Genomic DNA, 111143 nt, shown 5'->3' with positions numbered 1-111143 from the left:
AGCCGGGGAAGTAATAGTACTTCGCCACCTTGTAGAAGCCGAGCTTCTCATCATCATAGGGTCCGACGAACTCCGCGGCGTCGATCGATCCCTTTTCGAGCGCTGAATACACATCGCCCCCCGCCAGTTGCTGCGGCACGACGCCGAGCCTTGCGAGCACATGACCGCCCATGCCCGCGATCCGGAACTTGAGGCCGTTGAGATCATCGACCGTCTTAATCTCCTTGCGAAACCAGCCGCCCATTTGCGTGCCGGAGTTGCCGCACAGAATGGCATGCACCTTGAAAGGCCTCAGCGCTTCGTCGCAGAGTTCGGCACCGCCGCCGAACGTCCACCAGGAATGTTGATGGCGATGGTTCATGCCAAAAGGCGCGCCCGTCGCGTAAGCAAGCGCCGGCTCCTTGCCGATGTAGAAATAGAGCGGCGTCTGCGCGATCTCGACGGACGCGACGCTCACGGCATCAAGCGCCTGCAGGCCGGGCACGATCTCGCCCGCCGCAAACGTCTGGATCTGAAACTTGTTGTCGGTGGCCTCCGCGACATATTTCGCAAAGGTCTGCGCCGTGCCGTAGATGGTATCGAGCGACTTCGGAAAGCTCGACGTCAAACGCCACTTGATCTCGGGCATCGACTGCGCGATCGCCGGTGCCGCAACCAGCGTCGCCGCGCCGGTCACGGCGCCGCCTTTGAGAAACGTACGGCGTTTCATGATGTCATCACTCCTTCGGATTGCAATTCGATTGGGCACCGCTTCCGCGTCCGGCCCGACGACATAAGGACCTATCGCAAACGCCCGGCCGATGCCAGAGCAGCCTACGACTGACCCCGCCCAAAGCCTTGAGCCTTGGCCATCGCGCCTATGTGAGGCAGCGGGGTTTGCGCTATCCCAGCTCAAAGGTGGTGACGCCGAATACGCGCTCCAATCGCAACGGCGGCACTGCGCCGGTATACATGCGCGCGGTCTCGAACACCGGCGCAAGACCCAGATCTTGCGCCAACGCGACCGCGTCGCGGTTGATGCTGGGAACGTCGAGGAAGATCTCGCCGCCGCCCACGCGGGCCAGCAAAGCCGACAGAACCGCCTCGGCACTGGCACGGTCGTCGGCCACCAGCGGGCCGATCTTGCAGCCCCTCCGGCACGGACGGATCACGCCCCAGCCGGCGAGCCCGCCGTCGCGGACAAGCGCGCAGCCGACATGGTCGGGCGAGCCGATCCAGGCGCGCAGGAATGCGGTGCGCCGAGCCGGAAACACCGTCGCGTCATACGCCTCCACACTCGCCAATGGGACGTCGGCGAGCGGGACGATATTAGCCTGCTGCACATCCGGAGCCGCAACGGTGCCGCCGTAACGGACGTTGGCGTACGCGAATTCGAACCCGGACTTCCTGTAGTTCTCCTGCTGCGCCACCACGCCGTCGAGCCCGATCACACGTCGGCCAGCGTGCGCGATGGCCGCGTTCCATATGCGCAGACCATAGCCACGGCCGCGGAGATCCTTCCGCACGATATAGAAGCCGAGAAAGGCAAAACTCTCGTCGTAATTGACGCAGGAGATCGTCGCGATCGGCGCGCCGTCGAGCTCGCCGATGAAGAAGCCTTCGGGATCGACTGCGGCGAAGCAGGTAGCGTCGGCAAGGCCCGGATTCCAGCCTTCGGCCGCCGCCCAGTCCACGGCGATGGAGATTTCGTCCGGCCGCATCGTCCGGATGCGCAGGCCGTTCGTGGCGGACGATCGTACAGATGGACTCATGAACCGATATCACCACGAGTGAGCTGTTACTGGCAACCGAAGAAACGCCCTCGCGGCGGCGCCCGGGGCTCCCTGGAAAACATCCGCCGTGCCGCACGATCGAGTCAACGGCCGGTGATGGCGGCGAGCATGACAACGCGGGAATGCGTCGGGCGCAAAATCACGAGAACCCTAGAGCGCGATGACTTTTCTTCGAATCGTCATCCCGCTCTAGCTCTTTGTTTGAGCATGATCTCCGCGCAAACGCTTCGCGTTTGTCGCGAGGGAAAACCGGCCTCTACTTTTCCGGATCATGCTCTAGCGGCGGCCGCAATAAGAGATGCCGCCGCCAGCCGACGCACACGCGCCCTTCAACGCGGGCCAACCGGGAGACATCCTGGCGGCAGGAGTTGGCGCCCCTCCATTCAGAACGTCCAGGTCGGGATAATAGAACGAGAATGATCCCGGCTCCTGGATGGCTGCCCTCATGGTCCCGTCCGGATTGAAGTCGTTCCTCGGATTATACCCGGAGTCGCGCCGATTTTTCATATACAGGGCGCTGCTGCTCGCAGCGCCCTGCGCGGGAGCTTGCGCGAATGCCGACGTCGCTGCGGTGGCGGACAGCAGCGCGGCCGCTGCAAGAGCTTTGAATGAAATCATTTTCGTTTCTCCTGCATGGATCGATTGTAGTCCGGCGAGGGACGAGACGAATTGATCCCGCTTCGCGAGGTGAACGTGCGGTCTGGATCGCGAGCTATCTTGAACGGAAGCATGTGCGTTTCTGAAAGGGAGACCGAGATCGGAGCCTCGATATTTCCCGATCACGCAAACGTTTGGCGGTTTGCCATCTGCCTCAATGAGGCAGACACCGCATGGGTTCACAGCAAGGCTGGGCCACTTCCGTAACGGCGAGACGGCGACGGATAGCAGTGATGCGATCGCAGTTTGCCAGCGCCGATGCTCAGCCTCGATGCGGCAGCGTCAAGTGTGCTCGGCGCGCCGCGCAGCGTGCGCAGAAGGTCACGCTTCGTTGAGGGCGCGTGATGAAATATTTCCGAAGGCCGGCCGCTCTTAAGGAGCCGAGCGCTTCCTTGGCTTCTGTCATCATATGGAGAAACCAATGACAAAAATGACCTTCGTGTCGGCCACGCTCATCGCAGCCGCCGTATTCACAACGCAGGCCATGGCTGCACGCAACGATGTCGCGGCGCGGCACGCCACGACCAAGGCCCATAGGGGCGTTATGGACTGTGTGCGGGCTGCAGACGTCGGCGCATTTGCCTCGGATCCCTATATTGTACCCCCCCTGCATGCCCAATACCGCTACTGGCACGTTCCAATAACGACAATGAGTCGGGCTGGCAGACCTCGCCAGCCCGACTGCGTAGGGAGTCTACGCCTGTCGACACTCAAACTTTTCGGCGGCACCGCGGCGCTGCACGCCGCTCTCGCGCGGTTTCGGCAACAGCGCGATCATTCTTTCCCTGCGGGATGCCGCTTGCGAATTTTTTCACTACTCGCCAGGAGTTGATCATACAATCGGTCGATCTCGCGCGCCTGGTTGGGCGTGACATCCTCCTGATGCAAGGCTCTCAGCTCACGCTCGGTTGGCTGGTAATTGCGACCATTGCGAATCGGCCATGGCTCCTTGTGAACGGACGGGGCGTCCTCTGCAGATCCGGTGTTTGCCAGCGCTAACGACGCTACAGCCAATGCGACCCCAAGGAGAATGTTTCTTGACATGGCTCGCTCTCAATCAGCTATCGAGGCTCAGACAGAAGCGCCGTTCATCAGAATGGGAAAACGTTACCGAGCGTGTGAATCAGCCTGCTCGGTAAATTGTTGAGCATGTTGTGACGACCAAGCTCGACGGGCTTGTCATCCCAACAACATGGATGCGAATGGATCATGGGCATTCTTGGCAGGTTGAGCGGCTCGCGGGGCAGAGGTGCAATCCACGTGGCGCACGGGCGCGCTCGAACGAACCAAATATTTGGTAGGGACATCCACTGCGTTAGCTGCAAGCGCAGTGGGAGTGCCGAGCGCGATGGTCCTCACGGCCAACATTGCGTAAGCGAGAACGGCACGTCGTGATTTGTCGGCCATCATTGCGATTCTCCGTGCAGAGGTTTACCAGGAACGAGTGAGCGGACCCCAACAGGCTCGCTCATCTTTCCAGATCGATTTCGTCGCAGCCTTAGTCCAACAAGAGTTTGTGATGGATTTGATCGCCGCTGGGGTCGCTTGCGAAACGCCTCGAGCGCCGCCTTGCCCCGCAGCGGACCTGTGTTGATCTTGATCAACGTTGCTGCCCGGCACCGGTTTTGAGTTCACCCAACGCACGCATCAGAACGACCTTTGCCGTCGCTGGACGCTGAGGCTCGCATGAAGGGCTGCAGCACGCAGCTGCGCCTTTACGGGCCGGTCGAACCTTGGCTCGACAAGAGTTGGCGTCCCGGAGAGATCGAGCCGATGTGAGTGAGCCCCTCGGAAGTGGCCGCTCGGAGCGCCGGGAATTTTGGGTCATGTCCCGCCTTCCAGCCTCCGGTCGACCAGGCTCGATCGGTCGTGTGGCGTATTGACGGCCGCGCCCGGCGTGTTCATCATCCTTGGCAGCGGTCACCTAATGCGTAGTCTGCCAACCCCGTGGAGTGACAGCCATGATGCAGAACCTCGTGGCCGGATGTGTCTTGGTGGCTTTGATTATCATGGGCTTGCTTGCCTTCGCCCAGAAACACGAAGGGTGCTTGCACGGGCGCTCGATCCAGACCTTCAAGCCCTGCGGATCGATCAGCACTACAATGTAGTGCTGGCTGGGGTATTGCCGCCGTATGGCCACCAAGTGGCTCGGCATCGTCAACCCTCCTTCTCTTACTCTTGGCGCTGTTAAGAGATGATCGTGCGATGTCCAGGTGTGGTCGCCCTCATCGTCAAGATATCGCTGATGGCTGTCTTGGCGAACTGGCCCGGCACATCTGCATTCGCGGCGGAGAATCTCTATCGCGCACAGACAATCGTCACCGGACAGGGCGAAGCCAATCGCATCATCGGCTTTGCCGCTTGTCTCGAGGACGTTCTCGTCAAGGTTTCCGGAGCCCTCAAACTCGAGAGCGATCCTCGGCTAGATGCGTACAAATCGCGCGCGGCTGATTTCGTCGGCGCCTATAGCTACCACGACCAGATGTCCGGCAAGCCGAAGCGCGACGAACAGGGCACCCGCGACCGGCCGTACGATTTGATCGTCGATTTCGACGACAACAAGATCAACGATGTTCTCAACTCGCTCGGCGTCAGGCCCTGGCTTTCGCGCCGCCCGATCCTTGGCGTTTTTGTCGAGATGGAGCAGGGCTCAAAACAAGATATCGCCACATCGGATGCAAGGCAGTCCGACCTGCAACGTGACTCGCTTCTCGCCGCCGCCCTGAAGCGGGGCATGATGATCGTGCTGCCCGATGTCGCGGCATTGGCGAAAGCCAATATCAATGCCGCTGAGCTCTTGACGACGGCATCCTCGACATTGGCATCTGTGGTAGCCGAACGGGGTGGCGAAGTCGTTCTAGTCGGACGGCTAAAGTGGGACGAGTCGGAGCTCGGATGGGCGACGGAGTGGCGGATGGACTGGAATGGCCGGACGCACCGATGGCAGCTTCGCGGCGTCACATTTGATGAAGCCTTCCGCCGCGGCATCGGCGGCGCGGCCCAGATCCTCTCGGGAAACGGTGATCCGGGATAGGCGGAAGCGACCGGCCACTGCTCAAGACGCCGCTTTTTGACCGCCAGCGGAACAATCGGCGCAATGACGTTGGCCGTCTGATCTGTGCGGCATTTCACTCTCAATCGATGTAATCTGCGGTAATCCAACCTGGGGCCCTGACGAGCCCGGATACAAAGTTCATTTTCCTTTCGGAGGCGCGGCGAATGGGCCGGCTGCCTCGCAAGTGCGGCGTTCCGATCGATAGTGGCATGGCGAGCGCACACCTTTTGTCCCGTTGCCGCGCGGGAACACAGGTCGGCCGGCAAGGCCATGATTGACAGCAGCTTAGCCTGGAGGCGACGTGCAGGAGATTGCCCAGTGGCTTGATCGACTTGGTCTCGGGCAATACGCGCAGCGTTTTGCCGACCATGCGATTGACGTGTCCGTTCTGCCCCACCTGACGGACGACGACCTGAAGGACATCGCAATTCCGCTCGGGCACCGGCGGAAAATCCTTGCAGCCATCAGCGAGCCGCCAGCCTCCACGCAGGCTGCACCCGAGCGCGCCGTAGCCTCGGTGGAACCGAAGGCGCCCGACACGGCGGAGCGCCGTCAGGTCACCGTGATGTTCGTCGACCTCGTGGGCTCGACGGAACTTTCGACGCGCATGGATCCGGAGGATTTGCGAGACATCATTTCAACCTACCAGAAATGTGTCACGAAGACCGTGCGACGCTTCGACGGCTTCGTGGCGAAATATATGGGCGACGGCGCTCTCATCTATTTCGGCTATCCGGAGGCGCACGAGGATGATCCGGAGCGTGCGGTCCGGGCCGGGCTGGAGCTGATCTCGGCGATTTCCGCCCTCAAGGCTCCGGTCGTTCTGCAAATCCGCATCGGGATTGCGACCGGGGTGGTGATCGTGGGAGATCTCAGCGGGTCGGGCAACGCTCAGGAGCGCGGCATTGTCGGTGAAACTCCAAACCTGGCCGCGCGGCTGCAACAGGCTGCGTCACCCAACATGGTGGTCATTGCTGACGGCACCCGGAGGCTGCTCGGAAATCTGTTCGAGCTGCAGGATCTCGGGACAAGAGACCTCAAGGGTATCCAGGGCGATGTGCGCGTTTGGGCGGCACTGCGATCCAGCTCGGTGGCGAGCCGCTTTGAGGCACTGCACGCGGGTGCCCTGACGCCGCTGGTGGGGCGGGAAGAAGAACTCGAGTTGCTGCTTCGGCGCTGGTCAAGAGCGAAGGCCGGCGAAGGTCAGGTGGTGCTGATTTCCGGCGAAGCGGGGATCGGCAAATCACGGCTCACCTTCGGACTGTTGCAGCAACTTGCGCTCGAGCCGCACATACGCCTGCGTTACGTCTGTTCGCCGCAACACACCGACAGCGCGCTTCATCCGATCATCAGCCAGTTGATGCGCGTCGCCGCATTGGAAGACGATGACGGCCCGCAATCGAAACTGGACAAGCTCGACGCGCTGCTGGCGCAGAGCTCGACGCCGCCTGAGGATGCATCCCTGATCGCCGAATTGCTGTCGCTGCCCAACGATGGGCGCTACCCTCCGGTCGAAGTCGAGCCGCAGCTCCGTCGTGAGAAAACGCTGGCAGCTCTCTGTTCGCAGCTCGAGGCGCTGGCGCGGATCAGTCCGGTGCTGATGATTGTCGAAGATGCGCATTGGACCGATCCAACCAGCCTCGAATTGTTTGCCCGGGTGGTGGATCTGGTCGCCGGACACCGGCTCTTGATGCTCGTCACTTTCAGGCCGGAATTCAGCCCGCCCTGGATCGGACGGTCGCATGTGGCTGCGCTTACGCTCAATCGGCTGACGCGGCGCGACATCGATTCCCTCATCAAGGAAGTCGTCGGCATCTGGTCGCTGCCGACAGGCATCCGCCAGGACATCATCGAGCGCAGCGACGGCGTTCCGCTGTTCGCGGAGGAAATGACCAAGGCGGTGCTGGATGCGGAGGGCGAGAACGAAGCGCAGCGGACCGCCGCAGCAAAGCCAAAGTCGGTGGTGCCGGTCCCGGCCAGCCTGCAGGCCTCGTTGATGTCGCGGCTCGACCGGCTCGGCTCGGCGAAAGATATAGCGCAGGTTGGCGCGGCAATCGGCCGGGAATTCCCCCACATGTTGCTGGCCGCGGTGGTGCGAAAGCCGCCGGCGGAATTGGCCGGCGCGCTCGACCGGCTGGTAGGCGCGGGTTTGCTGTTTCGGCAGGGCATCCCGCCGCATGCGAGCTATCTGTTCAAGCATGCGCTGGTGCAGGACGCAGCCTACAGCACGCTATTGCGCGAGCCACGGCGCGTGCTGCATGCGCGCATCGCCGAAGTGCTCGAGAGAGAGTTTCCCGAAATCGCCGAAAGCCAGCCCGAGTTGCTGGCGCGTCATTACATGAATGCCGACCTGATCGAAAAGTCCGCGTTCCTGTGGGGCAAGGCGGGACAACGCTCACAGGAGCGCTCGGCACTGGCCGAAGCCGCAGAACAACTTACCCACGCCCTGGCGCAGATCGCGACCTTGCCCAGCACGCCCGATCTGCGGCGCGAGCAGATCATTTGGCAAACCGCGCTCGTGAACACGCTCATGCACGTCAAGGGATATAGCGCGTCCGAAACCAAGGCTGCCGTGGCTCAGGTGAGAGCGCTGATCGAGCAGGCGGAACAGCTCGGAGAATCTCCCGACGACGCCTCATTGCTGCTTTCGGCGCTGTTCGGGCAATGGCTCGTCAATTTCATCAGCTTTGACGGCGAGGCTGCGCGGGAGCTCGCCGCGCGGTTTCTTGCTCTCGGTGAGAAGGACGGGACGACGGTACCGCTCATGGTCGGACACCGCACCATGGGGAGTACGCTCGCGTTCATGGGGGACCAGGTCAAGGCTCTGGCGCACTACAACGAGGCGCTGGCGCTTTACCGTCCGGCCGAGCACCGGCGATTGATGACGCGCTTCGGCCAGGACCTCCGGATGACGTGCCTGGGCTTTCGTTCAATGGCGTTGTGGCAGCTCGGCTATCCCGATGCTGCGCTCAGGGATGCAGACTGCGCGCTGATGGAAGCGCGCCAGATTGAACATGCCGCCACTTTGATGTTCACGCTGAACTTCCCGATTCTTGTGAACACCTATTGCGGAAATTATGACGCGGCAAACGAGTATCTCAAGGAACTTGCCATCCTGGCGGAGGAGAAGCGCGCGCCATTCCGAAAGGCAGAAGGGGTATTGCGGCGAGGCTATGTCCTTACCCTCATGGGACGAGCCACGGAGGCAGTCGAGACGGTCACGTTAGGCATCGATTTGTGGCGATCGGCCGGATCGACCATATTCACGCCGGAGCACCAGTTCATGCTGGCAATCGCGCATGCGGATTCGGGCCAATTCGACGATGCCTGGCGCTGCATCGACAAGGCAATGGCGGCGATGCAAGCCACCAAGGAAAAGTGGTGCGAGGCTGAGGCGCATCGCGTTGCCGGCGAAATCGCGCTCAAATCGCCGCAGCGTGACGTGGCGAAAGCGAAAGCATATTTCGAGCGATCCCTCACTCTTGCGCGCGCACAGCAGGCCAAGTCGTGGGAATTGCGCGCAGCCATGAGCCTGGCACGGCTTTTGGCTGAGCAGGGCAAGAGAGAAACGGCCCACGACCTTCTCGCCCCGGTCTACGATTGGTTCACCGAAGGTTTTGACACACGCGACTTGCGCAACGCCAGAGCCTTGCTTGGCGAGCTTCATTGACAGCCTTCATTGAGAGCCCTGCCGCAACGAAGCTTCGCCCTTTTCAACCTCGCGAAGGGCTGAGCTATTCGGCAGCCATTTGGGACAGTTCAAGCTGAACGAGCCGCTCGACGGTCGGCTCCTGGAGAGCGCTTGGCGGCTTCAGCAATTGCTGAACCTCTGCGAGCAGCCGGTGAACGGCAGGATCGCGCATCGCGGCCCGAAGCAGGGCTCCGTTATATTGGAGCCGGCTCTCGAAATCCGCCGGGCGTTCGCCGCGTGTCTCGGGATAAACCAGATCCGGGATCGCCGACATGTTCCAGGGACCCTCGACCAACGGCAGGCTTTCGGAAAAGAACGCCAGCGCCAGGCCGGCAAGCGGATCGGCCTTGGTCGCGCGCCCCTGCAGAAGCTGCTTCAGAAGCCGAGCTTCCTGCGCTGCCGCGCTCATGCCCTGGCCATAGACGGGATTGAAGCGGCAGATCGAATCACCGATCGGCAGCAGGCCGCGCGGGAATGCGCTCAGCCGGTCGAAACGACGCCATACGCTGGCTGGGAAGGCATAGCGCTCGAATCCGCCCTGCCGCTCGGCGTGCGCAATGGCGTTGTAGACCGTCTGCGTCTCTAGTCGCCTGGCATAATCCATGAAGCCGTCCGGCTCAGCCGGCGGCTGTTCGCCGAGCTGTCCCGAGAGCGTCACGACCCAGCGGTTGCCTTCGATCGGCATCAGATAGCCGCCGCGGCTGCGTTCCGGCGCGTGGGGATGAGTGGCGACGCCTCCCCAATCGGTGGATGCATCCTGGGGAATGGCGAAGGTGGTCGTCGTATAATGGAGATCGACACCAATGACGATTTCATCAGGCACCGGCTGCCTGGTCGAACGGAGCAGCGCCAAGGTTGGCGCAGCGCGTCCGGAAGCGTCGACAACGAGATCGGCTGCGAGGGTTTCCTGCCGCCCATCAGCATCTTCACATATGACGCCTGTGACCATGGTGCCATCTGATGTAGCGGCGATCTCGAGCACCCGGCATCTCGGCCGGATCGTCAGATTAGTCAGCCTCTCGGCCTGTCGGCGCGTGATCAGCTCTATCAGCGGACGGGATGCGCAATAGAGGAACCAGCCGAAATCACGCGACGGGAGTGGACCGAGACGCGGGATCTCCATACGCACGTCGCGTGACATTCGAAGCGGCACCGCGCCCGCATTTGCCAGATCCCGCTCGAAATGCGGAAACAGATCGGTCAGCGCCCGCTGGCCGCCTGGCAGCAAAACGTGCAGATGCCGGGATTGCGGCGTGCCCGCTCGCGGCACTGCCTGTTCAGGCAGGCGGTCGCGCTCAAGCACGATCACCCGTTCGAAGTTGTCGGCCAGCGCACGCGCTGCGGCCAAACCAGCCATGCTCGCACCGATCACTACGGCCTGTTTACCGATCGCTCTGCCTACCATCGCAGTCTCTCCTCATTCGCGCAGCGGTGTCGCATCATGAGGAGACGAACGGGTTACAGCGTGATTTCAGCGCGGAAGAAGCGCGTTACGATCGTAGTGCCGCGAGGCGATGACCGCCTGATCCGGGCACAAAGTGTTCATCCGGGATTGCTCTACCCCGCGAGCACCAGATCGCTCGCCTTCTCGGCGACTGCGATTGCGGCGGCATTGGTCATCGCCTGCGGGATCCCGGGGAACACCGAAGCATCGATGACGCGCAGGCCCGCCACGCCTTTCACGCGCAAAGCCTCGTCGACGACGGCGCCGATGCGGCACGTGCCGACCGGGTGATGGAATGAATCTGTCGCGTGAAGAATGAACTTGCGTATCTCGCCGGCGGTCTTTGCCTCGGTCCCCGGATAGACTTCGCGGGCGCGCCAGTCGGCAAAGGCAGCACCGGCACCGATCTCGCGGGCGAGAGAAACGCCCTCGACAAGAAGGTCCATGTCGGCGGGCTCGGAGAGATAGTTCGGATCAATCAGAGCAGGAGCCCGTGGATTGCCGGAGGCGAGTTTCACGCTGCCGCGGCTGCGGGGCCGCATCAGGCAGGAAACGAGCACGTAAGCCGGTGGAGGCAGCGGGCCCACGCTCGGCAGGACGAACGGCAAGGACAGGCACATCACAAGGTGCTCCGGGCTGTCATCTGGGTCGGTGCCCGGCACGTAGAGGACAGCGTCGGCATGGTTGTAGTGCGAGCGCGGCACCTCGCGCCGTGCGGCGTACGCCACGCCCGCGACCAATGGATGGTCCTCGAGATGGCGGCCGACATCCGGCAGGTCCACGACAACGGGAATGCCGAACGATCGGAGCTGGTCGGCCGGGCCGATTCCCGACAGCATCAAAAGGCGTGGCGAATCGATCGCACCGGCACAACGCAGCACCTCGCTCGCGGCCCGCAAGATGCGTTCGGCGAGCCGCACACCGATGCACCGTCCACCTTCGATCGCGAGGCCCAGCACGTCCGTGTCGACCAGCAGATCGACGCTCACGTCTTCGAGACTTCCGAGATACGCCGTCGCCGCATCGTGGCGAGCGCCGTCCTTGATACTGAGTTGATTCCAGCCGACGCCGGTCGTGACCTCCCCTCCGATATCCGATGACATCGGGTATCCGAGGTCTTGTGACGCCGTGACGAAGGCGGATGCCACCGGATTGCGATCCCCGACATCAGCGAGCGACAGGACGTGGAGAGGACCACTGCCTCCCCGCCATGCACTGGCACCGCCGGAAAAAGTCTCGGCGCGCTTGAAGTATGGCAAAAGGTCCGCCGCGCGCCACCCGGCGGGCCAGCGGTCATAGGCAGCCGGGTGGCCGCGCTGATAGGCCAGAGCATTGATCGTACTGGAGCCGCCCACGACCCTGCCGCGTGGACAGCGGATGATGCGGCCTCCCAACCCCGGTTGTGGGGTCGTCAAATAACGCCAGTCAAGCTCGCTGCCCTGCAGCTTGGGCCATTCCTGCGGATCCCTGACCGCTGCCAGCTTCGTTTCTCCGCCGGCCTCGACGAGGAGCACCCGTCGTCCAGCGACAGCGAGTCGATGCGCCATGGCGCAACCGGACGAGCCTGCACCGACAATGATGTGGTCGTAGGACGAAGCGAGCTGCTCAGGCGAATGCAATACGCGGACGCCGGATGCGGGCCCTGCCCCGGCGCCTGCAGAACGAGCCAGGCTCGACAGCGCGAGGCCGCCGCCGACCGTTGCCGCCAGGGCGTCGCGGCGATTGAGTTGCCGGCTCGTGACGCCGCCGCCGCGATCTCCTGAGATCATGCTGGACATTGGTCTCCCCCGCCTGCTGCCCGTCGGCTTGTACAGCTCGCTTCCTTGCACCAATCTTTTTACGCTTTTCTTGCCTCTCGGTACAAAGTGGTTACGGAACATCACGACGATCTTGCCGAATTGTTCGCTCGCCGCGGTGACTGGCCGCCGCAAATCCGCTATTTTTGCAGCCCATTTCGAAGGTCGAAACATGGTGCGCGCCAGCAATGTAATGATCGGGACGTTGGCGCTGGCGTTGATCGCCGGCGCGCTGAGCGGCTGGCTCGGTTACCGCAAATATGCCGGAATCCAGCGGCAGGTGCCGCTCCGGGTGATCTTCGAGGGTTCGGCCTCGGGTCTGCGCCGCGGCGGCAGCGTGAATTTCGCCGGCGTGCGCATCGGCGAGGTGGAGTGGATCAGGCTCGACCGTCACCGCGTGATCGCGATGACACGGATCGACAAAACGGCGCCGATCAAGAAGGACACCCAGGTCGGCCTCGAATTCCAGGGCCTGACCGGCATTGCCGCGATCTCCTTCACCGGCGGCACCGACGAGGCGCCGCTTCCGCCGACCGGCGCCGACGGCATTCCGGAATTGACCGCCGATCCCCTGGGGACGATGGGCATCCAGGAAAAGATCCGTGCCGTATTGCGCAATGTCGACACGGTCATCGACGACAATGAGGATGCGATCAAGGACACGCTGCGGCGGTTCGAGACCTTCACCGCCTCGCTGTCGAGCAATGGCGAGAAGATCAGCAGCGTCATCAGCACCGCCGAGGCGGGCGTCAGTGCCGTCGACGACGGCATGAGCCGCACCGAAGCATTCCTGAAGAGCCTCGGCAGCGACAAATATGGCGGCGAATTGCTGCCGACCGTGATCTCGCTGCGCGAACTGATCGAGAGCTTCGACAAGAAGTCCGGCGCGCTGATGGCCGACACGAGGAAGATGCTCGGCGATATCAGCCAGTCCGTGAACCAGGCGAACCGGAAATTTGGCGGAACCGGCGGCGGGCGCTAACGTAGCGCGACCATAACAAATACGGAAACGCCCGCTGTGCACGACAAGACGATCAGCCCGCCCGCGCCGCCGCCCACGGTAACCCGCGCCCAGAGCGCCGTGCCGCGGCATCTGCGGCGCTATCTCACGCTTGACGATTTCGAGCCGGCCGCACGCCGGCTGCTGCCGAAATTCCTGTTCGGCTATATCGACGGCGGCGCCGAGACCGATGCGGCCAAGCGCGACAACCGCAGGGCTTTCGAGGAATACGGCTTCGTGCCGCGCGTGCTCAAGGATGTCTCCGGCCGCGACCAGACCACGACCTTGTTCGGCAAGACCTACGCCGCGCCGTTCGGAATTCCGCCGATGGGTTCGTCCGCGCTCTGCGCCTATCGCGGCGACATCGTGCTGGCGCGGGCGGCTGCCGCGACGAACGTGCCGATGATCCTGTCCGCCTCCTCGCTGATCACGCTGGAGGACGTCCGCCGCGAGAACGAGGCCGCGTGGTACCAGGCCTATCTCGCCGGCGTCGATGCACGCATCGAGCCTCTGGTCGACCGCGTGGCTGCGGCCGGCTACGACACCTTCGTCGTCACCGCCGACGTGCCGGTGGCGCCCAACCGCGAGAACAACATCCGCAACGGCTTCCAGGTGCCGCTTGCGATCACGCCGCGGGTGTTCTGGGACACGATCACGCATCCGGATTGGCTGCTCAACACCTGGGCGCGCACGGTTCTCAATCACGGCATGCCGCATTTCGAGAACATGGACGCGCAGCGCGGCCCGCCGGTGCTCTCAAAGAACCTGATCCGCAATATCGGCGCGCGCGACCAGCTCGCCTGGAAGCATGTCGAGCTGATCCGCAAGCGCTGGAATGGCAAGCTGGTGGTCAAGGGCCTAGTGTCGCCGGAGGATGCGCGGATCGCGCGCGAAAGCGGCGTCGACGGAGTGATGCTGTCCAACCACGGCGGCCGCCAACTCGACTACACGGTCTCCGCACTGCGCACGCTGCCGGAGATCGCCGCGAAGGCAAACGGCATGACCGTGATGGTCGACGGCGGCATCCGCCGCGGCACCGACATCATCAAGGCCCTGGCGCTGGGCGCCGACTTCGTGTGGGTCGGACGACCGTTCCTGTATGCCGCGGTCGCCGCCGGCGAAGCGGGCGTGACACGCGCCATCACATTGTTACGCGACGAAATCGACCGCGATCTCGCGCTGCTCGGCATCCGCAGTCTCAGTGAGATCACGCCGGACCTGGTGCGGAAGTTTTGAGATCGCTTCTCCCTCTCCCCGTTCTTACGGGGAGAGGGTTGGGGTGAGGGGCTCTCTCCGCAAGCACGGAAATAGACGAACTCGCGGAGGCTCCCCCTCACCCGGAATTCAAGCTGCGCTTGAATTCCGGCCTCTCCCCGTACGCGGGGCGAGGCAATCCGAGCTCGCCGCTCGGCCCTACCCCATCCTGAACTTGCTGTAGGCCTCGCTGGTCGCGACGATCACGTGCTCGGCGCAGGCGTTGCGGCGGTGAGGGTCGCAGAGGGTTTCGTACTCGGCCGACGTCATCATGTCGATGAAGGCCGCGACGGCGGGGTAATAGACCAGCGCCAGATAGTCCCACCGGTTGCCGTCTGGCCGGCCGAGCGCGACCGCCTTGGCGTTGCCGGTCCAGAGCAGCGTGCCGCCGCGCGCCTTGATCATCGGCACCGTGAGCGCGCTGTAGCGCAGATAGGCGTCCCAGCCCGAGCCGTCGCCATCGAGCGAGCGCTCGCGGAAGCGCATCAGGTTCATCATCACGACCGGCTCCTGCGGCTGCATCGCCTTGAGGCCTTCGACGTTCAAGAGGTCCACGCCCATCCGTCTCTCCGATGATTCCTTGTGCAGTTCAGCATCGCATATGTCGCCTCCATGACGCGCCAGCGGCAGCGCGCATGGCTGCTCTCTTCCGGAGCGTCTTGTCGCACGCGGAGAATCCGGCAAAAAGGTCCCGCAGCATGACCGATCTCCGCGCCTTGCCGTCCGCTCCCGCTCCCGTACGCCGCTCCGCGATCGCCTGGCTCAACAACCAGCCCTATCTGCTGCTCAGCCTGACCTCGCTGTTCTGGGCCGGCAATATCGTGATCGCGCGCTATGTCGGCAATCACGTGCCGCCGCTGACGCTGTCCTGCCTGCGCTGGCTCGGCACCAGCCTGATCCTGCTGCCCTTTGCCTGGCCGCATCTGCGGCGTGACTGGCCGGCGCTGCGTGCCAGCCTGCCGCTATTGCTGCTGCTCTCATTGACCGGCTTCGCCTTCAACAATGCGATCTCCTATTGGGGGCTGCAATACACCGAGGCCCTCAACGCGCTGTTGATCCAGTCGGCGGGGCCGCTGTTCGTTGCGCTGTGGGCGCTGGTGCTGTTCGGCGTGCGGCTGACCGGCGCGCAGCTCGCCGGCATCACCCTCTCGCTGGCCGGTGTGCTCACCATCATTCTGCGCGGCGATCTCGGCGCGCTCGCCTCCATCAGCTTCAATCGCGGCGATGTGATGCTCGCCTCCGCGCTATTGTCGTTCGGACTTTACTCCGCGCTGATGATGCGGCGCCCGGTGACGCATCAGCTCTCGCTGATCACGTTCACCACCGGCTGCGGCGCCTTGATGCTGGTGCCCGGCTCGATCTGGGAATATCTGACCGGCGCCACGCTCAAGTTCGACGCGCTGACGCTGGGAACGCTGGCCTATGTCCTGATCTTCCCGTCGGCAATGGCCTATCTGTTCTTCAACCGCGGCATCGCGCTGATCGGACCGAACCGGGCCGCGCCGTTCTTCCATTTGGTGCCGGTATTCGGCTCGGCGATGGCGATCTTCCTGCTCGGCGAGGCGCTGCAGCCGTTTCACCTGATCGGCTACGCGCTGGTGCTGGCCGGCGTCGTGATCGCCTCACGACGAGGCTCGGCCAAACGGTGAATGCGGCGCGGCAACGCCTTCCGCTTTCAGCCGCGACCGAGTAGTTTCCCCGGCAACCAACTGCCATAAACCCAGCGGAGGAAAGCACGATATGATCTCGGGACTGAAACACCATTGGCGCATCGCGGCAGCAGCATCCGTGGGGCTCGCGCTGCTATCCGGCGCGGCGACGGCGCAGGCGCCGGGCTACCCGAACCGCAACATCACGCTGGTGCTACCGTTTGCGGCCGGTAGCGGCACCGACACCACGACGCGCCTGATCTCGAAGGAGGTCGGCACTGCGCTCGGCGTCACCATGGTGGTCGACAACAAGGCGGGCGCCAACGGCTCGATCGCGGCAAGCTACGTCGCCCGCTCCGCGCCTGACGGCTACACCCTGTTCGTGACGACCAACACGACGCATTCGGCCAATCCTTTCCTGCTCAAGACCATGAGCTACGACCCGGTCAAGGACTTCACGCCGATCGCGCGCACCGGCGACTTGCCATTCATGCTGGTGATCAATCCGGACATCCCGGCAAATTCGGTGGCCGAATTGATCGCGCTCGCCAAGAAGGAGCCCGGCAAATACTCCTACGCCAGCGGCAGTTCGTCAGCGATCGTGTCGGGCGCGACCTTTGCCCGCCTCGCCGGCATCGATCTCTTGCACGTCCCCTACAAGAGCTCGCCGCCCGCGCTCACCGACGTCATCGCCGGCCGCGTCTCCATGATGTTCGTCGACGTCCCGACCGGGCTGCCGCATGTCAACGCCAAGGCGCTGAAGGCGCTGGCCGTCACCACCAAGCGGCGCTCGGCGCTGTTGCCGGAGCTGCCGACCATGGATGACACGGTGAAGGGCTTCGACATCACCTCATGGCAGGGCTATCTCGGCCCGGCCAACATGCCCAAGGACATCGTGGTCAAGCTGAACGCCGAGATCCGCAAGGTCGTCGAGCGTCCGGACATCAAGAGCCAGCTCGCCGAACGCGGCATGGAAGCATTTTCGGGCACGCCGGAGGAATTCGACGCATTCCTGAAAGAACAGCTCGTGCTCTGGGAGCGGCTGATCACAGACGCCGGGATCGAGAAGCAGTGAGCTTTAAGCCGCGCTCCTGATGTTCTGCGTCATGGCCGGGCTTGTCCCGGCCATCCACGTACTTGCGGAGGCAGTCAAAGACGTGGATGCCCGGGACAAGCCCGGGCATGACGGTGAGTGCGCTACGCCGCCCGCACCTTGGCCAGGAACTGATCGACGGCGTTGCGGAGCATTCCGGACTGGGTGTCGAGCTCGCGGGCGTTCGACAGCACGTCGGAAGCCGCGGTGCCGGTGGCGGCGGCGGCCGTGGTGACGCCGCCGATATGGGTGGAGATCTCGCTGGAGCCTGCCGCGACCTGCTGGATATTGCGCGCGATCTCACGCGTCGCATCGCCCTGCTGGTCGACCGAGGTCGAAATGCTGGCGGTGATCTCGCTCATCTGGGCGATCGTCTCGCTGATGCCGCCGATCGAGGCGACCGCCTCCGTGGTCGAGGCCTGCATTGCGGCGACCTGGGCGGAGATCTCCTCGGTCGCTTTCGCGGTCTGGTTGGCGAGCGCCTTCACTTCGGAGGCGACCACCGCAAAGCCGCGGCCGGATTCGCCGGCGCGCGCGGCTTCGATGGTGGCGTTGAGCGCGAGCAGGTTGGTCTGCGCGGCGATCGAGTGGATCAGCTTCACCACCTCGCCGATCTTTTCCGCGCCGGTGGAAAGCGCCTGCACGGTGGCGTTGGTGCGCTCGGCATCGCCCACCGCCTTGCTCGCGATCTCGCTGGACCGCGCGACCTGGCGCGAGATCTCGGTCACCGAGCTCGACAGTTCCTCGGCCGCGGCAGCCACGGTGCCGACATTGTTCGAGGCGCTTTCGGACGCCGCGCTGACGGTCGCAGCCCGCGCGCTGGCGTCGCTCGCGGTCGCCGTCATCGATTGCGCCGTGGTCTGCATGCCGGCCGCGGCGGTCGCGACCGAACGGACCACGCCGGTGATGCTGCGTTCGAAATCGTTGGCGATATTCTCCATCGCGGCACGGCGTTCGGCCGTAGCGCGGGCCTGCGTCTCCGCCTCCGCCTGCTCGAGGCCGCGGATGCGAACCGCATTGTCCTTGAATATCTGCACGGTCGCCGCCATGGCGCCGACCTCGTCGCCCCGGCCGACGCCGGGAATATCGCCATCGAGCTTGCCGTCGGCGAGTTCCCGCATCCTTGTGCCGAGCTGGCCGAGCGGCCTGGTGATGCTGCGGCCGATCAGCCAGGCGATCGAGCCGGAGATGATGGCGATGCCGAGGATCGAGAGGCCGAGCAGCCAGGCGATCGGCGCCAGCTTGGCATCGATATCGTCGATATAGGCTCCGGTGCCGAGATACATGTCGAAGCCGGGAACGGCGACGGCATAGCCGATCTTGCGGATCGGCTTCTGCTCGCCGGGCCGCACATATTCATAGGTGAGGAGGATTTCGCCCTTCGCCTTCACGCCATCCATCAATTCGCGGGACAGCCTGCGGCCGTTGGTGACCACGTCCATCCGGTTGGTGCCGATCTGCTTGGGATCGGGCGCAAGGACGGTGATGCCGTCATAGGAGGTGCCGAACAAATAGCCGGAGCCGTTGTCATAGGTCATGGAATTGCCGCGCTTGCCGAGCTCGGCGAGCGCCGCCTCCTTGGTCATCCGCCCGGCATCGACCTCTTTCTTGAGGCCGGCCGCCATGTTCACGGCCATCTCGACCATCGCCTTGGTCTGATCGATGCGCGCCTTCATCATTTCGCGCTGCATCAGATGGCCCGCAAGGACGCCGGCGGCGCAGAGGCCAAGGATGGTCACCCCCACTAAAATGCCGAGTTTGGGCGTGATCTTGAGGTTGGTCAGCTTCACAGGGCGTCTCCGGGAATGGCGCGCTTGCATGTTTGGCGGATTGATTCGGCCTACCCTAATGTGAGAGCCTTTAGCGTCCGGTTACGAAACCTCTCCGTAAAAGCCCGGGAACGCCGCGCTCAAGGCAACCTGGAACGGGGCGGGGCGCTTCGCCCCGCGAAGGCGCGGCAGCGACGACTTGTCGCGGCCGGATGACGGCAGAACGACCAACAACCAAAGAAGAAAATCGGGAGCAGGAGATGTCGAAGTTCAGGGTGGTGACGCCGAAGGGCGCAAGCTTCACGGTGGCCGGCGGCGGCTACGACTATGAGAAGGAAGCGCTCGATCCGATCGGCGCCGAGATCATCGAGGCTCCCGCCAACGAGGCGGAATTCATCGCAGCCGCCAAGACCGCCGACGCGATCTACGCCAAGGGCATGCCGATCACCAAGGCGGTCATCGATGCGCTCGAGAACTGCAAGGTGATCACGCTCGGCAGCGTCGGCGTCGACAGCGTCGACGTCAAGGCGGCAACGGCCCGCGGCATCCCCGTCACCAACATTCCCGACACCTTCATCGAGGAAGTCGCCGATCACGCCATGATGCTCTTGCTTGCCGGCTTCCGCCGCCTGGTCGAGCAGGACAAGATGGTGCGCGAAGGACGCTGGACCGAAGGACGCCCGGCGCTCCTGAAAATTCCGCGCCTGATGGGACAGACGCTCGGCTTCATCTCGTTCGGACGCGTGGCACGCGCGGTGGCGAAGCGCGCCGCGCCTTTCGGCCTGCGGATGATCGCCTACGATCCGTTCATCCAGGAGACCCTGATGTCGGAACACAACGTGCTGCCGGCGACGCTGTCGGAGGTGCTGTCGCAATCCGACTTCGTCTCGATGCACGCGCCGGCGCGGCCCGAGGTGCATCACATGCTCACCGAGAAGCATTTCCGGCAGATGAAGAAGAGCGCGATCTTCATCAACACCGGACGCGGCGCCACGGTCGACGAGGACGGCCTGATCAAGGCGCTGCAGGAAGGCTGGATCGCGCATGCTGCGCTCGACGTGCTGGAGAAGGAGCCGCCGTCGCACAACAATCCCCTGCTCCGCATGGACAACGTCACGCTGACCGCCCATGTCGCCTCCGCATCTGCACGTTTCGATGAAGCGCGCAAGCGGCGCGTGGGCTACGAATTGTCACTGGTGCTTTCCGGGCTGTGGCCGGTAAGCTGCGTCAATCCGTCGGTGCTGCAGAACACCTCGCTCCGGCGCTGGCAGCCTGTCAGCATGGATCGCGGCCCGAACAGCTAGCCGGCGGGGAACGCACGTTTCCCGCGAAACGGAAATTGTGCGGGGCAAAAGTCTCTAGAGCATGATCCGGAAAAGTGTGAAGCGGTTTTTCGAAAAGATCATGCTCAAACAATATTAGGCGATCGCTTCGGCCCCATGAGGGCTGAAGCTCACGTTCACCGGCGAGTAACGCCGGGAACGATAAAACAGGGAGGAGACTATGGGGAACGACCTCACCCGTCGTGACGCGTTGGCGCTTGGCCTCTCGGCCGCGGCGCTGGCGGCAACCGGCGCTTCGGCACAATCAACGGAATCGCTGGTCAAGGCGGCCGACGTGGCGGCACCGTCGCTACCGATCGAGAAGGGCGCAAGCCTGCGGATGCTGCGCCCGGTCCGCTTCGTCAAGGCTGACGAGGACGTGTTCCGCGCCAACGCGGCCAAATTCACCGAGAAGATGGGCGTCGAGGTCAAGGTCGATTTCGTCGGCTGGGAGGACATCAACCAGCAGACCGCGGTGACCTCGAACTCTGGCGCTGGTCCCGACATCATCATCGGCTTCTCGGACGCGCCGCATATCTACGCCGACAAGCTGATCGAACTCACCGATGTCGCCGAATACCTCGGCAAGCGCTATGGCGGCTGGCAGACGCTGGCCCAGAAATACGGCAAGCGCGCCAAGGGCAACGCCTGGATCGGATTGCCGTTCGGCGCCAGCGGCGGGCCGCTGGTGTACCGCAAGTCGGTGCTGCAATCGATCGGCTACGACAAGATACCGGAGGATCATGCGGGCGTGCTGGACGTCTGCCGGAAGCTGCAGAAGGCCGGCAAGCCCGCAGGCTACGCGCTCGGCAACGCCGTCGGCGACGGCAACGGCTTTGCCAACTGGATCCTGTGGTCGCACAATGCATCCCTGCTCGATGAAGAGGGCAAGGTCACCATCAACAGCAAGGAGACGGTGGCCGCGCTGAAATATCTGAAGGAGCTGTATCCGACCTTCATCGCCGGCACCCCGTCCTGGAACGACGTCTCCAACAATCGCGCCTACTCCTCGCAGGAAATCGCGCTGACGGCCAACGGCGTCTCGCTCTATTTCGCGCTGAAGAACGATCCGGCGACCGCTGCGATCGCCGAGGACACCGAGCATCAGTTCCTGCCGAAGGGCCTGGCGAGCTCCACGCCGATGTCGGGGCTGACGCTGAACGCGATGGTGTTCAAGCACAGCCCCTATCCGAATGCGGCGAAAGCCTTCCTGCAGTTCATGCTGGAGAAGGAGCAGTACGAGCCGTGGCTCAACGCCAACAGCGGGTACTGGTCGCAGCCGCTCGCGGCGTACGCGGATGCTGCCGTGTGGTCCGGCGATCCCAAGGTCAAGATCTTCAAGGACACCATGAAAAGCCAATACTACGCCGGCTACAAGGGCCCGATCTCGACCGCGACCGGCGCCGTCAATGCCGACTACGTGCTGGTGCAGATGTGTGCGTCTGTCGCGACCGATGCCGCAACGCCGGAGGCTGCAGCCGCCGAAGCCGAGCGGCGCTGCAAGCGCTATTTCCGGCGCTAAATCGACAAACACCGTCATTGCGAGGAGCAACGCGACGAAGCAATCCATGCCTCCACAAGCGGTAAGATGGATTGCTTCGCTCCGCTCACAATGACGGCGTAGGGCTTTGATCAGCACAGGACACGCATTCATGTCCGTGACCACACTCTCTCCCCGAGGCCTGGCGCTCCGCCAGCCGAACTGGTTCGCGCGCCTGCTCGACTACAAGCCGTTCCTGATCGTCGTCTGCCTTGCGCCGGCGATCGGGCTGCTTGCCGTGTTCCTCACCTATCCGCTTGGGCTCGGCGTCTGGCTCGCCTTCACCGACACCACGATCGGGCGACGCGGCATCTATGTCGGATTGGAGAACTTCCAGTACCTCCTCAGCGATCCCCTGTGGTGGGGCGCGGTGTTCTACAGCGTGTTCTACACGGCGGTCGCGACCTTCGGGAAATTCGCGCTTGGCTTCTGGCTGGCGCTGCTGCTCAACAACCATTTCCCGTTCAAGAGCATCCTGCGCGCCATCGTGCTGCTGCCATGGATCGTGCCGACCGTGCTGTCGGCGCTGGCGTTCTGGTGGATCTACGATCCGCAGTTCTCGATCATCTCCTATCTGCTGGTCGACGTGCTGCACTGGCGCTCCACCAATATCGACTTCCTCGGCTCGGCCTGGCCGGCGCGATTCTCGCTGATCGCGGCCAATATCTGGCGCGGCATCCCGTTCGTGGCGATCTCGCTGCTGGCGGGCCTGCAGACCATCTCGCCGTCACTGTACGAAGCGGCGATGCTGGACGGCGCCTCATCCTGGCAGCGCTTCCGCTACATCACCTTCCCGATGATGATGCCGATCCTCGCCATCGTGATGACGTTCTCGATCATCTTCACCTTCACCGATTTCCAGCTCGTCTACGCCATTACCCGCGGCGGGCCGGTGAATTCCACGCACCTGCTCGCGACGCTGGCGTTCCAGCGCGGCATTGCCGGCGGCGAGCTTGGCGAGGGCGCGGCGATCGCGGTATCGATGGTACCGTTCCTGGTGTTCGCGACGCTGTTCAGCTATTTCGGCCTCGCCCGACGCAAATGGCAGCAGGGAGAGAGCGATGACTGACGCGGTCGCGCAACCAACCAACGTCGCCAGCGCCGCTCCCGATACCATGGCGTGGGACTCCCGCGCGCGGCGGATGGTGATGATCTATCTGCCGCTGGCCTGCTTCGTCATCATCCTGCTGTTCCCGTTCTACTGGATGGCGGTGACCGCGTTCAAACCGAACGCGGAGCTGTTGAACTACAAGGAGCACAACCCGTTCTGGATCTCCTCGCCGACGCTGGCGCATATCCAGCACCTCCTGTTCAACACCGCCTATCCGCGCTGGCTGAAGACGACGATGCTGGTGGCGATCGGCTCCACCTTCCTGTCGCTGCTCGCGAGCACGCTTGCAGCTTACGCGATCGAGCGGCTGCGCTTCCGCGGCAGTCCTTATGTGGGCCTCGGCATCTATCTCGCCTATCTGGTGCCGCCGTCGATCCTGTTCATTCCGCTCGCAACTGTCGTGGTGCAGTTCGGCCTGTTCGACAGCCCCTTGGCGCTGATCCTGGTCTATCCGACCTTCCTGGTGCCATTCTGCACCTGGCTCCTGATCGGCTATTTCAAGTCGATCCCCTATGAGCTCGAGGAATGCGCGCTGGTCGACGGCGCGACAAGGTTGCAGATCCTGCGGCGGATCACGCTGCCGCTCGCCGTGCCCGGCCTGATCTCGGCCGGCATCTTCTCCTTCACGCTGTCATGGAATGAGTTCATCTACGCGCTCGCCTTCATCCAGAGCAGCGCCAACAAGACTGTGCCGGTCGCGATCCTGACCGAGCTCGTCTCCGGCGACGTCTATCAATGGGGCGCGCTAATGGCAGGCTCGCTGCTCGGCTCGTTGCCGGTTGCGATCTTCTACTCGCTGTTCGTGGACTACTACGTGTCCTCGCTCACCGGCGCGGTGAAGGAGTAGCGGTTATCGCAGCGAGAACGAGATCGGGACGTTGAAGCCCATGGCGGGGTGCTTCATGTCTGATGGAAACGGCGGAAATGGCTGGGCGCGGCGAACCATGGCCACCACCTCCGCATCCAGCGCGGGATTGCCCGAGGAACGGCCGAGCCGGCTCGACGTCACCTGTCCGCCGCGACTGAGCGTGAAAACCACGCTGGCGATGCCCTGCTGTCCGGCGGACTTGGCGCCCGGCGGATATTGCTTGAAGCGCAAGAGATGGGCGCGGACGATCTGATTGTAGGAGGCAACCGCGGCAGCAGATGCACCGCTGCTGACGGCGGACATGGTCGGTCCCTGGCGCTCGACGCGTGGTGACGCGGTGGTGCGCGGCGCCGGCCGTGCCTCCGTCGGCTTCTTGGCGTCGGGGCGAACCACTTTCGGCTTGGCCGGCGTGGGCTTGCGGTCGGGAACGGGCTTTGCCGGTTCGGGCGCCGGTGGTGCCGGCTGCAGCTTTTGCTCCGGTGGCGCCACGACCTTGGGCTTCTCCTGCGGCGGGGTCGGCGGGATCAGCTCTTCCACCGCCTGCTGCGGCACCGGCTCGGGCGGCGAAGCGTCAGCGGCCTGCATCTCGGGGCCCGGCGCGAGATCCAGCGGCGTCGATTGCGGCGCTGAGGTCGCCGGCGCCATGTCGACCATGATCGCAGGCAGGGAGACACCGGGCAGCGGCTGCTCGCGATACCATTTCATACCGGCCGCGATTAGCGCTGCATGCGTGGCGAGGATCACGAGCGCCGAGATGCCCCAGCGCCGCAACGCGGCCTGATCGGTAACGTCATGCAGCGCAAACGCGTTCATGGCGATCAGCTTCGGCCGTCGAGGCCGACCAGCGCGATCTTGAGATAGCCCGCGTTGCGCAGCAGGTTCATCACCTCCATCAATTCGCCATAGCTCACCGCCTTGTCGGCGCGCACGAAGATGCGCTCGTCCTTGCGGCCCTTGGTGGCGCCGTCCAGCGTCGTGGCAAGCGCGTCACGCGCGACGATGTCCTCGCCGACAGCGACCGAGAGGTCGGGCTTCACCGTGACAAACACCGGCTTGTCGGGACGCGGCTGCGGCTCGGCGGTGCTCGCGGGCAGATCGACGCCGAGATCGACCGTGGCGAGCGGTGCCGCAACCATGAAGATGATGAGCAGCACCAGCATGACATCGATGAAGGGAGTGACGTTGATCTCATGCGCCTCGACGAGATCATCCTCGGCGCGAAACCGTCCGCCCCCTGCACTGCCCGCCCCGAGCCTGACGCCCATCATTCACTCCGCGGCGCGGGCGAGGCGAAACAGGCCGCGATCGCCCTCGCGGCTGACCAGGAGCAGCACCATCGCGCAGGCGTCTCCAAGCAGCGCGCGATGTGCCGCGATCGACCGTGTCAGGTGATTGTAGATCACAACCGCAGGGATCGCCGCGACCAGCCCCAGCGCGGTCGCAAGCAACGCTTCGGCAATGCCGGGCGCGACTACGGCGAGGTTGGTCGTATGCGCCTCGGAGATGCCGATGAAGGAATTCATGATGCCCCACACCGTGCCGAACAGGCCGACAAAGGGCGCAGTGGCGCCGATGGTCGCGAGCACACCGGTGCCGCGCGCGATCTGCCGCGCCATCGCGGCCTCGACTCGCTCCAACCTGAGCGCGGTGCGCTCCTTGAAGCCGTCATCGAACACGCCGCCGGAGAGGCTCGCCTCGCGCGCCGCGGACTGGATGATCTGCGCCACCGCGTCGTCGTCGCCGCGGCTCGCCTGCTCCGCCTCGGCCAGCACCGTATCCTTCTCGAGCAGCCGCAGCCGCTGTTTCGCCAGCGCCGTCTTGCGCCGGATCTCGATGGTCTTTGCCAGCCAGATCGTCCACGTCGCCAGCGAGGCGAAAGCGAGCCCGATCATGACCGCCTTCACCACGATGTCGGCGCTCTGGAACATGCCCCAGGGCGAGAGGTTGCGCGGCAATAGCGCATTGTCGTCGGCGGCGAAGCCGGCGGCCGGCCACAGCATTGCGTTGGAAGCGATCAGCGCCATGACGATCAGGCGCCGGCAAAATCCATCGAACCATGCTTGCATGATCGCCTCCCGACCTTGCTTCCTCAGGCCGCGCTCCTAGAGCTTCGGTTCTGATTGAATCAGAACCGAAGCTCTAGATTCTTGTTTTGACGCGTTTTCTTCACGCGAACCGGTGTCCACTTCGCTCGAAAACGCGCTGGGCGCGATCCGGTCCGCGAGTGCACGGAAGCGCTGGAGCTGGTCGCCGCGCAGCGCGCGGGTCTCGTCGCGACCGACGAACACCTTGAACATGATGCCGCCGTCGACATTGATGAAGGCGATGAAGGCTGACGACTTGCCCATGAAGGGGCGCTCGACAAAGGCGATCGCCGCGCAACGCTCGTAGCGGAGATGGCCGTGCAGGCCCTTCGGCTGCATCAGGTTGAAATAGCCGCGGCCGATCTCGCCCGCTGGTATCGCGCCGGTGAACTCGAAAATCGCATCGTCGGTGTGGACGATCAGCGTCACCTCGCCCCAACCGGCGATGTCCTGCATGGCGGCGGCGAATTCGCCGCCCGCACCAATCCGCGCCATCTCGCCCGGCAACGCCTCGATCACCGCGCGCGGCGAAATCTTTCGCTCGCGCGCGACGTCCTCGATCACGGCGCCGGGATTGTCGGCCATGTAGGCCCTGAGATCGGCGAGCTCCGTACTCGACATAACGGTCTCCTTACGCCGCGGCGCTCGCCTTGCGTTCGCTCTGGATCACCTCAAAGCCTTCGAACTTGGGATGACCGAGATAAAGGCTCTCGCCGGTCTTGTTATCGGCACGGGCATGCGCGCGGCGGAATTCTTCCGAGCGCGTCCAGGCCTCGAACGCCGCCTTGTCGACCCAGGTGGTGTGTGACGAATAGAGCGTGTGGTCCTCGGCCTCCGGCCCCTTGAGCAGATGGAATTCGACGAAGCCCGGCAGGTTGCCGAGATAGGACTCCCGGGTGGCCCAAACGGTCTCGAACGCCTGCTCCGAACCCTTCTTCACCTGAAACCGGTTCATGGCGATAAACATTGTCGAATTCTCCTTCCTACGTTCGCGGCGTTGGCCGCTTGTCGGGTTTTCGGCGCTGCGCCGCTTGCCCAGCCTGCCGGTTAAGTTGGTTGAAAACAAGAACGCGCCGGGCCGCGCTGGAGCGTCAGCGCGGCCGCGGCACGGATGAAAGTGCTCCCGGTTCCTCGATCAGGTCCCTCCAAAGTGATATCTGAGGCCGCCCTTGAAGACGATCCCCGGCCCCGCGCTGGCCCATTTGACGTCGTTCTGGGTGTCGCCGGTGGAGCCGACCGGAATGGCGTAGGGACGGTAGTATTGATCCAGGAGGTTCTCGACCGAGAAGTTGAGCACCAGATCGCGCGTCGGCGTATAGGCCACGTAGAGGTTCACGAGATCGTAGGACGTCGCCGGCGTGAAGGTCGGCGGGATATTGTTGTTGGCCAGCGCCGACGTCCACATCGCGGAGATCACCAGCGTGTTGTCGAGCAGGCGCACGCCGGCCGTCGTCGTGATCTTCTGCGGCGGAATGCTGTAGAGCCCGAGGCCGGTCTGGAGGTTCTTGCCCTGCATGTAGCTCCCGGCAATGCCGACGAACCAGGTTCTGGCATCATACATCGTCTCGGCTTCGAAACCCTCGATTCGGGCCTCGGCGATGTTCTGGTACTGCACGAAGGGCAATACGGTGATGCGCGGTGCGGGCGGCGGACCGGTCGGAACCACGAGCGGAGGTCCGTACGACACCAGATCGATGTAGTTCTCGATGTCGTTGCGGAAGAAGTTGAACTTGCCGCGGATGCTGTCGCCGGGCACGAACAGGTCGTTCTTCTTCAGGTTGAAGCCGATTTCCTTGTTCTTGCCGATCTCGGGCTTCAGGTTCGGGTTGGGGACGAAGCAGAATGTCGAGTCGGCGCCGGGTCCCGGCGTGCCCGACGGACAGCGGAAGAACGAGTCGTTGATGGTGGCGCCGGAATGCGGGCCGTTGACGAGCGTCTCGGTGATCGACGGCGCGCGGTAGCCTTCGGCATAGCTGACATAGGGCGTCAGCATCGCGGCAGGCATCAGTCCGACCGTGATCTTCGGCGACAGGCGGTCGCCGCTGGTGGACGTCGTCCCCGATTCCAACTGGTAATTGTCGTAACGCAGCGCCGAGATGGTTTCGACCAGGTTCTGGTAATTGGCCTTCCACTGCACGAAGCCGCCCGACACCGTGCGCCGGCCACCTGGCGTCGTCACCTCGGACGTGCCGCTCCTGTCGTTCGTGCTCACCTCGTCCTGGAATGCGTCGAGACCGTAGGTGATGGCATTGTGCCAGTCCAACAAATCGAAACGTGAGGTGTTGTGGATGTCGACGCCGTACGTATCCAGGAGGTAGCCGCGATTGCTGCCGATACAGCCGGAGACCGCGTTGCCGGGCACGCCGCCGCAGAAGGCCGACGGTGTAGTGCTGGTGTGCCCGGTCTTGATCTGGTCGTTCTCGGTGCGATTCCAGTAAACCTTCGCATCCCAGTCAAACAACCGGTCGTCAGGCTGCGAATAGGTCCAGCCGAGCGTCGTCGTGTAGTTCTTCACGTTGCTGGCGTAGATCGACGTGCCGGAGAGATTGTTGGTGCCGTTCGCATTGGTCGAGTTGGGATCGCCCGCGCGCCGCGCCGGCTGCCCGACGCTGTAGATGTCTTCCTGGAAGATGGTGCCGAGCTTGACTTCGTGTCCGTCGGCCGGGCGCACCGTCAGCTTGGCAATGCCGCTGGAGAGCCGGTTGCCGGTATTGGCGACTTCGAACCCGGTGCCGTCCTTGTAGTTCTCCTGCGTGCTGTAGGTGCCGCCGGCGAACACGTCGACATTGGGATTGACACGAACGCCGCCGAAAACCGAGGTGAGCCAGCGCCCCTCATTGCTGCCGAACACATTCTTGTAGTCGACGCCCCAGCGCTCGCCGGGGCGCACCACATCCTCGATGTCCTTGGTGCGGAACGAGGCCACGCCGCCGATCGCGCCGGAGCCGTAGATGTTCGCCGTCGGACCGCGCACGATGTCGATGCTGCTGATCAATTCCGGATTGAGGAAGAAGGAGCCGTTCGCGAAGTGGCCGGTGCGCTGGTAGTTCTGCCGGGCGCCATCGACCACCACCGCAACGCGACCAAAGTCCTGCAGGCCGCGGATGTTGATCGACGTCGACGGCTCGTCGCCGCGATCCTGCACCCAGACGCCGGGCAGATTATAGAGGAGATCGCCGATCGTGCTGGGCTGGCGGCCCTGGATCTGCTCGAGCGTAACGACGCTGACGGGCGCTAGCGCGTCGATTGCGCGCTCCTCGATCTTCGATGCGGCAACGGTGATGGTGTCGAGCGATTGCACCGTCACGGCACCGATCTGCGCGCGCGCATTCATTACGGGCGCGGCCGCCTGCTGCTCGACTTTCGGCTTTGCCGGCTTGCGCTTTGCCGGCTTGGCGCGCTCCGTCGCGCGACCAGTCGGGTGCGCGTCCGCGGCCTGGGCGAACCCGGACTCGAGAAGCAGCAATCCGATTGTAACCACTGATGCGCCCAAAATGAGGGCGCGCGAAATCCTAGCCCCGTCAGCCATATTGCCCCAATCCAAAGATCTGCTTTTTGGGTCTGGCTGGCGTGCGCTCGCGAAATGATGCGGGCGGCTTGCTGGCTACCAAAATACACAGTGCGGGTCACACGCCCGCGCTACGTTCACATTCGTTACGTCGCGGTAACAAAGTGGTCAACAACGGCACGGCGCAGTTTATATCGATTGTAAACTGCAGCGATTGGATTGCGGTGCGGGCGACCTGTACAAACAGCCATCCAGAGAACGTTCGGGGCGCAGCAAAGAGGATATGGCGGCAACTTCCGGAGACAATACCGAAGGCGCCGGGGGGCGCGCAGCAAATGCCTCACCTGCCGTGAGAAACCTCTCGATGACCGGCAACCGGATCGACAGCCGCGAGCTGTTTCAGACCGAACGGGAGATCATGATCGCGCATGGCAACGAGATTTACCGGTTGCGTCTGACGTCGCAGAACAAGCTGATCCTGACCAAGTGATCCCTCAATGGCAATTTGTCGCACGCTCGCAATCCTGCTGATCGCCAGCCTCTTGCCCGTTGAGGCGGCACCGGCCGCAAACACCACCGTGCATGATGCGCGCGACCGCGACGTCATCATCGACAACCCCTCGCGAATCGTCTCGATCGGCGGGGCGATCACCGAAATCCTTTATGCGCTCGGCTTCGAAGACCGTGTCGCCGGCGTCGATGCGACCAGCCTCTATCCGGCCGCCGCGCTGCGCGACAAACCCAATGTCGGCTATATGCGCCAGCTCTCGCCCGAGGGCGTGCTCGGGCTCAACCCGTCGCTGGTGCTGGCGGTGCAGGGTTCGGGACCGAAGGAAACCATGGACGTGCTGGAAGCGGCCAAGGTGCCGCTGGTGCTAGTGCCCGAAACCTTCTCCGAGCAGGGATTGCTCGACAAGATCAAACTGGTCGGCCACGCCATGGATGCCGATCCGCGCGCCGAATGCCTGACCACCGCCGTCGCGCATGATCTCGCGCAATTGCGCGAGCTGCGCGCCAAGGTCACAAAGCCGGTGCGGGTGATGTTCGTGATGTCGCTGCTCAACGGCCGCGCCATGGCGGCAGGCCGGAAAACGGCGGCGAACGAGATCATCCAGCTCGCCGGCGGCGTCAATGCGGTCGAGGGCTATGACGGCTACAAGATCGTCAGCGACGAGGCGATCGTCGCCGCCAAGCCCGACGTCGTGCTGTCGATCCAGCGCGGCAAGGATTCGCTGGAAGCCGAGGCGATCTATGCGCATCCGGCCTTCGCGCTGACGCCGGTCGCGGCGAACAAGAGCTTCATCTCGATGGAAGGACTCTATCTGCTTGGCTTCGGACCGCGCACGGCGGCTGCAGCGCGCGACCTTTCCACGAAGCTATACCCGGCGCTGGCGCCTCAGGCAGAGAAGTTCGTGCCCGCGGCGCTCGCGGCGAATTGCCGGCGATGAGCGCCTTGGCGGACGCGCGTGGCAATACTGCCGATCCTCGTACCAAGCGCCCGCGGCCGCCGGCAACGCTGACGCTGCTTTGCCTTTGCGCCGCGCTCGTCGGCACTGCGCTCATTGCGGTGACCCTGGGTGCCGCCGGAATCCCCCTCGCCCGCCTTCCCGCCGCGCTCGGCCTGTGGGGCGACGGAGCGGCCAATCCGCTGGTTGCGCGCGACCAGCTCGTGCTGTGGTCGATCCGGATTCCGCGGATCGTCGCCGCCGCGATGGTTGGCAGCCTCCTGGCGGCATCCGGCGCGATCATGCAGGGGTTGTTCCGCAATCCCCTCGCCGATCCCGCGCTTGTCGGCGTCTCCAGCGGCGGTGCCTTTGCTGCGGCCGCCGCGATCGTCTTCACAGACAGCCACATCGGCGAGAGCGTTCGCTTTATGCAGCACCAATTGCTGCCGCTGTCGGCGTTCGTCGGCTCGCTGGTGATGACCATCCTCCTCTACAGCATCGCAAGCCGCGCCGGTCGGACGTCGATCGCGATCTTCCTGCTGGCGGGAATTGCGATCGCCGCGATCGCCAATGCGGGCATCGGGCTTCTGGTCTTCGTCGCCGACGACCGCCAGCTCCGCGACATCACCTTCTGGATGCTGGGCTCGATGAGCGGCGCGACCTGGGGTAAGATCGCGACACTGGCGCCGGTGCTCACTGTTGCGCTGCTCGCGTGCCTGTCGATCGCGCGCGGGCTCGATGTGCTCGTGCTCGGCGAGGCCGAGGCTTTTCACAGCGGCGTCGACGTCGAGCGATTGAAACGGATTTCCATCATCCTGGTTTCAGCCATGACGGGGGTCGCGGTCTCCGTGTGCGGCGTCGTCGGCTTTGTCGGCATCGTGGTGCCGCATCTGCTCCGGCTCGCGATCGGACCGGCGCACCGGCTGCTGCTGCCGGCCTCGGTGCTGCTGGGCGCCGTGCTTTTGGTCGGCGCCGACACGATGGCCCGCACTATCGTGGCGCCGGCGGAAATGCCGATCGGCGTCCTGACGGCGGCAGTCGGCGCGCCGTTCTTCCTCGCCATCCTGCTGCGGCAGCGCAGCTTGGTTTCGCTATGACACCGATGCTGCAGGCGAAGGCGGTCTCGGTCGTGGTCAGTGGCGCCACGCTGGTCGATGCCGTCGATCTGCGTGTCAATCCGGGCGAGATGATCGCGATCGTGGGGCCGAACGGCGCCGGCAAGTCGACGCTGCTGCGCATGCTGTCCGGCGACATCACGCCGACCCGCGGCACGGTCGAATTGAAGCAGCGCGCGCTCCGCGCCTATCCGCCGCGCGAATTGGCGCGGCATCGCGCCATGCTGTCGCAGCATGTCAACGTCACCTTCCCGTTCACGGTAGAGGAAATCGTCTACATGGGCGCGGGCGACAATTCGCGCGCGACGGCCGCGCCGCTGGTCGAGTCCGCACTGGATGAGGTCGGGCTGAGCGGCTTCCGCCATCGCCAATTGCCGACGCTGTCGGGCGGCGAGCAGCAGCGCGCGCATTTCGCCCGCGTGCTGGTGCAGCTCGCCTGCGGCGAAGCACAGAACGGTGCGGGCCTGTTGCTGCTGGACGAGCCGACCTCGAGCCTCGATCTCAGGCACCAGATCGACCTGGTCGAGACCGCCCGCCGCCGCGCGCAGAACGGCACCGCTGTGATCGCGATCCTGCACGACCTCAACCTCGCGATGCGCTTTGCCGACCGTCTCGTTCTCCTGCATCGCGGCCGGCTTGCGGTCGACGGCGGCCGCAGCGAGGCGATGACCGCGGAGACGATCCGCACCATCTTCGAGATCGACGCCACGATCGACCATACTGAGAGCGGCATCCCCTTCCTGCTGCCGCAAACGATGCGACCGGTGACGTAACGCCGCAGGCATATCCAGCGGCAATCGTTAGAGCGTTTTCGAGCGAAGTGGACACCGGTTCGCGTGAAGAAACGCGTCAAGACAAGAATCTAGAGCTTCGGTTCTGATTCCATCAGAACCGAATATGCTCTAGCCGTCACAAAACTGTCAGCGCCATGTAACACGCGCCTCCCAGAACTCCGCCGCGTTTATCTTCAGGGGAGATCAACATGCGCAAATCACTGCTTTGCTCCGTCGCGTCCATCGTGCTGCTCTCGGGAGCCGCCTTCGCGCAGGGCGAAGGCGAATATCCGGCGACCCTCAAGGGCCACGCCGTGCTTCCGGCGGAAAGCTTCATCGACGCGCCGGCCGATGCACCAAACGATCTCAAGACCTCGGGCAAATACACCACCGGCCGCCGCGTCGACGCCACCGGCACCGTGATGGGCAAGTCCTACGAGCGGCCGACCGGCGTCTCGCTGCCGTTCAAGGGCCAGCCGCTGCAGGGCCATTCCGGCATCAAGGTGATGGCGGACGGCACGTTCTGGGTGCTCACCGACAATGGCATGGGCTCGCGCTACAACTCAGCCGATTCGATGCTGTACCTGAACCGGCACAAGATCGACTGGACAAGCGGCAAGATCGAGCGTCAGGAAACCGTGTTCCTGCACGACCCCGACAAGAAGGTGCCGTTCCGCATCGTGCATGAGGATACTGCCAAGCGCTATCTCACCGGCGCCGATTTCGACACCGAAGGCTTCCAGATCATCGGCGACACGTTCTGGATCGGCGACGAGTTCGGGCCCTACGTGATCAAGGCTGACAAGACCGGCAAGGTGCTGGCCGTGTTCGACAGCATCGCCGACGGCAAGCCGGTGCGCTCGCCCGATCACTGGTCGGTGCAGTCGCCGGGCGCGCCGGGCGCCAGCTACGCCACCGTCAACCTGCGCCGCTCCAAGGGCTACGAAGGCTTTGCCTCCTCGAAGGACGGCAAGTTCCTGTACGGCCTGCTCGAGGGCCCGCTGTGGGATGCCGAGAAGAAGGACTGGGAGAAGGTCGACGGCAAGGAAGCCTCTCGCATCCTCGAGTTCGACGTCGCGAACGAGAAATTCACCGGCCGCTACTGGCACTATGTGTTCGAGCAGAACGGCAATGCCATCGGCGACTTCAACATGATCGACCCGATCCAAGGCCTGATCATCGAGCGCGACAATGGCGAGGGCACCGCGGACAAGGCGTGCCCGCAGGGACAGCGCGGCGAGAACTGCTTCCCCGATCTCGCCAAGTTCAAGCGCGTCTACAAGGTCGAGCTCTCGGATGCCAATGTCGGCAAGCCCGTGCGCAAGGTCGCCTATATCGACCTGATGAAGATCCGCGATCCCGACAAGAAGGCGAAGAAGCCGCTCAATGACGGCGTGCTGACCTTTCCGTTCTTCACCATCGAGAACGTCGACAAGGTCGACGACACCCACATCATCGTCGGCAACGACAACAACCTGCCGTTCTCCTCGAGCCGCGATCCTAACAAGGCCGACGACAACGAGTTCGTGCTGCTGGAAGTGGGTGAGTTCCTGAAGGCGAAGTGAGTGACTCCCTCTCCCCGTTCTTCACGGGGAGAGGGTTGGGTGAGGGGCTCTCTCCACGATTACGGTGGCAGATGTATTCGCGGAGAGAGCCCCTCACCCGGATTGCTTCGCAATCTTACCTCTCCCCGCAAGAGCGGGGCGAGGTAAGAACCACCTACCCTGCCGGCGTCATCACGACGCCCTTGTCCTTGGGCCAGCGGATGCGCCAGGCGAAGTTGATCTCCTTCAGCTCGCTTGGTTTCGCATCGAACGTCCATTGCAGCACGCCGCGCCTGTCGCGCAGATTGGTCGCGGTCGGCGGCGTGGTCTGCGGCAGCATCTCGACCACGATCTCCTCGCTCTCGCTGACCGGGAGCTGATCCTCGATCGCGACGCGGATCGGGAAATCATGGCCGTTGCGGATGCTGGTCTTGAACGCGCGTTCGTCGGTCTTCGATGTCGTCACGATCAGACCCGCCGAGCCCTCGTTGCGCTTGACCACCGAGCGCTCGACCTTGACCTTGTCGTCGGCGCCGAAGCCGAGCCGCACCGTTTCGCCCTTGCCGGCGGACGCGATTTTGCTGCGCCCGACGAAGACGCCATCACGATAGATCGCGACGCGGCCGGGCAACAGCGGCGCGTCCTCGGCCTGCTTGAAGCTCGCCTCCAGGAACGCCGTCGGATCGAGCACCGGCACGGCGCGGATCGTCAGCTCGGGCGCGATCCCGCTGCTTCCGATGCGCAGGCTCTTGGCTCCCTCGCTGGCACCGAGGCTGACGCGGCCGGGGATTTTGAAGGTGGCCTGGAAGTCGCCGATCTCGGCCACGGCCTGCTGCTCGTCGGCGCGCTCGCGCGCATCGAACGCCTCGGCGGCCTTCGCGGCTGGCGCCGAGCGCAGTGCGGTCGCCGGCCGCGCCAGCTCCGGCACGGCGCTTGACAGCGGCACCGGGCGCGGAGGCTGAGGATACTGCACGAGCAGCGAATTCAATTCGGGCGCGCTGTCGCCACGGGCAATGCGCACGGTGGAGACGCCGAGCGCGACGTTCGACCAGTCCTCGCCGGTCGACTGCGTGATCTCGGCGCGGCGCACCAGTTCCAGCGAGGGTTTTCGATCTCTGGCGGCGGTATCGAGGCGCGCGTCGTAGATCGGCGCCCAGCGCGCATTGCGCACCGAATAGGTGACGCGCAGGGTGGCTTTCGCAGCAGTCGCGGCGGCGAGGTCGATACGGACCTCGAGCTTGCTTGGCGGCTTGGCGGCGCGGTCGGATTCCAGCCGCGCGATCTCGCGGTCGAGATCGCGCTGCTTGCGCTCGGCTTCGCGGATCGCGGTATCGGCGATCGCGATCTCCTCGGAAACGGCAGCAAAAGCGGCGCGCCATTCGGACAGCGGCCGCGCCTCGCCCTTCTCGCCGATGCCGACCGGGGCGGCTTCGGCAAAACGCGCGGCGAACTGGCGGCGGGCCCTGGCGGCGTCGATCGCCCCTTGCAGATTGGCGTGCTCGTCCTTCAGCGCCTCGATCCGCTTGTCGAGCTCGGGCAGGTTGACCGGCGGCGCCGCGCGCGGCTGGCGCGCGTCGATCGAGCCGATCGTCAGCTTGCCGTCGGCGTCGCCTTCAACGCGCAGCGAGGATGGATCGAGCGACAGCGGAAAATCCCTGGCGACCAGCGTGCTGTCGCCGGACGGCAGATCGAGCGTGATGACGCGGGTGACACTCGCACCATCGGGATAGACGGTCACCGCATCCACCGTCGAAGATGCATCGATGTCAGCCGCGCGCGCCGGCAAAGCGGCAAGCGCGGTGACCAGCACCAGACTGGTGGTGACAAGACAATTGGCAATCAAACGCATTGGATTCCTTTCCTGCATAGCGCGCAGACTTCAGCCTGTCGGCACTGCCGGACAGTGGCTGATGTCACACCCCCATCGGTGGTGAGACGCAGCGAGAAAGAAACCGGTTCGATTGGGGTGCCACAAAGATGGAGACCACAAACCTGCGGTATCCAGTTGCGCGCTAATCCCTCCCCCGTCATTGCGAGCGCAGCGAAGCAATCCATCCGTCCGCGTTCGAGGCTGGCAATGGATTGCTTCGCTGCGCTCGCAATGACGGGAGGGGAGAGCGCGGCCCACAAAAAAAGCACGGCGCTTGGGGGCGCCGTGCTTTGGTTCATCTCGCGTTCAGCCGAAGCCGTTCTCAGCTATAGATTTCAAACAGCCCGGCGCCGCCCTGACCGCCGCCGATGCACATGGTGACGACGCCCCACTTGGCCTTGCGGCGGCGGCCTTCCTGCAGCAGGTGGCCGGTGAGGCGCGCGCCGGTCATGCCGAAGGGGTGGCCGATCGCGATCGAGCCGCCATTGACATTGTACTTCTCGGGATCGATGCCGAGCTGGTCGCGGCAGTAGAGGCACTGGCTGGCGAAGGCTTCGTTGAGCTCCCAGAGATCGATGTCGTCGATCTTCAGGCTGTGGCGCTTCAACAGCTTCGGCACCGCGAACACGGGTCCGATGCCCATCTCGTCCGGCTCGCAGCCGGCGGTCGCCCAGGCGACGAAGCGGCCCAGCGGCTGCAGGCCGCGCTTCTCAGCGTCCTTGGCTTCCATCAGCACCACGGCGGCGGCGCCGTCGGAAAGCTGGCTGGCATTGCCGGCGGTGATGTACTTGCCGGCGCCCCTCACCGGCTCGAGCTTCGCGAGACCCTCGATCGTGGTGTCGGGACGGTTGCACTCGTCGCGGTCGACGACATAGTCCTTGATGCTCTCTTCCTTCGTCACCTTGTCGACCACCTTCATCTGGGTCTTCATCGGGACGATCTCGTCCTTGAACTTGTTCGCCTGCTGTGCGGCCGCCATGCGGCGCTGCGACTCCAGCGAAAACTCGTCCTGATATTCGCGGCTCAGCTTGTAGCGCTCGGCGACGATGTCGGCGGTGTCGATCATCGCCATGAAGATGTCGGGCGCGGTCTTGAGCAGCTCCGGATCGACCGATTCCTTCGGCGTGCCGCCGCCGGGAATCGAGATGCTCTCGACGCCGCCGGCGACGATGCATTCGGCGCCATCGGAACGGATCGAGTTGGCGGCCATCGCGATGGTCTGCAGCCCCGAGGAGCAGAAGCGGTTCACCGAGACACCCGCGGTCGACTTCGGCAGGCCGGCGAGCAGCGCGGCCTGACGGCCGATATTGGGCGCGCCGTGGGCGCAATTGCCGAGATAGCAATCCTCGACATATTCCTTGTCGACGCCGGCGCGCTCGACGGCATGCTTGATGGCGTGCGCCGCCAGCGACATCGGCGGGGTGATGTTGAACCCACCGCGGGCGGACTTCGCCAGCCCCGTGCGTGCATAGGAAACAATAACGGCTTCACGCATTGTGTTTTCTCCCTTGTTCGGACGGCCTGATGACCGGTCTTGGCCCATTCGTACACGGATTTTGTCGGGTGCCAAACGACAAACGCCGCCTCCGATGCCGGAGGCGGCGTCATGTTCCGCAGGTCGGAATATCTGGATCTAGCGGCGGGACTGCCTTCCCTTCTCCCCTTGTGGGAGAAGGTGTCGCGCATGCAATGCGCGACGGATGAGGGGTTGTCTCCACGGGCGACGGCGCTCGTGGAGACAACCCCTCACCCGAATGAGTCTGGTGCTGACGGCGGAGCTGCCCTCTCCCACAAGGGGCGAGGGCGCGGCAATTGGCACCTCGTGCGTTCAGAACACCAGCGCCTTGACCTGCTTGACCTGCGGCAGCGCCTGCACCTTGGCGAGCACGTCCGCCGGCACCGGGCCGTCGACCTCGACCAGCGCGATCGCGTCGCCGCCTTGCGCGACGCGGCCGAGATGGAAGGTCGCGATGTTGATCTTGGCGTCGCCGAGCAGGCTTGCGAACTTGCCGATGAAGCCCGGCTTATCCTCGTTGGTCACATAGATCATCGACTTGCCGAACTCGGCGTCGACGCGGATGCCCTTGATGTCGACCAGCCGCGGCTTGCCGTCGTGATAGACGGTGCCGGACACCGAGCGTTCCTGCCGCTCCGTCGTCACGGTCACGGTGATCAGGCTCTCATAGTCGCTCTGCGCGGCGCGCGTCACCTCGTCGACCACCATGCCGCGCTCCTTGGCAACGACAGGCGCGGAGACGACGTTGACGTCGCCCAGCATCGGCCGCAGCAGGCCCGACAGCACCGCCGAGGTCAGCGCCTTGATCTTCATCTCGGCGACATGGCCCTCATAGGTGATCTGGGTCTTGACGATGCCGCTCTCGGTGAGCTGGCCGGCGAACGAGCCGAGCTTCTCGGCGAGCTCGATGAACGGCTTCAGCTTCGGCGCCTCCTCGGCCGTGATCGAGGGGAAGTTGATGGCGTTGGAGATCGCACCGGTGAGCAGATAATCCGACATCTGCTCGGCGACCTGCAGCGCGACATTCTCCTGCGCTTCCGTGGTGGACGCGCCGAGATGCGGGGTGCAGATCACGTTGGGATGGCCGAACAGGATGTTCGAGGTCGCCGGCTCCTCGGAGAACACGTCGAAGGCGGCGCCCGCGACATGCTTGGAATTGAGCGCGTCGACCAGTGCCTGCTCGTCGACGAGGCCGCCGCGGGCGCAATTGACGATGCGGACGCCCTGCTTCATCTTCGCAAGCGCTGCGGCATCGATGATGTTGCGGGTCTTGTCGGTGAGCGGCGTGTGCAGGGTGATGAAATCGGCGCGCTTGAAGAGATCGTCGAGCTCGACCTTCTCGACCCCGATATCCTTGGCGCGCTCCGGCGACAGGAACGGATCGAAGGCGATCACCTTCATGCGCAGGCCGAGCGCGCGGTCGCAGACGATCGAGCCGATATTGCCGCAGCCGACCACGCCGAGCGTCTTGTTGGTGATCTCGACGCCCATGAAGCGGTTCTTCTCCCACTTGCCGGCCTGCGTCGAGGCATCGGCCTGCGGGATCTCGCGAGCGAGCGCCAGCATCAGCGTGATCGCGTGCTCGGCGGTCGTGATCGAATTGCCGAACGGCGTGTTCATCACGATGATGCCCTTGGCCGTCGCCGCCGGGATCTCGACGTTGTCAACGCCGATGCCGGCGCGGCCGATCACCTTCAGCCTGGTGGCCTTCTCGATGATCTTGGCGGTCGCCTTGGTCGCCGAGCGGATCGCGAGGCCGTCATAGTTGCCGATGATCTCGGCGAGCTTTTCCTTGTCCTTGCCGAGATTGGGCTGGAAGTCGACCTCGACGCCGCGATCTTTGAAGATCTGCACGGCCGCGGGCGACAGGGCGTCGGAAATGAGAACTTTGGGTTTGCTCATGGGAGTGGTCCCTCGATGGACGATGCACTGATGGCGTCACCCGCGAACCTGCCTCGCGAATCCATCTTCTTTTCGTGATGGATGGCCGGGTCAAGCCCGGCCATGACGATGAAGAGGTGACGTTACTTACGCGGCCTTCGGCAGCGAGGCCTTGGTCTCAGCGAAGGCCCAGTCGATCCACTGCGTGAGCAGTTCGACGTCCTTGGCTTCCACGGTGGCGCCGCACCAGATACGCAGGCCTGCCGGCGCATCGCGATAGTGCGCGAAGTCGAAGCCCGCATTCTCCTTCTCAACCAGGGCAACCAGCTTCTTGCAGAAGTCGGCCTGCAGGTCCGGCGCGAGCGAGGTGATCGCGGGATCCGTGATCTTCAGGCACACCGAGGTGTTGGAACGGATCGCGGGATCCTTGGCCAGGAAATCGATCCACGGCGTCCGCGCCTTCCAGTCGGCGAGCACCTTGGTGCTGGCGTCGGCGCGCGCGATCAGCGCCTTCAGGCCGCCGATCGATTTCGCCCAGTCGAGCGCATCGAGATAGTCCTCGACGCAGAGCATCGACGGCGTGTTGATGGTCTCGCCTTCGAAGATGCCCTGGTTGAGCTTGCCGCCCTTGGTCATGCGGAAGATCTTCGGCAGCGGCCAGGCCGGCTTGTAGGTCTCGAGCCGCTCCACCGCGCGCGGCGAGAGGATCAGCATGCCATGCGCGGCCTCGCCGCCCAGCGCCTTCTGCCAGGAGAAGGTGATGACGTCGAGCTTCGGCCAGTCGAGCGGCTGCGCGAATGCCGCCGAGGTCGCGTCGCAGATGGTGAGGCCTTCGCGGGTCGCGCTGATCCAGTCGGCGTTCGGCACGCGGACACCAGAGGTGGTGCCGTTCCAGGTGAAGACGACGTCACTTGCCGGATCGACCTTGGAGAGATCCGGGATCTCGCCATAGCCGGCGTTGAGCTTGGTAACGTCCTTGAGCTTCAGTTCCTTGACGATGTCGCTGACCCAGCCCTCGCCGAACGATTCCCAGGCCAGCGTCGTGACGGGCCGCGCACCGAGCAGCGACCACAGCGCCATCTCGACAGCGCCGGTGTCGGAGGCTGGCACGATGCCGATCTTGTAGTCGGCCGGCACCTCCAGCACTTCGCGCGTCAGCTCAATAGCTTGCTTGAGCTTGGCCTTGCCGATCTTCGCGCGATGCGAGCGGCCGAGCGCGGCGTCCTTGAGATTTTGGGGAGTCCAGCCGGGGCGCTTGGCGCAGGGGCCGGAGGAGAAATGCGGCACGTTCGGCCGCGAAGCGGGCTTCGCTGCAGTCATGATCTACCCTTCCAGATAGCTGCCTCTCGGTGGGGAGAGGTTTCCCGCCGCCGGAGATAGTGGAAGGGTAAAGACTCGTCAAGGAACTTCCTGATGATCACAGGCGATTGATGGCGCCTCGTCGGGCGATGGCGCCTGATCAAGCAGTCCGGCCGCATCGTTCACCAGCTTGACGGCCTTCCGCCGGCTGGAGACTCTCATGATGCTCTTTTCATCGGCCTGCACGATGTATTCGTTGCCCGCCCTGACGATTGAATATCGCTTCATCTGAAATATCCCCAAGCTGTCCCAGAACGCGAAGACTTTGGACCGGCATCGCGTTCGATCTTTGCTTGATCATGATCTCTTGCGGATCATGTTCTGCCGCTGGGAGACGCGTAACTAGCAGCAGCGTTCCCGGCCGTAAAATTACGGAGGCCGGCGTAGTTTATCGCTTGTTAACCGGAACGCAGAGCGACGACTACCACTGCGATCAGCGATCTTGCCCGCGCAGCTTGGCGCAAGTCAGAAGCGCATCGTCATGCCGATATGACTGCGTTGAAATCCAAGCCGTTCATAGAAGCGCTGCGCGTCGGTGCGGGTGTGATGCGTCAGCAGTTCGACGAGGATGCAACCGCTCGCGCGCGCTTCAGTGATCGCCCATTGCACCATCTGCTCGCCGATGCCGCGGCTGCGGCAGTGGGTTGCAACGCGCACATCCTCGATCAGGCCGCGCGAGGCGCCTTGCGAACTTATGCCCGGCAGGATGCATAGTTGCAGGCAGCCGACCACTGCGCCGTCAGCGTCCTCGGCGACCACGAGCTTGAAATTCGGATCGCGATCGACCTTCTCGAACGCGGCGAAATAGGATTGAGGCAAGGGATCCTCGATCCGCTCGCGCGCGCTGCCAAGCCGATCATCCGCAAGCATGCCGACGATGACGGGAACATCGTCGCGACGGGCGCGGCGGATCGTGATCGAGGACGCAGTTGCCATGATGTGTTCCGAAAAAATTAGCGTGCTGGCACAAGCCCGAGTGAGTTCTCGGCCTCGCCAATCCAGCGGCGAAGCGCGGGATAGCCGCCGAGATCGAAGCCGCCCTCATGCGCGAGCCGCGTGTAGGCAAGCAGCGCCACATCGGCGAGCGAGAGCGCCTTGCCGGCCAGGAACGGCGTCAGCGCAAGCTGCTGCTCCATCCGCGCCAGCGCCGCATGGCCGCGCTTGACCTTCTCCGGATCGAGCTCGGAAGCGGATTTGCCGAGATAGCGCATCTGGAACCGGCACACGGCGATATAGGGCTCGTGGCTGTATTGCTCCCAGAACAGCCACTCATCCATCTTCGCGGCGGCGAAATCATCTGACGGGATGAGGTCGCTGCCACGGGCGAGATAGCGGATGATGGCGTTGGACTGCGCCAAAGCGCGGCCGTCGTCGAGCACGATCGTCGGCACCTGTCCGGCGCTGTTCATGCTCAGGAAGTCCGCACTGCGCGTCTCCTGCTTGAGGATGTCGACGTCGATCCATGTGTAGGGCAGCGCGAGGTAATCGCACACCCATTTCACCTTCAGGCAATTGCCCGATTTGTCGTCACCGTAGATTTTCATGGCTGGCTGCTGTCCTGCTCCCGAATGACAGAGCACCAGTGGAAACAGAAGCTGTCAACACATGGGGCACAAATGCGCCTAGAATTTGTAGCCGAGACCGGCGCGCACTGTGTTGATGTTGGTATCGACCGTTGTGGTGAAGCGGATGTATTCCCATTCCGCGCGCATGAAGAGGCCCCCGACCAGATTGATGTCGATGCCAAGGCCGGCCGTGTAGCCGTAGATCAGGTGATTGTGCACGGCATCGGTCGCGCGCAATGGCATCAACGGCCTGAAAGGTCCAAACGGATCGGCACTCACCGCGTCCGTAACGAGTGCACTATGCGAAATGTCGGCCTTGCCTAGCGCGAAGCCGCCGAACGCATAAGGTAGGAAGCATCCGAACGCATAGGCTGCGCGCCCCCGGAACGTCGCGATGTCCGAGATCGAGATCGAGGACGCCGAGGTGACTCCGACGTCATGGTAGCGGGTGTCGGTGAGAGGGGCGCCGCTCACAAGCTCCTTGCTGGCGCTGGCCGCGCCGCCGAAGCTGCCGTGCACGTAGCTCGCCTCCAGGCCGAGCACGACGTCACTCCATTGCCAGTTGTATCCGACAAAGGCTCCGTATGCGGACGAACGCGCCGTCTGCTTTCCGAGACCGAGATTCCATTGCGCAACGCCCATCTGCTGGACGATGTTGTCGGAAATCAGCGAGGAGATCAAAGATGACGGCTTGCTGTCGAAATTGGCATCGGACGATCCGTAGCCGGCTTGGCCACCAATGTAGAGACCTTCCCAGTAAGCTCTGGAGGTTGTCAGCCCATCGGTGAAGCTGCCGCGAAGCACCGGGAGATCGGGAAGATCGGCGGCCTCTGCGCTCGTCACCGCGCCACACATTGCCGCCGCCAGCAGAAACCTACGCATCGCACACGCCCCCAAATCGACTTAACCAAACCCGGAGACGATCATCGCTCGTTAACCTTAACCAATGGTTGTCACGCGCCGCGTTTGCCACAATCTTCCGCGTGATGGCCGCGCTTTCCACAAAACGAAAACGGCGCGGGAGCATCCCGCGCCGTTTGCAATCGTTAACCGATGAAGGTTCGTATTAACCTTTGCGCACCAGCGGCGGCGGTGCGTAGACCGGCTGCGGGCTGTCCAGATTCCAGCGCACGCCGAGCTTGAGATCGTGCGAGGTGATATCCCTGAAGTTCATTGGATTGTTGGTCGTGAAGCCCTGGAACGTCGTCACGGGTCCGGTCAGTCCCGAACCGAGGTCGACGTAGCTATAGGCGACTTCGAGCGTCAGGTTTGGACTGACCTTGTAGGCAAGACCTGCATGCGCCGCCCATGCGAAATTCCACTTGGAAGCCGAAGCGGCGGTCGCAAAGCCCGGCGCAATCACGCCGGGTGAGAAATCGGCAAGACCTTGATCAGTGAAATTGGAGACGGTCACGCGCGCTGCGCCAACACCGGCGCCGATGAACGGCGTCACGCACCACCAGGTGCCGAGATCGACATAGGCGTTGGCAAGGACAAGCCATTCCGACTTGCTTGCGTTGTAGTTGTCGGACCCTGCGCCAATAACTCCGCCGCCAAGCGGATAGGTCACGAGATCCTGTCCGTGAAAATTCGTCCTTCCACGATACTGACCGGTGATGTCGGCGCGGAACCAGTTGTTGAACTGATAACCGACACCAAGACCGAAGATGCCGCCGGTGTCGAAGCCGGTCTGCTGGTTCAAGGAGAGCAGCGGCGCGTACAAGGCGTTGTTGCCGTTGCGCACTTCCTTCACGCTCTGATTGCTGAAGCCGATATCGCCGCGCAGATACCAGCCGCCGAAATCTTCTACCGGCGGCGGTCCATAGGCCGGAGGCGGCGCGATCGGCATATCGGCGGCGAATGCCACCGAGGAAATCAAGGAGACCGCACCAGCGGCAAAGAGAGATTTAACGCAACGCATTGGCTTCGTCCTTTTGGCCAGTGAGGCGAGCAGGGAAGCCTCACGTCTGAAAACCCACGGCCGGACGATGGCACTAAATGCTTAAGCGGCGCTTAACCCTAATTATTAAGGTTGACAACCTCTGACGATTTTCCCGAAAGCTCGCGGTATTGCGCTATTCCCGCTGTCGAACAGAAAGCGGTCGCGCCACAAATGCTAACGATGCGTTGACGAAATCTTGGCTCTTGTCTTCGCGATTTCTTCACGCGAACCGGAATCCACTCTCAGATCAAGTCCGAGGGCGTGCTTCGCTCGAAAACGCTTTAATGCGCGTGGTTCGGCATTTTCGGCAGGAACACCGCAAGCAACCCGATCGCCGGCAGGAACGCGCAGAGCTGATAGATGAAGGCGATGTCGGTGTGATCGGCAAGCTTGCCGAGCACCGCCGCGCCCAAACCGCCGATGCCGAAGGCAAAGCCGAAGAACAGGCCGGAAATCATGCCGAAGCGATGCGGCATCAGTTCCTGCGCGAACACGATGATCGAGGGCGTCGCCGACGAGATGATCAGGCCGATGAACACGCTGAGCACGGCGCTGGTGACGAGGCCGGCATAGGGCAGTGCCAGCGTGAACGGCAGCGCGCCGAGGATCGAAAACCAGATCACGTATTTCCGGCCGAAGCGGTCGCCGAGCGGTCCGCCCACGAAGGCGCCAGCTGCGTTCGCTGCAAGGAAGATGAAGAGATAGAACTGCGCCGCTTGCGTCGAGACGTCGAACCTCTCGATCAGATAGAAGATGTAATAGCTCGAGAGGCTCGAGACATAGAGCTGCTTCGAGAACAACAGCGCGACCAGCACGGCGAGCGCGATCGTCACCCGCCGCCCGGTGGGCGCGTCCGGGTGCCGCTCGACGACCGCCGCCTTCCTGGTCACGATCTGCGGCTTGTACCAGGCACCGATGCGCCACAGGATCAGGATCGCAAGACCCGCAATCGAGGAGAACCACGCGATCGAGAGCTGCCCGAACGGCACCACGATCAGCGCCGCGAGCACCGGGCCCATCGAGGTGCCGAAGCTGCCGCCAAGCTGGAACACCGATTGCGCAAAGCCGTAACGGCCGCCCGAAGCGAGCCGCGCGATCCGCGCCGATTCCGGATGGAACACCGCCGAACCGAGCCCGACCAGCGACGCCGCGATCAGGATGATGCCGTAGTGATGCGCGCCAGCGAGCAGCAGCAGGCCGAAGAAGGTGAAGCCCATGCCCATCGCAAGCGAGAACGGCTGCGCCTTCTTGTCGGTGAAATGCCCGACCAGCGGCTGCAGCAGCGACGCCGTGAACTGGAACGCCAGCGTGATCATGCCGATCTGCGTGTAGTCCAGCGCGTAGGCGTCCTTCAGGATCGGATAGACGGAGGCGATCAACGACTACATGGTGTCGTTGAGGAAGTGCGAGAAGCTGATGCCCGCCAGTACGATGTAAGCCGGCCCCACCGCGGTCGCGCGGGCTGCCACGCGCGGCGTCACGTCTGATACCAGCACCGGTTCAGCCAGCGCTTCTTCTGAGACGGCAACGGGCTTGTTCAACGGAAATTCCTGGCAGGGAGCGGCGAAGCGGCAATCGGTGCTGCTTACGCCGCAGCAAACGCTGCGACCACCGACAATAGATGATGGCTGCGATGCTACCGGCGCGCGTTGGATCAAGAGCATTTAGAGAAGCGATGGCGGTGCTTCTCCCTCTCCCTGCCCTTCGCGGGGAGAGGGTTGGGTGAGGGGCTCTCTCCGCGAACACGGTGACCGACGAATTCGCGGAGGCTCCCCCTCACCCGGATCGCATCTGCGATGCGATCCGACCTCTCCCCGCAGGCGGGGCGAGGTGGGCGCGTCCGCTTCTCTACTGTGTTACGCAGCAGCAGCCGCGGCATGGCCGAGTGCGGAGACGATGTGATCGACGACTTCCTCGACCAGGAGGCGGTCGTCGCCCTCGCCCATCACGCGGATCACCGGCTCGGTGCCGGAGGAGCGGACCAGGAGGCGACCGTGGCCGTTGAGCCGCTTCTCGGCGTCGACGATGGCGGACTTGACCTCGGCATCATCGAGCGGCCTGCCGCTGCGATAACGCACATTCTTCAGGATCTGCGGCAGCGGATCGAAGCGGTGGCAGACTTCCGACACCGGGCGGCGGAGCTTTTGCACCACGGCAAGCACCTGCAGCGCGGCGACGAAGCCGTCGCCCGTGGTGGCGTAATCGGAAAGGATGATGTGGCCCGACGGCTCGCCGCCGAGATTGTAGCCATCACTCAGCATCCGCTCGAGCACATAGCGGTCGCCGACCGGCGTGCGCACCATGTCGAGGCCAATGCCCTGCAGGAAACGCTCGAGCCCGAGATTGGACATCACGGTGGTGACGATGCCGGGCTTGGCGAGCCGGCCCTCGTCCTTCCAGCTCTGCGCGATCACTGCGAGTAACTGATCGCCGTCGACCACATGACCGCGCTCGTCGACCAGGATCACGCGATCGGCGTCGCCATCGAGCGCAATGCCGATATCGGCGCGCATCTCGCGCACCTTCTTGGCCAGCGTTTCCGGCGCGGTGGAGCCGCATTCCTTGTTGATGTTGAAGCCGTCGGGCTCGACCCCGATCTGCACGACGTCGGCGCCGAGCTCCCACAGCGCTTCCGGCACCACCTTGTATGCGGCGCCATTGGCGCAATCGATCACGACGCGGAGGCCGTCGAGGCTCAATTCGCGCGGCAACGTGCGCTTGGCGAATTCGATGTAGCGGTCATGGACGCCGTCGATGCGGCGGGCGCGGCCGAGGCTCGCGCTCTGAGCGAGCCGGCGCTCGATCGGCTCGTCGAGCAGTTGCTCGATCTGCTTCTCGACGTCGTCGGACAGCTTGAAGCCTTGCGGCCCGAACAGCTTGATGCCGTTGTCCTCGAACAGATTGTGGGAGGCTGAGATCATCACGCCGAGATCGGCGCGCATCGACTTGGTGAGCATCGCGACCGCCGGCGTCGGCATCGGGCCGAGCAGCAGCACGTCCATGCCGACCGAGGTGAAGCCCGCGACCATGGCATATTCGATCATGTAGCCGGACAGCCGCGTGTCCTTGCCGATCACCACGCGATGGCGATGGTCGCCGCGCTGAAACACCAGGCCGGCGGCCTGCCCCACCTTGAGGGCGAGCTCCGGCGTAATCAGACCATTGGCACGGCCGCGAATCCCGTCGGTCCCGAAATATTTACGGCTCATATCACCCCCAAGTAAGGCCTGGGCTTCTCCAGCCACCTCAGCGAGAAGCCCGAAACATCATCAGGCAGGCGTTATAGTGCGTCGGCCGCCAAGACGGCTTCAAAATATATGATGAATCATTACCGTCGCCTGAAGGCAAGAGTTTAGGTTAATATATTGTAAAATAATGTATATTTCGGAGGCCGGAGTTCCTACGGACAGCGGCCGGCAGCCACTCTAGCGCTTGCGGAGGATGTGATGGTCGTCCTTGGACGGCGCCGGCTGGGTCACATTGACCGGGTCGGAGGCCGGAAAAGTCTCCTCCAACCCCTCCTCCAGGGACTCCTCGAGCGCCCGCTTTTCGCTCTCGGCATCTTTCGGCTTGGGGGTCGATCCGGTCATGGTGGCCTCCTACTAGGTCGGATTTCGCGGGGGCGATTTGGCAGATGATCCAACCATGCTAGATGACGGCGCATTCGCGAAATACAAGACGGGCCGGGAGCGTCCATGAAGCACATCACCTGCATCGAAGATCTGCGCCAGCTACACAAGCGCCGCGTGCCGAAGGCATTTTTCGACTATGCCGACCGCGGCTCCTATACCGAGGACACGCTGCGCGCCAACAGCGAGGATCTTCAGCAGATCAAATTCCGCCAGCGCATCCTGGTCGACGTCTCCAAGCGTGACCTCAGGACCACGATCCTGGGCGAGCCGGCCGCGATGCCGCTGATCCTCGCCCCTGTCGGCCTGCTCGGCATGCAGCATGGCGACGGCGAGATCTATGCCTGCCGCGCCGCACAGGCCGCAGGGATTCCGTTCACGCAGAGCACGATGTCGATCTGCTCGATCGAGGACATTGCGGCCGCCGTCGACAAGCCGTTCTGGTTCCAGCTCTACGTCATGAAGGACCGCGGCTTCATCAAGGCGCTGATCGAGCGCGCCATCGCCGCCAGGTGCAGCGCGCTGGTGCTGACCGTGGACCTGCAGGTGATCGGCCAGCGGCACCAGGACATCAAGAACGGCATGACCGTGCCGCCGGAATGGTCGCTGTCGAAACTGATCGATTTCGCCACCAAGCCTGCCTGGGTCTCGGGCGTGCTGCGCGGCAAGCGCCGCACCTTCGGCAATCTGGCGGGCCATCTCAAGATCGACCAGGACATCACGTCGCTGTCGACCTGGATCAATTCGCAGTTCGACACTTCGCTGAACTGGAAAGACATCGACTGGATCCGCAGCATCTGGCCGGGCAAGCTGATCCTCAAGGGCATCCTCGACGTCGAGGACGCGGAGATCGCGGCCAAGACCGGGGCGCAGGCGATCGTGGTCTCCAACCATGGCGGCCGCCAGCTCGACGGCGCCCCCTCCTCGATCGAGGTGCTGCCCGAGATCGTGGACGCCGTCGGCTCGCAGGTCGAAGTCATGTTTGACGGCGGCATCCGCACCGGCATGGACGTGATGCGCGCGCTCGCGCTCGGCGCGAAGTCCTGCATGATCGGCCGCGCCTATGCCTACGGCCTCGGCGCCGGCGGACAGGCCGGCGTCACCGAGGCGATTAACGTGCTGGCGAAGGAACTGCTGACGACCATGGGCCTGTGCGGCGTCAACACCATCGCCGAGATCGACGACAAGGTGCTGGCGGTTTAAGTCAACACGCGCGCGATGCCGATTGATGTGCCCTCGCCCCCTGTGGGAGAGGGCAGCTCCGGCATCGGCATCGAGCGCGTTTGGGTGAGGGGTTCTCTCCGCGAGTGCAGTCGCCCGCGGAGAGAACCCCTCACCCGTCGCGCATTTGATGCGCGCCACCTTCTCCCACAAGGGGAGAAGGGAAGGCAGCAACCCGCACTTACATCGGCGGCGTGATGCCGTCGCGGCCGACGCTGATGCGGTCGGCCTCGAGCGAGCCGTCGGGCGACTTTTTGGTGAATGCGATGATCTTGGCGCCCGCCTTGAGCTCGGACTTGTCGCCGGGGACGTAGGTCACGACAGGCGTATCGGGCGAGACCAGCATCTTCTTCTCGCCGTCCTTGTATTTGACGAGCAGCGTGTGGCCGTCATTGCTGACCACGGATTCGGCGACCGTCGCATTGGTCATGCTGCTGTTGGGGCGCGTGTCCCAGGGCCGCGAGCCCTCGCCGGTGCCGCGCATGTCCTCCGGGAAGACGTGAACCTCCACCGCTTTCGGCGTGCCGTCGGAACCCGGCACGGTCGTAGCGCCGATGAAGGAACCGACCTTGATGTCGGATAACGCGATCTTGACGATGCCGGCGACACGCGCATCGCCCGTCAGATGCAGCTTGACCTCCTCGCCGCTGCGCGATTTGACCGCGAGCGTGTCGCCGTCGACGCTTTCGATGGTGCCGCGCAGGCGCGACGACACCGGCGGCTGCTGCGCGATCGCATAAAGGGTTGATGCCGCAACCATGGCGACGGCAAACAGCGGGCGGGCGAGCGTGGAACGGTAGGGAGGCATAGCGAGAGCTCCGGGTGGATCATCTCTACAGAGACCCCGCTTTCGCGGCGATATTTCCCGCCCTCAAGCCTTTGTGAGATCGTCCTCGACCAGCGCACGCAGTTCCGGCGTCACTTGCGGGCGCTGGCCGAACCACAGTTCGAAGCCGCGCACCGCCTGGTGCAGGAGCATGCCGAGCCCGTCGGCCGTCTTCAATCCGCGCCCCTCGGCGGCTGCAAGCAGCGGCGTCTTCAGTGGAACATAGACGAGGTCGGCAACAACAGCATTTGACGGCAGCAAGCCGACGTCGAGCGCGAGCGCCGGCTGGCCGTGCATGCCGAGTGAGGTGGTGTTCACGAGCAGCCCTGCGCGCGGCAACAGATCGGCAAGCGCATCCCAGCCAGCCGGCTCGACGCGAGAACCGAACTGATCGGCAAGCGCGCGGGCGCGCTCGATGCTGCGATTGACGAGGTGAATGCGCGTCGTGCCGCGATCGAGCAATCCGAACACCACGGCGCGCGCCGAGCCGCCGGCGCCCAGCACCAGCGCTTCCGTCGCCTGGTCCCAGCCGGGCGCGGAGGCGTCGAGATTGTTGACGAAGCCTTCGACGTCGGTATTGGTCGAACGCAGCTCGCCGCCTTCGTACCACAGCGTGTTGGCGGCGCCGACCGCACGGGCGCGCTCGTCAGGCAGCGACAGCGCCAGCGCGCGCTCCTTGTGCGGGATCGTGACATTGGCGCCGACGAAGCCGTGGAACGCGAGATGCAACACGAACTCGGCAAAGCCTTCCGGCGGGATCGCTTCGATGTTGTAGCCGCCCTCGATGCCGAGCTTCCTCAGCCAGTAGTGATGGATCAGCGGCGAGCGCGAATGCGCGGCCGGCCATCCGATCAGGCATGCGGCGCGGGCTTTGGTCGGTGCGGTCATTGCAGTCCAATCGGACAAGCAATGCGGACTGTCAACATTCACTTATCCCGCACCGCGACGAACGCCGTAAGCCCGACGGCGGCGCCAGCGGCGAACCAGACCGCGGACAGATTGAGGTGGAGATAAGCGAGCGCGCCGACGGTCGACCCCAGCACCAGTGCCGCCCATAGCAGGAGGTTCGGCAGCCAGGCCCAGCGCGGGCCGCCGGTCAGCGCCGCCCCAAGGAGTTGGCCAGCCTTGACCAGCGCGCCGGTGACATAGGTGAGGCCGAGGCCGGCGCCGCCGCGGATCTGGAACATCGCATTCTCCAGCCCCATCGCGAACACGATGCCGCCAACCGCGGCCGTCGGCCAGCCGAATGTGTAGGCGAGCGCGGCGCCGACGAGCAGCAGCGCTTCCGTCAGCAACAGCCAGGTCTGGCGACGGCCGCCGCGCGCGAGCACGATCAGGCTGCCCGCCGCCGCGCCGAACACGAAGGTCACGATGATGCCGATGGTTTGCGCCGCCGCGAACCAGTTCGCCTCGGTCAGGTTGACGCCAAGACGCGTCGAATTGCCGCTCATGAAGGAGACGAACAGGCCGCCGAGATGCAGATAACCGATGCCGTCAAGATAACCGGCGAGCGCGCTCAGCGCGCAGGCCAGCGTCATGTTACGGCGCGAGTCAAGCATGCGTCACGCCGTCCACTCGTAGACCTCTTTCTCGTAGGCTTCGGTGAAGCCGGCGCGCAGCAGATTACGGTACGAATGTTCCAGCATGTACATGGTCTCGGAGACCTGCACTCTGCAGCCCATCTGCTCGGCACGTTCGACCCGCTTCGCAATCAGCGCCTGCTGCGCGCCGCGCTTGCGATGGCTTTCGGCTGTGGTCGCGGCCAGGAGATAGCCGATGTCCTCGAACAGGCAGAGCGCGGCAATCGCCACCGGCTGATTGCCGTCGAACGCCATGTAGTGAACGAAGCCCCTGCGGCCGGCCGAGCGCGCATATTCCGGCCACAGCGTGTCGCCGAGCTGATCGCGCGCGGCGTCGATCTCGTCGGTGGTCACTTCGCGGATGCCAAGACCGGTCGTGAATTGAAGCGGCGAACAGGCCGTGCGCCACAAGGTCGGATATCCGGTGCGACGCGCGCGCGACAGGCCGCACGCCTCGAGCCGCGCCCGCATCACGTCCATATCGGGACCCGGGCTCAACCAGACGAAGAAGCGCTTCACACCCTCAGCCGTGAACAGATCGATGAAGCGCGGGACCGCATCATCCGCCATCGCGGGATCAGCGCCGCAGAGATAGACGCGATTGAGATTGGCGGATGGAAAGGGCGCCTGACGTTCGGGATCGATGGTCACGTAGCAGTGACCGAACGGCGGACCGTCGAACTGCCGGCGCACGAGGCGGTAGGGCTGACAACGGCCGTCCAGCCATTGCGTCAGCCGCCGCATTTTCAAGGAGAGATCGACAACGTCCATGGCGATGCGGGGATCATGACCCTCGATCCGGGGCCATGATCCTAGCAACACTTATGCCGCCACGCGATGCGCCGCAATAATTTGATCGGCGGTCCGGCCGGTCACTTCAGCCATGTGATCGAACTGCCGGGTGAAGCTGCCGGCGCCGGCGGTGGCCGAGCGGAGTTCCACGATCAGGTCGCCGATTTCGGCTTCCGGCATGGTGGCGCGGACGCAGTCCCAGCCCGCCCAGCCCTCGCGGGTGTCGAAACCGAGGATCTGGCCCCGCCGCGCCGACAGGATCGCGTTGATCTTGGCGGTGGCGTCGGTCGGGCAGACGATCTCGACCATGTGGATCGGTTCCAACAGCACCGGATGACAGTTCGGCAGCGCCTCGCTGACGCCGATCCGCGCTGCGGTGCGGAACGCGAGATCGGAGGAGTCGACGCTGTGGTAGGAACCGTCGGTCAGGCACACATGGACGTCGACCACGGGAAAGCCGAGCGGCCCCTTCTGCAGGCCGTCGACCACGCCTTCTTCGACCGCGCCGATATAGTTCCGCGGCACTGCACCGCCGACCACGGTCTCCTCGAAGCTGAAGCCGGAACCGCGCGGCAAGGGCTTTACCTCGAGCACCACGTCGCCGAACTGACCGTGGCCGCCGGACTGCTTCTTGTGCCGGCCGCGCTGGGTGATCGGTTTCCGGATGGTCTCCTGATACCCGATCGCTGGCGGGTGCGATTTGACGTTGACGCCGAAGCGGTCACGCAGCCGTTCCACCGCGACGCGCAGATGCATCTCGCCCTGCCCCCACAGCACGGTATCGTGCGTGCGTGCGTTCTGGATCTGGGTCAGCGACGGATCCTCCTCGTTCAGCCGCAGCAGCGCCTGCCCGAGCTTGACGTCGTCCTTGCGGTCGGTTGCCGCGACCGACATCGCGAGCACCGGCGAGGTCGGCTCGACCTTCACCAGCGAGGGCGGCGCGGTCTTGCCGCTCGCCACGGTGTCGCCGGTCTTGATCGCGTCGATCTTGCCGAGCGCAACCGTATCGCCGGCTTCCGCGGAGGCGCGCTTGGTGTCAAACGCGCCGCCAGCGGCGAGGATACCGGAAACGCGGCCAGTCTCGCCGGACGAGGACGTCAGCGTCGCGCCATCGTCGAGACGGCCGGCGAGCAGCCGCGCCAGCGACAGTTTGCCACCGTGCTGCAAATGCACCGTCTTGAACACGTAGGCGAGCGCATCCTTGGTTTCGGGGGCGCCAAGGCGCTTGGCGGTGTCGGCGATACCGGGCGATTCATGGCGCAGCGCCTTCAGCAGGCGCAGCACGCCATTCTCGCGCAGCGCCGAGCCGAGCAGCACCGGGCAGATCACGCCTTCGCGCAGTTCGCGGGCGAGATCGTCGAACACGGCATCGCGCGGCGGCTGGATGTCCTCGAGCAACTGCTCCATCAGCGCGTCGTCATGGTCGGCGAGCTTCTCCAGCATCGAGAAGCGCGCTTCCTTCTCGCGATCGAGATTGCCGCCTTCGAGCGCGACCACCTCCGACGGCTTGTGCTCGCGATAGACGAAGGCGCGTTCCAGCGCCAGATCGACGAAACCCTCGATCAGATCGCCGTTCCATATCGGAATTTGCCTGAGCACCAGCGGCACGCGCGAGGCCGGCTGCAGCGTCGCGAGCGTCTCGCGGACGCGGTTGTTGGCGCGATCGATCTTGTTCAGGAACAGGAAACGGGGAATGGCGAGCTCTTCCAATTCGCGCAGGATGAGCTGCAATTGCGGCAGCTTCTTCTCGTCGGCCTCGCAGACCACGACCGCGGCATCGACCGCGGGAAGCGCCATGCGCATGTCGTGCGCGAATTCGACCGAGCCGGGACAATCGAGGAAGGTGTAACTGTCGCCCATGAAGGTCGTGGTGGCGGCGGTAAGACCGACGCTCATCTTGTGATTGCGCGCTTCCGCACTGGCATCGCCAACGGAAGTTCCGGCATCGACACTGCCGGCTGACCGGATCGCACCGGTTCGCGCCAAGATCGCTTCGAGTAGTGTGGTCTTACCGCTTTGGAAAGGGCCCACCAGTGCGACGCACCGTGGACCTCGGGGACTTCTGACGTCTTGTCCCATATTGCCGTCTCCTCGTCTGGAGCTCGGCCCTTGATTGGGTCGGCAATCAACAATGCTCCGCCCGTCGCGGGCGTTTGGCAAGCGGGAACACGCGCCAAAACGTCGCTGCGTTGCGATGTAATGCAATGAAGCGTGCACGACTCCTTCCCTTCTCCCCTTGTGGGAGAAGGTGGCGCGCATGCAATGCGCGACGGATGAGGGATTGTCTCCGCGGGCGACAGTGCTCGTGGAGAGGACCCCTCACCCAAACGTGTTGGTAGCCCGCGCCTGAGCTGCCCTCTCCCACAACAAGGGGAGAAGGCGCGCCAACTGGCAGTGCGCACGCATGGTTTGGATGGTGGGCGCTACGCTTTGCCCACGCTTGTATTAGCGTCCCGGCCGGAGTTCCAGGCTCGCTAGGCCGGCGGCGACGTTGAGGCCGACCTGGCCCTGCAGGCTCAGCGGCTGCAGCGCGATCGAATTGTTGGAGCCGCCGACCAGCACGTTGCCGCCGACACCGACGCCGAGCGTCGCGCTGCCCTGCGCGCCCGCATAATTGCCGGAGAGGTCACCGGGCCCGATGCGCGAGACTGGCGCATAGACCCCCCAGGCCAGCGCCGTCTCCTCGGTGATGCCGATATCGAGGCCCACCTTCTGGATCGTCGCGATATAGCGGTCCTCCGGTACGCCCTCGGCGCGCAGCACGCAGCCGAGATGAGTGACCGACCCCACGATGAAGCCGACGCTGGCGCCGCCGCGGCATTCCAGAACGCCAACCCGCACGCGCTCTGGCTGCTGCGCGCTGGCGCCGGCGATGAGGGATGCGAGCATGACGATGGCCGTGCCCGCGCGAAGGACGAAGCGACGCATGAAGATATCTCCGGCTGAAAAAATCTGACGTGAGGTGAGACGAAGGACCGCGCGCCCGCCCGCGGCGCGTGTCCGTCTATGCCACAAGCTTCAAGGCAGTGCCAGATTGGCGACACAACCAAGTTGTACCGCGTCGTCATCTTCAGGACGCACGATACGAAGTCAGATCAGCCCAACGTCATTGCGAGTTTCGGACCGGCCTGCGAAGCCGACCCGGATCGATGAAAGCAGCGGAGCGTTACTGATGCGCAGAGACGCGCCCATCACCGCTGTCATTCCGGGGCGTCCGAAGGACGAGCCCGGAATCCATCGGGCGCCGTAGTCTGCGGTGAGATGGATTCCGGGCTCGCGCTACGCGTGCCCCGGACCATGGCCAGCGGCTTGGAACTCACTTTCTTCTCAGCGCAGCCGAGCAATCCATGCCTCCACAAATGGCGATATGGATTGCTTCGTCGCTACGCTCCTCGCAATGACGGCGGAGAGAGAGCGTGCGAACACGAAAAAGGCCCGCTTGCGCGGGCCTCTCATTCTCGCTCGACCGATCGAACTATCGCAGATTGCCGCAGAAGCGCTGGATGCGTTTGCAGGCATCTTCGAGATCCGAGGTCTTGGTGGCGTAGGAGATGCGGAACGCCGGGCCGAGGCCGAAGGCAGAACCGTGGACGACCGCGACGCCCTCGCTCTCCAGGAGCTCGGTGACGAAGTCCTCGTCGTTCTCGATCACCTTGCCGCCCGGCGATGTCTTGCCGATCGTGCCGGCGCAGGACGGATAGACGTAGAACGCGCCTTCCGGCCGAGGGCAGTCGATGCCGGCCGCCTGGTTCAGCATCGAGACCACGAGGTCGCGCCGTTCCTTGAACACCTTGTTGTTCACGGGAATGAACTCCTGCGGACCGTTGAGCGCTTCGACGGCGGCCCACTGCGAGATCGACGACGGGTTCGAGGTCGACTGCGACTGGATCGTCGCCATCGCCTTGATGAGCTGCGCGGGCCCGCCGGCATAGCCGATGCGCCAGCCGGTCATGCAATAGGCCTTGGAGACGCCGTTCACCGTCAGCGTGCGGTCGTAGAGTTTCGGCTCGATCTGCGCCGGCGTGGTGAAGACGAAATCGTCATAGACGAGGTGCTCGTACATGTCGTCGGTCATCACCCAGACATGCGGATGCTTCACCAACACATCAGTGATCGCCTTCAACTCGGCGCGCGTATAGGCGGCGCCGGTCGGGTTCGACGGCGAGTTGAGGATGATCCATTTGGTCTTCGGCGTGATCGCCTTTTCAAGATCCTCCGCGCTGAGCTTGAAGCCGCGCTCGGCCGTGCACACCACCGGCACCGATTCACCGCCCGCGAGCGCAACCATTTCCGGATAGCTCACCCAATAGGGCGCGGGAATGATGACCTCGTCGCCCGGATTGATGGTCGCCATCAGCGCGTTGTAGAGCACCTGCTTGCCGCCGGTGCCGACGATCACCTGGTTCGGCTTGTAGGTGAGGCCGTTCTCCCGCTCGAACTTGGCGATGATCGCCTCCTTCAGCTCGGGAATGCCGCCGACATCGGTGTACTTGGTCTTGCCGGCCTCGATCGCATGTATGGCCGCCAGCTTGATGTTGGCCGGCGTATCGAAATCCGGCTCACCGGCGCCCAGCCCGATGACGTTGCGGCCCGCCGCTTTCAGCGCGCGTGCTTTATCCGTGACCGCAATCGTCGCGGACGGCTTCACACGGTCAAGCGCAGCGGACAGGAAGGACATCATCGTCTCCGGACTATGTTGGGAAAAGCGCAACAACAGCGCGACCTCGTTTCTAGGACTGTTGCGGTGCAGCGGCAAGCGAAAAGCGGGGTTTCCTCGGCACTTTTGCCGCAGCCTCACGTGGCGGACCCTCGATCAGACCCGCTGCCATCACCTGATAGCAGAGGCGTGATCATTGCTGCGCCAATGGAATCATTCTGCACGCGTGCGTTGCGGGAGCGGTTTTCGACTTTTTCCATCCCGCAGCTCTTGCGACGCACCCCCATCGGCATCATTGTGGGGTTGCGTTTGCGGCGCCAAACTGCCGCTCACGCGCTTCGATTGGTGAACTCGGGCAAGATGTACAAGCTCTATTCGATGCAGCGCTCCGGCAACAGCTACAAGGTTCGCCTTGCGCTGGCGCTGCTCAATACGCCCTATGAGGCGGTCGAGGTCGACATCCTGCGCGGCGAGAGTCGCACGCCGGAGTTTCTGGCGAAGAACCCGAGCGGCCAGGTGCCGCTGCTCGAAGTCGAGAACGGCCGCTATCTCGCCGAATCCAACGCCATCCTCTGGTATGTCGCCGGCGGCACGCCGCTCGCGCCGGAGTCGAAGATCGAGCGGGCCGAGGCGCTGCAGTGGATGTTCTTCGAACAGCATGCGCTGGAGCCGAATATCGGCGCGGCCTATTTCTGGCTATCGCTGGTGAAGGGCGGCCGCGACCTCCAGACCCATGCGCTGGAGGATTGGATGGAGCGCGGCTATGCCGCGCTGCAGGTGATGGAAAACCATCTCAAGATCGCGCGCTTCTTCGCCGCCGACCAGCTCACGGTCGCCGACATCGCGCTCTACGGCTACACCCACCTCGCCGACCGCTGTGATTTCGACCTCGTCACCTTTCCCGCGATCCGCGCCTGGCTCAGGCGGGTCGAGCAGGTCCCCGGCTTCGTCGCGATGGACTGGCGGCCGGAGGCCGAATTCGACGACGCCACCGGCATCGCGGCAGGGGCTGAATAGCGGGAATTGCGGGCATAGCCCGTAGAATTACGGGTAAAACCTCGCGCTATGCCGTGGTTCTGCCATTTTTCTCACGGTCACCGCCGCAATATTGCCGGCGACGATTGCGAATCCTCGGGCCAGACAACGCGGGTGATTCGCCCGCGCATGCGAGGATTTTGACCATGACATGGTCGCCCGGCACGGCCGGCTCCAAGAGCCGCCCCGCGCCAGCAGTCCCGTCCCGACTGGCGAGCGCAATCGCCATTTCGGTCACGATCGGCGCGTTGTCACTGTGTGTCGAGGTCACGATGGCGATGCCGCTTTCGACCTGATCCGGTGGTTTCCTTTTCTACAATCGTCACCAACGCAAGGCGCGATGACTGAGATCGCGACCAGAGCATGTTGAAGACACCTGTTGGACTGGTAACAGTTGGACTGACCGTCGCGATCCTGCTCGCGGCCTCGCTGTTGATCGTCACCAGCACCCGTGGCGAGGATGGTGCGCCGGTGGTGCGGGTCCTGCCTCGCGCCGCGAAGTAGCGCGAGATGGTTCCGCTTGGAGCGGCAGGGATTCCCTCTCCACTCAAAACAGTGCCGCAACCCATCACGTGAACCTATGGAAGATCAGGAACGCGCCGGCGGCGATCAGCGCAAAGCCGAGTGCGTGGTTCCAGCCGAGCGGCTCCTTGAGATAGAGCACCGAAAAGCCCGCGAACACGACCAGCGTGATCACCTCCTGCATGGTCTTGAGCTGCGCCGCCGAATAGACCGCGCTGCCCCAGCGGTTGGCCGGCACGGCGAGCCAATACTCAAAGAAGGCGATGCCCCAGCTTACCAAGATCACCACGGGCAGCGGGCTCGCCTTGAACTTCAGATGCCCGTACCAGGCAAAGGTCATGAAGACGTTGGAGGCAAACAGCATCAGGATCGGCAGGATGGTCGGCGAAATCGTGGGCATCGATATCCTCTTGCAATGGTCCGCCACAGCATGACCGAGCAGATCTTCTTGAGCGCTCCATGCCACGGAACTGGTTTGACGCAATTCGCATAGCATTTGACTCCAACAATGCGAAAGCTTGGCGCGCGCCATCAAACCGCTCTTAAGCGTGACGCGCAAAATCCCGCCGCAAGCGAAATCCGTCGTCAAACTGCGCGCCTATCGTCGGTTGTAACGAGGCGCAAACATGCAGTTGAACTGGCGCACGATCCTGGGCCCTGCCCTGACGATGGCGACAGCGCTATCCGCCTTCGCCGTCGACAGACATTTCGCCGCCGTGCCGAATCCGGCGCCCTTGTTCGTTTGCATCGTCGCGCTGGCAAGTTCCATCGGCGGCATCGCGTCGGGACTCGTGAGTGCGGCCATCGCGGTGGCGGGCTCGGCGATCTTCTTCCTCAACCATCGCGCCACGCCAGGCTACGACCTGTCGGACCTGGCGCGGATGGCGATGCTGGCGGCGACCGCCATTGTCACAGCCGTCATCACCGGTCTGCTCAGGCGAAAATGGATCGATGCCTTCGCCTGGGAGCAGAAGCATCATGCCACTGCCGAGCGCCTGAAGGCCGCGCTCGACCGGGTCGACATCGGCATCGTGCTGTTGGATTCGGACACGCGGGCGGAGTTCATCAATCGCGCTTTCCGCGACTATTTCGCGCTTGCCGACGAGCAAGCCGAAAGCAAACCGCCGTTCATCGCGCTGATGTATCATGGCCGCGACACCGGCGCCTACGAATTGCCGAAGCACGAATTGAACGACTTCATCGCGCGACGCATCGAGATGATGCGGATCGGCGATTCCACCCCGATCAACATCAACCTCGCCGATGGCCAGGTGCTGCGCTTCAGTTGCACGGCGCTGCCCGACGGCGGCCGCATGCTGAGCTACACGCCGGTGACCGATCTGGTGCGCAGCACCGACGATCCTGATAAGGCTGACTATTATCGTTCCCTGCGCGGCATCGGTCGCGCCCTTGATCGCGGGCTTGGCCCGGCTTTGCGCGCCGCCGAATAGCATGAATTAAGCGAGCCACGCCGCCGGCTGTGGATAACTTGCCTGTCACCCGCGCGTAACAAAGCACGGCTAGGCTTTCTTACGCGTTTGATCAGGCCCCCCGTCTCGGATCACACGCCCCCCGAGCGGTCCCCGTCAGTCGCCGCGTCTGACCGGGGCCGCTTTTTTTTGCGCGACATCCGCTCATGGCTGCACTGCAGCCGACGATGATGTGCGAGCCCGCCGCCGCCTTGCGAGGAACTGGCGTGCGGGCCACAATACATTCTCTTTCCTCCAATTTTCGGATCGCTCCATGCAAATTCGCAATCTCGGCGGCTCGGGCTTACGCGTTTCCGCCGTCGGCCTCGGCTGCAACAATTTCGGCCAGCGCACCGACCTCGAAACCTCGCGCCAAGTGATCCACCGCGCGCTCGACCTCGGCATCACCCTGTTCGACACCGCCGACATCTATGCCGGCATGGGCGGCTCGGAGACGGTGCTCGGCACCGTGCTCGGCGATCGCCGCAAGGACATCGTGCTGGCGACAAAATATTCCAAGCCGATGGCGACTGACGGCACCAAGCAGGGTGCCTCGCGGCGCTACATCATGTCGGCGGTCGAAGCGAGCTTGAAGCGATTGAAGACCGACTACATCGATCTCTACCAGCAGCATGATTACGACCCGCTGACCCCGATCGATGAATCCCTGCGCGCGCTCGACGATCTCGTACGGCAGGGCAAGGTGCGTTACATCGGCAATTCGAACTTCCCGTCCTGGCGCATCGCCGAAGCCGAATATGTCGCGCGTGCGATGAACGTGAACCGCTTCGTCTCCTGCCAGGACGAATACAGCCTTCTCGTGCGCGATATCGAAAAGGACCTGCTGCCGGCGGCGCAGGAATACAATCTGGGCCTGTTGCCGTTCTTCCCGCTCGCGAGCGGCCTGCTGACCGGCAAGTATCAGCGCGGCGCAGTGGCGCCGGCGGACACGCGCTTTGGCAAGGTGCCGATGCTGCGCGACCGCTACGTCACGCCGCGCAACGAGGACATCGTCGACAAGCTTCAGGCCTTCGCCAAGGAGCGCGGCCACACTTTGCTGGAGCTCGCCTTCTCCTGGCTCGCCGCCCGCCCGCAAGTCTCGAGCGTGATCGCCGGCGCCACGCGCGTCGAGCAGGTCGAGCAGAACGTCAAGGCGATCGGCTGGACGTTGAGCGCGGAAGAGCTGACGCAGATCGACGCGATTACGAAGGGATAAGTCCTATTTGCGCTCTAGCTGTCGGGTCGGCGATGCCTTAACCTGCTCTTGCTCGATCGCAAAGGCATCAGGGAATGGCTCGTAAGTCCGAAGAAGATGCTCATGATGCGCTCGCCCGGGCGCAAGACCTCATCTATGACGCTTGGGAGGCAGGCACGGCTAGGCGCCGTATCGCACTTGCCGAGGAGGCACTGACAATCAGTCCACTGTGCGCGGACGCCTATGTTTTGCTGGCCGAGCATGCCAAGCCAAGTTCGGATGAGGAGCTTAATCTTTGGCGTCGTGGCGTCGAAGTCGGAAGGCAGGCCCTTGGTGATGCTGCCTTCGAAGAGTACGTGGGAGAGTTCTGGGGCTTCTTAGAAACACGGCCCTACATGCGCGCGCGTTTTGGATTAGCGCGAGCATTGTGGGCCCGCGGTGTTCAGGGCGAGGCAATCGACCACCTTCGTGACATCCTGCGGCTAAACCCGAACGATAACCAGGGGGCTAGGTACGTTCTGGCGGCGCTGCTTGTCGAAGCGCAACGGGACCACGACCTCGCCTTGCTTCTCAAGGACTATCCGGATGACGGTGCAGCCGCATGGTCCTGGACGGAGGCATTGGCGGCATTTCGGCGAGCCGGCGACTGCAAGGAAAGCCGGGCGCGACTGACGCAAGCTGTGACTGACAACGGCCATGTGGTGGCTTACCTGTTGGGCGAGAGACCAGTTCCCAAATCATTGCCGTCATACATCAGCCCTGGTGACGAGGATGAAGCGATCTACTATGTGGTGGATTTCCGGGCCGGATGGGCGAACACGCCAGGCGCTATCGACTGGTTGCGGCTGGTGACTTCCCCGCGAAAGACCGTCGAGCGACAAGCGAGAAGCAGGTCACGCCCGCAATAGTCGACGCTCGTACAAAGCTGAGTCAATTCATTGCAGACGTTGGTCATGAAGACGCTAGGGCTCCGGTCGCTTTCTACAATCAGCATCTGTGGTTGTGGGTCCCGGCTCAAGGGCGGGGACGACGGCGCGGCTGGGGTGTGAGCTTTACGATACCAACCCCTGCATTGGCTTGGCGGCGCGGCTGTCTGGAAACACGCTCTCCGCCAGCACGCGCTCGGCGAGGCCGAACTGGTCGTGCAGCACCCCCTTCATCACGGCGCGCAAATCGGTGGTCGGCGCGAGGTCGCGGCCCTGATAGAGATTGGCGGGCTTCAGGCCGGGCCAATCCGAGATCACGCGTCCGCCCTTCACCGCGCCGCCGGCGAGCAGCGCAATGGTGCCGGTGCCGTGGTCGGTACCTTCGGTGCCGTTGATGCGCGCGGTGCGGCCGAATTCGGTGGCAACCACGATCACGGTATCGCGCCAGCGGTCGCCAAGCCCGCCTTCGAATTCCGCCAGCGCGCCATCGAGGCCGCCGAGCAGTTGCGCGAGACGGCCGACCGGCCCGCCCTCCTTGGCGTGGGTATCCCAGCCGTCGAAAGCGAGCGCGCCGATCCGCGGCCCGTCATCGGCCGCCATCAGTTTCGCGGCGCCGCGCGCCACCAGCCGCATCGCACCGATGCCATTGGTGCCGGGCTTCGGCTTCATCTCGTCGCCTTTCGCGACTTTCTCGAGCTGCAAGCCCTGCGTGAGCGCCAAGGCGAGCGCGGGATCGCGATGCTGATACAGCTCGAGCAGGCGCATCGCGGTGTCGTCATCGGCCTGCGGCAGCGCGACTGGCGCCCAGCCGACGGTCGGCGCCGCGCCGCGCAGCACCAGTGGCGTCGTCGGGCCGACAGCGAGCGCGCGCGTCACGCGCTCGCCTTTCGGCAGCGCTTCGAGCGCGCGGTTGAGCCAGCCCGATTGCACCCTGCCCGGACCGGCAAATCCGCTTTCGAGCACGTCCTGTCCGTCGAAATGCGAGCGCTCGCGATAGGAAGTCGCGACCGCATGGATCACGGCGCCCTGTTTGGCGCGATACATTCGCGCGAATTCCGGCATCGCCGGATGCAGGCCGAAAAAGGTGTCGAGCATGACGGCTGCGTTCGGGCCATCCGGCCGGAGCGCGATCGAGCCATGCAGGCCGGCGTATTCAGGGTCGCCGATCGGCGCCACTGTCGCAAGGCCATCCAGCGCACCGCGCAGGATCACCACGACCAGCCGCGGATCGCCTCCGTCAGCCGCGCGCGCAAATTTCGGCAAGTACGCCCAGGCGGCGAACGCAGCGCCGCCAAGCAGCAGAGAGCGGCGCGAGGTGGCCTGTGATCGCAGCCCTTCACAGCATTGCATCGTCACCTCCTCTGGAATTCCGGCGACATCAACAGCAGCGCCAGCGCCTGCTGCCGCGATTCCGCGCGCTCGACGGTGCGCCGCGTGTCCGGCGAGGCGGCATCCGCGGCGACGAGATCGAGCAGCTCGCGCGGGTCGATGCCGTCGCCAAGGCGCGAGGCGATCTGCGCCGAGATATCGAGCCGCAGCTTCATGCCTTCAGGCGCGGCCCATGCCGCGCTGGTATCGGGAAAACCGTTCGGTCCGGCGGGCGACCACAATGGCTGACCAAGGACGTTGAGGCCGCCCAGATAGCGGGAGGGATCTTCGGGATTGCGCCCGAGCAGCCGGCCGGAGGCGATCAGGAATTCGTAAGGCGAGCGCATCTTGGTCGGCGGCGCGTCCCACGCCTCACTGGAATCCACCAGCGCGGTCGCGAGCGCCTTCAGATCGCCGTCGGTCCTTCCGAAGACATCCTGCAGTCGCGCCATCAGGGCCGGCGGCGGATCGTCGGCCACGAAGTGGCGCGCGAATTTGGTGGCGATGAATTTTGCCGTCGAAGGATGGCGGGCGATATCGGCGAGCACGGCCTCGCCCTGCGCCACGCCACTCTGCTCGTAGACCTTGCCCATTACGCGCTGCGCGCCGGGCTGATGCGCATTGGCGTTGAACACAAAGGTACCGGGCGGACCGAGCTGGCCCTGCCGGCCGGCAAAGGTCCAGCCCGTGATGACGCGCGCGAGCGCGGTGACGTCGTCCTGGGTATAGCCGCCGCCGACGCCGAGTGTGTGCAACTCCATGATCTCGCGCGCGAGGTTTTCGTTGAGGCCGCGGTTGCGGTTAATGCCGGCGCGCGAGTCCGGACCCAAGGATTGCTGGTTGTCGAGGAAGAACAGCATCGCCGGATGCTGCTCGACCGCCATCAGCATGTCGGCGAAGCGGCCGAGCACATGCGGCCGGATCGCCTCGCGCTCGAACGAGCCAGCCCAGATCCGCGCCAGACCGCCCTTATTGGCGGAGATGCAGAAATGGTTCGACCAGAACACGACCAGGCGCTCGACGAATCCGCAATCGGCGAAGCTGGCGCGCTGGATGCGCGCCAGCGCTTCAGTGCGAAACGTCTTCTGAATGACATTGGGCGGTTGCGGCGGAGGCTTCGGCGGATTGGGCTGCATCGCATCCGGCCGCGCCATCGCGGCATTCACGTTATTGCCGTCGGCGGATGATGCCATCGACTCCTTGGCCGTCATGTCCGTGGCGATCGAGGATATCGACGGATTGCGGCGCTGCGCTTTGGGTTCCGTCGGCGGCGCTTCCGTTACTGCTCCCGATTTTGCGACGGCGTCGCGCGCCTGCTGAATCTCGAACTGATAGTCGAACAGGGCCTTGCCGAGCGCCGGCGTCGAGGAAAGCCCGGGCATCTCCAGGAGCGCGGCATTGGCGCGATTGAGTTCTGATTTGACAAAGCCGCGCGGATCGGATGCCGCGTCGACGAAATCGCCGGAAGCGCCGCCGCGGGCGCCGAAGCCGAAGCGATTGAGCGCAACAAGGGCTGCTTGCGAATCGCGGGCCATCGGATTTCCCTTCGGGCGTCCTCGGTCTATGATTTGCATGATCCGGAAAAGTGGGAACCGGTTTTCCGAAAAGATCATGCTCAAACAAAGAAGCGCAACATTATAGCGCGCATGCGGATGAACCACGGATTAATTCCGCAATAGGAGAGCGGCCGGTTACATGACAAATCGGAAAGAAAGCACCCCGCGTCAGCTTTCCTGCAGACGCTGCGGCACGGGCTTCACCTGCGACCTGTCGGGCGAGTGCTGGTGCGCGGCGGAACCCTTCCGCCTGCCGATGCCGGCCCATGATGGCGGCGACTGCCTGTGCCCGGATTGCCTCCGCGCGCTCGCGAGTCAGCAAACCGATACGGCCGCGATGTGATGAGCCGCTGGGACATCAGCGCCGTCCTGCTCGATATGGATGGAACGCTGCTCGATACCGAGAAGGTGTATTTCGACAGCCTGGTCGCGGCGCTGAACGCGCGTGGCTATACCGACGATGTCACTACCCTCTGCCACGCCATGATCGGCCTTCCCGGGCCGGAATGCGAGTTGATGCTGGTGAGGCGCTACGGCGACGATTTCCCGCTCGCCGAGATCAACAAGGCTTTCGCCGCCAACCGTGACGAAATGCTTCGCGCAGGGTTGCCGCTGAAGGCCGGCGCCGTCGAGCTGCTCGACGCGCTTCGGTCCGCGCAATGTCCGATGGCGATCGTGACCTCCTCCTCGCGCCGCTCTGCCGACCAGCACCTCACGCTCGCAGGAATCCGCGCGCGCTTTGACACTATCCTGACGCGGGACGACGTCACGCACTGCAAGCCGAGCCCGGATCTGTATCTCTTGGCTGCGCAACGGCTCCGCGTAAAGCCACAAGCCTGCGTCGCGATCGAGGATTCCAACCATGGCGTGACCGCGGCCCACGCCGCCGGTGCGATCACGCTGATGGTGCCGGACATGATCCCGCCGACCGAGGAAACGCGCGCCAAATGCGCCGCGGTTCTGCCGGACCTCAACGCGGCGCTGGCGATGCTGCGCGAACGCGGCGCGCTGTAGCACTCGTCATTGCGAGCGCAGCGAAGCAATCCATCTCTCCGCGCGTGAAGACATGGATTGCTTCGTCGCTTCGCTCCTCGCAATGACGGTGAACTCTACACCTCGTATCCCGGCGACTTCCGCGCCATGCCGTCGAAGGCGTCGAGCAGGCGCTCGCGCCAGGCATAGACCGGATCGTTCTCGACCAGCAGCTTGAAAGGGCTCACCACGCGTGCCCACTGGAAGCCGCCGAACACGATGTAGTCGGCATAATTCGGCTTGTCGCCGCCGAGATAGGCCTGCGTCCGCAGCGTCAGCCGCAGCGGATCGAGACTCCTACAGAAGCCTTCGACCGCGTGATCGCGCGTGGCCGCGGCCTCTTCCAGCGGCTTGCCGAGCCGCGCCTCGCGCGTCCTACGGAAATAGGCAACGTCGTCAGGCGCGAGATGCGCGGGGATATCGGCGACGATCAGCGGGAAGATGCCGCCGACCACAGTGACATCGCCCCACCAGTTCAGCATCCGCCCCATGGCGCGCCCGCCCTCGCCGCCGAACAGCGAGGGACGGTCGGCATAGGTGTCCTCGAGATAATTGGCGATCGCCCAGGAGTCGGTCACCGTGGTGTCACCGTCGAGCAGCACCGGCACCTTGTCGGACTTGTGCGGCGCGATCGCTTCTTTGTGCGTGAAGCACCAGGGGATCGACTCGGCGCCAAGCCCCTTGTGCGCCAGCGCCATCCGTATGCGCCAGCAATACGGGCTGAACGGACGGGACGTGTCCGTGCCGACGAGTTCGAACAGTTTCATGGCCATGGATCAATCCCGCTGATGTCGGCCGTCAGACTAGCCGTCATTGCGAGGAGCGCAAGCGACGAAGCAATCCACGCTTCCGCACGCGGCGACATGGATTGCTTCGCTGCGCTCGCAATGACGGCAACAACAGCGCTACCGCACCACCGCCGCGGTCTGGCCGAACAGGATCTTGCGCTCCTCCTCGGTGCGGATCGCGGGCTGGCCGAAATTCGGATTGACCTCTTTCGCCTTGGCATAGGCGCGCACCGTGGCGGGCCGCTCCCGGATCGTTTCCAGCCAGCGCTTCAGATGCGGGAAATCGTCGATGTTCTGGCCCTGGTTCTGGTAGCCGACGACCCAGGGATAGCTCGCCATGTCGGCGATCGAATAGTCGCCGGCGACGAATTCGCGGTCGATCAGGCGCTTGTTGAGCACGCCATAGAGTCGGTTGGTCTCGTTCACATAGCGGTCGATGGCATATTGCAGCTTCTCTTGCGCATAGTTGCGGAAGTGATGGTTCTGCCCCGCCATCGGCCCGAGGCCGGCCATCTGCCAGAACGTCCACTGGATCGCGTCATAGCGGCCATAGAGATCGGCGGGCAGGAACTTGCCGGTCTTCTCGGCGAGATAGAGCAGGATCGCGCCGGACTCGAACAGCGAGATCGGCTTGCTGCCGCCCTTCGGCGCATGGTCGACGATCGCAGGAATCCGGTTGTTGGGCGCGATCTCCAGGAATTCCGACGCGAACTGCTCGCCCTTGCCGATGTTGACCGGGATGATCTTGTAGTCGAGCCCAGTCTCCTCGAGGAACATCGTGATCTTGTGGCCGTTCGGCGTGGTCCAGTAATGGAGGTCGATCATGGGCATGATCCTGCGGCTGGGAGGGAACGCGCATCGGAGAAAGATGCGAATGCATGAATCTCGCAGAACCGGTGCCGAGTCAATCCGCTTCTTGACGCCATGCGCGCGAATTTGATCGGCGGGTGCACCGCCGCGCGATTGAGGCGGGCTCGCCTCGGTCCTACGCTTGAGCGCTCTTTGCAGTCAGAATGTCGTCTGGGAGGATTCAATGACGAGAGATTTGCCACGACGTGATTTTCTGAAAGGTTCAGCCGCGCTCGCCGGCATCGCGGCTGCCGGCGGATTTTCCTGCGTCGAGATCGCGAGTGCAGCGCCGATCGAGGTGCCGACCGTCGACAGACTGTCGATCCGCGTGCTGGTCGACAGCAGCTACGACATGTTCTTCCGCCCGAAACAGGCAAACGGCGTATCGATCGCGCCGCCGGCACGAAGCGCAGACTTCCGCAAGTCGCTGCACAATGAATGGGGCCTGTCGCTGTGGCTGGAATCTCAGGCCGCAGACACCCAGCGCACGCTGATGCTGGACTACGGCTACACGCCCGACGTGCTCATCAACAATATGGAGCTGGTGGGCGTCGAGCCGGCGAAGCTCGACGCGCTGATCGTCAGCCACGGGCACTACGATCATTTCGGCGGCCTGATCGGCTTTCTGGATAAATATCGCGGCAAGCTTCCGGCGGACGTGAAGCTCTACGCCGGCGGCGAGGACAATTTCTGCCATCGCGTCAACGCGACGCCGACCAAGGGTCAGTTCGCCGATTTCGGCACGCTCGACCGCCGCGAGCTTGCCGCGCATAACGTCACGACCGTTCTCTGCGAAACGCCGACCGTGATCGCCGGCCATGCGTTCACGACGGGCAAGATCACGCGACGCAGCATCGAGCGTATCCTGCCGCAGACCTGGGTCGAGTTCGGCATGAAGGATGGGCTCGGCTGCAACGCCAGCCACTATTTGCCGGCCGAGATGGACGGCAAGATCGTCCCGGACGAGCACATCCACGAGCATGCGACCTGCTTCAACGTGAAAGACAAGGGGCTGGTGGTGATCAGCTCCTGCGGCCATGTCGGCATCGTCAATTCGGTGAAGCAGGCGCAGGAGGTCTCAGGGATCCAGAAGGTGCACGCCGTCGTCGGCGGCTTCCATCTCGGACCGGCGCCGAAGGACTACCTCACCGAGGTCGTGGCCGAGATGAAGAAACTCGAGCCTGATGTCGTGGTGCCCATGCATTGCAGCGGGCTGAACTTCGTCCAGGAGGCAAGCGCGCAGATGGGCGACAAGGTGCTCGTCACCACGACGGGCAGCCGCCTCTCCTTCGGGGCATGATCCTGCGCGCCATCAGCAGTGTCGGCATCGGCCTGTGGCTGATGCTGGCGCCTGCCTGCGCGGGCGATGCGCCGGCGCGATCGGCGGCTGAGATCATGGACATCCTGATGTGGAACCGGGAGCCGGTCGGCGGTCCGTTCGAGCTTGTCGACCACACCGGCCATATCCGCACCGAGCGCGATTTCCGCGGGAAGCTGATGCTGGTCTATTTCGGCTTTACTTATTGCCCCGATGTCTGCCCCACCGATCTGCAGGCGATCGGGCTTGCTATGGACCGGCTCGGCAATGATGCCGACAAGGTGCAACCCCTGTTCATCACCGTCGATCCCGAACGCGACACGCCGCAGCATCTGGCGGAATACGTGCCGCTGTTTCATCCGCGCCTGATCGGATTGACCGGAAGCCTTGATGCGATCCGCAAGGCAGCGGACGCCTACAAGGTCTACAGCGCCAAGGTGCCGCTTGGGAAAGACAACTACACTGTCGATCACACCGCGTTCATCTATCTGATGGATCGCGATGGCGGCTATCTCGGCTTCTTCCCGCCGGGCACCTCGGCCGACCGCATGATCGAGATCATCCGCCCGCACCTCGCCAGGTAGAGCGTTTGCCACTGCGCTGTTATAGGGCACTCAGCCAGCGCGGCCGTGCTCGCGCAGGAATCGTTCGCCAGTTTCGGTGACCACCACCCGCAAACCCTCGACTGTCGGGCGGCGCATGACATAGCCGCGGTCGACGGCGTCTTCCCAGATCGTCAGCCGTGGGCACGAGGTGCGCCAGGTCTCGATCACCTCGGCATAAGGCCGCGGCTCGCGCGCGATCCATTCGACGAGATCGAGCACCAACGCATCCGTCGCCTCCGCCATCGGACTTCCTCCGTCAATGCGCCATCGCGCTGTTACGCGCGACGAGCAGCCAGCCGCCATAGAGGATGTAGTAGCTTGCAACCGTCGTGATCAGCCGGTTCGCCCAGGTGCGAAATTGCGTGTCGCTCATCGCTTCCAGGATTCGCCGCGCCAGCGTGGTGCCGAGCATCGAGGCCGCGACAGCCACGCCCGCCAACACCGGATCGAGCGTCGCGGCCTGGTCGATGATGCCGCCGAAATAGATCAGCTTGGTGAAATGGCTCGCCACCTGGCAGGTCGCCTTGGTCGCGACCACTTCGCGGCGGCCGAAATTGCCGCCGAGAAAGAAGGTGTCCATCAGCGGGCCGGAGACGCCGGTCATCAGCATCAGCCCCATGCAGGCCGAGCCGTAGAAGCTGCCTTGCCAGATGCTGTCGGGGTTCGGCTTTATTCCCTTCGGCATCAGCCGTGCCATGAAGGGCGTGACGCCAAGCAGGAGCAGCGCGATCGGCTTGTCCGGCACGTAGCGCGCCGCCGACCAGATCGCCAGCGCCACGCCGCAGCCGATCAGGTAGACCGCGACCGGCCGCCAGCGGATATGCGCCCGCCACAGCAAGGCGCGCCAGCCGTTACTGGCCATCTGCGTGATCGCATGCAGCACCATCGCCGAGGGCAGCGGCAGGATGGTGAGCAGCACGCCAATCAGGATCAGCCCGCCGGCCATGCCGAACAGCCCCGACAGGAATGCCGTCGCGACCATCAGCACGCCAAGGGCTGCAATCACAAGCGGGCTCACCGTGTTTCCTCCTGATGATGTTTTCTGCCCCGCTTGGACACGGCGCGCAAACTGAGTTATCTCCTCCTGGCATCAGTTTTCCTGAGGGTAACAGGCTTGCGGCGGCTGCTCTTTCTCAACGGCATCAAGGCATTCGAGGCGGCGGCGCGCACCGGCAGCTTTGCCGCCGCGGGCGCCGAGCTCAACGTCACGGCCGCCGCGATCAGCCGGATGGTGCATCTGCTCGAAGAGCGGCTCGGGGTGGCGCTGTTCGAACGCAAGGCCAATCGCCTCGTCACCACGGCGGCCGGCCGCTTCTACCAGAGCGGCTTGACGCCGATCTTCGATGCGCTGGCGAGCCTGACGGCACAGGTGACCGCGCCCGCGAGCGTCCGTGTCCTGACTATCGGCGTCGGGCCGACGTTTGCGATGAAATGGCTGATCCCGCGGCTTGCCGATTTCCAGAAGGAAGAGCCCGAGATCGAGGTCCGCATCACCACCGGGGGCGCCGCGGCGCCGGAGCCGTTCAGCGACGACTGGAGCTGCGGCATCAAGCTCGGGGACGGCGACTGGCCGGGGCTGGTGGCCGAGCCGCTGTTCGCCGCCGATCTCCTCCCGGTGTGCGCGCCGCGGCTGGCGAGCCAGCTCAAGCGCGCGAGCGACCTGAAGGGGAGAAGCCTGCTCCGCGTCGCGCACTCGCCCGACGATTGGCCGAAATGGCTGAAGGCCGCGAGCATTGCCAGGGTCACGGCGCGCGGGCCTGAGTTCGAATTTTACGGCCAGGCGCTGCAGGCGGCCGTCGACGGCCTTGGCGTCGCGATGGGAATCCGTCCCTATATCGACGACGACCTCGCCGCGGGGCGGCTGGTCGCGCCGTTCGAGCTGAGCGTGCCGAAGGGCATGCGCTGGTATCTCGTCTATCATGGCTTCCGCACCGGTCAGCGCGACTTTGCCGCCTTCCGCCGCTGGATCATCCGCGCCGCGGCCGAGCCCGCCACGCGGGCCAAGGGGCAGCGATCCCTCGTGAGGGACGAGACGAGCAGGTAATGATCACATTGTCGCAGCCCTGACGGCTGGACAGCGCGACCGAGACTGGCAATAATAAACAATTATTGGTTGCATTTATATTTGACGACCCCCTGGTCGCGTTGATGGAAAACGCCATGTCCAAGGGCAGAGTTCTCCTGGTCGCTCTCACACCGAAGATGATTGCGAACGAGTTGTTGCATGGCATTCACCAACCGCGCCGAGCTTTTCCCGAGTCTGCACATCAACGGAGCGATACATTTGCGCGCCTTACCGGAGGGAGTGAGCTCGTCACGCCACTTCCGCACCGGTCCGCGCGCCTGTAACGAAAGATTCTTGCGCAGTGTGATCCAGTTCACAAAGTTCGCCGCCCAGGGCGTGGTTTGGTCCCCCGCGGGAAAAACCTGGGATCGCAGGCATGATTTACGGCGCCTTTGAGATCAACTCATTTGAGGCAGGGAAGGGGCTATGGCACGCCAGGATTCAACGAGCCGATCGCGAGCCGGTCGTCATCGATGGCATCTCGTTTCCGACACTCGAGCTCGGCTTTGCGTGGTCCGATCGGGATGCGGCGATCGCCCACGCGAAAGCGCAGATCGACCGCTACGGCCGGCGCTATGGGGTGATCTCAACCGAACCGTCGCCGACTTCGCGATAATCGGCACCGCCGTGGTCGCGCCGCGCTGCGAAGCCGAGCCGGCGCCGTCACCTCCGCCCGCGCGGCCGTTCCTGAACAATTGCCCGGAATGCAAGGCCGAGCTCGCCCTGCTCCGCGTCATTCCCGGTAGGGCCGAATACTGGGCAATGCGCTGCACCGGCTGCGGCGGGATTCATCTCAACATCGTCGAGAAGACCTCGCCCGCCTGCTGACGGCTCGCTTCACCTCGCCCCGCCCTTCGCGAGGAGAGATCGGCGCGCAGCGCCGGGTGAGGGGTGCCTCCGCGAATGCGGTGACCGACAACGCACGCTGACGCGGTCACACAGCATTGGACTTAACAAGCGGAAACAGCCCTCACCCGGATTGGTCGCCACGCTCCCAATCCGGCCTCTCCCGCAAGCGGGAGAGGCGAAGAGGCAACCGCCGCGTCGAAAATCTCCGCCATTTCGCCCCTGCTGACACCTGCTGACAGAGCGGGCCCACAGCCACGTTTGCCCTTTCATGGCGGCGGTTTCAGTCCCATATTCGCCCCATGGCGAAGAAACCTGATACCCCCAAAAAGCCCGGCAAATCCCCCAAGTCAAAAGCGCATCGGCCCGACGTTCTCCCGATCGCGCCGGCGCTCGCCGAACTCTTGAACCCCGCCATCAACCGCGGCGAAAGCGGCATCGGCTCGTCCACGGGCCTGCAGCCGCCGCCGGACAATTCACGCGACCGCCGCGCCGGCGGCGAGGCCGCAGCGCACCGCGCGCGCGCCTCGACGCCGAAGGAATTTCCGAGCGATCGCCTGGCTCCGGCTGACCAGCATGGCGGCTTCGACGAGGCGCCCCAGGCCAACTACGGCACCGCGGCGACGGTGCCCACGCTCGATCCGGAGCTGGCGCGACAGCTCGGCCTGCCCACCGCTGAGGACGATGAGGAGGCGCTGGCCCGCCCGCCGCGCAACAAGATGGAGGCGCTCGGGGTCAAGGCGACCGCCGAGGCGCTCGAGAACCTGATCCGCGACGGCCGTCCCGAGTTCCGGAAAGACGACGGCTCGATGCGGGTGTGGACCCCGCACCGTCCGCCGCGCCCGGAAAAGTCCGAGGGCGGCGTCCGCTTCGAGATTAAGTCCGACTATCAGCCGAAGGGCGACCAGCCGACCGCCATCGCGGAACTGGTCGAAGGCATCGGCCGCAACGACCGTACCCAGGTGCTGCTCGGCGTCACCGGCTCGGGCAAGACTTACACCATGGCCAAGGTGATCGAGGCGACGCAGCGCCCTGCCCTGATCCTGGCGCCGAACAAGACGCTCGCCGCGCAGCTCTATGGCGAGTTCAAGAACTTCTTCCCGGACAACGCGGTCGAATACTTCGTCTCCTACTACGACTACTACCAGCCCGAGGCCTATGTGCCGCGGACCGACACCTATATCGAGAAGGATTCCTCGATCAACGAGCAGATCGACCGCATGCGTCACGCCGCGACGCGCGCTCTGCTCGAGCGCGACGACGTCATCATCGTCGCCTCGGTCTCCTGCATCTACGGTATCGGCTCGGTCGAAACCTATACCGCGATGACGTTCGCGCTGAAGAAGGGCGAGCGCATCGACCAGCGCCAACTGATCGCCGACCTCGTCGCCCTGCAGTACAAGCGCACCTCGGCCGACTTCACCCGCGGCACCTTCCGCGTCCGCGGCGACGTCATCGACATCTTCCCGGCGCACTATGAGGACCGCGCCTGGCGCGTGAACCTGTTCGGCGACGTCGTCGAGAATATCGAGGAGTTCGATCCGCTCACCGGCCACAAGCAGGACGAGCTCGAATTCATCAAGATCTACGCCAACTCGCACTATGTGACGCCGCGGCCGACGCTGGTGCAGGCGATCAAGTCGATCAAGAGCGAACTGAAGCAGCGGCTCGACCAACTCAACGACCAGGGCCGGCTGCTCGAAGCGCAGCGGCTTGAGCAGCGCACCACCTTCGACCTCGAGATGATGGAGGCGACCGGGAGCTGCGCCGGCATCGAGAACTATTCGCGCTACCTCACCGGACGCCGTCCCGGCGAGCCGCCGCCGACGCTGTTCGAATATGTGCCCGACAACGCGCTTGTGTTCGCCGACGAGAGCCACGTCTCGATCCCGCAGATCGGCGCCATGTTCCGCGGCGACTTCCGCCGCAAGGCAACGCTGGCCGAATATGGCTTCCGCCTGCCCTCCTGCATGGACAACCGACCCTTGCGGTTCGAGGAATGGGACATGATGCGGCCGCAGACGGTCGCGGTGTCGGCCACGCCCAGCGGCTGGGAGCTCAACGAGAGCGGCGGCGTCTTCGTCGAGCAGGTGATCCGCCCCACGGGCCTGATCGATCCGCCAGTCGACATCCGTCCCGCACGCACGCAAGTCGACGACCTCGTCGGCGAGGTTCGCGCAACGGCAGCGGCGGGCTATCGCTCGCTGATCACCGTGCTGACCAAGCGCATGGCGGAGGACCTCACCGAATATCTGCATGAGCAGGGCATCCGCGTGCGCTACATGCATTCGGACATCGACACCATCGAGCGCATCGAGATCATCCGCGACCTCCGCCTCGGCGCGTTCGACGCGCTTGTCGGCATCAACCTGCTCCGCGAGGGTCTCGACATTCCCGAATGCGCGCTGGTCGCAATCCTCGACGCCGACAAGGAAGGGTTCCTGCGCAGCGAGACCTCGCTGATCCAGACCATCGGCCGCGCCGCGCGCAACGTCGACGGCAAGGTGATCCTCTATGCCGACAGCATGACCGGCTCGATGGAGCGCGCGATTGCGGAGACCAACCGCCGCCGCGAAAAGCAGATGGAATACAACGCCGCCAACGGCATTACGCCGGCGAGCGTGAAGAAGTCGATCGGCGACATCCTCAACTCCGTCTACGAGCGCGACCATGTGCTGGTCGATATCCGCGACGGCAGCGTGACCGACGACGTGATCTCGATTGGCCACAATTTCGAGGCGGTGCTCGCCGATCTCGAGACAAGGATGCGCGAAGCCGCCGCCGACCTGAACTTCGAGGAAGCCGCGCGCCTGCGCGACGAGGTCAAGCGCCTGCGCGCCACCGAAATGGCCGTCGTCGACGATCCCACCGTCAAGCAGCGCACCGTGCAAGGCAAGGCCGGCGCCTACGCCGGCACCAGGAAATACGGCGACGCCGCCAATTTGCCGGTCAGCGCAATGAAGAAGAAAAGCGTGTCGTCGGCCATCAAGGCCGGCGGCAGCTCCGGATCAAAAATCCACAAGCCCCATCTCGACGAAATGCACGGCCCGGAGTCCCTACCCTTCCGCCCGAATCCTGGTGCGAAGCCAGCAAAGCCGTTCGGCAGTACCAGCCGGATCATCCAGCCAACCGACTCGCGGCAGTCAGGGCCGGAGTTCGGCCCGTCGCCACGATCGAGCGGCGGGCTGCCGGGGAAAAGAGGCGGGTGGAAGAAGCGATGACAATACCCGTCATTGCGAGCGCAGCGAAGCAATCCATGCCTCCGCGTGTGGCGCTATGGATTGCTTCGCTGCGCTCGCAATGACGAAGTGGAAGCAGTAGGTGCGACAAATCAACACGACGGGCAAATCAGCCAAAGCCTGTCCAGCCCTTGCGGAAAAAACATTCTGCTTCCGTCGTCGGGCAAATCAGTGATTTAACTCCGCGCGTCTCACGGCGAATGAGGGGCGGGTCGCGATCGTCACGAACGTTGCGGTGAGATGCGGTGGACGTGAAGCGTGTGACTGACGAGCACGCGCAGCACGGACGGCGAAGTCGTGTGGTCCTGGCGCCCCGACGCTGGCGCTAAGTTTTTTGCGCGAACAAGTTTGCGCGAGAGATGACGGTGGCAAGAAAGCCCGGTCACCGGGGAGAGCGCGAAGGAAACCGTTAAAACCACTGCGCAGGGAAAGCCGGAATGCTTCGGTTGAACCTGTGGTCCTACCCCCGTGCTTTTTGTTGCACGGGACCCACGGGTGCAACCAGCACCCGGCTTTCCCTGCGCCCTCTGATATCGAGGAGGGTGGAAAGTGAAGCAAACCTCGGACGCAACGCGTCGCGAGAACGCGAACTCACATCCGCCGCTTGAATCAGACGTAGGATGGGTAGAGCGAAGCGAAACCCATCATTTGCGCGGCTTGTTCCGAAGCCGATGGGTTTCGCTTCGCTCTATCCATCCTACGGGTCCGCTGTTTGAAATTCGAATCAGAACCTCTCCTCCGTCGTCCTGGCGAAGGCCAGGACCCATAACCACTGGCCTTTGTAATGCGCTTCGCTGCAACCGCTTGCTCGCCCAATAACAACTGCCTGTGGTTATGGGTCCCGTCTTTCGACGGGACGACAGCGGAGTGAGATGCGAGAGCGCGACTTACACGCTGTGACCGCTCCACGCGCGACGGAACGACACTCGCATTACTTCCCCGTCACGTTGAACCTCACCGGCGCTTGCGTGACCAATTACGCGGGATGCTGCGGACGACGGGGCTGACAAGACATCATGAAAATCGCGTTGCTGGCGCTCTTGGGTCTGGCATTCGGGGCGCTCAGCGGCGCCGCGCTCGGCATCAGTGCTGGGCTTGCCTGGATCGGAATCTTCAAAACCTCGAATTTTGAAGGCGATGGCGGCGCGCTGGTGTTCTTCACCTTCATGCCGCTGGGCGCTGTGATCGGCGGCATTGGCGGCGCGCTGCTGTTCGCCGTGCTCGCGATCCGCGACGCCGAGGTCGCAATCGAGCACGAGCATGTCGCCCGTCGCGACCGCTGACGGGGCCGCGGTCGGCGGATTCAGGCAAAATCCCGCAAAAAAGTCTGCATTTGTGCAATGCAAAAATAACAATTGCGTTCTGGCACGGTCGCTCTATTTGAAACGGTGAAATTTGAGGTGCAGCAATCTGGCGCGGCGTCGGTGCGGACGCCCTTTTTGCCGTTGCTGATTTGCAATCCAGATTCGGGAAGACGATGAATGACAGAGCATAGTCTCTGGCGTTTTTCGCGCGCGTTTCACCGCGCGATCAACGAACGCCAATTCGCGGATATTGCCGCCCTGCTCGACGAGGACGTCGAATGGGCGATCTATGGACCGATCGATCTATTTTCTTTCTTCGGTGCGCGCCACGGCAAGCCCGCTGCGCTCGAGGTGATCAGGCAGATCGGCGAGAACTTCCGCGTCCGCCGCTTCGAGCGCGAGTCCATCATGCTTGGAGTCGATTCCGCGGCATCGATGATGCGCTATTCGCTGACTGCGCAGGATTCGAACAAGCCGATCGCGGTGCGGATCGCGCATTTCGCGCAATTCCGTGGCGGCCTGCTGACCCGCTTGCGCGTGCTGGTCGACAGCTTCGACCTGGTCGAGCAGACCGTCGGCTATCCGATCCACCTGCCGCGGATCGCAGCAGCGCAATAGTCACCTCCAGTTTCGTCGTACCCGGGCGCTCTCGGGTATCCAAATGCCTTCCTTCGCCAGCCCCGGGAAGGCGTGGATGGCCGGGACATCAGCTGACACCTTCACGCTCTTGTGCCCGGCCACGACGATCCGATCCGTGCTACATGCTGTCACGCCGGACAACGATGTCGCCGTCATAATTTTGCGCTACCATCACGTATCGCTCTGGCTGGAATGCGGGCTGCGGGAATGACTTCCAAACAACGATCTGGCTGGGCGTGGTTGCCGATGCTGGCTGCAGGCCTTGGCATCGCGATGGTGCTGCCGGCGATGGCGCAGACGTCGCCGCAAATTTCTCCTTGGAGCGGTATCCACGATGAGACGCCGGCCGCCGAGGAGGCTGCGTCCGAGCCCGAGGCAAATAACGCCGACGTGATGAAGGACGTCGACGTGGACAAGCTCGACTGGAGCCTGCTCAGCGCCGATGCCTCGCCTTCCGACACCGTGTTGACGCCGAAGAAGGCCACCGCGCCGAAGAAGGCGGATGGCAGTGATGCCGCATGGTCGTCGAACAACAACGCGAACGGCACGTCCGCGGTCTCGGTCAAGCAATCGATCTCGCCGTTCTGGGACACGCGGATTGGCGTCGACATGACGGTCGCGCGCCAGGGCACGCTGACCAATTCCGAGTTGCTGTCGGAACGGCTCGCCAATGGCGGCAGCCTGCCGCAATCCTCCGGCACCGCCTGGGCCGCGATCACCGCGCCGGGCGTTGCCTCGATCTGGGACAAGACCTCGGTCGAAGCCCGAGTCGATCCCGGTAGCGACCAAACCCGGTTCGGGACCTCAATCAGCAAATCGGTGCCGCTCGCCGACCAGTATTCGCTGACGCTGCAGAACGGCTACAACCTGATCCAGCAGGGCGTGGTGCCGGTGCCCGGCATCGTCAGCCATCCCTCGCGGAGCTATGAGGCCGATCAATCGGCCAGGCTGAGCATCAACAGCAGCGGAACCAGCTTCATCGCCGGCCAGACGCTCGCGACCGGCGACGACAAATGGCTGCACCGGATCGGCGCGGAGCAGAAGCTGTTCGACGGCGTCACCATCTCCGGCTCGATCGGCGAAAGCGCCCAGGGCCCGGTTAACAAGAGCCTAACGGCCGGGTTCAAGCGGAGCTGGTGAGGCCGGCCGCGGTCGCAATCCCTTAAGGAATGATCGAACCATTGCCGCAACTTGGCCTAGATGCGGTCAAAATCGGGCGCCTATGGTTGCCCCTTCACGTCGTCGTGCGGCGGGGGGACTTCCGCGCTCGCGTCATTGCGTAACAGAGGAATAGCCGATGAACGCCACCAATCGTTCCGAGCAAGTTGAAACAGAAGTAGAAGGGACGGAAGTCGACAACAACCTCGCCGCCGTCTCGGACGTCGAGGCCGGCATCCGCGAATTCGTGCGCAACGATATCGCCTATCTGCGCCGGTCGCCGCAGCCGCAGGTGAACACGGAACCACTCGAGCCCAACACCGAGGCCACCGTGAACAATGTCAACTCGCTGATCCAGCGCGTCGCCGGCACGTCGCTCGCGGAGATCGAGAAGTTGATCTCCGAGCTCGAAAGCCTGCGCGACCTCCTGCATGCCGAAGGCCAGCGCGTCCAGCGCGAGATCTCGGGCTATGCCCAGCTCAGCCAGGCCGCGATGAAGTCGACTCGCATGATCGCCGACAACGTCACGCAGTGGAAGCGCGCCGCCGACGGGCTGCGCAACAGCTAGTCTCGGCGATTGCTTGGGAGTTCATGACCGCCGCATCGCCCATGCGGAGGATGCGGCGGTTTCTATTTGACTAAAATGATTTGAAAGATAAAAGCGCAACGCGCGCCTGAGCGTGATCGGGAAAAGATCATGCTCGAACTTAGAGCGTAATGATTTGTGACTGAGCGTGAATCTGGATCACGCCGCGACGGATGCTGCCGCTTTGGCACGCCGTTTCTTGGGGAAAACAGCACTGATGCAAAGCGTTCGGCCCGACAACACCGATCCCATCCCGCTGCGGCAATCGCCGCACAGTGTCGGCACCATCATGCTCCGCTTCGTCGGACTATTGATCGCGGCGACCGTGGTGATGGTGTTGATCTGGAGCCGCTGACACCGCACGATGGCCGCTGATGGTTAGCAGAAGCTGAAGATCAGCGTCGGACGATCGCGCTGCCCTCGAGCGTGAAGGCGCCGTCGGCATAGCCCTTCACCACCATGCCGGTGGTCAGCATCACCGCAACCGTGATGGTCGCGAAAATTGCGCCCAGAACTTTCAGTCCGACACGATCTGCCATAGTCGTCCCCACGGTGCTTACCCTTGCGTCTGATATGGCCGGCAGAAAGTTCAAAATGGGTTAGCAAATAGATCGTATCCGGAATTCGTCGAATACGGTTAAAGAGCGCGGCAAGGTTCCCGTAACCACGCCGGCTGTGTTTCAGCCCGCCTTGCGGCGCGGAACGAAGGCGGTGGCCAGAAACGAGAACACGAGTTCGCCGCGCTGGTTGGTGCCGGTGTTGCGGCCTTGCAGGATGCCCCATTCGGGACGCTTCTCGGAGGTGCGCTTGGTCTCGACCACATTGGCGTAGCTGATGGTGTCGCCGGCCAGGACCGGCTTGATCCAGCGCAGTTCGCGAAAGCCGGGCGAAGGTCCCCATACCGCGACCTCGTCCCCGCGCGCGGCCATCTCCTGCGCCAGCCGCTTGCCGTCGGCCACCAGGAGCTTCATGCAGACGGAGGCGACGTGCCAGCCCGACGCTGCCAGTCCGCCGAACAGCGACTTTCGCCCTTCCTCCTCGTCGAGGTGAAAGCGCTGCGGATCGAACTGCGCCGCGAAGCGCTTGATGTCTTCGGCGGTGAAGGTGAACGAGCCGAGCTCGCGCCGCGCGCCGATCTCAATGTCCTCGAAGAAGCGCATCGATGCTACCCCGTCACCGCTTCCGCGCGCCGACCGATGATGATCGGCGACTCCATCTCGCACAACATCACGCCGGCCGCATTGCGCACCGTGCACTTGAACGTCACGATGCCGGTCGAAGGTCGGCTCTGCGAGACGCGCGCTTCCACCACCTCGACATCCAGCGTCAAATCGTCGCCCGGGCGCAGTGGCGACAGCCAGCGCATCTCGTTGACGCCGGGTGAGCCGAGCGAGGCCGTGCGGCAGATAAAGCCGTCGGCCAGCATCCGCATCGTGAGCGAGCCGAGATGCCAGCCCGAGCCGGACAGGCCCTTGAGCATCGATCGTTTCGCCGCCTCTTCGTCGAGATGCATCGGCTGTGGATCGAACTCGGCGGCAAAGGCCAGTATCTCCTCGCGCGTGACGTGGCGCGGCCCGAAGGTGCCGAAATGGCCGATGTTGAAGTCTTCGAAAGTGAGCGTGGTCATGTTGGGGATTTCAGGAGAGAGGGGCCTGATTGTGGCCGTTATTTGCGGCAATCTCAACCCGCCCGCCCGCATGGCTTGCTTTCAAGGGGGACCACCATAGCGGGGAAGCATCGTCCTTGCGTACCGCCCCCCGACTTGCCCGGACTGAGGTTCGGAGCTAGCCCTGCTTGCGCGCGACTCAAGATCGATTGGCCGGGAGAATCCACCGATGTTCGATTTTCAAGACCTGTTTCAGTGGGACCGCTTTATCACCCCCACGATCATCAAGACGTTCTACTGGCTAGTCATCGGCGTGATCGTGCTGTTCGGCATTTACGGAATCCTCTGGAGCCTGGCCGCAATGGCGATCAGCCCGTTCGGCGGCTTCATCCTGCTGCTCGCCTCGCTCACCAGCATCGTGGTCGGCATCGTGCTCTCGCGCATCGTCGCCGAATTCATCCTGATCGTGTTCCGCATCAACGAGCATCTTGGCGCGATCCGCGATCAGGGCCAGGGCGGAATGCGGTGATCAGGTATTGAACCTGAAATGCATCACGTCGCCGTCGGCGACGACGTAGTCCTTGCCTTCCAGGCGCAGCTTGCCGGCGTCGCGGGCGCCGGCTTCGCCGCCGAGCGCGACGTAGTCGTCATAGGCGATGGTCTCGGCGCGGATAAAGCCCTTCTCGAAATCGGTATGGATCACGCCGGCCGCCTGCGGCGCCTTGGTGCCGCGGTCGATGGTCCAGGCGCGCGCTTCCTTCGGCCCCACCGTGAAATAGGTGATGAGATGGAGCAACTCGTAGCCGGCGCGGATCAGGCGGTCCAGGCCGGCTTCCTCGAGCCCGAGCGTGTCCAGGAATTCCGTGCGCTCCTCGCGTGACAGCGTCGCGATCTCGGATTCGATCTTGGCGGAGATCACGACGGCGACCGCGCCCTCCTGCTTCGCGTGCGCGAACACCTGCTTCGAGAAACTGTTGCCATCCTTGGCCGAGCTCTCCTCGACATTGCAGACATAGAGCACCGGCTTGGAACTCAGAAGCCCGAGCATGCGGAAGGCGCGCTCCTCTTCCACCTTGCGCTCGAGCGCACGCGCGGGCCTGCCCTCACGGAGCAGCACCAGCGTACGGTTGACGAGATCGAGCTGTTCCTTGGCGTCCTTGTCGTTGCCCTTGGCCTTCTTAGTGAGATTGTCGACGCGCTTCTCGAGGCTGTCGAGATCGGCGAGCATCAATTCGGTTTCGATGGTCTCGATATCGGCCAGCGGCGCGATCTTGCCCTCGACATGGGTGATGTCCGAATCCTCGAAGCAGCGCACCACATGCGCGATCGCATCGACCTCACGGATGTTGGCGAGGAACTGGTTGCCGAGCCCTTCCCCCTTGGAAGCGCCGCGGACCAGTCCGGCGATGTCGACGAAGGTCAGCCGGGTCGGAATGATCTGCGCCGACTTTGCCACGGCCGCGAGCTTGTCGAGCCGCGGATCGGGGACAGCGACCTCGCCGACATTCGGCTCGATGGTGCAGAACGGATAATTGGCCGCTTGCGCTGCGGCCGTCTCGGTCAGCGCATTGAACAGCGTCGACTTGCCGACATTGGGCAGCCCGACGATCCCGCATTTGAATCCCATCGTACTTTCCGATCTCCCGCGCGAATGTGCAGCGGCTGAATTGACTGAGGTCGCCCTCGATGACGAGCGTTACTTTCCGCCCTCTTCTTTGCTGTCGAAAAAGCCCTTTGCCTGCATCGTCAGATGCACCTTGTTCTGGAACGACGAGTCCTGTCCCGCGGCCAGCAGGCCGGCATTGTCGGCGACGGCCTCGCAGAGCGCATCGACCCACGGCCAGTCGCCCTTGGCGAAATCCGACAGCACGTGACTGTGCACGAGTTCCTTGATCCCGGGATGACCGATCCCGAGCCGGACCCGGCGATAGTCGTTGCCGATATGCGCGGAGATCGAGCGCAAGCCGTTGTGCCCGGCGATGCCGCCGCCGACCTTGACGCGCACCTTCGCCGCCGGCAGCTCGAGCTCGTCCTGGAACACAGTGATGTCGCCCGCCGGAAGCTTGAAGAAATTCTGCGCTTCCTGCACCGCGCGCCCGGACTCGTTCATGTAGGTGGTCGGCTTCAGCAGCAGGACCTTCTCGTGACCGAGCAGGCCTTCGGATGTCTCGCCCTGAAAGCGGCGGCGCCATGGTGCGAAACCATGACGCCGCGCAATCTCTTCGACGGCCATGAAGCCGATGTTGTGCCGGTTATCAGCGTATTTCGCGCCGGGATTACCGAGACCAACAAAGAGTCGCATGACGCGGCATCCCGCGCTGGCGCGCTATCACTTCTTCTTGTCGCCACCGGCCGGTGCCTTGGCACCCGCCGCTGGAGCCGCAGCACCCGCCGCCGGAGCAGCCGCACCTGCAGCCGGAGCCGCAGCGCCTGCCGCCGGGGCCGCACCTGCCGCCGCCTTCTGCTCTTCGGCGTAGCCGGACGGCGGCACGATGGTCACCAGCGTGGCGTCCTCTCGCGACAGCGCCTTCACGCCCTTCGGCAGCTTGATGTCGGACAGATGCAGCGAATAGCTGATTTCCAGCGCGCCGACATCGGCATCGATGTACTGCGGAATGTTTTCGACCGAGCATTCGAGGTCGATTGTGTGGGTGACGATGTTGACGGTTCCACCGCGCTTCACGCCGGGCGCCGTTTCCGCGTTGATGACGTGCAGCGGAACGCTGACGCGGATGGTCGCACCTTCACCGAGCCGCATGAAGTCGACATGGAGCGGGAAGTCCTTCACCGGGTCGAGGTGATAGTCGCGCGGAATCACGCGGTGCTTCTTGCCGTCGAGATCGATGTCGAACAGCGTCGTCAGGAAGCGGCCTGCGAGGATGCGCTGGCGCAGCTCGCGGTCGTCGACCGAGATGGTCAGCGGGGGCTTGTTGTCACCATAGATCACTCCGGGAACTTTCCCGGCGCGACGCTCAGCCCGGGCGGCCCCCTTGCCGCTCTTCGGACGTGCGGTCGCCTTCAATTCCTTGACGGTCGCCATCAGTCTAAGTCCTTGTTTTGCAAAAAGTTAAAGGCCGCATCGCGGCCCCGTTTCGCGTCCCGCAGCAAGCCTCCAGGGGTGCGGGGGCTGCGGACGTCGCGGGCTTTTAGCTCCAAAGGGCCGAAATGACAAGGAAAATGGCTGGCGATCTGGGAAGCGATACGCCTCCTAGCTCGTCATGGCCGGGCTTGTCCCGGCCATCCACGCCCTTCGGTCGACAGGAAGAAAGAACGTTGATGCCCGGGACCCGACTCCGCCGAGGCTTCGCCGGGCACTCTAATGTCAGTCCGGCGAAGCGATAGCGAAGACGGGCAAGCCCGGGCATCACGGTAGAGTGCGTGGGAAACGGCCCTACCCGTCCGCCTTCACGTGCTCGGCGCGATCCCGAGCTTGGCCTCCAGGGCTGCGATCCGCGCCTTCAGCACCTCGTTTTCCTCGCGCGCCAGGCGGGCCATGTCCTTCACCGCCTCGAACTCCTCGCGCCGGACGACATCGAGGTCGCGCAGGACGCGTTCGGCCTGGTTGCGCATGACCGAGTCGACTTCGCGCTTGACGCCCTGGGCGGCCCCGGCGGCGTCGTTCATGAGGCGGCCGATCTCGTCAAAAAAACGGTTCGTGGTCTGGGTCATCTAACTCTCCGCACTCCCTTGGGCGACCAAGACAATGGCAATCAAAGGCGCGGGGTTCAAGGCCGCAAATGACCCATGATGCCGCTCGCCTTGTCATGCTCCGTTTTCCTTGCAATCGTATTCAGCGCGCAGGAGTAGAGAATCGCAAACCGAAGAAGCGCCCATGATCGACCAGCAGATCGATATTCCGACCAAAGACGGCAAGATCACCACTTTCATCACCCACCCCGAGCGCGGCGGACCGTTTCCGGTGATCATTTTCTACATGGATGCGCCGGCGATCCGCGAGGAGCTGCGCGATATGGCGCGCCGGCTCGGGACGTCCGGTTACTATGTGATGCTGCCGAACCTCTATTACCGCGCCGGCGTCATGGAGCTCGGGCCGATCAATCCCGACCCGGAATCGCCCGAGCGCAAGCGCATGTTCGAATTGATGCACTCGATCAACATCCCCATGGTGATGGAAGACACCAAGGCCCTGCTCTCCTATGCCGAGGGCGAGGCCGCCGCGAATACGCGCCTCGTCGGCACCGTCGGCTATTGCATGAGCGGGCGCTACGCGATCAACGCAGCGACGCATTTCCCCGATCGCGTGAAAGCCGCCGCCTCGGTCTACGGCACGCATCTGGCGACCGACCAGCCCGACAGCCCGCATCTGGCAGCCGAGAAGACCAAGGCCGAGCTCTATTTCGCCTGCGCCGAGACCGACATCTACGCGCCGATGGAGATCATCGAAAAAGTGCAGGCCGGCATGAAGGGATCGAACAACGAGGTCGAGATCTATCCCGCCACCCATCACGGCTTCGCCTTCCCGAAGCGCCCGGTCTATCACCGCGACGCCGCCGAGCGGCACTGGGAGCGTCTGCTGGCGCTCTATCGCCGCAATCTTTCCGCATAGCCCGAGGCGCGATGCCCTTCCTCTTGATCGATTTCCCCGTGTTCAATCCGATCGCCATCTCGATCGGACCGATCGCGATCCGCTGGTACGCACTCGCCTACATCTGCGGCATCGTGATCGGCTGGATCTACGCGCGGCAGATGATCAAGAACGAAAAATTGTGGGGCGGTCCCGCGCCGATCACGCTGACCCAGATGGACGACTTCATCCTCTGGGTCACCCTCGGCATCATCGTCGGCGGCCGCACCGGCTATGTGCTGTTCTACAACCTGCCGTTTTTCATCCAGCATCCCGCTGAGATCTTCGAGCTTTGGAAGGGCGGCATGTCGTTCCATGGCGGCTTTCTCGGCTGCGTCGTCGCAGTGATGTGGTTTGCGCGCCGGAATCGCATCCCGATCCTATCGCTCGGCGACTTAACCACCGCGGTGGCGCCGATTGGCTTGTTCCTCGGCCGGCTCGCCAATTTCATCAACAGCGAATTGTGGGGCCGGCCCGCCGATCCGAGCCTGCCCTGGGCGATGGTGTTTCCCAACGGCGGACCGCTGCCGCGGCATCCGAGCCAGCTTTATGAAGCCGGGCTCGAGGGCATCCTCCTGTTCACGATCCTGGCGGTGATGATCCGGATGGGTGCGTTGAAGCGGCCCGGCCTCGTGCTCGGCAGCTTCATTTTGATCTACGGCATCGCCCGCATCATCGGCGAACACTTCCGCGAGCCCGACCCGCAGCTCGGATTCCTGTGGGGCGGTCCAACCATGGGAATGCTGTTGTCGGTGCCGATGGTTATTGTCGGCAGTATCATGGTTGTGATGGCTTGGCGCCGCAGGGCGCCACAGCCGGTGCCGAATTCGATTTAAGGCTGGATGTGACCGAAGTTTCGCCGCTGCTGTCCGAGATCAAGAAACTGATCAAATCATCCGGCCCGATGCCGGTCTGGCGCTACATGGAACTATGCCTGATGCATCCCCAGCACGGCTATTACGTGTCGCGCGACCCGCTGGGCCGTGAGGGCGATTTCACCACCGCGCCCGAAGTCAGCCAGATGTTCGGCGAGCTGCTGGGCCTGTGGTCAGCGTCGATCTGGCGCGCGATCGGCTCGCCTGACTCGCTGCGGCTCATCGAGATCGGCCCAGGCCGCGGCACCATGATGGCGGACGCGTTGCGGGCGCTGCGGGTGCTGCCGCCGCTCTATCAGTCGCTCAGCGTCCATCTGGTCGAGATCAATCCGGTGCTGCGCGAGAAGCAGCGCGCAACCTTGGGCAACGTCCGCGACATCACCTGGCACGAGAGCATCGACGAGGTGCCCGAGGGTCCGGCGGTGATCCTCACCAACGAATATTTCGACGTGCTGCCGATCCACCAGGTGGTGCGGCACGAGAACGGCTGGCACGAACGCGTGATCGAGCTCGACAGCAATGGCAAGCTCGCATTCGGCACCGCGCCGGAGCCGATGCCGCGTTTCGACGTGCTGCTGCCGCCGCTGGTGCGCGCAGCTCCCTTAGGTGCCGTGTTCGAATGGCGGCCCGATACCGAGATCATGAAGCTCGCCCGCCGCGTGCGCGACCAGGACGGCGCGGCGTTGATCATCGATTATGGCCACATGCGCAGCGACGCCGGCGACACCTTCCAGGCCATCGCCCGCCACAGCTTTTCCGATCCGCTGAAGAATCCGGGCCAGGCCGACGTCACCGCCCATGTCGACTTCCAGGCGCTGGCACGCGCCGCCGAAGACGTCGGCGCACGCGTCCACGGCCCGGTGACGCAGGGTGAATTCCTGAAGCGCCTCGGCATCGAGGCGCGCGCCGCGGGATTGATGGCAAAGGCCACGCCCGAGATCGGCGCCGAGATCGCCGGCGCACTGAAACGATTGACCGACAGCGGCCGCGGCGGAATGGGCTCGATGTTCAAGGCAATGGCGATCTCCCACCCGGAGCTCACCTCGATCGCGGGCCTGAGCGATCACCCAAACGACGCGGAACGTTCATGACCCTGGCCTCCCCGCTGCTCTCAGCCATTCCCGGCCTGCGCCACGCCTTTTTCTCGCGCGAAGGCGGCGTGTCCGGGGGCATCTATGCCGGCCTCAACGGCGGCATCGGCTCCAATGACGCTGCCGATAATGTCACGGAAAACCGCCGGCGCATGGCGGAGCGCTTGGGGGTCGCGCCCAACCGCCTGCTGACGCTCTATCAGGTGCATTCCCCCGATGTCGTGGTCGCCACCACACCGTGGGCGAGCGATGCGCGGCCGAAAGCCGACGCCATTGTCACCCGCACGGAGAACCTTGCGATCGGCGTCACCGCGGCCGATTGCGGCCCGATCCTGTTTGTCGATCCCAATGCGCGCGTGATCGGCGCGGCGCATGCCGGCTGGAAGGGCGCGCTGACCGGCGTGCTGGAATCGACCGTCGAGGCGATGGAGAAGCTCGGCGCCGACCGCAGCGGCATCGTCACCGCGATCGGGCCTTTGATCCGCCAGCACTCCTATGAAGTGGGGCCCGAATTCGTGGCGCGTTTTCTGGAGGCCGATGCGGACAACGCCCTGTTCTTCCTGCCGGGTGAACGCGAAGGGCACGCGATGTTCGACCTCGGCGGCTACATCCGGATGCGGCTGGAGAACGCCGGTATCCTGATGATCGACGACATCGGGATCGATACCTATTCCGACGAACGCTTTTATAGTTACCGACGCTCGGTGCATCGGAAAGAGGGCGATTATGGCCGGCACGTTCACGCCATCGCCCTGGAGAAATAACCGCTTCCAGGGGAAGTGCTTAAACTTCAAAGAAAAATTTCGATCACCGCCCGGAATCTATCGAACCGGCGCCGTGGCCTCACTGCCCTAGACCTTAACGTATTTTAACGATATCGGGGTGATGATGAGCGACACCATCGTCACCCTTTCCCGAATTGCGCGCGCCGCGGTGGCCGCAACGTTGCTGATGGCAGCCTGTGCGCTCGGCGGCTGCGCCAATGGTGGCGCGGCGAGCAACGCCTATGCCATGGCCGGAAACAGCGCCAGTGGACCGACAATCGCATTCGAATCGATCGACGGCCCGCCGCCGCAGGTGTTCGACCGCATGGTGGGTGTGCTGGACAGTGAAGCCAAACTCCGCGACATCGCAATCGTCTCGCGCGAGGGCGCGGCCGCCTACCGCGTGCGCGGCTATCTCTCGGCGCAGGTCGTGCGCGGCAAGACCGCCATCGCCTGGGTCTGGGACGTCTATGACGCCAACCAGCAGCGCGCCCTGCGCCTCTCCGGCGAAGAACCAGCCGGCAAGACCGGCCGTGACGCCTGGGCTGCCGCGGACGACCTGGTCCTGCGCAAGATCGCACAAGCGGGCCTGAGCGGGCTCAGCAGCATGATCAATGGTGGCCCGACCGATGCGCCTGCACCGGCCTCGGCGCCCAGCCGGCAGGGACCTGCGGTCGCAAGCGCGCCTGAACCGGAAGAATCCGGCGTCGTCGCGCTCGGCTACAGCGCTAACTAAACGTTCGGGATAGTCAAAAACCTGTCATTTTTTCGCCGGGATAACGGGTGTGACGGGTTGCCGCTGCCTGCCTCGCCTGATATCTCGTCGCGCATCGAAACCCGCCGGTTCTGTAGGTACTTGAGATGTTGGACATGGTATCGAGCAAACCTCGGGGAGAACCGTCCATGTCGGCCAAGAACGGCGCGATCAAGCTGGTAGCTGGCAATTCCAATCCCGTGCTGGCGCAAGAGATCGCCGATGGGCTCGGGATGTCCTTGACCAAAGCGGTGGTCCGGCGCTTCGCCGATATGGAGATCTTCGTCGAGATCCAGGAAAACGTCCGCGGCTCCGACGTCTTCATCCTGCAGTCGACGTCGTTTCCGGCCAACGACCACCTGATGGAACTTCTGATCATCACCGACGCGCTGCGCCGGGCTTCCGCCCGCCGCATCACGGCGGTCGTGCCCTATTTCGGCTATGCGCGGCAGGATCGCAAATCGGGCTCGCGCACCCCGATCTCGGCGAAGCTGGTCGCCAACCTGATCACGCATGCCGGCGCCGACCGCGTCATGACACTCGACCTGCATGCCATGCAGATCCAGGGCTTCTTCGATATCCCGACCGACAATCTCTTCGCCTCGCCGGTGATGGTGCGCGACATCCGCGAACGCTTCGCGCTGAGCAATGTGATGGTGGTGTCGCCCGACGTCGGCGGCGTGGTGCGCGCACGCGGCCTCGCAAAGCGCATCAATACGCCGCTGGCGATCATCGACAAGCGTCGTGAGCGGCCGGGCGAGTCCGAAGTGATGAACGTGATCGGCGATGTCGCCGGCTACACCTGCATCCTCGTCGACGACATCGTGGATTCCGGCGGCACGCTGGTGAATGCGGCCGATGCCCTGATCGCCAACGGCGCCAAGGAAGTGTTCGCCTATATCACCCATGGCGTCTTGTCCGGTGGCGCCGCGGCCCGCATCGCCTCGTCCAAGCTGAAAGAGCTCGTCATCACCGACTCGATCCTGCCGACCGAGGCCGTGAGAAACTCCGCCAACATCCGCACCCTCTCGATCGCCGGCCTGATCTCCGAGGCCATCGCCCGCACCGCCGCCGAAGAGTCGGTGTCGAGCCTGTTCGACTGACATTCATCTGCATCGTCATTCCGGGGCGCGCCACCGGGTCCGCGCAAAGCGCGGCCCGATGACAGGCTCCGCGCGAGCCCGGAATCCGTCCCACCGCGGGTCAAATGGATTCCGGGCCTGGCGTGCTTCGCGCGCATCCCGGAATGACGGTGTTCGTTACCCCACGATCCCCGCGGCGACCTGGCCGCGCAGACGCTCGAGGCTGTGCAGGGTGTTGGCGCAGGCTTCCGCGACCTCGACGCCCTTGATGGCGAAATGCTTGCGGAAGAAATCGAAATGCACCTCCGTCTCGTGGAACTGCTGCGGCGTCAGCACGGCCGAGAACACCGGCACCTCAGTGCGCAACTGCACGTCCATCAGCGCCTTGATCACGGTGTCGGCGACGAACTCGTGGCGATAGATGCCGCCGTCGACGACAAGGCCCGCGGCAACGATCGCCGTGTAGCGGCGCGTCTTGGCCAGGATCTGCGCGTGCAGCGGGATCTCGAATGAGCCCGGTACCTCGAACACGTCGATGTTCGTGACATGCCGCGCCTCCATCTCGGCGAGGAAGGCGATGCGGCATTCCTCCACGACGTCGCGGTGCCAGGACGATTGCACGAATGCAACCCGCTGCGGCTTGGCGAACCGCGGATGCGTGGGCGCCGGCGGAGGCTCTGGCGTTGCCGGCGTGGCATCCGCGGGCGACTGGACTTCCTCGGCTTCAGGAGTTTGGACTTCGGCTTCTTGCAACATCTGATTCATGGCTTTCCTCTTTCAGGACCAGAATCAGGGCATACGGAAAACGACTCTAGCCACGCGCGATGGCGAGGCTGCCGCAACCGTTCTCTTTCATCCGGACTTTGACCGTCGGCTTCGGAATTGCACCGAATCTGCTGACCCTTCCTCCTGGGGGGAGAAAGGCGCTCGCGGGCTTGGGCCATCGGGCCCTTACCGCCGGTGGGGACTTTCACCCCGCCCTGAGAACATCGGCCGCCCGGAATGGACGACCTATCCCAAAGTTATTGCCAAACCGAGGGACGCGGCAAGCGCCTTGGCATGGCGAATCGGCATGTTCCCCATGTGCCCGACGCGAGCCTTGACGACCTGGCGACCGCTTCGCTGAGCCGAAACGCGCGGCGCGCGCGTTAACGATTGCGACGATCGCGCAAATCCGATTCCGGTTTGTTCTCGCGTTAATAATTGTGGCGGAGATGAGCTGTGGACGAGCGCGCCTTTGGCTGTGGACGGACTCGGGGCCCGGTTGCGCGGATTCCGCAAATCACATCACTTCATCCTGGCAAGCCTCGGAGCGATCGGGAAGGCCACGGGGGCCTGCAGTCGGCAACCATGCGTTATCTGGTGCAGGCCGGCCTTCCGGATGCGTACCAAGAAAGTCAGAAGAACAAGGGTCGAGACGGCATGTCCCTCCTCGAAGGCATAATCGATTCCGAAAACCATCCGCTTGCGGTGGTCGAAGACATTGCGGCCGATAACAACTGGGCGTTCGAGCGCGCTGGCGACGAGGTCACGATCGTCTCCAAAGGCGACTGGACCGACTATCAGCTCTCCTTCACCTGGATGAGCGAGATCGAGGCTCTGCATCTGGCCTGCGCCTTCGACATGAAGATTCCGCCGGCGCGCCGCCCCGAAGCGCAGCGGCTGATCGCCGCCATCAACGAGCAATTGTGGATCGGCCATTTCGATCTGTGGACCCACACCGGCATGATCATGCACCGTCAGGCGCTGGTGCTGCCCGGCGGCCTGAACGCATCGACCGCGCAATGCGAGAGCATGCTGGTCGGCGCCATCCATGCCTGCGAGCGCTACTACCCGGCATTGCAGTTCGTGGTGTGGGCCGGCAAGACCGCCCAGGAGGCGATGAACGCCGCGATGTTCGACACCGAGGGCGAGGCTTAGGCTCCCCACTCGTCATGCCCGGGCTTGACCCGGGCATCCATCCGCAAAGGATCTTTGGCTTGATGGATTGCCGGGTCAAGCCCGGGCATGACGGTTCGTGCTTGTCGCGCGTTCTGCACCTCACTAGAACCGACTGTGGTTATGGGTCCCGGCCTTCGCCGGGACGACGATCATGGTGGCCCCCTTGAGTAACAGCAACGCTTTGCAAGACATCACCGGCACCATCGCGCTGGCCGGCGCAGGCAAGATGGGCGGGGCGATGCTGACCGGCTGGCTCGCCGGAGGCCTCGATGCCTCGCGCGTCGCCGTGATCGACCCGCAGCCTTCGGCCGAGATCAGTGCGCTGGCCGCCAAGGGCGTCCGTCTCAATCCCAAAGACGCGGGCAAGGTCGATACGCTGGTGGTCGCGGTCAAGCCGCAATTGTTCCGGGATGCCGGGGTCGCCCTCAAGTCGCTGGTCGCGCCATCGACGCTTGTCGTCTCGATCATGGCCGGAACCACCATCGCCTCGCTTGAAGAAGTCTGCGGCGGCGCGGCAGTGCGGGCGATGCCGAACACGCCGGCCTCGATCGCCCGCGGCATCACGGTCGCAGTCGCCGCGAACAGCGTCGGTGCCGCGCAGCGCGCGACCGCGGACGCGCTGCTACGCGCGACCGGCGCGGTGGAATGGGTCGACGACGAGGGCCTGATCGACGCCGTGACCGCGGTCTCCGGCTCCGGCCCGGCCTACGTGTTCCTGCTCGCCGAAGAGCTCGCGCGTGCCGGCGTTGAGGCCGGATTGCCGGAAGACCTCGCCACCAAGCTGGCGCGCGCGACCGTCGCGGGCTCCGGCGAATTGTTGCATCGCTCGGACTTGCCGGCGGCAACGCTGCGTCAGAACGTCACCTCGCCCGGCGGCACCACCGCCGCCGCACTGGACGTGCTGATGGCTAGTGACGGACTGCGTCCACTGATGATCCGCGCGATCGCAGCCGCAGCCAAGCGCTCGAGGGAGCTGGCGAAGTAGCCAAGCTCTGCAGGGTGGGCAAAGCGCAGCGTGCCCACCATTACGAGCGGAGTGCTTGATGGTGGGCACGGCGCAAGTGCGCCTTTGCCCACCCTACTTTTCTTGACTACTTCTTCGCCGCGGCGGCGCGCTCAACAAAGGTCTTGCCGCCCTTCATCTTGTGGGTGAGCGGCGCCTCATTGATCTGGATCACGACGGCTTCGGCGTCGACGCCGAGATTCTTGACCAGCGCCTGGGTGATGTCGAGCATCATGCCCTTCTTCTGCTCTTCGGTGCGGCCGGCAGCCATGCTGATGGTGATCTCAGGCATCTTTGTCTCTCCCTGTTACGGTCATGCCCGGGCTTGTCCCGGCCATCCACGCTCTTCTCTATCAAACAAGACGTGGATGCCCGGGACAAGCCCGGGCATGACACCTCGCGCGAATGGCTATCCCCACCTCACGTCATGCCGCGCCAGCACTTCGCGGACCTTCGCGACGAGATCGGCTTCCGCGCAGGAGAACTGCGCCGGCCGGGTCTCGCGCCATTCCTGGTTCGACGCGATCGCCGCGGCGGCCTTGGCGCCTTCGATGAGGTCCTTGATCTGCACCTCGCCACGCGCCTTTTCATCGGAGCCCTGGATAATGACGCAAGGCGAATTGCGGCGGTCGGCATATTTGAGCTGGTTGCCCATGTTCTTGGGATTGCCAAGATAGAGCTCGGCGCGGATGTTGGCGCTACGCAACTGCGCGACCATCTTTTGATAATCCGCGACCCGCTCGCGATCGAACACCGTCACCACGACGGGCCCGAATTGCGGCCGCGTGTCGAGCTTGCCAAGCAGCGTCAGCGCCGCCTGCAGCCGCGACACGCCGATGGAAAATCCCGTCGCCGGCACCGGCTCGCCGCGGAAGCGCGAGACGAGGCCATCGTAACGACCGCCGCCGCCGACGGAGCCAAAGCGAACAGGACGGCCTTTCTCGTCCTTCGTTTCGAGGAGCAGTTCTACTTCGTAAACGGGACCCGTGTAATATTCGAGGCCGCGCACGACGGAGGGATCGATGCGGATGCGATCCGATCCGTAGCCAGATGCCGTGACTAACTTGGCGATCTCTTCGAGTTCACTGACGCCAGCTTGGCCGATCTCACTTTTGGCCAAATAGATGTCCGCCGCTGCAATCGACTCTTTCCAATCTTCGCGTTTTTCCGTGACGCTCAGGACAACATGAGCATCCGCCGAGTTGAGGCCGGCGCCTTTCGTGAAGTCGCCCTTGCCCTCCTCGCCGCCGTCCCAGCGGCCGGGACCGAGCAACTTGCGCACTTCGTCGGCCGGAAACTTGTCGAGTTTGTCGATCGCGCGCAGCACCGTGAGCCGTCGGCCCGCATTGTCTTCGCCGCCGAGGCCAATTGCGTCCAGTACGCCGTCAAGCACCTTGCGGTTATTGACCTTCACGACGTAGCTGCCGCGCGGAATGCCCAGCGCCTCCATCGTGTCCGCCGCCATCATGCACATTTCTGCGTCAGCGGCCGGCGAGCCCGAGCCCACCGTATCCGCATCGAACTGCATGAACTGGCGGAAGCGGCCGGGGCCCGGCTTCTCGTTGCGGAAGACGTAGCCGGCGCGGTAGCTGCGATAGGGCTTCGGCAGGTGATCGAAATTCTCGGCGACGTAGCGGGCAAGCGGCGCGGTCAGGTCGTAGCGCAGCGAGATCCACTGCTCGTCGTCGTCCTGGAACGAGAACACGCCCTCGTTGGGGCGATCCTGATCCGGCAGGAATTTTCCGAGCGCGTCGGTATATTCCATCGCCGGCGTTTCCACCGGCTCGAACCCGTAGCGCTCGAACACTTCGCGGATGGTCTCGGTCATGCGGCGCGTCGCGGCGATCGCGGTCGGGCCGCGATCTTCCAGTCCGCGCGGCAAGCGCGCCTTCAGCTTCTGCGGTTTTTTGGGTTTGTCGGCCATGGGCGCGCGTTTACCAGCGGATGGAGAATGCGGCAACCGTCACGCCGAAGCGGCGGAATAATTCCGCCGCCGGTCACAGCACCTTTCTGATCCAGTTGTGCGGATCGGCCGCGCGACCATACTGGATGTCGACCAGTTGCTTCCGCAGCCCCATGGCGACAGGGCCGGCCGCACCGCCATTGATGAGAAACTCGCCCTTCGTGGAACACACCTTGCCGATCGGCGAGATGACGGCGGCCGTGCCGCAGGCGAAGGCCTCTTTCAGCTTTCCGCTGGCGGCATCCGCGCGCCACTGGTCGATCGTGTAGGTCTCCTCGCGCACGGGCGTGCCGGCATCCTTCGCGAGCGCGATGATCGAATCCCTGGTGATGCCCGGCAGGATCGTGCCGAGCGGCGGCGTCAGCAGCGAACCGTCGTCGAACACGAAGAAAACGTTCATGCCGCCGAGTTCCTCGATATAGCGGCGCTCGATCGCATCGAGGAAAACCACCTGATCGCAGCCGTGCTCGATGGCCTCGGCCTGCGCCCGCAGGCTCGCGGCGTAATTGCCGCCACACTTGACGGCACCGGTGCCGCCGATCGCCGCGCGCGTGTAGTGCTCCGACACCCAAATCGACACCGGCGCGGGCCCGCCCTTGAAATAGGAGCCGACCGGCGAGGCGATGACGGCGAAGATGTACTCCGCTGATGGCTTCACGCCGAGGAAGACCTCGCTCGCGATCATGAAGGGTCGCAGATAGAGACTACCCTCGCCGCCTGGAATCCAGGCGCGGTCGATGCGCACGAGCTGTTCGACCGCTTCGATGAACACGGGCTCGGGCAGCGGCGCCATGGCCATGCGCTCAGCCGAATTCCAGAAGCGGCGGGCATTGGCGTCGGGGCGGAACAGGTTCACGCCACCATCGTCGCGCTTGTAGGCCTTGAGGCCTTCGAAAATCTCCTGCGCGTAGTGCATGACGGCGGCGGCCGGATCGAGCGGGAAATTCGCGCGGGATTCGACGCGCGCGCCATGCCAGCCCTTCGCCTGATTGTAGCGAACGATAGCCATGTGATCGGTGAAAATCCGGCCGAAGCCCGGGTCCACGAGCCTTGCCGCGCGCTCCTTGTCGGAGGTCGCATTCGCCGCAGGCTGGATTTCGAATTTCAAACTCATACCCTTGCTTCCCGCTGTCGGAATCCGCGCGATTGCTGGCGCCGGTCTCGCCGGGCCGAACTGGCTTCGTCGGCCTGGACTTCACCGCCAGCCTTACGGCCGGTTTCCATGGCCCTCATGTCCGAAAGGACATGCTTTTGCCGGATGCTGAAGTCCAGTATGTTTTGTCGAAATGCCGCTCGACAATCACACGGTAGTCCCAATTTGCGGCCCAAGCCTCCATCACTGGTCTGCTCGTGGCCGATCTAAACTTTGCCAGGGACGAAACGATTTAAAATTTCGTCGTGACTGGCAGTTTTGTAACATTGAACCCAAGATACGTCAATATGGCTGACATAAATTTCTCAACGGCAGCAGCGCAGCCCGATTCTCCGGGAACGGACGTATCCGCCCCCGGGCCGCGGACGGGCGATTTGCGCTGGGACATCATCGAGCTCCTGTTCTTCGCCTATCGCGACTTCGTCGGCGATGCCGATCAGGAGCTGGAGGCGTTCGGCTTCGGCCGCGCCCACCACCGGGTGATGCACTTCGTCACGCGCTATCCCGGGCTCAAGGTCGCCGACCTTCTCGACGTCCTGCGCATCACCAAGCAATCGCTCGGCCGCGTGCTGAAGCAATTGCTCGACGAAGGCTACATCCTGCAGAAGACCGGCAGCAATGACCGGCGGCAGCGGCTGCTTTACGCCACCGCCAAGGGCGAAGCGCTGGTGGCCAAGCTGGCGGGACTGCAGACCGACCGCATCAACCGTGCGGTCGCCGGCCTCGATCCGGGCGGCATCGAGACCGTGCGGGCGTTCCTCCGTGCGATGATCGACCGCGACGACCCCGACAAGGTGCTGGAGACGATCTTCGGCGGCGCGGCCAAGAAGACGAGGGAGTGAACGTGACGCAGGGAGCAACCATCGCCGCGGCGACGGCACGCATGCCGATGAAACCGGCCGACGACGCGCCGCACCTGCTGCTGGTCGATGACGACCGCCGCATCCGCGATCTTCTCTCGCGCTTCCTCTGCGGCGAAGGCTACCGCGTCACGACCGCCATGAGCGCCAGCGACGCGCGTGCCAAACTGCTCGGGCTCAATTTCGACCTGCTGATCCTTGATGTGATGATGCCCGGCGAGAACGGCTTCGATCTCGCGCGCTTCATCCGTTCGTCCTCGTCGGTGCCGATCATCATGCTCACCGCGCGCCACGAGGCGGAAGCACGCATCGAGGGCCTGCAGATCGGCGCCGACGACTATGTGGCAAAGCCGTTCGAGCCGCGCGAACTGGTGCTGCGGATCGGCAACATCCTCAAGCGGACCGCGCCGCCGCCGGCGCAGACGCTGGAGCAGATCGCCTTCGGCCCCTACGTCTTCCATCTCGACCGCGGCGAATTGCGCCAGGGCGAGGAGATCATCCATCTGACCGACCGCGAGCGGGACATGCTGCGCATCCTCGCCGCGAGCCCCGGCGAAACCGTGCCGCGCGGCGCGCTGACCGGAGGCGGCACCGTCAACGAGCGCGCCGTCGACGTCCAGATCAACCGCCTGCGCCGCAAGATCGAGCGCGATCCCGCCAATCCCTTGTTCCTGCAGGCGGTGCGCGGCATCGGCTATCGCCTGGTGGCCTCGCCTTAAGCCTTATCCGCCATGAGCACGATCGACACGGGCCTGAGCCTGATCCGCAACGCCTCGCAGCGCGTCTCCAGAGCCAATGGCCGGATGGGAAACGCGTTCAAGAGCTGGATGCCGACCGGCCTCTATGCCCGCGCGCTGCTGATCATGATCGTGCCGATGGTGGTGCTGCAGACCGTGGTGGCCTTCGTGTTCATGGAACGGCACTGGAACACGGTGACGCGCCGCCTCTCCACCGCTGTGGTGCAGGACATCGCCGCCCTCATCGACGTCTACAAGACCTATCCGCAGGACAAGGACCGCGCGCAGGTGCGCCGGATCGCGCAGCGGCTCCAGCTCGTGGTCGATTTCCTGCCTCCCGGCGACATGCCGCCACCCGGGCCAAAGCCATTCTTTTCGCTGCTCGACCAGTCGCTGTCGGTGCAACTCGGCCGCCAGATCGGCCGTCCGTTCTGGATCGACACCGTCGGCAGGTCCAACCTGGTCGAGATCCGCGTGCAACTCGACGACGCGATCATGCGCATCTTCGCGCTGCGCAGCGCCGCCTATGCATCGAATTCGGAAATCTTCATCTTCTGGATGCTCGGCACCTCCACGATCCTTTTGATCGTCGCGGTGCTGTTCCTGCGCAACCAGATCAAGCCGATCCTGCGTTTGGCGGACGCCGCCGAAAGCTTCGGCAAGGGCCGGGAGGCACCGAATTTCCGGCCGCGCGGCGCGCGCGAGGTGCGGCGTGCGGCGCACGCCTTCCTGGAGATGAAGGCGCGCATCGAGCGCACGATCGAGCAGCGCACCGCGATGCTCGCCGGCGTCTCGCACGATCTGCGCACCATCCTGACCCGCTTCAAGCTGGAGCTCGCGCTGCTCGGCGAAGGCCCCGAAATCGACGCCATGCGCAAGGACGTCGACGAGATGTCGATGATGCTCGAGGACTATCTCGCCTTCGCCCGCGGCGACTCCGGCGAGGTCGCACAGCCGACCGACATGACGATGGCGCTGGAGGAATTGCGCAACGATGCCGAACGCCACGGCCATACCGCGACCGTCGCCTTCCACGGATTGCCTGTCGTGACGGTGAAGCCGGCCTCGTTCAAGCGCTGCCTCGGCAACCTCGTCTCCAATGCGGCGCGGCACGCCAACACGATCTCGATCACCGGCCACCGCGACCACCGCTATCTCACGGTCACCGTCGATGACGACGGCCCGGGCATTCCGGCTGATATGCGCGAGGAGGTGTTCAAGCCATTCCTGCGGCTCGACGACGCCCGCAATCAGGACGAGGGCGGCACCGGCCTCGGACTGGCCATCGCCCGCGACATCGCCCGCTCACATGGCGGCGACATCATGCTCGGCGACAGCCCGATGGGCGGCCTGCGTGCGACGGTAAGGGTACCAGTGTAACAATTCTTCCCTTCTCCCCTTGTGGGAGAAGGTGGCGCGAAGCGCCGGATGAGGAGTTCTCTCCACGGGCGGTGGTGTTGGTGGAGAGAACCCCTCACCCAAGCGAGCCCGCTGCAAGTAGCTAAGCAGCCCTCTCCCACAAGGGGAGAGGCCACAACAATTGGCATCACAAGGCTGAGCTAGCTCGGACGCTTGAAGCGCATGCGGCTACAAAAAGAACTTACTTCGGCAGCTTGGGGATCATGCCCTTCAGCTTTTCCATGTCCTTGATGTTCATCTTCATGCCGCCGGCCATGATGATGTCACCGGGCTTCTGGTCCGCCTTGCAGGGGCCGAGCCATTTAGCTTCGATCGTGCCGGTAGTATCGTGCGCCGCACCGGCCGAGCCGCGATCGGCGTGCGAGGTCGTCTTGACCGTGTAGGCGGAGTTGAAGTCGCCGGTGATCTCGGCATGCGAGGTCACCGTGACGCCGGCGACGCCGCACACGGAATCGCTGACATAGCCGGTCGCGGTCTTCTGGATATCCTGCTTGGAGCAGATATCCTTCGCCATCGGCGAGACCGCCGTGCTCATGTCCTTGTCGGTGGTCTCGTCGGTGCAATGCTGCATCGTCATTTCGGGCGTGGTCGAGCCCGTGCGCGCGATCTTCATCTCCCACAGGCCCGCCTTGCGGACCGGCAGATCGACGGCGCCGGCCGCCCCGGGCAGCAGCGCAGCCAGGCCGATGGCCGATCCGAGCAGAACGAAATATCGCGTCATGCGGCGATGCCGGTACCGGTGCCGATCAATAAAGCGTGCGCAGCGGCCGCTCGGCGGCGCCCCAAGGCACCCAGCGGCAGGAGAAGGAGACGTAGCCACCCTCATAGGGCTGCACCGCGAGGAATTTCACCACCTTGCCGTAGGAAGCGCAGTGATCGACCGCGAGCTGGCGGGCGTCCGCCTGCTGGGCCAGCGAATAGGCAATGATGCCGCCGGTATCGTTGCCCTTGAACGGGGGCACCCAGTCGGCCTTGGCCGGTACAACGGCCAGCATTGCGCTTGCGGCAACCATGCCAGCGGCCAGAATTTTTCGCATCTGCAGACTCTCCTCAAATCCTCGGGCCGCACCATAAAGTGCGCGGGCGACCGTGAAAAGAATCGTGGGCCGGAGATTTGCGGAGTTCTCCGCCAGTGTTGCCGCGTTGCACTTGACCTCGCCCGGCCTTCGCGGCACCGTCCGGCGCATTGGATTGTCCGGCGGATTCTCATGCGCAACTCTGTTCGTTCCTCGACCAAAACTGGCCTCTGCGCCGCATTCGGCCTGCTGGTTGGCCTGTTGGCGTCCGCCCAGACTGCCCACGCCGCCAATCCGCTCGAGCTGAATTTCTGGCTGTCCGGACCGAAGTACGAAGGACGGGTGGCGCCCTGCGAGGCAGCGCTGCAGACCATCGCGTCTCAGTTCCAGGAAAAAGAGAACCAGTTCTGGAATTCCCCGCTGGTGATCACCGGCTATTCGCGCATCCACGAGACTGCCTTCCGTCCCTGGCAGTCCGACAACATCCCGCGCCGCTACTGCTCGGGCGACGCGGTGTTGAGCGACGGCAAGGTGCGCACCGTGCATTTCTCGATCATCGAGGATGGCGGATTTGCCAGCATCGGCCAGGGCGTCGAATGGTGCGTGGTCGGACTGGACCGCAACTGGGCCTATAATCCCGCCTGCAAGTCGGCCCGGCCCTGATCCTTAGGGCTGGTGTGGCGATGCTTGTTATCGAGCAATGCGTCGCATCACACTTTGTTCTTGAAATGTTCCATCTCCCTGCTAGGCTCGCCCGCGGTCGAGTGTGAGGGGTGCTTGATGTTTCGATTGGCCTTGGTTTCCCGCCTGCTGATTTCCGTCCTTGCCTTTTTTGCCGCGATTGGCCCGGTCAGCGCCCAGGACCGCCGACAAAACGCGCCGGGCGAGTTCGATTTCTACGTGCTTGCGCTGTCTTGGTCGCCGTCGTTCTGCGAAGCCGCCTCCGAGCGCGGCGATGGCCGGCGGGCGCAGGTCCAATGCGGCGGACGCCCCTACTCCTTCGTGGTGCATGGGCTCTGGCCGCAATATGAGCGCGGCTTTCCGGAATATTGCCAGCGGCCGGCGCCACGCCTTGCCCGCAATGTCATGAGCTCGATGCTCGACCTGATGCCGGCGCCCGGGCTGATCTACAACGAATGGGACAAGCACGGCACCTGCTCGGGCCTCCCCGCACGCGCTTATTTCGAGAGCATCCGCAAGGCCCGCGCCGCGGTAAAGATCCCTGAGGAATTCCTGCAATTGTCGGAGCCGAAGACGGTCGCACCCGGCGAAATCGAGGAAGCCTTCATCAAGGCCAATCCGGGCCTCAGCAGCTCGGCAATCTCGGTGACCTGCGACAGCAAGCGACTCAGCGAGGTCAGGATCTGCATGAGCAAGGACATGCAGTTCCGTGCCTGCGAGGAAACCGATCGCCGCGCCTGCCGCCGAGACCAGGTGGTGATGCCGCCGATCCGGGGCGGCTAGACAGTCTCTCCATCGTCATGCCCGGGGCTTGACCCGGGCATCCACGCTCTTCTTGACAGCGGCGACCGTGTGGATGGCCGGGACAAGCCCGGCCATGACGAGTAGAAGTGCGGTGTACAGACCAGCAGATATCTCATGAACTACCGTCACGCCTTTCACGCCGGCGGCTTTGCCGACGTCATCAAGCACATCGTGCTGGTGCGAATCCTGCTCTATCTGCAGGAAAAGCCGGCGGCGCTCCGCCTCATCGACACCCATGCCGGCGCCGGCCTCTATGATCTCACCTCCGACGAGGCACGGCGCGGCGGCGAATGGCTGACCGGAATCGCGCGCGTGATGCAGGCGCGATTCTCCAACGAAGCGCTGCCGCTGGTACTGCCTTATCTCGACATTGTGAGAGCCTTCAGCCCGCCGGGCGAACTGAAGGCCTACCCGGGCTCGCCCTTGATCGCACGGGCGCTGCTCCGGCCCCAGGATCGCCTCACCGCTTGCGAGCTCGAGCCGGAGGCGCGCAAACGCCTGATCGACGCGCTGCGCCGCGACGCCCAGGCGCGGGTGGTCGACCTCGATGGCTGGACCGCGCTGCCGGCCTTCGTCCCGCCGAAAGAAAGGCGCGGCCTGGTCCTGATCGACCCGCCCTTTGAAGCCAAGGACGAGTTCGAGCGGCTGGCGCAAGGCTTTTCGGAGGCGTTCGCCAAATGGCCGACCGGCAGCTATCTGCTGTGGTATCCGGTCAAAAGCCGTCGCGTGACCGACGATCTCGCACGGCATGTCGCTTTCGAGACAGGCAACAGCAAGCCGGCCGGCAAATGCCTGCGACTCGAATTCAGCGTCGCGCCTCGCGAAGCCGAGAGCGGACTGGTCTCGACCGGGCTCTTGATCGTCAATCCGCCCTGGACGCTTGCCGGTGAACTCAGAATGATCCTGCCCGAGTTGGAAAAGCCCTTGGGCCAAGGCGGCGCCGGCCGATTCAGGCTGGAGACGCCCAAACCTTAACCAACGCCGTTGCTGAAAACTCCCACTCGACCATAGGCAACTTGCCCGGAACCGTATTATGCTTGTCACGTTAGGACTGGCTTTACGTTCCGCTTCCGCGAATGGTTGCGGCGGAGTGACGAGGCCGAAGAAAAATCCAGGCGGGTCGGTGGCGTGACACAGGTCCGCTGAGGTGGCCAAGCTTCCGGCAGCGAATGTCCGGTCACCCGCTACGTGAGTTGCGCGTAGCGGCTGTGCAATGCGGGGGAGGAGTTTCCCGATGGCCATGACTGGGACAGTCAAATTCTTCAATGGAGAGCGCGGCTACGGCTTCATCAAGCCTGACGACGGCGGTCGCGATGTGTTCGTTCACATCACCGCAGTCGAACGCGCAGGACTAAAGGATTTGACCGAAGGACAGCGTATTACGTTCGACGTCGAACCAGACAAGAAGGGCAAAGGCCCCAAGGCGGTCAATCTGGTGATTTCATCGTGAGCCCTTGCGCTCACGCTGAAGCGGACTGAAGTCTCGGGTAACGATTTGCCGGGCGGCGCCCCGCTCGCACAGGCATGTGCGCGATCTCGCGCGTCAGCTCGGCATAAAAAAATTCCGGCCGCCTGCGACGGCCGGAAGGTTGTCGTCGATCGTTTTCTTATTCTTCGAAGTGATTGGTTAGAGCGTTTTCGAGCGAAGTGGACACCGGTTCGCGTGAAGAAAACGCGTCACAACTAGAATCTAGAGCTTCGGTTCTGATTCAATCAGAACCGAAAACTCTAGAAGTGATAGTTCACGCCGGCACGGATGACGCCGAAATGGTAGCCGTTCGACGCGCCCGTGATGATGAAGTTGCTGCTGGCGAGATCGACATAGAGATATTCGAGCTTGGCGCTCCAGTTCGGTGCAAAGGCCATCTCGGCGCCAAGGCCGGCGGTCCAGCCGACATTGGTCTGGGACTCCGACAGGCCGAAAGTCTCGGCCCGCAGTTCGCCGAACGCCAGGCCGGCGGTGGCGTAGAAGAGCACGTTCTGGAATGCGTAGCCGCCGCGGCCGCGGATGGTGCCGAACCAGGGATTCGAGAACTTCCACGGCGCAAAGGTTTCTTCCGCGCCGGTGGCCTGGATGTCGCCTTCGGCGCCGAACACCCACGGGCCGTTGGTCCAGTTGTAGCCGATCTGCGCGCCGCCCGCGAAACCCGACGGCTTGGTCGGGTTGTTGTTTACGCCGCCCCAGGCATAGCCGAAATTGCCGCCGAGATAGGGCCCTGCCCAGCTCATGGCGTTGAGCGGCTGGTTGACGGTATAGGGCCCGCGATAATCGGCCGCTGCTGACGACGTCGTCCATCCCCCGACCAACAGCGCCAGCAGGCGCAAGACGACAAACCGCTTCATCGCAACCACTCCAGAACGCAACAGCCGCGACCTGCCGGTTGCGAAGGCCGGCGTGGTTACGGAATTCACTGGTTTTTCGGGAAGATTTATCGAAAGTTTTAAGTTAAAGCCTTGTTAAGGGCGGTTACCGCCCCCTCATCAATCTTAATGAAGCGTTACCGGCGCAAGGCTTTCCACTCGGAGCCCGATGCTGGCGATGGCGGCCGGCAGCGCCTAGTTTAGGCCCATGGATCACGATTCTACCGACCATCCGAAGGCGTCCGTGCCCAAAGGAGCGCGCCACGGCGGAAACCCAGACTTGCCGCCGCAGGACCTCGCGCTCGTCACCGGCGACGTCGATCCGGCGACGTCGGCCGCGGAGGAGGACGAGGACGCGCGGCTGCCCGAGGTTCCCGAGGAACCGGCGGAGGCCGTCGCCGAAGGTACGCTCGCGGTCGGCCATGCCGCGATCGAGAATGCGGTGCGGCTCGCCCCGACCTCGCCGGGCGTCTACCGCATGCTCAACGCGGCCAACGACGTGCTGTATGTCGGCAAAGCGAAGAACGTCCGCAAACGGCTTTCGTCCTATGCCCGGCCCAACGCGCCGCTGCCGGCGCGCATTCTGCGCATGATCGCGGCGACGGTGAATGTCGAGATCGTCTCGACCACCACCGAGACCGAGGCGCTGCTGCTCGAGGCCAACCTCATCAAGCAGCTCCGGCCGCGCTTCAACGTGCAGCTACGCGACGACAAATCGTTTCCCTACATCCTGATCACGGGCGACCATTGGGCGCCGCAGATCCTCAAGCATCGCGGCGCGCAGACGCGGCCCGGGCGCTATTTCGGCCCGTTCGCCTCCGCTGGCGCCGTCAACCGCACCATCACGGCGCTGCAGCGCGCGTTCCTGATCCGCTCCTGCACCGACGGCTTCTTCGAGAGCCGCACCCGCCCCTGCCTGCTCTACCAGATCCGCCGCTGCTCCGGTCCTTGCACCGGCGAGATCGATTTCCCCGGCTATGGCGAATTGGTGCGCGAGGCGACCGAGTTTCTGTCGGGCCGCAGCCATGCGGTGAAGCAGGAGCTTGCCGGCGAAATGGAGAAGGCTTCCGCCGAGCTCGAATTCGAGACCGCCGCGCTCTACCGCGATCGCCTCGCCGCGCTGTCGGCGATCCAGTCGCAGCAGGGCATTAACCCGCGCACGGTGGAGGAAGCCGACGTGTTCGCCATCCATCAGGAGGGCGGCTATTCCTGCGTCGAGGTATTCTTCTTCCGCACCGGCCAGAATTGGGGCAACCGCGCCTATTTCCCGCGCGCGGAAAAATCGTTCACGCCGGAGGAGGTGCTCTCCTCCTTCCTCGCGCAGTTCTACGACGACAAGCCGCCGCCGAAGCTCATTTTGCTCTCGCACGAGGTCGAGGACGCCGAGCTGCTCGCCGACGCGCTGTCGGTCAAGGCGGGTCGCAAGGTGGAGGTTTCAGTTCCCAAGCGCGGCGAGAAGAAAGAGCTGGTCACCCATGCGCTGACCAATGCCCGCGAGGCGCTCGGCCGCAAGCTCGCGGACACCGCGACCCAAGGCCGGCTGCTCGAAGGCATGGCCACGACGCTCGGCCTGCCCCAGGCGCCGAAGCGCATCGAGGTCTACGACAACAGCCACATCCAGGGCACCAACGCGGTCGGCGCCATGATCGTGGCGGGTCCCGACGGGTTCATGAAGAACCAGTACCGCAAGTTCAACATCAAGTCGGAAGGGCTTACGCCTGGCGACGACTACGCGATGATGCGCGAGGTGCTGGAACGGCGCTTCAAGCGGCTGCTGAAGCCCGCCGAGGGCGAGGAGGCCAAGGTCAAGGCTGACGACGATTCCTTCCCGCAATGGCCGGACCTCGTCATCATCGACGGCGGCCGTGGGCAGTTGAACGCGGTGAAGGAGATTTTCGACCAGTTCGGGCTGACCCAGGTATCGCTGATGGCGGTGGCCAAGGGGCCGGACCGCGACGCCGGCCGCGAAACGCTGTTCATGCCCGATCGCGAGGCCATCAAGCTGGAGCCGCGCGATCCCGTGCTGTATTTCATCCAGCGGCTGCGCGACGAGGCGCACCGGTTCGTGATCGGCTCGCACCGCAAGCTGCGCAAGAAGGACATCCGTGAGGCCGGCTTACAGGAAATTCCCGGTATCGGCCCCTCGCGCAAGCGCGCGCTGCTGCATCATTTCGGAACGCTGAAGGAGATCGAGCGCGCCTCGATCGCCGACCTTGGCAAGGTTCCCGGTGTCAGCGCGGAGAGTGCGCGGAAGATCTTCGAGTTTTTCCACTCCCAGCCGGGGGGCTAGAGAGATGGAGTCATCAAGGCGTCGCCTGCAGCGGACCATCTTATGCGCGCACGGTTGACCTCGACGCTTCAGCGGTATTGGTAAGACGGATGAACATGGCGACCACAAGGGGGCAGCCCAAGACCCTGTCCCTCCCGAATATCCTGACCTACGCCCGCATCGCCGCCATCCCGGTGGTGGTCGGCTGCATCTATGTGCAGGCGATCATGGACGGCCCGCTCTGGCTGCGCTGGGTGGCGGTCGCGATCTTTATTGCCGCCGGGATCACCGATTACCTCGACGGCTATTATGCCCGGATCTGGAACCAGCAGTCGGCGTTCGGCCGGATGCTGGACCCGATCGCCGACAAGCTCCTGGTTGCCTCCTGCCTGCTGATGCTGGCCGCGGACGGCATCATCCACGGCTGGACGCTGTGGGCGGCGATCGTGATCCTCTGCCGCGAGATCCTGGTGTCGGGCCTGCGCGAATACCTCGCCGGCCTGCGCGTCAGCGTTCCCGTGACCAAGCTCGCCAAATGGAAGACCACGGTGCAGCTCGTCGCGATCGGCTTCCTGCTGGCGGGCGAGGCCGGCGATCAGATGGTCCCGGTAGTGACGTTGATCGGGTTGGCGCTGCTGTGGATCTCCGCGATCGTCACGATCTACACCGGCTACGATTATTTCCGCGCCGGCATCCATCATCTCATCAAGGAGGATGAAGGATGAAGGTGAAATATTTCGCCTGGGTCCGCGAGCGCATCGGCAGGGCCGAGGAGACCATCGAGCCGCCGGCCGATATCCGCACCATTGGCGAGCTGATCGATTGGCTTGCCGGGCGCGACGAGGCCTCCGCCTATGCCTTCGAGAAGCCGAAGGTGATCCGCGCCGCGATCGACCACGCCCATGTCCAGCAGGACGCCGCGATATCGGGCGCGCGCGAGATCGCGTTCTTTCCGCCGATGACAGGCGGCTGAGCCACAGCATGACCGCGATTGCGACCATCCGCATCCAGGACGCCGATTTCGACATCGCGCAGGAGATTGCCGCGCTCGGCAAGGGCCGCACCGATATCGGCGCCGTTGTCAGCTTCAGTGGCATCTGCCGCGGCAGCGAGAACGGCGAGCCGATCGCGGCGCTGACGCTGGAGCACTATCCCGGCATGGCGGAAGCCGAGATCAGGCGTCACGCGGAAGAAGCCATGTCGCGCTGGCCGCTGTCCGGTCTTACCGTCATTCACCGCGTCGGTCGCATCACGCCGGGCGAGAACATCGTGCTGGTGGTAACGGCGTCGCAGCACCGGCAGGCCGCGTTCCAGGCCGCCGAATTCCTGATGGACTACCTCAAGACTAGCGCGCCGTTCTGGAAGCGCGAGGAAAGCGCGCGGGGATCGAGCTGGATCGAGGCGCGCGACCATGATGACGCGGCAGCCGCGCGCTGGACCAAATCCTGATGGCCAAGCGTCCCACGCCGGCCGCCAAGCGCGGCCGATCTGCAGCGAAGTCCCCCAAGGTTGCCGCGCGCGAGCTCAAGACCCTGCTCGATTTCGTCCGCTATGCGGTGAGCCGCTTCACCGAGTCAAAGCTCGTGTTCGCGCACGGCACCACCGATCCGGTGGCCGAGGCTGCTTTCCTGGTCTGCGAAACCCTGCACCTGCATCCCGATCAGTTCGACCAGTTCGCCGGCGCACGCGTCACCGCGCATGAGGGCAAGCGGATCCTCGATCTGATCGAGCGCCGCATCGCGACGCGGAAGCCGGCCGCCTATCTCGTCAACAAGATCTACATGCGCGGCCTTCCCTTCTATGTCGACGAGCGCACCATCGTGCCGCGCTCCTTCATCGGCGAGCTGCTGGATTCGCATTTCGCCGGCGATGAGGAAGGCGGCTCGCTGATCGACGATCCCTTGTCCGTCGTGACCGTGCTCGACCTCTGCACCGGCTCCGGATGCCTTGCGGTCCTCGCCAGCCAAAGCTTCCCGAATGCCGATATCGACGCCGTCGATATCTCCAAGGACGCGCTGGCGGTCGCCGCGCGCAACGTCCGGGATTATGGACTCGAGGATCGGCTGACGCTGCACCAGGGCGACCTGTTCAAACCGCTCGTGGGCAGGCGCTACGATCTCATCATCTCCAATCCGCCCTATGTCGATGTGCTCGGCATGGCCTCGCTGCCGCGCGAATGCCGCGCCGAGCCAAAACTCGCCTTCGACGGCGGCGCCGACGGGCTCGACATTGTCAGGCGCATCCTCGACGAGGCGCCGCAGCATCTGACTCCGGAAGGTGGGCTGCTCTGCGAGATCGGCCGCGGGCGCGAGGTCCTGGAAGCCGCCTATCCGCAATTGCCGCTGCTCTGGCTCGATACCGAGGATTCCGAAGGCGAAGTGTTCTGGATCAGTGCATCCGATCTCTCGTCGGTTTGACGCTTTTCTTCGCAACGAGTGTCCGCTTCGCGCGATGACGCCGCGTGACGCAGTGCAACGCGGCGGAAATATCGCAGCTCGCGCCGTTCACCTCGCCCAGCGAAGCTGATACTTTCAAGGCAAATCAGCTCACCGCCATCAACGAGGCCCCCATGCTGGACAAGAGCCCCCGCCCCGCCGCCGTCAACGTTCCCAATGACCTCGCCGCGCATTGGATGCCGTTCACCGCCAACCGCGCCTTCAAGAAGCAGCCGCGGCTGCTCGCCGGCTCCAAGGATATGCACTATTTCACCGTCGACGGCCGCCAGATCATCGACGCAGCCGCCGGCATGTGGTGCTGCAATGCCGGCCATGGCCGCACCCAGATTGCCGAAGCAATCACCAAGCAGGCCGCGGCGATGGACTACGCGCCACCGTTCCAGTTCGGCATCCCGCAAGCCTTCGAGCTTGCCAGCCGCATCGCCGACCTCGCGCCCGAAGGACTCGACAACGTGTTCTTCTGCAATTCGGGCTCGGAAGCGGCCGACACCGCGCTGAAGATCGCGCTGGCCTATCACCAGATCAGCGGCCAGGGCAGCCGCATCCGCCTGATCGGCCGCGAACGCGGCTATCACGGCGTCGGCTTCGGCGGCACCTCCGTCGGCGGCATCGTCGGCAACCGCAAGCTGTTCGGCTCGCTGCTCACCGGCGTCGATCATCTGCCGGCGACCTATGACCGCGAGAAGCAGGCCTTCACCAAGGGCGAGCCGGACTATGGCGTGCATTTCGCCGATGAGCTGGAGCGCCTCGTCAACCTGCACGGCGCCAACACGATTGCCGCCGTGATCGTCGAGCCGATGGCCGGCTCGACCGGCGTGCTGCCGGCGCCGAAGGGCTATCTGAAGCGGCTGCGCGAGATCACCGAGAAACATGGCATTCTCCTGATCTTCGACGAGGTCATCACCGGCTATGGCCGGCTCGGCTTTGCCTTCGCTGCGGAGCGCTATGGCGTGACGCCCGACATGATCACCTTCGCCAAGGGCATCACCAATGGCGCGGCTCCAATGGGCGGCGTGATCGTGCGCGGCGCCATCCACGACGCCTTCATGAATGGCCCTGAGCATGTGGTCGAGCTGACCCATGGCTACACCTATTCGGCCCATCCGCTGGCCTGCGCCGCCGGCCTTGCGACGCTCGACATCTATCGCGAGGAGAAGCTGTTCGAACGCGCAAGCAAGCTCGAGCCGAAATTCGCCGACGCCGTGATGTCGCTGCGCGACCAGCCGAACGTGGTCGATATCCGCACCGTCGGCCTCACCGCCGGCATCGATCTCGCCCCGATCGCGGATGGCCCCGGCAAGCGCGGCTTCGCCGCACTCAACAGCGCCTTCCACGACAACGACCTGATGCTGCGGATCGCAGGCGACTCGCTGTGCCTGACGCCGCCCTTGATCGTCAGCGAGGACCAGATCGGCGAGATCGTCGACAAGGTCGGCAAGATCATCCGCGCGGTGGCGTAAGGTTCGACGCAAACAGCAGCTTCGTAGGATGGGTGGAGCGAAGCGAAACCCATCGCGATGGAGCAAGCCGCGCGAATGGGTTTCGCTTCGCTCTACCCATCCTACGATTCTGATTCAATTTTCAAACAGCTCTCCGTTGTCATCGTCCGCGAAGGCGGACGATCCAGTATTCCAGAGGCGTCAGAGATTGAATCAGAGGCCGCGGGATACTGGATGCCCGCCGGAGCCTGTCATCGGGCGGCGCGTACGCGCCGACCCGTTGGCGGGCATGACGACGGAGTGTGAGGGAGAGGATGTGAATCCGCATTCTCGCGGCGCGTTGCGTCCGAGCTTTGCGTCTCGTTCCACCCTCATTGAACAGAGGGCGCAGGGAAAGCCGGGTGCTGGTTGCACCCATGGGTCCCGTGCAACAAAAAGCACGGGGGTAGGACCACA

Annotated in this window: 109 protein-coding genes, 2 pseudogenes and 1 riboswitch (1 of these 112 running past the window's edge); of the genes and pseudogenes, 57 read left to right on the top strand and 54 right to left on the bottom strand. The window is 64.0% G+C overall.

The annotated features are described in order from the left end of the window. The 4 genes from AC5ZGW_RS16735 to AC5ZGW_RS16720 all read right to left on the bottom strand — a co-directional run. Positions 1-709, bottom strand: partial view of a TRAP transporter substrate-binding protein gene (locus tag AC5ZGW_RS16735; RefSeq protein ID WP_028163820.1) — the 5' portion only. Its footprint begins 380 nt before the window's first position; only the first 709 of its 1089 coding nucleotides appear in the window; its start codon is at positions 707-709; its stop codon lies beyond the left edge, outside the window. Positions 710-881: 172 nt separating this feature from the next. Beyond that, positions 882-1751, bottom strand: coding sequence for a GNAT family N-acetyltransferase (locus tag AC5ZGW_RS16730; protein WP_165435322.1), 870 nt, complete (start codon positions 1749-1751; stop codon positions 882-884). A gap of 297 nt (positions 1752-2048) precedes the next feature. Beyond that, positions 2049-2390: a hypothetical protein gene (locus tag AC5ZGW_RS16725; RefSeq protein WP_496113936.1), complete on the bottom strand. Its 342-nt coding sequence runs from the start codon at positions 2388-2390 to the stop codon at positions 2049-2051. A gap of 813 nt (positions 2391-3203) precedes the next feature. Then, a complete protein-coding gene (locus AC5ZGW_RS16720; protein ID WP_165435323.1) occupies positions 3204-3473 on the bottom strand; it encodes a hypothetical protein in 270 nt (89 codons plus the stop codon). A 917-nt stretch (positions 3474-4390) separates the two neighbouring features. On the opposite strand from AC5ZGW_RS16720, the gene AC5ZGW_RS16715 reads away from it, so the two are divergent. The 3 genes from AC5ZGW_RS16715 (at position 4391) to AC5ZGW_RS16705 (ending at position 9154) form a co-directional block, all read left to right on the top strand. Next, positions 4391-4537, top strand: coding sequence for a hypothetical protein (locus AC5ZGW_RS16715; RefSeq protein WP_165435324.1), 147 nt, complete (start codon positions 4391-4393; stop codon positions 4535-4537). Positions 4538-4674: 137 nt separating this feature from the next. Further along, positions 4675-5463: a DUF2066 domain-containing protein gene (locus AC5ZGW_RS16710; protein WP_245474828.1), complete on the top strand. Its 789-nt coding sequence runs from the start codon at positions 4675-4677 to the stop codon at positions 5461-5463. Between the two features lie 322 nt (positions 5464-5785). Continuing rightward, on the top strand, positions 5786-9154 hold the full coding sequence (locus AC5ZGW_RS16705) for an adenylate/guanylate cyclase domain-containing protein (protein WP_130227394.1): 3369 nt from the start codon (positions 5786-5788) through the stop codon (positions 9152-9154). A gap of 64 nt (positions 9155-9218) precedes the next feature. Here the strand turns inward: AC5ZGW_RS16705 and AC5ZGW_RS16700 are convergent, their stop codons facing one another. Together AC5ZGW_RS16700 and AC5ZGW_RS16695 are read right to left on the bottom strand one after the other, a co-directional pair. Then, positions 9219-10580 (bottom strand): FAD-dependent monooxygenase, encoded by a 1362-nt coding sequence (locus AC5ZGW_RS16700; protein ID WP_130227395.1) that lies wholly within the window; start codon positions 10578-10580, stop codon positions 9219-9221. Between the two features lie 152 nt (positions 10581-10732). Then, positions 10733-12397, bottom strand: coding sequence for a GMC family oxidoreductase (locus AC5ZGW_RS16695; protein ID WP_165435325.1), 1665 nt, complete (start codon positions 12395-12397; stop codon positions 10733-10735). Between the two features lie 190 nt (positions 12398-12587). Here AC5ZGW_RS16695 and AC5ZGW_RS16690 point away from each other — a divergent pair, with 190 nt between their 5' ends. After that, on the top strand, positions 12588-13397 hold the full coding sequence (locus tag AC5ZGW_RS16690; RefSeq protein WP_130227397.1) for an MlaD family protein: 810 nt from the start codon (positions 12588-12590) through the stop codon (positions 13395-13397). 99 nt (positions 13398-13496) lie between these two features. Continuing rightward, on the top strand, positions 13497-14651 hold the full coding sequence (locus tag AC5ZGW_RS16685) for an alpha-hydroxy acid oxidase (protein ID WP_130227413.1): 1155 nt from the start codon (positions 13497-13499) through the stop codon (positions 14649-14651). 177 nt (positions 14652-14828) lie between these two features. Here the strand turns inward: AC5ZGW_RS16685 and AC5ZGW_RS16680 are convergent, their stop codons facing one another. Continuing rightward, positions 14829-15230, bottom strand: a complete 402-nt coding sequence (locus tag AC5ZGW_RS16680) for a DUF1330 domain-containing protein (protein WP_130227398.1) — start codon at positions 15228-15230, stop codon at positions 14829-14831. Between the two features lie 137 nt (positions 15231-15367). Between AC5ZGW_RS16680 and AC5ZGW_RS16675 the strand changes: the two genes are divergently transcribed. Beyond that, on the top strand, positions 15368-16318 hold the full coding sequence (locus AC5ZGW_RS16675) for a DMT family transporter (RefSeq protein WP_130227399.1): 951 nt from the start codon (positions 15368-15370) through the stop codon (positions 16316-16318). A 91-nt stretch (positions 16319-16409) separates the two neighbouring features. Further along, positions 16410-17393 carry a Bug family tripartite tricarboxylate transporter substrate binding protein gene (locus AC5ZGW_RS16670; protein ID WP_130227400.1) on the top strand — a complete coding sequence of 328 codons (984 nt, stop codon included), beginning with the start codon at positions 16410-16412 and terminating at the stop codon, positions 17391-17393. Between the two features lie 122 nt (positions 17394-17515). Here the strand turns inward: AC5ZGW_RS16670 and AC5ZGW_RS16665 are convergent, their stop codons facing one another. Next, the gene (locus AC5ZGW_RS16665) at positions 17516-19201 is read right to left on the bottom strand and encodes a methyl-accepting chemotaxis protein (protein ID WP_130227401.1); all 1686 of its coding nucleotides are present in this window, start codon (positions 19199-19201) and stop codon (positions 17516-17518) included. Between the two features lie 239 nt (positions 19202-19440). Here AC5ZGW_RS16665 and AC5ZGW_RS16660 point away from each other — a divergent pair, with 239 nt between their 5' ends. From AC5ZGW_RS16660 to AC5ZGW_RS16645, 4 genes are all read left to right on the top strand, one after another. After that, positions 19441-20484, top strand: coding sequence for a C-terminal binding protein (locus tag AC5ZGW_RS16660; protein WP_130227402.1), 1044 nt, complete (start codon positions 19441-19443; stop codon positions 20482-20484). Between the two features lie 199 nt (positions 20485-20683). After that, complete coding sequence (locus AC5ZGW_RS16655; protein WP_130227403.1) at positions 20684-22024, top strand: ABC transporter substrate-binding protein; 1341 nt, start codon at positions 20684-20686, stop codon at positions 22022-22024. A 130-nt stretch (positions 22025-22154) separates the two neighbouring features. Beyond that, a complete protein-coding gene (locus AC5ZGW_RS16650; protein ID WP_130227404.1) occupies positions 22155-23111 on the top strand; it encodes a carbohydrate ABC transporter permease in 957 nt (318 codons plus the stop codon). Beyond that, complete coding sequence (locus AC5ZGW_RS16645; protein WP_130227405.1) at positions 23104-24000, top strand: carbohydrate ABC transporter permease; 897 nt, start codon at positions 23104-23106, stop codon at positions 23998-24000. The genes AC5ZGW_RS16650 and AC5ZGW_RS16645 overlap by 8 nt, the downstream gene beginning before the upstream one ends. Before the next feature lie 3 nt (positions 24001-24003). Here the strand turns inward: AC5ZGW_RS16645 and AC5ZGW_RS16640 are convergent, their stop codons facing one another. The 6 genes and pseudogenes from AC5ZGW_RS16640 to AC5ZGW_RS16615 form a co-directional block, all read right to left on the bottom strand. Further along, the gene (locus AC5ZGW_RS16640; RefSeq protein ID WP_130227406.1) at positions 24004-24840 is read right to left on the bottom strand and encodes an energy transducer TonB; all 837 of its coding nucleotides are present in this window, start codon (positions 24838-24840) and stop codon (positions 24004-24006) included. Next, the gene (gene exbD, locus AC5ZGW_RS16635; protein WP_028163837.1) at positions 24840-25286 is read right to left on the bottom strand and encodes a TonB system transport protein ExbD; all 447 of its coding nucleotides are present in this window, start codon (positions 25284-25286) and stop codon (positions 24840-24842) included. Before exbD ends, AC5ZGW_RS16640 begins: the two co-directional genes overlap by 1 nt. 3 nt (positions 25287-25289) lie before the next feature. Continuing rightward, positions 25290-26045, bottom strand: coding sequence for a tonB-system energizer ExbB (gene exbB / locus AC5ZGW_RS16630; protein ID WP_130227414.1), 756 nt, complete (start codon positions 26043-26045; stop codon positions 25290-25292). A 183-nt stretch (positions 26046-26228) separates the two neighbouring features. Beyond that, positions 26229-26726, bottom strand: a pseudogene (gene hutX, locus AC5ZGW_RS16625) (heme utilization cystosolic carrier protein HutX); the annotation flags it as partial. A gap of 10 nt (positions 26727-26736) precedes the next feature. Next, positions 26737-27072 carry a heme-degrading protein HmuQ gene (hmuQ, locus tag AC5ZGW_RS16620; RefSeq protein WP_130227408.1) on the bottom strand — a complete coding sequence of 112 codons (336 nt, stop codon included), beginning with the start codon at positions 27070-27072 and terminating at the stop codon, positions 26737-26739. Positions 27073-27240: 168 nt separating this feature from the next. Next, entirely contained in the window at positions 27241-29634 is a 2394-nt protein-coding gene (locus AC5ZGW_RS16615) for a TonB-dependent hemoglobin/transferrin/lactoferrin family receptor (protein ID WP_130227409.1), read from the bottom strand. A gap of 262 nt (positions 29635-29896) precedes the next feature. Here AC5ZGW_RS16615 and AC5ZGW_RS16610 point away from each other — a divergent pair, with 262 nt between their 5' ends. From AC5ZGW_RS16610 to AC5ZGW_RS16590, 5 genes are all read left to right on the top strand, one after another. Further along, positions 29897-30103, top strand: coding sequence for a hemin uptake protein HemP (locus tag AC5ZGW_RS16610; protein WP_028163842.1), 207 nt, complete (start codon positions 29897-29899; stop codon positions 30101-30103). Positions 30104-30110: 7 nt separating this feature from the next. Further along, complete coding sequence (locus tag AC5ZGW_RS16605; RefSeq protein ID WP_130227410.1) at positions 30111-31061, top strand: heme/hemin ABC transporter substrate-binding protein; 951 nt, start codon at positions 30111-30113, stop codon at positions 31059-31061. Beyond that, positions 31058-32155 carry a FecCD family ABC transporter permease gene (locus AC5ZGW_RS16600; protein ID WP_496113935.1) on the top strand — a complete coding sequence of 366 codons (1098 nt, stop codon included), beginning with the start codon at positions 31058-31060 and terminating at the stop codon, positions 32153-32155. Before AC5ZGW_RS16605 ends, AC5ZGW_RS16600 begins: the two co-directional genes overlap by 4 nt. Then, a complete protein-coding gene (locus AC5ZGW_RS16595) occupies positions 32152-32946 on the top strand; it encodes a heme ABC transporter ATP-binding protein (RefSeq protein ID WP_130227917.1) in 795 nt (264 codons plus the stop codon). The genes AC5ZGW_RS16600 and AC5ZGW_RS16595 overlap by 4 nt, the downstream gene beginning before the upstream one ends. 209 nt (positions 32947-33155) lie before the next feature. After that, entirely contained in the window at positions 33156-34511 is a 1356-nt protein-coding gene (locus AC5ZGW_RS16590) for an esterase-like activity of phytase family protein (protein WP_130227918.1), read from the top strand. Between the two features lie 154 nt (positions 34512-34665). Here AC5ZGW_RS16590 and AC5ZGW_RS16585 read toward each other — a convergent pair whose 3' ends face one another. The 12 genes and pseudogenes from AC5ZGW_RS16585 to AC5ZGW_RS16530 all read right to left on the bottom strand — a co-directional run bounded on the left by AC5ZGW_RS16585 (position 34666) and on the right by AC5ZGW_RS16530 (position 48213). Continuing rightward, positions 34666-36339: a mucoidy inhibitor MuiA family protein gene (locus tag AC5ZGW_RS16585; RefSeq protein ID WP_130227919.1), complete on the bottom strand. Its 1674-nt coding sequence runs from the start codon at positions 36337-36339 to the stop codon at positions 34666-34668. A 343-nt stretch (positions 36340-36682) separates the two neighbouring features. After that, entirely contained in the window at positions 36683-37855 is a 1173-nt protein-coding gene (locus AC5ZGW_RS16580) for a thiolase family protein (RefSeq protein WP_130227920.1), read from the bottom strand. 333 nt (positions 37856-38188) lie between these two features. Next, positions 38189-39778, bottom strand: coding sequence for a phosphoglycerate dehydrogenase (serA, locus tag AC5ZGW_RS16575; protein WP_130227921.1), 1590 nt, complete (start codon positions 39776-39778; stop codon positions 38189-38191). Positions 39779-39904: 126 nt separating this feature from the next. Then, positions 39905-41077 carry a phosphoserine transaminase gene (locus tag AC5ZGW_RS16570; protein ID WP_130227922.1) on the bottom strand — a complete coding sequence of 391 codons (1173 nt, stop codon included), beginning with the start codon at positions 41075-41077 and terminating at the stop codon, positions 39905-39907. Positions 41078-41155: 78 nt separating this feature from the next. Then, the gene (locus AC5ZGW_RS16565) at positions 41156-41344 is read right to left on the bottom strand and encodes a hypothetical protein (protein ID WP_028163851.1); all 189 of its coding nucleotides are present in this window, start codon (positions 41342-41344) and stop codon (positions 41156-41158) included. 237 nt (positions 41345-41581) lie between these two features. Next, entirely contained in the window at positions 41582-42052 is a 471-nt protein-coding gene (locus AC5ZGW_RS16560; protein ID WP_028163852.1) for a GNAT family N-acetyltransferase, read from the bottom strand. Between the two features lie 17 nt (positions 42053-42069). After that, positions 42070-42660 (bottom strand): glutathione S-transferase family protein, encoded by a 591-nt coding sequence (locus AC5ZGW_RS16555; protein ID WP_130227923.1) that lies wholly within the window; start codon positions 42658-42660, stop codon positions 42070-42072. A 78-nt stretch (positions 42661-42738) separates the two neighbouring features. Next, the gene (locus AC5ZGW_RS16550; RefSeq protein WP_028163854.1) at positions 42739-43563 is read right to left on the bottom strand and encodes an outer membrane protein; all 825 of its coding nucleotides are present in this window, start codon (positions 43561-43563) and stop codon (positions 42739-42741) included. 184 nt (positions 43564-43747) lie between these two features. After that, positions 43748-44602: an outer membrane protein gene (locus tag AC5ZGW_RS16545; RefSeq protein WP_130227924.1), complete on the bottom strand. Its 855-nt coding sequence runs from the start codon at positions 44600-44602 to the stop codon at positions 43748-43750. Between the two features lie 302 nt (positions 44603-44904). Further along, positions 44905-46164: pseudogene (locus AC5ZGW_RS16540) on the bottom strand (MFS transporter). 315 nt (positions 46165-46479) lie between these two features. Further along, the gene (glmM, locus tag AC5ZGW_RS16535; RefSeq protein ID WP_028163857.1) at positions 46480-47832 is read right to left on the bottom strand and encodes a phosphoglucosamine mutase; all 1353 of its coding nucleotides are present in this window, start codon (positions 47830-47832) and stop codon (positions 46480-46482) included. Positions 47833-48048: 216 nt separating this feature from the next. After that, positions 48049-48213, bottom strand: coding sequence for a hypothetical protein (locus AC5ZGW_RS16530; RefSeq protein ID WP_165435371.1), 165 nt, complete (start codon positions 48211-48213; stop codon positions 48049-48051). A gap of 105 nt (positions 48214-48318) precedes the next feature. Between AC5ZGW_RS16530 and AC5ZGW_RS16525 the strand changes: the two genes are divergently transcribed. Then, positions 48319-49455 carry an alpha-hydroxy acid oxidase gene (locus AC5ZGW_RS16525; RefSeq protein ID WP_028163858.1) on the top strand — a complete coding sequence of 379 codons (1137 nt, stop codon included), beginning with the start codon at positions 48319-48321 and terminating at the stop codon, positions 49453-49455. 199 nt (positions 49456-49654) lie between these two features. Here the strand turns inward: AC5ZGW_RS16525 and AC5ZGW_RS16520 are convergent, their stop codons facing one another. From AC5ZGW_RS16520 to AC5ZGW_RS16490, 7 genes are all read right to left on the bottom strand, one after another. Next, positions 49655-50233, bottom strand: a complete 579-nt coding sequence (locus tag AC5ZGW_RS16520) for a hypothetical protein (RefSeq protein WP_463326989.1) — start codon at positions 50231-50233, stop codon at positions 49655-49657. A gap of 111 nt (positions 50234-50344) precedes the next feature. Then, positions 50345-51187 (bottom strand): shikimate dehydrogenase, encoded by an 843-nt coding sequence (locus AC5ZGW_RS16515; RefSeq protein WP_463326969.1) that lies wholly within the window; start codon positions 51185-51187, stop codon positions 50345-50347. Between the two features lie 38 nt (positions 51188-51225). Next, entirely contained in the window at positions 51226-51858 is a 633-nt protein-coding gene (locus AC5ZGW_RS16510; RefSeq protein ID WP_130227925.1) for a YoaK family protein, read from the bottom strand. 3 nt (positions 51859-51861) lie between these two features. Further along, entirely contained in the window at positions 51862-52650 is a 789-nt protein-coding gene (locus tag AC5ZGW_RS16505; RefSeq protein ID WP_130227926.1) for a GNAT family N-acetyltransferase, read from the bottom strand. 51 nt (positions 52651-52701) lie between these two features. Beyond that, positions 52702-54750, bottom strand: a complete 2049-nt coding sequence (locus AC5ZGW_RS16500) for an elongation factor G (RefSeq protein ID WP_130227927.1) — start codon at positions 54748-54750, stop codon at positions 52702-52704. Between the two features lie 366 nt (positions 54751-55116). Beyond that, on the bottom strand, positions 55117-55599 hold the full coding sequence (locus AC5ZGW_RS16495) for a DUF992 domain-containing protein (RefSeq protein ID WP_130227928.1): 483 nt from the start codon (positions 55597-55599) through the stop codon (positions 55117-55119). Positions 55600-56146: 547 nt separating this feature from the next. Next, positions 56147-57349 (bottom strand): pyridoxal phosphate-dependent aminotransferase, encoded by a 1203-nt coding sequence (locus AC5ZGW_RS16490; protein ID WP_130227929.1) that lies wholly within the window; start codon positions 57347-57349, stop codon positions 56147-56149. A gap of 339 nt (positions 57350-57688) precedes the next feature. Here AC5ZGW_RS16490 and AC5ZGW_RS16485 point away from each other — a divergent pair, with 339 nt between their 5' ends. From AC5ZGW_RS16485 to AC5ZGW_RS16475, 3 genes are all read left to right on the top strand, one after another. Continuing rightward, a complete protein-coding gene (locus AC5ZGW_RS16485) occupies positions 57689-58345 on the top strand; it encodes a glutathione S-transferase family protein (RefSeq protein WP_130227936.1) in 657 nt (218 codons plus the stop codon). A gap of 164 nt (positions 58346-58509) precedes the next feature. After that, a complete protein-coding gene (locus tag AC5ZGW_RS16480) occupies positions 58510-58659 on the top strand; it encodes a hypothetical protein (protein ID WP_165435373.1) in 150 nt (49 codons plus the stop codon). A 67-nt stretch (positions 58660-58726) separates the two neighbouring features. Next, the gene (locus tag AC5ZGW_RS16475; RefSeq protein WP_165435374.1) at positions 58727-58867 is read left to right on the top strand and encodes a hypothetical protein; all 141 of its coding nucleotides are present in this window, start codon (positions 58727-58729) and stop codon (positions 58865-58867) included. Between the two features lie 64 nt (positions 58868-58931). Here AC5ZGW_RS16475 and AC5ZGW_RS16470 read toward each other — a convergent pair whose 3' ends face one another. Continuing rightward, entirely contained in the window at positions 58932-59285 is a 354-nt protein-coding gene (locus tag AC5ZGW_RS16470; protein WP_130227930.1) for a DMT family protein, read from the bottom strand. 226 nt (positions 59286-59511) lie between these two features. On the opposite strand from AC5ZGW_RS16470, the gene AC5ZGW_RS16465 reads away from it, so the two are divergent. The 3 genes from AC5ZGW_RS16465 to AC5ZGW_RS16455 all read left to right on the top strand — a co-directional run bounded on the left by AC5ZGW_RS16465 (position 59512) and on the right by AC5ZGW_RS16455 (position 62457). Then, entirely contained in the window at positions 59512-60336 is an 825-nt protein-coding gene (locus AC5ZGW_RS16465; RefSeq protein ID WP_130227931.1) for a PAS-domain containing protein, read from the top strand. Positions 60337-60628: 292 nt separating this feature from the next. Continuing rightward, the gene (locus AC5ZGW_RS16460; protein WP_130227932.1) at positions 60629-61570 is read left to right on the top strand and encodes an aldo/keto reductase; all 942 of its coding nucleotides are present in this window, start codon (positions 60629-60631) and stop codon (positions 61568-61570) included. A 74-nt stretch (positions 61571-61644) separates the two neighbouring features. Continuing rightward, positions 61645-62457 carry a hypothetical protein gene (locus AC5ZGW_RS16455; protein ID WP_130227933.1) on the top strand — a complete coding sequence of 271 codons (813 nt, stop codon included), beginning with the start codon at positions 61645-61647 and terminating at the stop codon, positions 62455-62457. Between the two features lie 144 nt (positions 62458-62601). Here AC5ZGW_RS16455 and AC5ZGW_RS16450 read toward each other — a convergent pair whose 3' ends face one another. Together AC5ZGW_RS16450 and AC5ZGW_RS16445 are read right to left on the bottom strand one after the other, a co-directional pair. Further along, positions 62602-63825 (bottom strand): DUF1501 domain-containing protein, encoded by a 1224-nt coding sequence (locus AC5ZGW_RS16450; RefSeq protein ID WP_463326972.1) that lies wholly within the window; start codon positions 63823-63825, stop codon positions 62602-62604. Between the two features lie 2 nt (positions 63826-63827). Continuing rightward, positions 63828-65378, bottom strand: a complete 1551-nt coding sequence (locus AC5ZGW_RS16445) for a DUF1800 domain-containing protein (protein ID WP_130230840.1) — start codon at positions 65376-65378, stop codon at positions 63828-63830. A 363-nt stretch (positions 65379-65741) separates the two neighbouring features. Here AC5ZGW_RS16445 and AC5ZGW_RS16440 point away from each other — a divergent pair, with 363 nt between their 5' ends. Beyond that, complete coding sequence (locus AC5ZGW_RS16440; protein WP_207231163.1) at positions 65742-66413, top strand: HAD family hydrolase; 672 nt, start codon at positions 65742-65744, stop codon at positions 66411-66413. Positions 66414-66508: 95 nt separating this feature from the next. Here AC5ZGW_RS16440 and AC5ZGW_RS16435 read toward each other — a convergent pair whose 3' ends face one another. Together AC5ZGW_RS16435 and AC5ZGW_RS16430 are read right to left on the bottom strand one after the other, a co-directional pair. Continuing rightward, positions 66509-67204 carry a glutathione S-transferase family protein gene (locus tag AC5ZGW_RS16435; protein WP_130230846.1) on the bottom strand — a complete coding sequence of 232 codons (696 nt, stop codon included), beginning with the start codon at positions 67202-67204 and terminating at the stop codon, positions 66509-66511. 132 nt (positions 67205-67336) lie between these two features. Then, complete coding sequence (locus tag AC5ZGW_RS16430) at positions 67337-68044, bottom strand: glutathione binding-like protein (protein ID WP_130230850.1); 708 nt, start codon at positions 68042-68044, stop codon at positions 67337-67339. 208 nt (positions 68045-68252) lie between these two features. On the opposite strand from AC5ZGW_RS16430, the gene AC5ZGW_RS16425 reads away from it, so the two are divergent. Together AC5ZGW_RS16425 and AC5ZGW_RS16420 are read left to right on the top strand one after the other, a co-directional pair. Beyond that, positions 68253-69368 carry an MBL fold metallo-hydrolase gene (locus AC5ZGW_RS16425; RefSeq protein WP_130230852.1) on the top strand — a complete coding sequence of 372 codons (1116 nt, stop codon included), beginning with the start codon at positions 68253-68255 and terminating at the stop codon, positions 69366-69368. Then, positions 69365-69970 (top strand): SCO family protein, encoded by a 606-nt coding sequence (locus AC5ZGW_RS16420; protein WP_028163876.1) that lies wholly within the window; start codon positions 69365-69367, stop codon positions 69968-69970. Before AC5ZGW_RS16425 ends, AC5ZGW_RS16420 begins: the two co-directional genes overlap by 4 nt. 30 nt (positions 69971-70000) lie before the next feature. Here the strand turns inward: AC5ZGW_RS16420 and AC5ZGW_RS16415 are convergent, their stop codons facing one another. Continuing rightward, a complete protein-coding gene (locus tag AC5ZGW_RS16415; protein ID WP_028163877.1) occupies positions 70001-70234 on the bottom strand; it encodes a hypothetical protein in 234 nt (77 codons plus the stop codon). Between the two features lie 13 nt (positions 70235-70247). Beyond that, a complete protein-coding gene (locus tag AC5ZGW_RS16410; protein ID WP_130230854.1) occupies positions 70248-71009 on the bottom strand; it encodes a sulfite exporter TauE/SafE family protein in 762 nt (253 codons plus the stop codon). Between the two features lie 96 nt (positions 71010-71105). On the opposite strand from AC5ZGW_RS16410, the gene AC5ZGW_RS16405 reads away from it, so the two are divergent. From AC5ZGW_RS16405 to AC5ZGW_RS16365, 9 genes are all read left to right on the top strand, one after another. Further along, positions 71106-72035 carry a LysR substrate-binding domain-containing protein gene (locus tag AC5ZGW_RS16405; RefSeq protein WP_463326974.1) on the top strand — a complete coding sequence of 310 codons (930 nt, stop codon included), beginning with the start codon at positions 71106-71108 and terminating at the stop codon, positions 72033-72035. 397 nt (positions 72036-72432) lie between these two features. Then, complete coding sequence (locus tag AC5ZGW_RS16400; protein ID WP_035690096.1) at positions 72433-72672, top strand: hypothetical protein; 240 nt, start codon at positions 72433-72435, stop codon at positions 72670-72672. 11 nt (positions 72673-72683) lie between these two features. Next, complete coding sequence (locus AC5ZGW_RS16395) at positions 72684-72884, top strand: hypothetical protein (protein WP_035690098.1); 201 nt, start codon at positions 72684-72686, stop codon at positions 72882-72884. Positions 72885-73204: 320 nt separating this feature from the next. Then, positions 73205-76123, top strand: coding sequence for an excinuclease ABC subunit UvrB (uvrB, locus tag AC5ZGW_RS16390; RefSeq protein WP_463326975.1), 2919 nt, complete (start codon positions 73205-73207; stop codon positions 76121-76123). Positions 76124-77157: 1034 nt separating this feature from the next. Then, entirely contained in the window at positions 77158-77424 is a 267-nt protein-coding gene (locus AC5ZGW_RS16385; RefSeq protein ID WP_130231219.1) for a hypothetical protein, read from the top strand. 198 nt (positions 77425-77622) lie between these two features. Continuing rightward, positions 77623-78063 (top strand): nuclear transport factor 2 family protein, encoded by a 441-nt coding sequence (locus AC5ZGW_RS16380; RefSeq protein WP_028163883.1) that lies wholly within the window; start codon positions 77623-77625, stop codon positions 78061-78063. Between the two features lie 228 nt (positions 78064-78291). Next, positions 78292-79224 carry a hypothetical protein gene (locus tag AC5ZGW_RS16375; RefSeq protein ID WP_245475155.1) on the top strand — a complete coding sequence of 311 codons (933 nt, stop codon included), beginning with the start codon at positions 78292-78294 and terminating at the stop codon, positions 79222-79224. 157 nt (positions 79225-79381) lie between these two features. After that, positions 79382-79810, top strand: a complete 429-nt coding sequence (locus AC5ZGW_RS16370) for a hypothetical protein (RefSeq protein WP_028163885.1) — start codon at positions 79382-79384, stop codon at positions 79808-79810. A 235-nt stretch (positions 79811-80045) separates the two neighbouring features. Then, on the top strand, positions 80046-80183 hold the full coding sequence (locus AC5ZGW_RS16365; protein ID WP_165435628.1) for a hypothetical protein: 138 nt from the start codon (positions 80046-80048) through the stop codon (positions 80181-80183). A gap of 40 nt (positions 80184-80223) precedes the next feature. Here AC5ZGW_RS16365 and AC5ZGW_RS16360 read toward each other — a convergent pair whose 3' ends face one another. The 3 genes from AC5ZGW_RS16360 to AC5ZGW_RS16350 all read right to left on the bottom strand — a co-directional run bounded on the left by AC5ZGW_RS16360 (position 80224) and on the right by AC5ZGW_RS16350 (position 81455). Then, complete coding sequence (locus AC5ZGW_RS16360; RefSeq protein WP_028163886.1) at positions 80224-80367, bottom strand: hypothetical protein; 144 nt, start codon at positions 80365-80367, stop codon at positions 80224-80226. Between the two features lie 141 nt (positions 80368-80508). Further along, on the bottom strand, positions 80509-80988 hold the full coding sequence (locus AC5ZGW_RS16355; RefSeq protein WP_130231217.1) for a MaoC family dehydratase: 480 nt from the start codon (positions 80986-80988) through the stop codon (positions 80509-80511). Positions 80989-80993: 5 nt separating this feature from the next. Then, positions 80994-81455: a MaoC family dehydratase gene (locus tag AC5ZGW_RS16350; protein WP_028163888.1), complete on the bottom strand. Its 462-nt coding sequence runs from the start codon at positions 81453-81455 to the stop codon at positions 80994-80996. 208 nt (positions 81456-81663) lie between these two features. On the opposite strand from AC5ZGW_RS16350, the gene AC5ZGW_RS16345 reads away from it, so the two are divergent. Further along, positions 81664-81963 (top strand): DUF4282 domain-containing protein, encoded by a 300-nt coding sequence (locus AC5ZGW_RS16345; protein WP_028163889.1) that lies wholly within the window; start codon positions 81664-81666, stop codon positions 81961-81963. Here the strand turns inward: AC5ZGW_RS16345 and ychF are convergent, their stop codons facing one another. From ychF to AC5ZGW_RS16325, 4 genes are all read right to left on the bottom strand, one after another. Next, the gene (gene ychF, locus AC5ZGW_RS16340; RefSeq protein ID WP_130231215.1) at positions 81964-83061 is read right to left on the bottom strand and encodes a redox-regulated ATPase YchF; all 1098 of its coding nucleotides are present in this window, start codon (positions 83059-83061) and stop codon (positions 81964-81966) included. A 69-nt stretch (positions 83062-83130) separates the two neighbouring features. Beyond that, on the bottom strand, positions 83131-83736 hold the full coding sequence (pth, locus tag AC5ZGW_RS16335; protein WP_130231213.1) for an aminoacyl-tRNA hydrolase: 606 nt from the start codon (positions 83734-83736) through the stop codon (positions 83131-83133). 27 nt (positions 83737-83763) lie between these two features. Further along, positions 83764-84474, bottom strand: a complete 711-nt coding sequence (locus AC5ZGW_RS16330; RefSeq protein WP_028163892.1) for a 50S ribosomal protein L25/general stress protein Ctc — start codon at positions 84472-84474, stop codon at positions 83764-83766. A gap of 365 nt (positions 84475-84839) precedes the next feature. Continuing rightward, positions 84840-85103, bottom strand: coding sequence for an accessory factor UbiK family protein (locus AC5ZGW_RS16325; RefSeq protein ID WP_130230665.1), 264 nt, complete (start codon positions 85101-85103; stop codon positions 84840-84842). Between the two features lie 163 nt (positions 85104-85266). Between AC5ZGW_RS16325 and AC5ZGW_RS16320 the strand changes: the two genes are divergently transcribed. The 6 genes from AC5ZGW_RS16320 to AC5ZGW_RS16295 all read left to right on the top strand — a co-directional run bounded on the left by AC5ZGW_RS16320 (position 85267) and on the right by AC5ZGW_RS16295 (position 90606). Then, positions 85267-86001, top strand: coding sequence for a dienelactone hydrolase family protein (locus tag AC5ZGW_RS16320; RefSeq protein ID WP_130230663.1), 735 nt, complete (start codon positions 85267-85269; stop codon positions 85999-86001). Positions 86002-86012: 11 nt separating this feature from the next. Beyond that, the gene (gene lgt / locus AC5ZGW_RS16315) at positions 86013-86855 is read left to right on the top strand and encodes a prolipoprotein diacylglyceryl transferase (protein WP_130230661.1); all 843 of its coding nucleotides are present in this window, start codon (positions 86013-86015) and stop codon (positions 86853-86855) included. Positions 86856-86863: 8 nt separating this feature from the next. Next, entirely contained in the window at positions 86864-87985 is a 1122-nt protein-coding gene (locus tag AC5ZGW_RS16310; RefSeq protein ID WP_130230659.1) for a class I SAM-dependent methyltransferase, read from the top strand. Next, on the top strand, positions 87982-88749 hold the full coding sequence (gene pgeF / locus AC5ZGW_RS16305) for a peptidoglycan editing factor PgeF (RefSeq protein ID WP_130230657.1): 768 nt from the start codon (positions 87982-87984) through the stop codon (positions 88747-88749). The genes AC5ZGW_RS16310 and pgeF overlap by 4 nt, the downstream gene beginning before the upstream one ends. Positions 88750-88873: 124 nt before the next feature. Beyond that, positions 88874-89485, top strand: coding sequence for a hypothetical protein (locus tag AC5ZGW_RS16300; protein WP_051396707.1), 612 nt, complete (start codon positions 88874-88876; stop codon positions 89483-89485). Positions 89486-89652: 167 nt separating this feature from the next. Beyond that, positions 89653-90606 (top strand): ribose-phosphate pyrophosphokinase, encoded by a 954-nt coding sequence (locus tag AC5ZGW_RS16295; protein WP_028163899.1) that lies wholly within the window; start codon positions 89653-89655, stop codon positions 90604-90606. Positions 90607-90762: 156 nt separating this feature from the next. Here AC5ZGW_RS16295 and AC5ZGW_RS16290 read toward each other — a convergent pair whose 3' ends face one another. Beyond that, complete coding sequence (locus AC5ZGW_RS16290; RefSeq protein WP_028163900.1) at positions 90763-91350, bottom strand: 6,7-dimethyl-8-ribityllumazine synthase; 588 nt, start codon at positions 91348-91350, stop codon at positions 90763-90765. Positions 91351-91425: 75 nt separating this feature from the next. Then, positions 91426-91577, bottom strand: a riboswitch (FMN riboswitch). 430 nt (positions 91578-92007) lie between these two features. Between AC5ZGW_RS16290 and AC5ZGW_RS16285 the strand changes: the two genes are divergently transcribed. Beyond that, a complete protein-coding gene (locus AC5ZGW_RS16285) occupies positions 92008-92505 on the top strand; it encodes a type III secretion system chaperone family protein (RefSeq protein ID WP_028163901.1) in 498 nt (165 codons plus the stop codon). A gap of 184 nt (positions 92506-92689) precedes the next feature. Further along, the gene (gene proC / locus AC5ZGW_RS16280; RefSeq protein ID WP_496113934.1) at positions 92690-93511 is read left to right on the top strand and encodes a pyrroline-5-carboxylate reductase; all 822 of its coding nucleotides are present in this window, start codon (positions 92690-92692) and stop codon (positions 93509-93511) included. Positions 93512-93617: 106 nt separating this feature from the next. On the opposite strand, the gene AC5ZGW_RS16275 is transcribed toward proC, so the two are convergent. The 3 genes from AC5ZGW_RS16275 to AC5ZGW_RS16265 all read right to left on the bottom strand — a co-directional run bounded on the left by AC5ZGW_RS16275 (position 93618) and on the right by AC5ZGW_RS16265 (position 96606). Then, positions 93618-93821 carry a tautomerase family protein gene (locus AC5ZGW_RS16275; RefSeq protein ID WP_027581150.1) on the bottom strand — a complete coding sequence of 68 codons (204 nt, stop codon included), beginning with the start codon at positions 93819-93821 and terminating at the stop codon, positions 93618-93620. Positions 93822-93938: 117 nt separating this feature from the next. Further along, a complete protein-coding gene (gene hisS / locus AC5ZGW_RS16270) occupies positions 93939-95453 on the bottom strand; it encodes a histidine--tRNA ligase (protein ID WP_130229527.1) in 1515 nt (504 codons plus the stop codon). A gap of 73 nt (positions 95454-95526) precedes the next feature. Continuing rightward, positions 95527-96606: a branched-chain amino acid aminotransferase gene (locus tag AC5ZGW_RS16265; RefSeq protein WP_028163905.1), complete on the bottom strand. Its 1080-nt coding sequence runs from the start codon at positions 96604-96606 to the stop codon at positions 95527-95529. 326 nt (positions 96607-96932) lie between these two features. Here AC5ZGW_RS16265 and AC5ZGW_RS16260 point away from each other — a divergent pair, with 326 nt between their 5' ends. The 3 genes from AC5ZGW_RS16260 to AC5ZGW_RS16250 are packed head-to-tail and all read left to right on the top strand — an operon-like array spanning position 96933 to position 99622. Next, positions 96933-97487, top strand: coding sequence for a MarR family winged helix-turn-helix transcriptional regulator (locus tag AC5ZGW_RS16260; protein ID WP_130229528.1), 555 nt, complete (start codon positions 96933-96935; stop codon positions 97485-97487). Positions 97488-97528: 41 nt separating this feature from the next. Continuing rightward, a complete protein-coding gene (locus AC5ZGW_RS16255; protein WP_035690117.1) occupies positions 97529-98224 on the top strand; it encodes a response regulator in 696 nt (231 codons plus the stop codon). A gap of 12 nt (positions 98225-98236) precedes the next feature. Continuing rightward, entirely contained in the window at positions 98237-99622 is a 1386-nt protein-coding gene (locus tag AC5ZGW_RS16250; RefSeq protein ID WP_130229529.1) for an ATP-binding protein, read from the top strand. 220 nt (positions 99623-99842) lie between these two features. Here AC5ZGW_RS16250 and AC5ZGW_RS16245 read toward each other — a convergent pair whose 3' ends face one another. Continuing rightward, a complete protein-coding gene (locus tag AC5ZGW_RS16245) occupies positions 99843-100382 on the bottom strand; it encodes a DUF3617 domain-containing protein (RefSeq protein WP_130229530.1) in 540 nt (179 codons plus the stop codon). Between the two features lie 25 nt (positions 100383-100407). Then, positions 100408-100698 carry a hypothetical protein gene (locus AC5ZGW_RS16240; RefSeq protein ID WP_130229531.1) on the bottom strand — a complete coding sequence of 97 codons (291 nt, stop codon included), beginning with the start codon at positions 100696-100698 and terminating at the stop codon, positions 100408-100410. A gap of 171 nt (positions 100699-100869) precedes the next feature. Here AC5ZGW_RS16240 and AC5ZGW_RS16235 point away from each other — a divergent pair, with 171 nt between their 5' ends. The 4 genes from AC5ZGW_RS16235 to AC5ZGW_RS16220 all read left to right on the top strand — a co-directional run bounded on the left by AC5ZGW_RS16235 (position 100870) and on the right by AC5ZGW_RS16220 (position 103612). After that, complete coding sequence (locus AC5ZGW_RS16235; RefSeq protein WP_130229532.1) at positions 100870-101340, top strand: hypothetical protein; 471 nt, start codon at positions 100870-100872, stop codon at positions 101338-101340. Between the two features lie 117 nt (positions 101341-101457). Next, positions 101458-102141 carry a ribonuclease T2 family protein gene (locus AC5ZGW_RS16230; RefSeq protein WP_130229537.1) on the top strand — a complete coding sequence of 228 codons (684 nt, stop codon included), beginning with the start codon at positions 101458-101460 and terminating at the stop codon, positions 102139-102141. A 135-nt stretch (positions 102142-102276) separates the two neighbouring features. Beyond that, on the top strand, positions 102277-103137 hold the full coding sequence (locus tag AC5ZGW_RS16225; RefSeq protein ID WP_130229533.1) for a 23S rRNA (adenine(2030)-N(6))-methyltransferase RlmJ: 861 nt from the start codon (positions 102277-102279) through the stop codon (positions 103135-103137). A gap of 259 nt (positions 103138-103396) precedes the next feature. Continuing rightward, on the top strand, positions 103397-103612 hold the full coding sequence (locus AC5ZGW_RS16220) for a cold-shock protein (protein ID WP_027581161.1): 216 nt from the start codon (positions 103397-103399) through the stop codon (positions 103610-103612). A gap of 278 nt (positions 103613-103890) precedes the next feature. On the opposite strand, the gene AC5ZGW_RS16215 is transcribed toward AC5ZGW_RS16220, so the two are convergent. Continuing rightward, complete coding sequence (locus AC5ZGW_RS16215) at positions 103891-104505, bottom strand: outer membrane protein (RefSeq protein ID WP_028163914.1); 615 nt, start codon at positions 104503-104505, stop codon at positions 103891-103893. Positions 104506-104731: 226 nt separating this feature from the next. Here AC5ZGW_RS16215 and uvrC point away from each other — a divergent pair, with 226 nt between their 5' ends. The 6 genes from uvrC to aptA all read left to right on the top strand — a co-directional run bounded on the left by uvrC (position 104732) and on the right by aptA (position 110708). Continuing rightward, positions 104732-106813: an excinuclease ABC subunit UvrC gene (gene uvrC / locus AC5ZGW_RS16210; protein WP_463326978.1), complete on the top strand. Its 2082-nt coding sequence runs from the start codon at positions 104732-104734 to the stop codon at positions 106811-106813. Positions 106814-106902: 89 nt separating this feature from the next. Next, complete coding sequence (gene pgsA / locus AC5ZGW_RS16205; protein ID WP_130229534.1) at positions 106903-107517, top strand: CDP-diacylglycerol--glycerol-3-phosphate 3-phosphatidyltransferase; 615 nt, start codon at positions 106903-106905, stop codon at positions 107515-107517. Beyond that, positions 107514-107765: a molybdopterin converting factor subunit 1 gene (gene moaD, locus AC5ZGW_RS16200; protein ID WP_028163917.1), complete on the top strand. Its 252-nt coding sequence runs from the start codon at positions 107514-107516 to the stop codon at positions 107763-107765. Before pgsA ends, moaD begins: the two co-directional genes overlap by 4 nt. A gap of 8 nt (positions 107766-107773) precedes the next feature. Further along, complete coding sequence (locus AC5ZGW_RS16195) at positions 107774-108241, top strand: molybdenum cofactor biosynthesis protein MoaE (RefSeq protein ID WP_130229535.1); 468 nt, start codon at positions 107774-107776, stop codon at positions 108239-108241. Continuing rightward, positions 108241-109209: a 50S ribosomal protein L3 N(5)-glutamine methyltransferase gene (gene prmB, locus AC5ZGW_RS16190; RefSeq protein WP_130229536.1), complete on the top strand. Its 969-nt coding sequence runs from the start codon at positions 108241-108243 to the stop codon at positions 109207-109209. The genes AC5ZGW_RS16195 and prmB overlap by 1 nt, the downstream gene beginning before the upstream one ends. 152 nt (positions 109210-109361) lie before the next feature. Next, a complete protein-coding gene (gene aptA / locus AC5ZGW_RS16185) occupies positions 109362-110708 on the top strand; it encodes an omega-aminotransferase AptA (RefSeq protein ID WP_130229538.1) in 1347 nt (448 codons plus the stop codon). Positions 110709-111143 lie beyond the last annotated feature (435 nt).

This window comes from Bradyrhizobium sp. Crot121, assembly GCF_059512385.1.
Note: the sequence above shows the minus strand (reverse complement) of the source record. Positions and strands in the feature narration are given on the sequence as shown.

Coding starts and splice junctions, on each gene's coding strand:
- AC5ZGW_RS16730 (WP_165435322.1), bottom strand. CDS start 1,751: ATGAGTCCATCTGTACGATCGTCCGCCACGAACGGCCTGCGCATCCGG.
- AC5ZGW_RS16725 (WP_496113936.1), bottom strand. CDS start 2,390: ATGATTTCATTCAAAGCTCTTGCAGCGGCCGCGCTGCTGTCCGCCACC.
- AC5ZGW_RS16720 (WP_165435323.1), bottom strand. CDS start 3,473: ATGTCAAGAAACATTCTCCTTGGGGTCGCATTGGCTGTAGCGTCGTTA.
- AC5ZGW_RS16715 (WP_165435324.1), top strand. CDS start 4,391: ATGATGCAGAACCTCGTGGCCGGATGTGTCTTGGTGGCTTTGATTATC.
- AC5ZGW_RS16710 (WP_245474828.1), top strand. CDS start 4,675: ATGGCTGTCTTGGCGAACTGGCCCGGCACATCTGCATTCGCGGCGGAG.
- AC5ZGW_RS16700 (WP_130227395.1), bottom strand. CDS start 10,580: ATGGTAGGCAGAGCGATCGGTAAACAGGCCGTAGTGATCGGTGCGAGC.
- AC5ZGW_RS16695 (WP_165435325.1), bottom strand. CDS start 12,397: ATGTCCAGCATGATCTCAGGAGATCGCGGCGGCGGCGTCACGAGCCGG.
- AC5ZGW_RS16690 (WP_130227397.1), top strand. CDS start 12,588: ATGGTGCGCGCCAGCAATGTAATGATCGGGACGTTGGCGCTGGCGTTG.
- AC5ZGW_RS16680 (WP_130227398.1), bottom strand. CDS start 15,230: ATGGGCGTGGACCTCTTGAACGTCGAAGGCCTCAAGGCGATGCAGCCG.
- AC5ZGW_RS16675 (WP_130227399.1), top strand. CDS start 15,368: ATGACCGATCTCCGCGCCTTGCCGTCCGCTCCCGCTCCCGTACGCCGC.
- AC5ZGW_RS16670 (WP_130227400.1), top strand. CDS start 16,410: ATGATCTCGGGACTGAAACACCATTGGCGCATCGCGGCAGCAGCATCC.
- AC5ZGW_RS16660 (WP_130227402.1), top strand. CDS start 19,441: ATGTCGAAGTTCAGGGTGGTGACGCCGAAGGGCGCAAGCTTCACGGTG.
- AC5ZGW_RS16655 (WP_130227403.1), top strand. CDS start 20,684: ATGGGGAACGACCTCACCCGTCGTGACGCGTTGGCGCTTGGCCTCTCG.
- AC5ZGW_RS16650 (WP_130227404.1), top strand. CDS start 22,155: ATGTCCGTGACCACACTCTCTCCCCGAGGCCTGGCGCTCCGCCAGCCG.
- AC5ZGW_RS16645 (WP_130227405.1), top strand. CDS start 23,104: ATGACTGACGCGGTCGCGCAACCAACCAACGTCGCCAGCGCCGCTCCC.
- exbD (WP_028163837.1), bottom strand. CDS start 25,286: ATGGGCGTCAGGCTCGGGGCGGGCAGTGCAGGGGGCGGACGGTTTCGC.
- exbB (WP_130227414.1), bottom strand. CDS start 26,045: ATGGCGCTGATCGCTTCCAACGCAATGCTGTGGCCGGCCGCCGGCTTC.
- hmuQ (WP_130227408.1), bottom strand. CDS start 27,072: ATGTTTATCGCCATGAACCGGTTTCAGGTGAAGAAGGGTTCGGAGCAG.
- AC5ZGW_RS16615 (WP_130227409.1), bottom strand. CDS start 29,634: ATGGCTGACGGGGCTAGGATTTCGCGCGCCCTCATTTTGGGCGCATCA.
- AC5ZGW_RS16610 (WP_028163842.1), top strand. CDS start 29,897: ATGGCGGCAACTTCCGGAGACAATACCGAAGGCGCCGGGGGGCGCGCA.
- AC5ZGW_RS16605 (WP_130227410.1), top strand. CDS start 30,111: ATGGCAATTTGTCGCACGCTCGCAATCCTGCTGATCGCCAGCCTCTTG.
- AC5ZGW_RS16600 (WP_496113935.1), top strand. CDS start 31,058: ATGAGCGCCTTGGCGGACGCGCGTGGCAATACTGCCGATCCTCGTACC.
- AC5ZGW_RS16595 (WP_130227917.1), top strand. CDS start 32,152: ATGACACCGATGCTGCAGGCGAAGGCGGTCTCGGTCGTGGTCAGTGGC.
- AC5ZGW_RS16590 (WP_130227918.1), top strand. CDS start 33,156: ATGCGCAAATCACTGCTTTGCTCCGTCGCGTCCATCGTGCTGCTCTCG.
- AC5ZGW_RS16585 (WP_130227919.1), bottom strand. CDS start 36,339: ATGCGTTTGATTGCCAATTGTCTTGTCACCACCAGTCTGGTGCTGGTC.
- AC5ZGW_RS16580 (WP_130227920.1), bottom strand. CDS start 37,855: ATGCGTGAAGCCGTTATTGTTTCCTATGCACGCACGGGGCTGGCGAAG.
- serA (WP_130227921.1), bottom strand. CDS start 39,778: ATGAGCAAACCCAAAGTTCTCATTTCCGACGCCCTGTCGCCCGCGGCC.
- AC5ZGW_RS16570 (WP_130227922.1), bottom strand. CDS start 41,077: ATGACTGCAGCGAAGCCCGCTTCGCGGCCGAACGTGCCGCATTTCTCC.
- AC5ZGW_RS16565 (WP_028163851.1), bottom strand. CDS start 41,344: ATGAAGCGATATTCAATCGTCAGGGCGGGCAACGAATACATCGTGCAG.
- AC5ZGW_RS16560 (WP_028163852.1), bottom strand. CDS start 42,052: ATGGCAACTGCGTCCTCGATCACGATCCGCCGCGCCCGTCGCGACGAT.
- AC5ZGW_RS16555 (WP_130227923.1), bottom strand. CDS start 42,660: ATGAAAATCTACGGTGACGACAAATCGGGCAATTGCCTGAAGGTGAAA.
- AC5ZGW_RS16550 (WP_028163854.1), bottom strand. CDS start 43,563: ATGCGTAGGTTTCTGCTGGCGGCGGCAATGTGTGGCGCGGTGACGAGC.
- AC5ZGW_RS16545 (WP_130227924.1), bottom strand. CDS start 44,602: ATGCGTTGCGTTAAATCTCTCTTTGCCGCTGGTGCGGTCTCCTTGATT.
- glmM (WP_028163857.1), bottom strand. CDS start 47,832: ATGAGCCGTAAATATTTCGGGACCGACGGGATTCGCGGCCGTGCCAAT.
- AC5ZGW_RS16530 (WP_165435371.1), bottom strand. CDS start 48,213: ATGACCGGATCGACCCCCAAGCCGAAAGATGCCGAGAGCGAAAAGCGG.
- AC5ZGW_RS16525 (WP_028163858.1), top strand. CDS start 48,319: ATGAAGCACATCACCTGCATCGAAGATCTGCGCCAGCTACACAAGCGC.
- AC5ZGW_RS16520 (WP_463326989.1), bottom strand. CDS start 50,233: ATGGTTGCGGCATCAACCCTTTATGCGATCGCGCAGCAGCCGCCGGTG.
- AC5ZGW_RS16515 (WP_463326969.1), bottom strand. CDS start 51,187: ATGACCGCACCGACCAAAGCCCGCGCCGCATGCCTGATCGGATGGCCG.
- AC5ZGW_RS16510 (WP_130227925.1), bottom strand. CDS start 51,858: ATGCTTGACTCGCGCCGTAACATGACGCTGGCCTGCGCGCTGAGCGCG.
- AC5ZGW_RS16505 (WP_130227926.1), bottom strand. CDS start 52,650: ATGGACGTTGTCGATCTCTCCTTGAAAATGCGGCGGCTGACGCAATGG.
- AC5ZGW_RS16500 (WP_130227927.1), bottom strand. CDS start 54,750: ATGGGACAAGACGTCAGAAGTCCCCGAGGTCCACGGTGCGTCGCACTG.
- AC5ZGW_RS16495 (WP_130227928.1), bottom strand. CDS start 55,599: ATGCGTCGCTTCGTCCTTCGCGCGGGCACGGCCATCGTCATGCTCGCA.
- AC5ZGW_RS16490 (WP_130227929.1), bottom strand. CDS start 57,349: ATGTCCTTCCTGTCCGCTGCGCTTGACCGTGTGAAGCCGTCCGCGACG.
- AC5ZGW_RS16485 (WP_130227936.1), top strand. CDS start 57,689: ATGTACAAGCTCTATTCGATGCAGCGCTCCGGCAACAGCTACAAGGTT.
- AC5ZGW_RS16480 (WP_165435373.1), top strand. CDS start 58,510: ATGACATGGTCGCCCGGCACGGCCGGCTCCAAGAGCCGCCCCGCGCCA.
- AC5ZGW_RS16475 (WP_165435374.1), top strand. CDS start 58,727: ATGTTGAAGACACCTGTTGGACTGGTAACAGTTGGACTGACCGTCGCG.
- AC5ZGW_RS16470 (WP_130227930.1), bottom strand. CDS start 59,285: ATGCCCACGATTTCGCCGACCATCCTGCCGATCCTGATGCTGTTTGCC.
- AC5ZGW_RS16465 (WP_130227931.1), top strand. CDS start 59,512: ATGCAGTTGAACTGGCGCACGATCCTGGGCCCTGCCCTGACGATGGCG.
- AC5ZGW_RS16460 (WP_130227932.1), top strand. CDS start 60,629: ATGCAAATTCGCAATCTCGGCGGCTCGGGCTTACGCGTTTCCGCCGTC.
- AC5ZGW_RS16455 (WP_130227933.1), top strand. CDS start 61,645: ATGGCTCGTAAGTCCGAAGAAGATGCTCATGATGCGCTCGCCCGGGCG.
- AC5ZGW_RS16450 (WP_463326972.1), bottom strand. CDS start 63,825: ATGCAATGCTGTGAAGGGCTGCGATCACAGGCCACCTCGCGCCGCTCT.
- AC5ZGW_RS16445 (WP_130230840.1), bottom strand. CDS start 65,378: ATGGCCCGCGATTCGCAAGCAGCCCTTGTTGCGCTCAATCGCTTCGGC.
- AC5ZGW_RS16440 (WP_207231163.1), top strand. CDS start 65,742: ATGAGCCGCTGGGACATCAGCGCCGTCCTGCTCGATATGGATGGAACG.
- AC5ZGW_RS16435 (WP_130230846.1), bottom strand. CDS start 67,204: ATGGCCATGAAACTGTTCGAACTCGTCGGCACGGACACGTCCCGTCCG.
- AC5ZGW_RS16430 (WP_130230850.1), bottom strand. CDS start 68,044: ATGATCGACCTCCATTACTGGACCACGCCGAACGGCCACAAGATCACG.
- AC5ZGW_RS16425 (WP_130230852.1), top strand. CDS start 68,253: ATGACGAGAGATTTGCCACGACGTGATTTTCTGAAAGGTTCAGCCGCG.
- AC5ZGW_RS16420 (WP_028163876.1), top strand. CDS start 69,365: ATGATCCTGCGCGCCATCAGCAGTGTCGGCATCGGCCTGTGGCTGATG.
- AC5ZGW_RS16415 (WP_028163877.1), bottom strand. CDS start 70,234: ATGGCGGAGGCGACGGATGCGTTGGTGCTCGATCTCGTCGAATGGATC.
- AC5ZGW_RS16400 (WP_035690096.1), top strand. CDS start 72,433: ATGATTTACGGCGCCTTTGAGATCAACTCATTTGAGGCAGGGAAGGGG.
- uvrB (WP_463326975.1), top strand. CDS start 73,205: ATGGCGAAGAAACCTGATACCCCCAAAAAGCCCGGCAAATCCCCCAAG.
- AC5ZGW_RS16385 (WP_130231219.1), top strand. CDS start 77,158: ATGAAAATCGCGTTGCTGGCGCTCTTGGGTCTGGCATTCGGGGCGCTC.
- AC5ZGW_RS16380 (WP_028163883.1), top strand. CDS start 77,623: ATGACAGAGCATAGTCTCTGGCGTTTTTCGCGCGCGTTTCACCGCGCG.
- AC5ZGW_RS16375 (WP_245475155.1), top strand. CDS start 78,292: ATGACTTCCAAACAACGATCTGGCTGGGCGTGGTTGCCGATGCTGGCT.
- AC5ZGW_RS16370 (WP_028163885.1), top strand. CDS start 79,382: ATGAACGCCACCAATCGTTCCGAGCAAGTTGAAACAGAAGTAGAAGGG.
- AC5ZGW_RS16365 (WP_165435628.1), top strand. CDS start 80,046: ATGCAAAGCGTTCGGCCCGACAACACCGATCCCATCCCGCTGCGGCAA.
- AC5ZGW_RS16360 (WP_028163886.1), bottom strand. CDS start 80,367: ATGGCAGATCGTGTCGGACTGAAAGTTCTGGGCGCAATTTTCGCGACC.
- AC5ZGW_RS16355 (WP_130231217.1), bottom strand. CDS start 80,988: ATGCGCTTCTTCGAGGACATTGAGATCGGCGCGCGGCGCGAGCTCGGC.
- AC5ZGW_RS16350 (WP_028163888.1), bottom strand. CDS start 81,455: ATGACCACGCTCACTTTCGAAGACTTCAACATCGGCCATTTCGGCACC.
- AC5ZGW_RS16345 (WP_028163889.1), top strand. CDS start 81,664: ATGTTCGATTTTCAAGACCTGTTTCAGTGGGACCGCTTTATCACCCCC.
- ychF (WP_130231215.1), bottom strand. CDS start 83,061: ATGGGATTCAAATGCGGGATCGTCGGGCTGCCCAATGTCGGCAAGTCG.
- pth (WP_130231213.1), bottom strand. CDS start 83,736: ATGCGACTCTTTGTTGGTCTCGGTAATCCCGGCGCGAAATACGCTGAT.
- AC5ZGW_RS16330 (WP_028163892.1), bottom strand. CDS start 84,474: ATGGCGACCGTCAAGGAATTGAAGGCGACCGCACGTCCGAAGAGCGGC.
- AC5ZGW_RS16325 (WP_130230665.1), bottom strand. CDS start 85,103: ATGACCCAGACCACGAACCGTTTTTTTGACGAGATCGGCCGCCTCATG.
- AC5ZGW_RS16320 (WP_130230663.1), top strand. CDS start 85,267: ATGATCGACCAGCAGATCGATATTCCGACCAAAGACGGCAAGATCACC.
- lgt (WP_130230661.1), top strand. CDS start 86,013: ATGCCCTTCCTCTTGATCGATTTCCCCGTGTTCAATCCGATCGCCATC.
- pgeF (WP_130230657.1), top strand. CDS start 87,982: ATGACCCTGGCCTCCCCGCTGCTCTCAGCCATTCCCGGCCTGCGCCAC.
- AC5ZGW_RS16300 (WP_051396707.1), top strand. CDS start 88,874: ATGAGCGACACCATCGTCACCCTTTCCCGAATTGCGCGCGCCGCGGTG.
- AC5ZGW_RS16295 (WP_028163899.1), top strand. CDS start 89,653: ATGTCGGCCAAGAACGGCGCGATCAAGCTGGTAGCTGGCAATTCCAAT.
- AC5ZGW_RS16290 (WP_028163900.1), bottom strand. CDS start 91,350: ATGAATCAGATGTTGCAAGAAGCCGAAGTCCAAACTCCTGAAGCCGAG.
- AC5ZGW_RS16285 (WP_028163901.1), top strand. CDS start 92,008: ATGTCCCTCCTCGAAGGCATAATCGATTCCGAAAACCATCCGCTTGCG.
- AC5ZGW_RS16275 (WP_027581150.1), bottom strand. CDS start 93,821: ATGCCTGAGATCACCATCAGCATGGCTGCCGGCCGCACCGAAGAGCAG.
- hisS (WP_130229527.1), bottom strand. CDS start 95,453: ATGGCCGACAAACCCAAAAAACCGCAGAAGCTGAAGGCGCGCTTGCCG.
- AC5ZGW_RS16265 (WP_028163905.1), bottom strand. CDS start 96,606: ATGAGTTTGAAATTCGAAATCCAGCCTGCGGCGAATGCGACCTCCGAC.
- AC5ZGW_RS16260 (WP_130229528.1), top strand. CDS start 96,933: ATGGCTGACATAAATTTCTCAACGGCAGCAGCGCAGCCCGATTCTCCG.
- AC5ZGW_RS16255 (WP_035690117.1), top strand. CDS start 97,529: ATGCCGATGAAACCGGCCGACGACGCGCCGCACCTGCTGCTGGTCGAT.
- AC5ZGW_RS16250 (WP_130229529.1), top strand. CDS start 98,237: ATGAGCACGATCGACACGGGCCTGAGCCTGATCCGCAACGCCTCGCAG.
- AC5ZGW_RS16245 (WP_130229530.1), bottom strand. CDS start 100,382: ATGACGCGATATTTCGTTCTGCTCGGATCGGCCATCGGCCTGGCTGCG.
- AC5ZGW_RS16240 (WP_130229531.1), bottom strand. CDS start 100,698: ATGCGAAAAATTCTGGCCGCTGGCATGGTTGCCGCAAGCGCAATGCTG.
- AC5ZGW_RS16235 (WP_130229532.1), top strand. CDS start 100,870: ATGCGCAACTCTGTTCGTTCCTCGACCAAAACTGGCCTCTGCGCCGCA.
- AC5ZGW_RS16230 (WP_130229537.1), top strand. CDS start 101,458: ATGTTTCGATTGGCCTTGGTTTCCCGCCTGCTGATTTCCGTCCTTGCC.
- AC5ZGW_RS16225 (WP_130229533.1), top strand. CDS start 102,277: ATGAACTACCGTCACGCCTTTCACGCCGGCGGCTTTGCCGACGTCATC.
- AC5ZGW_RS16220 (WP_027581161.1), top strand. CDS start 103,397: ATGGCCATGACTGGGACAGTCAAATTCTTCAATGGAGAGCGCGGCTAC.
- AC5ZGW_RS16215 (WP_028163914.1), bottom strand. CDS start 104,505: ATGAAGCGGTTTGTCGTCTTGCGCCTGCTGGCGCTGTTGGTCGGGGGA.
- uvrC (WP_463326978.1), top strand. CDS start 104,732: ATGGATCACGATTCTACCGACCATCCGAAGGCGTCCGTGCCCAAAGGA.
- pgsA (WP_130229534.1), top strand. CDS start 106,903: ATGAACATGGCGACCACAAGGGGGCAGCCCAAGACCCTGTCCCTCCCG.
- moaD (WP_028163917.1), top strand. CDS start 107,514: ATGAAGGTGAAATATTTCGCCTGGGTCCGCGAGCGCATCGGCAGGGCC.
- AC5ZGW_RS16195 (WP_130229535.1), top strand. CDS start 107,774: ATGACCGCGATTGCGACCATCCGCATCCAGGACGCCGATTTCGACATC.
- prmB (WP_130229536.1), top strand. CDS start 108,241: ATGGCCAAGCGTCCCACGCCGGCCGCCAAGCGCGGCCGATCTGCAGCG.
- aptA (WP_130229538.1), top strand. CDS start 109,362: ATGCTGGACAAGAGCCCCCGCCCCGCCGCCGTCAACGTTCCCAATGAC.